This window comes from Microbacterium sp. A93, from assembly GCF_051842835.1.
The window spans coordinates 511325-624520 of sequence record NZ_JBPXMT010000002.1 but is presented as its reverse complement, the minus strand read 5'-3'; the positions used below and the strand labels follow the sequence as shown (position 1 = coordinate 624520).

The 113196-nt window shown below is 69.8% G+C and carries 104 protein-coding genes, 3 tRNA genes and 1 pseudogene (2 of these 108 only partly in view); 66 read left to right on the top strand and 42 right to left on the bottom strand.

Annotation, left to right across the window (positions count from 1 at the left end; all coding sequences use genetic code 11):
* The 6 genes from ACSU1G_RS07170 to ACSU1G_RS07145 all read left to right on the top strand — a co-directional run.
* Positions 1-179 carry the end of a glycerophosphodiester phosphodiesterase family protein gene (locus tag ACSU1G_RS07170; protein WP_439279227.1) on the top strand. It extends 775 nt beyond the left edge of the window, so 179 of the gene's 954 nt are visible here — the last part of the coding sequence; its start codon lies beyond the left edge, outside the window; its stop codon occupies positions 177-179.
* Positions 180-344: 165 nt separating this feature from the next.
* Positions 345-2030, top strand: a complete 1686-nt coding sequence (locus ACSU1G_RS07165) for an ABC transporter substrate-binding protein (RefSeq protein ID WP_439279226.1) — start codon at positions 345-347, stop codon at positions 2028-2030.
* 1 nt (position 2031) lies between these two features.
* Positions 2032-3036 (top strand): ABC transporter permease, encoded by a 1005-nt coding sequence (locus ACSU1G_RS07160; RefSeq protein ID WP_439279225.1) that lies wholly within the window; start codon positions 2032-2034, stop codon positions 3034-3036.
* Positions 3033-4007 (top strand): ABC transporter permease, encoded by a 975-nt coding sequence (locus ACSU1G_RS07155; RefSeq protein ID WP_439279224.1) that lies wholly within the window; start codon positions 3033-3035, stop codon positions 4005-4007. The genes ACSU1G_RS07160 and ACSU1G_RS07155 overlap by 4 nt, the downstream gene beginning before the upstream one ends.
* A 5-nt stretch (positions 4008-4012) precedes the next feature.
* Entirely contained in the window at positions 4013-5704 is a 1692-nt protein-coding gene (locus tag ACSU1G_RS07150; RefSeq protein ID WP_439279223.1) for an ABC transporter ATP-binding protein, read from the top strand.
* Between the two features lie 77 nt (positions 5705-5781).
* Complete coding sequence (locus tag ACSU1G_RS07145; protein WP_439279222.1) at positions 5782-7020, top strand: Fic family protein; 1239 nt, start codon at positions 5782-5784, stop codon at positions 7018-7020.
* Between the two features lie 75 nt (positions 7021-7095).
* On the opposite strand, the gene ACSU1G_RS07140 is transcribed toward ACSU1G_RS07145, so the two are convergent.
* Both ACSU1G_RS07140 and pta read right to left on the bottom strand, forming a co-directional pair.
* Positions 7096-8259, bottom strand: coding sequence for an acetate/propionate family kinase (locus tag ACSU1G_RS07140; RefSeq protein ID WP_439279221.1), 1164 nt, complete (start codon positions 8257-8259; stop codon positions 7096-7098).
* A gap of 4 nt (positions 8260-8263) precedes the next feature.
* Positions 8264-10369, bottom strand: a complete 2106-nt coding sequence (gene pta / locus ACSU1G_RS07135) for a phosphate acetyltransferase (RefSeq protein ID WP_439279220.1) — start codon at positions 10367-10369, stop codon at positions 8264-8266.
* 69 nt (positions 10370-10438) lie between these two features.
* On the opposite strand from pta, the gene ACSU1G_RS07130 reads away from it, so the two are divergent.
* The 5 genes from ACSU1G_RS07130 (at position 10439) to ACSU1G_RS07110 (ending at position 14699) form a co-directional block, all read left to right on the top strand.
* The gene (locus tag ACSU1G_RS07130) at positions 10439-11788 is read left to right on the top strand and encodes an Nramp family divalent metal transporter (RefSeq protein ID WP_439279219.1); all 1350 of its coding nucleotides are present in this window, start codon (positions 10439-10441) and stop codon (positions 11786-11788) included.
* Positions 11789-11866: 78 nt separating this feature from the next.
* Positions 11867-12202, top strand: a complete 336-nt coding sequence (locus ACSU1G_RS07125; protein ID WP_439279218.1) for a thiamine-binding protein — start codon at positions 11867-11869, stop codon at positions 12200-12202.
* Complete coding sequence (locus tag ACSU1G_RS07120) at positions 12199-12792, top strand: GNAT family N-acetyltransferase (RefSeq protein ID WP_439279217.1); 594 nt, start codon at positions 12199-12201, stop codon at positions 12790-12792. The genes ACSU1G_RS07125 and ACSU1G_RS07120 overlap by 4 nt, the downstream gene beginning before the upstream one ends.
* Complete coding sequence (locus ACSU1G_RS07115; RefSeq protein ID WP_439279216.1) at positions 12782-13666, top strand: spermidine synthase; 885 nt, start codon at positions 12782-12784, stop codon at positions 13664-13666. The genes ACSU1G_RS07120 and ACSU1G_RS07115 overlap by 11 nt, the downstream gene beginning before the upstream one ends.
* A 61-nt stretch (positions 13667-13727) precedes the next feature.
* On the top strand, positions 13728-14699 hold the full coding sequence (locus ACSU1G_RS07110; RefSeq protein ID WP_439279215.1) for a universal stress protein: 972 nt from the start codon (positions 13728-13730) through the stop codon (positions 14697-14699).
* Positions 14700-14860: 161 nt separating this feature from the next.
* Here ACSU1G_RS07110 and ACSU1G_RS07105 read toward each other — a convergent pair whose 3' ends face one another.
* Positions 14861-16501 (bottom strand): NlpC/P60 family protein, encoded by a 1641-nt coding sequence (locus ACSU1G_RS07105; RefSeq protein WP_439279214.1) that lies wholly within the window; start codon positions 16499-16501, stop codon positions 14861-14863.
* 270 nt (positions 16502-16771) lie between these two features.
* Positions 16772-17125: a metallopeptidase family protein gene (locus tag ACSU1G_RS07100; RefSeq protein ID WP_439279213.1), complete on the bottom strand. Its 354-nt coding sequence runs from the start codon at positions 17123-17125 to the stop codon at positions 16772-16774.
* A 286-nt stretch (positions 17126-17411) separates the two neighbouring features.
* Between ACSU1G_RS07100 and ACSU1G_RS07095 the strand changes: the two genes are divergently transcribed.
* From ACSU1G_RS07095 to ACSU1G_RS07075, 5 genes and pseudogenes are all read left to right on the top strand, one after another.
* Positions 17412-17484, top strand: a tRNA-Glu gene (locus ACSU1G_RS07095).
* A 91-nt stretch (positions 17485-17575) separates the two neighbouring features.
* Positions 17576-17649 (top strand) — tRNA-Asp (locus tag ACSU1G_RS07090).
* 73 nt (positions 17650-17722) lie between these two features.
* Positions 17723-17795, top strand: a tRNA-Phe gene (locus tag ACSU1G_RS07085).
* Between the two features lie 142 nt (positions 17796-17937).
* Positions 17938-18360: pseudogene (locus ACSU1G_RS07080) on the top strand (MsnO8 family LLM class oxidoreductase); the annotation flags it as partial.
* A 32-nt stretch (positions 18361-18392) separates the two neighbouring features.
* Positions 18393-18953 (top strand): LLM class flavin-dependent oxidoreductase, encoded by a 561-nt coding sequence (locus ACSU1G_RS07075; protein WP_439279212.1) that lies wholly within the window; start codon positions 18393-18395, stop codon positions 18951-18953.
* 46 nt (positions 18954-18999) lie between these two features.
* On the opposite strand, the gene ACSU1G_RS07070 is transcribed toward ACSU1G_RS07075, so the two are convergent.
* From ACSU1G_RS07070 to ACSU1G_RS07040, 7 genes are all read right to left on the bottom strand, one after another.
* Positions 19000-20814, bottom strand: a complete 1815-nt coding sequence (locus ACSU1G_RS07070; protein WP_439279211.1) for a glycoside hydrolase family 13 protein — start codon at positions 20812-20814, stop codon at positions 19000-19002.
* 28 nt (positions 20815-20842) lie between these two features.
* A complete protein-coding gene (locus tag ACSU1G_RS07065; protein ID WP_439279210.1) occupies positions 20843-21529 on the bottom strand; it encodes a hypothetical protein in 687 nt (228 codons plus the stop codon).
* 83 nt (positions 21530-21612) lie between these two features.
* The gene (locus ACSU1G_RS07060; RefSeq protein WP_439279209.1) at positions 21613-22947 is read right to left on the bottom strand and encodes a hypothetical protein; all 1335 of its coding nucleotides are present in this window, start codon (positions 22945-22947) and stop codon (positions 21613-21615) included.
* A 23-nt stretch (positions 22948-22970) separates the two neighbouring features.
* Positions 22971-24587: a hypothetical protein gene (locus tag ACSU1G_RS07055; RefSeq protein WP_439279208.1), complete on the bottom strand. Its 1617-nt coding sequence runs from the start codon at positions 24585-24587 to the stop codon at positions 22971-22973.
* Positions 24584-25009 carry a DUF6507 family protein gene (locus ACSU1G_RS07050; protein ID WP_439279207.1) on the bottom strand — a complete coding sequence of 142 codons (426 nt, stop codon included), beginning with the start codon at positions 25007-25009 and terminating at the stop codon, positions 24584-24586. The genes ACSU1G_RS07055 and ACSU1G_RS07050 overlap by 4 nt, the downstream gene beginning before the upstream one ends.
* Before the next feature lie 132 nt (positions 25010-25141).
* The gene (locus ACSU1G_RS07045) at positions 25142-26020 is read right to left on the bottom strand and encodes a hypothetical protein (RefSeq protein ID WP_439279206.1); all 879 of its coding nucleotides are present in this window, start codon (positions 26018-26020) and stop codon (positions 25142-25144) included.
* A gap of 11 nt (positions 26021-26031) precedes the next feature.
* Positions 26032-26850: an exodeoxyribonuclease III gene (locus tag ACSU1G_RS07040; RefSeq protein ID WP_439279205.1), complete on the bottom strand. Its 819-nt coding sequence runs from the start codon at positions 26848-26850 to the stop codon at positions 26032-26034.
* A 148-nt stretch (positions 26851-26998) separates the two neighbouring features.
* On the opposite strand from ACSU1G_RS07040, the gene ACSU1G_RS07035 reads away from it, so the two are divergent.
* From ACSU1G_RS07035 to ACSU1G_RS07025, 3 genes are read left to right on the top strand one after another with little or no spacing between them, the layout of a single operon-like run.
* Positions 26999-27436: a GntR family transcriptional regulator gene (locus ACSU1G_RS07035; protein ID WP_439279204.1), complete on the top strand. Its 438-nt coding sequence runs from the start codon at positions 26999-27001 to the stop codon at positions 27434-27436.
* A gap of 9 nt (positions 27437-27445) precedes the next feature.
* A complete protein-coding gene (locus tag ACSU1G_RS07030) occupies positions 27446-28492 on the top strand; it encodes an ATP-binding cassette domain-containing protein (protein ID WP_439279203.1) in 1047 nt (348 codons plus the stop codon).
* Positions 28489-29277, top strand: a complete 789-nt coding sequence (locus ACSU1G_RS07025; RefSeq protein WP_439279202.1) for a hypothetical protein — start codon at positions 28489-28491, stop codon at positions 29275-29277. The genes ACSU1G_RS07030 and ACSU1G_RS07025 overlap by 4 nt, the downstream gene beginning before the upstream one ends.
* A gap of 9 nt (positions 29278-29286) precedes the next feature.
* Here ACSU1G_RS07025 and nadE read toward each other — a convergent pair whose 3' ends face one another.
* The gene (nadE, locus tag ACSU1G_RS07020; protein ID WP_439279201.1) at positions 29287-30108 is read right to left on the bottom strand and encodes an ammonia-dependent NAD(+) synthetase; all 822 of its coding nucleotides are present in this window, start codon (positions 30106-30108) and stop codon (positions 29287-29289) included.
* A 30-nt stretch (positions 30109-30138) separates the two neighbouring features.
* On the bottom strand, positions 30139-30603 hold the full coding sequence (locus tag ACSU1G_RS07015; protein WP_439279200.1) for a MarR family winged helix-turn-helix transcriptional regulator: 465 nt from the start codon (positions 30601-30603) through the stop codon (positions 30139-30141).
* A 60-nt stretch (positions 30604-30663) separates the two neighbouring features.
* On the opposite strand from ACSU1G_RS07015, the gene pyrE reads away from it, so the two are divergent.
* Positions 30664-31227: an orotate phosphoribosyltransferase gene (pyrE, locus tag ACSU1G_RS07010; protein WP_439279199.1), complete on the top strand. Its 564-nt coding sequence runs from the start codon at positions 30664-30666 to the stop codon at positions 31225-31227.
* 93 nt (positions 31228-31320) lie between these two features.
* Here the strand turns inward: pyrE and ACSU1G_RS07005 are convergent, their stop codons facing one another.
* Positions 31321-32355: a magnesium and cobalt transport protein CorA gene (locus ACSU1G_RS07005; protein WP_439279198.1), complete on the bottom strand. Its 1035-nt coding sequence runs from the start codon at positions 32353-32355 to the stop codon at positions 31321-31323.
* Between the two features lie 41 nt (positions 32356-32396).
* On the opposite strand from ACSU1G_RS07005, the gene ACSU1G_RS07000 reads away from it, so the two are divergent.
* From ACSU1G_RS07000 to ACSU1G_RS06985, 4 genes are all read left to right on the top strand, one after another.
* Positions 32397-32726: a hypothetical protein gene (locus ACSU1G_RS07000; protein WP_439279197.1), complete on the top strand. Its 330-nt coding sequence runs from the start codon at positions 32397-32399 to the stop codon at positions 32724-32726.
* 65 nt (positions 32727-32791) lie between these two features.
* On the top strand, positions 32792-33511 hold the full coding sequence (locus tag ACSU1G_RS06995) for a TrmH family RNA methyltransferase (RefSeq protein WP_439279413.1): 720 nt from the start codon (positions 32792-32794) through the stop codon (positions 33509-33511).
* A 228-nt stretch (positions 33512-33739) separates the two neighbouring features.
* Positions 33740-34762, top strand: a complete 1023-nt coding sequence (fbaA, locus tag ACSU1G_RS06990) for a class II fructose-bisphosphate aldolase (protein WP_439279196.1) — start codon at positions 33740-33742, stop codon at positions 34760-34762.
* Between the two features lie 52 nt (positions 34763-34814).
* Positions 34815-35168 (top strand): hypothetical protein, encoded by a 354-nt coding sequence (locus ACSU1G_RS06985; RefSeq protein WP_439279195.1) that lies wholly within the window; start codon positions 34815-34817, stop codon positions 35166-35168.
* A 44-nt stretch (positions 35169-35212) separates the two neighbouring features.
* Here ACSU1G_RS06985 and ACSU1G_RS06980 read toward each other — a convergent pair whose 3' ends face one another.
* The 3 genes from ACSU1G_RS06980 to ACSU1G_RS06970 are packed head-to-tail and all read right to left on the bottom strand — an operon-like array spanning position 35213 to position 38577.
* Positions 35213-36853 carry a PhnE/PtxC family ABC transporter permease gene (locus ACSU1G_RS06980; protein ID WP_439279194.1) on the bottom strand — a complete coding sequence of 547 codons (1641 nt, stop codon included), beginning with the start codon at positions 36851-36853 and terminating at the stop codon, positions 35213-35215.
* Positions 36850-37629, bottom strand: coding sequence for a phosphonate ABC transporter ATP-binding protein (locus ACSU1G_RS06975; RefSeq protein WP_439279193.1), 780 nt, complete (start codon positions 37627-37629; stop codon positions 36850-36852). Before ACSU1G_RS06975 ends, ACSU1G_RS06980 begins: the two co-directional genes overlap by 4 nt.
* Before the next feature lie 3 nt (positions 37630-37632).
* Positions 37633-38577 (bottom strand): putative selenate ABC transporter substrate-binding protein, encoded by a 945-nt coding sequence (locus ACSU1G_RS06970; RefSeq protein ID WP_439279192.1) that lies wholly within the window; start codon positions 38575-38577, stop codon positions 37633-37635.
* A 152-nt stretch (positions 38578-38729) separates the two neighbouring features.
* Between ACSU1G_RS06970 and ACSU1G_RS06965 the strand changes: the two genes are divergently transcribed.
* The 4 genes from ACSU1G_RS06965 to ACSU1G_RS06950 all read left to right on the top strand — a co-directional run bounded on the left by ACSU1G_RS06965 (position 38730) and on the right by ACSU1G_RS06950 (position 41460).
* Positions 38730-39170: a DUF3151 domain-containing protein gene (locus tag ACSU1G_RS06965; protein ID WP_439279191.1), complete on the top strand. Its 441-nt coding sequence runs from the start codon at positions 38730-38732 to the stop codon at positions 39168-39170.
* A 3-nt stretch (positions 39171-39173) separates the two neighbouring features.
* Positions 39174-40352 carry a lactonase family protein gene (locus ACSU1G_RS06960; protein ID WP_439279190.1) on the top strand — a complete coding sequence of 393 codons (1179 nt, stop codon included), beginning with the start codon at positions 39174-39176 and terminating at the stop codon, positions 40350-40352.
* A gap of 108 nt (positions 40353-40460) precedes the next feature.
* Positions 40461-40739, top strand: a complete 279-nt coding sequence (catC, locus tag ACSU1G_RS06955) for a muconolactone Delta-isomerase (RefSeq protein ID WP_439279189.1) — start codon at positions 40461-40463, stop codon at positions 40737-40739.
* A 28-nt stretch (positions 40740-40767) separates the two neighbouring features.
* Positions 40768-41460, top strand: a complete 693-nt coding sequence (locus ACSU1G_RS06950) for a thymidine kinase (RefSeq protein ID WP_439279188.1) — start codon at positions 40768-40770, stop codon at positions 41458-41460.
* A gap of 49 nt (positions 41461-41509) precedes the next feature.
* Here the strand turns inward: ACSU1G_RS06950 and ACSU1G_RS06945 are convergent, their stop codons facing one another.
* Positions 41510-42832, bottom strand: a complete 1323-nt coding sequence (locus ACSU1G_RS06945; RefSeq protein WP_439279412.1) for a short-chain fatty acid transporter — start codon at positions 42830-42832, stop codon at positions 41510-41512.
* A 271-nt stretch (positions 42833-43103) separates the two neighbouring features.
* Between ACSU1G_RS06945 and ACSU1G_RS06940 the strand changes: the two genes are divergently transcribed.
* Positions 43104-43538 (top strand): SRPBCC family protein, encoded by a 435-nt coding sequence (locus tag ACSU1G_RS06940; RefSeq protein ID WP_439279187.1) that lies wholly within the window; start codon positions 43104-43106, stop codon positions 43536-43538.
* Positions 43539-43693: 155 nt separating this feature from the next.
* Positions 43694-44989, top strand: a complete 1296-nt coding sequence (locus ACSU1G_RS06935; RefSeq protein WP_439279186.1) for an adenylosuccinate synthase — start codon at positions 43694-43696, stop codon at positions 44987-44989.
* Positions 44990-45032: 43 nt separating this feature from the next.
* Here ACSU1G_RS06935 and ACSU1G_RS06930 read toward each other — a convergent pair whose 3' ends face one another.
* Complete coding sequence (locus ACSU1G_RS06930; protein ID WP_439279185.1) at positions 45033-46817, bottom strand: FAD-dependent monooxygenase; 1785 nt, start codon at positions 46815-46817, stop codon at positions 45033-45035.
* A gap of 53 nt (positions 46818-46870) precedes the next feature.
* On the opposite strand from ACSU1G_RS06930, the gene ACSU1G_RS06925 reads away from it, so the two are divergent.
* Positions 46871-47668 (top strand): carbon-nitrogen hydrolase family protein, encoded by a 798-nt coding sequence (locus ACSU1G_RS06925; protein WP_439279184.1) that lies wholly within the window; start codon positions 46871-46873, stop codon positions 47666-47668.
* Here ACSU1G_RS06925 and ACSU1G_RS06920 read toward each other — a convergent pair.
* Positions 47658-49724: an acetoacetate--CoA ligase gene (locus ACSU1G_RS06920; RefSeq protein WP_439279183.1), complete on the bottom strand. Its 2067-nt coding sequence runs from the start codon at positions 49722-49724 to the stop codon at positions 47658-47660. The genes ACSU1G_RS06925 and ACSU1G_RS06920 overlap by 11 nt on opposite strands.
* Positions 49725-49965: 241 nt before the next feature.
* Positions 49966-51960 (bottom strand): hypothetical protein, encoded by a 1995-nt coding sequence (locus tag ACSU1G_RS06915; RefSeq protein ID WP_439279182.1) that lies wholly within the window; start codon positions 51958-51960, stop codon positions 49966-49968.
* A 592-nt stretch (positions 51961-52552) separates the two neighbouring features.
* Here ACSU1G_RS06915 and ACSU1G_RS06910 point away from each other — a divergent pair.
* Positions 52553-52807, top strand: coding sequence for a hypothetical protein (locus ACSU1G_RS06910; protein ID WP_439279181.1), 255 nt, complete (start codon positions 52553-52555; stop codon positions 52805-52807).
* 212 nt (positions 52808-53019) lie between these two features.
* Here the strand turns inward: ACSU1G_RS06910 and ACSU1G_RS06905 are convergent, their stop codons facing one another.
* Both ACSU1G_RS06905 and ACSU1G_RS06900 read right to left on the bottom strand, forming a co-directional pair.
* On the bottom strand, positions 53020-53535 hold the full coding sequence (locus tag ACSU1G_RS06905) for a CoA-binding protein (protein WP_439279180.1): 516 nt from the start codon (positions 53533-53535) through the stop codon (positions 53020-53022).
* Positions 53532-54842 carry an O-acetylhomoserine aminocarboxypropyltransferase/cysteine synthase family protein gene (locus tag ACSU1G_RS06900; protein WP_439279179.1) on the bottom strand — a complete coding sequence of 437 codons (1311 nt, stop codon included), beginning with the start codon at positions 54840-54842 and terminating at the stop codon, positions 53532-53534. Before ACSU1G_RS06900 ends, ACSU1G_RS06905 begins: the two co-directional genes overlap by 4 nt.
* 222 nt (positions 54843-55064) lie before the next feature.
* Between ACSU1G_RS06900 and ACSU1G_RS06895 the strand changes: the two genes are divergently transcribed.
* Positions 55065-55598 carry a metallophosphoesterase family protein gene (locus ACSU1G_RS06895; RefSeq protein ID WP_439279178.1) on the top strand — a complete coding sequence of 178 codons (534 nt, stop codon included), beginning with the start codon at positions 55065-55067 and terminating at the stop codon, positions 55596-55598.
* 4 nt (positions 55599-55602) lie between these two features.
* Here ACSU1G_RS06895 and ACSU1G_RS06890 read toward each other — a convergent pair whose 3' ends face one another.
* Entirely contained in the window at positions 55603-57069 is a 1467-nt protein-coding gene (locus ACSU1G_RS06890) for a protein adenylyltransferase SelO (protein WP_439279177.1), read from the bottom strand.
* A 67-nt stretch (positions 57070-57136) separates the two neighbouring features.
* Positions 57137-57880 carry an MBL fold metallo-hydrolase gene (locus tag ACSU1G_RS06885; protein ID WP_439279176.1) on the bottom strand — a complete coding sequence of 248 codons (744 nt, stop codon included), beginning with the start codon at positions 57878-57880 and terminating at the stop codon, positions 57137-57139.
* Positions 57881-58094: 214 nt separating this feature from the next.
* Between ACSU1G_RS06885 and ACSU1G_RS06880 the strand changes: the two genes are divergently transcribed.
* Positions 58095-59186 (top strand): iron-containing redox enzyme family protein, encoded by a 1092-nt coding sequence (locus tag ACSU1G_RS06880; RefSeq protein ID WP_439279175.1) that lies wholly within the window; start codon positions 58095-58097, stop codon positions 59184-59186.
* Positions 59187-59228: 42 nt separating this feature from the next.
* Here ACSU1G_RS06880 and ACSU1G_RS06875 read toward each other — a convergent pair whose 3' ends face one another.
* From ACSU1G_RS06875 to ACSU1G_RS06860, 4 genes are all read right to left on the bottom strand, one after another.
* Entirely contained in the window at positions 59229-59987 is a 759-nt protein-coding gene (locus ACSU1G_RS06875) for a DUF1648 domain-containing protein (RefSeq protein ID WP_439279174.1), read from the bottom strand.
* A gap of 43 nt (positions 59988-60030) precedes the next feature.
* Positions 60031-60900 (bottom strand): cation diffusion facilitator family transporter, encoded by an 870-nt coding sequence (locus tag ACSU1G_RS06870; RefSeq protein WP_439279411.1) that lies wholly within the window; start codon positions 60898-60900, stop codon positions 60031-60033.
* Positions 60901-61087: 187 nt separating this feature from the next.
* Positions 61088-63319: a catalase gene (locus ACSU1G_RS06865; protein WP_439279173.1), complete on the bottom strand. Its 2232-nt coding sequence runs from the start codon at positions 63317-63319 to the stop codon at positions 61088-61090.
* A gap of 96 nt (positions 63320-63415) precedes the next feature.
* Positions 63416-65293, bottom strand: a complete 1878-nt coding sequence (locus ACSU1G_RS06860) for an ABC transporter ATP-binding protein (protein ID WP_439279172.1) — start codon at positions 65291-65293, stop codon at positions 63416-63418.
* Between the two features lie 76 nt (positions 65294-65369).
* Between ACSU1G_RS06860 and ACSU1G_RS06855 the strand changes: the two genes are divergently transcribed.
* The 5 genes from ACSU1G_RS06855 (at position 65370) to ACSU1G_RS06835 (ending at position 69922) form a co-directional block, all read left to right on the top strand.
* Positions 65370-65849: a MarR family winged helix-turn-helix transcriptional regulator gene (locus ACSU1G_RS06855; RefSeq protein WP_439279171.1), complete on the top strand. Its 480-nt coding sequence runs from the start codon at positions 65370-65372 to the stop codon at positions 65847-65849.
* Between the two features lie 82 nt (positions 65850-65931).
* The gene (gene trxA / locus ACSU1G_RS06850) at positions 65932-66399 is read left to right on the top strand and encodes a thioredoxin (protein ID WP_439279170.1); all 468 of its coding nucleotides are present in this window, start codon (positions 65932-65934) and stop codon (positions 66397-66399) included.
* 180 nt (positions 66400-66579) lie between these two features.
* Positions 66580-67209, top strand: a complete 630-nt coding sequence (locus ACSU1G_RS06845; protein WP_439279169.1) for a TetR/AcrR family transcriptional regulator — start codon at positions 66580-66582, stop codon at positions 67207-67209.
* Positions 67206-68903, top strand: coding sequence for an MDR family MFS transporter (locus ACSU1G_RS06840; RefSeq protein WP_439279168.1), 1698 nt, complete (start codon positions 67206-67208; stop codon positions 68901-68903). Before ACSU1G_RS06845 ends, ACSU1G_RS06840 begins: the two co-directional genes overlap by 4 nt.
* Positions 68904-69013: 110 nt before the next feature.
* Positions 69014-69922, top strand: coding sequence for a 3-hydroxyacyl-CoA dehydrogenase NAD-binding domain-containing protein (locus ACSU1G_RS06835; RefSeq protein WP_439279167.1), 909 nt, complete (start codon positions 69014-69016; stop codon positions 69920-69922).
* 86 nt (positions 69923-70008) lie between these two features.
* On the opposite strand, the gene ACSU1G_RS06830 is transcribed toward ACSU1G_RS06835, so the two are convergent.
* The 3 genes from ACSU1G_RS06830 to ACSU1G_RS06820 all read right to left on the bottom strand — a co-directional run bounded on the left by ACSU1G_RS06830 (position 70009) and on the right by ACSU1G_RS06820 (position 74849).
* A complete protein-coding gene (locus ACSU1G_RS06830; RefSeq protein ID WP_439279166.1) occupies positions 70009-71208 on the bottom strand; it encodes an MFS transporter in 1200 nt (399 codons plus the stop codon).
* Between the two features lie 115 nt (positions 71209-71323).
* Positions 71324-73834: an S-layer homology domain-containing protein gene (locus tag ACSU1G_RS06825; protein ID WP_439279165.1), complete on the bottom strand. Its 2511-nt coding sequence runs from the start codon at positions 73832-73834 to the stop codon at positions 71324-71326.
* Between the two features lie 244 nt (positions 73835-74078).
* Positions 74079-74849, bottom strand: a complete 771-nt coding sequence (locus ACSU1G_RS06820; protein ID WP_439279164.1) for an IclR family transcriptional regulator — start codon at positions 74847-74849, stop codon at positions 74079-74081.
* 90 nt (positions 74850-74939) lie between these two features.
* Between ACSU1G_RS06820 and ACSU1G_RS06815 the strand changes: the two genes are divergently transcribed.
* Positions 74940-75971 carry an ABC transporter substrate-binding protein gene (locus tag ACSU1G_RS06815; protein WP_439279163.1) on the top strand — a complete coding sequence of 344 codons (1032 nt, stop codon included), beginning with the start codon at positions 74940-74942 and terminating at the stop codon, positions 75969-75971.
* A 14-nt stretch (positions 75972-75985) separates the two neighbouring features.
* Positions 75986-77284, top strand: a complete 1299-nt coding sequence (locus tag ACSU1G_RS06810; RefSeq protein WP_439279162.1) for a cytochrome P450 — start codon at positions 75986-75988, stop codon at positions 77282-77284.
* Positions 77285-77389: 105 nt separating this feature from the next.
* Here the strand turns inward: ACSU1G_RS06810 and ACSU1G_RS06805 are convergent, their stop codons facing one another.
* Both ACSU1G_RS06805 and ACSU1G_RS06800 read right to left on the bottom strand, forming a co-directional pair.
* Positions 77390-78430, bottom strand: coding sequence for an ABC transporter substrate-binding protein (locus ACSU1G_RS06805; protein WP_439279161.1), 1041 nt, complete (start codon positions 78428-78430; stop codon positions 77390-77392).
* Positions 78431-78581: 151 nt separating this feature from the next.
* Complete coding sequence (locus ACSU1G_RS06800; protein ID WP_439279160.1) at positions 78582-79091, bottom strand: MarR family winged helix-turn-helix transcriptional regulator; 510 nt, start codon at positions 79089-79091, stop codon at positions 78582-78584.
* Between the two features lie 59 nt (positions 79092-79150).
* Here ACSU1G_RS06800 and dhaL point away from each other — a divergent pair, with 59 nt between their 5' ends.
* Together dhaL and ACSU1G_RS06790 are read left to right on the top strand one after the other, a co-directional pair.
* On the top strand, positions 79151-80833 hold the full coding sequence (dhaL, locus tag ACSU1G_RS06795) for a dihydroxyacetone kinase subunit DhaL (protein ID WP_439279159.1): 1683 nt from the start codon (positions 79151-79153) through the stop codon (positions 80831-80833).
* 132 nt (positions 80834-80965) lie between these two features.
* Positions 80966-82648: a DUF222 domain-containing protein gene (locus ACSU1G_RS06790; protein WP_439279158.1), complete on the top strand. Its 1683-nt coding sequence runs from the start codon at positions 80966-80968 to the stop codon at positions 82646-82648.
* 37 nt (positions 82649-82685) lie between these two features.
* Here ACSU1G_RS06790 and ACSU1G_RS06785 read toward each other — a convergent pair whose 3' ends face one another.
* From ACSU1G_RS06785 to ACSU1G_RS06775, 3 genes are all read right to left on the bottom strand, one after another.
* Positions 82686-83900: a cytochrome P450 gene (locus ACSU1G_RS06785; RefSeq protein ID WP_439279157.1), complete on the bottom strand. Its 1215-nt coding sequence runs from the start codon at positions 83898-83900 to the stop codon at positions 82686-82688.
* Between the two features lie 172 nt (positions 83901-84072).
* Complete coding sequence (locus ACSU1G_RS06780) at positions 84073-85413, bottom strand: MFS transporter (protein ID WP_439279156.1); 1341 nt, start codon at positions 85411-85413, stop codon at positions 84073-84075.
* Between the two features lie 50 nt (positions 85414-85463).
* Complete coding sequence (locus tag ACSU1G_RS06775; RefSeq protein WP_439279155.1) at positions 85464-86660, bottom strand: cytochrome P450; 1197 nt, start codon at positions 86658-86660, stop codon at positions 85464-85466.
* Between the two features lie 119 nt (positions 86661-86779).
* Between ACSU1G_RS06775 and ACSU1G_RS06770 the strand changes: the two genes are divergently transcribed.
* On the top strand, positions 86780-87526 hold the full coding sequence (locus tag ACSU1G_RS06770; RefSeq protein WP_439279154.1) for an IclR family transcriptional regulator: 747 nt from the start codon (positions 86780-86782) through the stop codon (positions 87524-87526).
* A 20-nt stretch (positions 87527-87546) separates the two neighbouring features.
* Here ACSU1G_RS06770 and ACSU1G_RS06765 read toward each other — a convergent pair whose 3' ends face one another.
* Positions 87547-88506, bottom strand: coding sequence for a LysR substrate-binding domain-containing protein (locus ACSU1G_RS06765; RefSeq protein ID WP_439279153.1), 960 nt, complete (start codon positions 88504-88506; stop codon positions 87547-87549).
* Between the two features lie 120 nt (positions 88507-88626).
* Here ACSU1G_RS06765 and ACSU1G_RS06760 point away from each other — a divergent pair, with 120 nt between their 5' ends.
* On the top strand, positions 88627-88956 hold the full coding sequence (locus ACSU1G_RS06760; RefSeq protein ID WP_439279152.1) for a 2Fe-2S iron-sulfur cluster-binding protein: 330 nt from the start codon (positions 88627-88629) through the stop codon (positions 88954-88956).
* 3 nt (positions 88957-88959) lie between these two features.
* Positions 88960-90228: an NAD(P)/FAD-dependent oxidoreductase gene (locus ACSU1G_RS06755; protein ID WP_439279151.1), complete on the top strand. Its 1269-nt coding sequence runs from the start codon at positions 88960-88962 to the stop codon at positions 90226-90228.
* Positions 90229-90315: 87 nt separating this feature from the next.
* Here the strand turns inward: ACSU1G_RS06755 and ACSU1G_RS06750 are convergent, their stop codons facing one another.
* On the bottom strand, positions 90316-91806 hold the full coding sequence (locus ACSU1G_RS06750) for an aldehyde dehydrogenase family protein (protein ID WP_439279150.1): 1491 nt from the start codon (positions 91804-91806) through the stop codon (positions 90316-90318).
* Between the two features lie 388 nt (positions 91807-92194).
* On the opposite strand from ACSU1G_RS06750, the gene ACSU1G_RS06745 reads away from it, so the two are divergent.
* The 19 genes from ACSU1G_RS06745 (at position 92195) to ACSU1G_RS06655 (ending at position 110987) form a co-directional block, all read left to right on the top strand.
* Complete coding sequence (locus tag ACSU1G_RS06745) at positions 92195-93058, top strand: transketolase (RefSeq protein WP_439279149.1); 864 nt, start codon at positions 92195-92197, stop codon at positions 93056-93058.
* 2 nt (positions 93059-93060) lie between these two features.
* On the top strand, positions 93061-94065 hold the full coding sequence (locus ACSU1G_RS06740) for a transketolase family protein (RefSeq protein ID WP_439279148.1): 1005 nt from the start codon (positions 93061-93063) through the stop codon (positions 94063-94065).
* Positions 94062-95153 carry a zinc-dependent alcohol dehydrogenase gene (locus tag ACSU1G_RS06735; RefSeq protein WP_439279147.1) on the top strand — a complete coding sequence of 364 codons (1092 nt, stop codon included), beginning with the start codon at positions 94062-94064 and terminating at the stop codon, positions 95151-95153. Before ACSU1G_RS06740 ends, ACSU1G_RS06735 begins: the two co-directional genes overlap by 4 nt.
* Complete coding sequence (locus ACSU1G_RS06730) at positions 95150-96682, top strand: sugar ABC transporter ATP-binding protein (RefSeq protein ID WP_439279146.1); 1533 nt, start codon at positions 95150-95152, stop codon at positions 96680-96682. Before ACSU1G_RS06735 ends, ACSU1G_RS06730 begins: the two co-directional genes overlap by 4 nt.
* A 1-nt stretch (position 96683) precedes the next feature.
* Complete coding sequence (locus ACSU1G_RS06725; protein ID WP_439279145.1) at positions 96684-97676, top strand: ABC transporter permease; 993 nt, start codon at positions 96684-96686, stop codon at positions 97674-97676.
* A gap of 81 nt (positions 97677-97757) precedes the next feature.
* Positions 97758-98729 carry a sugar ABC transporter substrate-binding protein gene (locus ACSU1G_RS06720; protein WP_439279144.1) on the top strand — a complete coding sequence of 324 codons (972 nt, stop codon included), beginning with the start codon at positions 97758-97760 and terminating at the stop codon, positions 98727-98729.
* Positions 98730-98734: 5 nt separating this feature from the next.
* On the top strand, positions 98735-99562 hold the full coding sequence (locus ACSU1G_RS06715) for an SDR family NAD(P)-dependent oxidoreductase (protein WP_439279143.1): 828 nt from the start codon (positions 98735-98737) through the stop codon (positions 99560-99562).
* A gap of 20 nt (positions 99563-99582) precedes the next feature.
* Positions 99583-100362, top strand: coding sequence for an SDR family NAD(P)-dependent oxidoreductase (locus tag ACSU1G_RS06710; protein WP_439279142.1), 780 nt, complete (start codon positions 99583-99585; stop codon positions 100360-100362).
* Position 100363: 1 nt separating this feature from the next.
* Positions 100364-101203, top strand: a complete 840-nt coding sequence (locus tag ACSU1G_RS06705) for a sugar phosphate isomerase/epimerase family protein (protein WP_439279141.1) — start codon at positions 100364-100366, stop codon at positions 101201-101203.
* A 61-nt stretch (positions 101204-101264) separates the two neighbouring features.
* Entirely contained in the window at positions 101265-101951 is a 687-nt protein-coding gene (locus tag ACSU1G_RS06700; protein WP_439279140.1) for an NrtR DNA-binding winged helix domain-containing protein, read from the top strand.
* A 17-nt stretch (positions 101952-101968) separates the two neighbouring features.
* Entirely contained in the window at positions 101969-103081 is a 1113-nt protein-coding gene (locus ACSU1G_RS06695; protein ID WP_439279139.1) for an NAD(P)-dependent alcohol dehydrogenase, read from the top strand.
* A 120-nt stretch (positions 103082-103201) separates the two neighbouring features.
* Positions 103202-104437: an aminotransferase class I/II-fold pyridoxal phosphate-dependent enzyme gene (locus ACSU1G_RS06690; RefSeq protein WP_439279138.1), complete on the top strand. Its 1236-nt coding sequence runs from the start codon at positions 103202-103204 to the stop codon at positions 104435-104437.
* A gap of 39 nt (positions 104438-104476) precedes the next feature.
* Positions 104477-107581, top strand: coding sequence for a DUF4040 family protein (locus ACSU1G_RS06685; protein WP_439279137.1), 3105 nt, complete (start codon positions 104477-104479; stop codon positions 107579-107581).
* Position 107582: 1 nt separating this feature from the next.
* Positions 107583-107915 carry a sodium:proton antiporter gene (locus ACSU1G_RS06680; protein WP_439279136.1) on the top strand — a complete coding sequence of 111 codons (333 nt, stop codon included), beginning with the start codon at positions 107583-107585 and terminating at the stop codon, positions 107913-107915.
* Positions 107912-109510: a proton-conducting transporter transmembrane domain-containing protein gene (locus tag ACSU1G_RS06675; RefSeq protein ID WP_439279135.1), complete on the top strand. Its 1599-nt coding sequence runs from the start codon at positions 107912-107914 to the stop codon at positions 109508-109510. Before ACSU1G_RS06680 ends, ACSU1G_RS06675 begins: the two co-directional genes overlap by 4 nt.
* Entirely contained in the window at positions 109507-109935 is a 429-nt protein-coding gene (locus ACSU1G_RS06670; protein WP_439279134.1) for a Na+/H+ antiporter subunit E, read from the top strand. The genes ACSU1G_RS06675 and ACSU1G_RS06670 overlap by 4 nt, the downstream gene beginning before the upstream one ends.
* On the top strand, positions 109932-110210 hold the full coding sequence (locus tag ACSU1G_RS06665) for a monovalent cation/H+ antiporter complex subunit F (protein ID WP_439279133.1): 279 nt from the start codon (positions 109932-109934) through the stop codon (positions 110208-110210). The genes ACSU1G_RS06670 and ACSU1G_RS06665 overlap by 4 nt, the downstream gene beginning before the upstream one ends.
* Entirely contained in the window at positions 110210-110560 is a 351-nt protein-coding gene (locus ACSU1G_RS06660; protein WP_439279132.1) for a cation:proton antiporter, read from the top strand. The genes ACSU1G_RS06665 and ACSU1G_RS06660 overlap by 1 nt, the downstream gene beginning before the upstream one ends.
* A 64-nt stretch (positions 110561-110624) precedes the next feature.
* Positions 110625-110987, top strand: coding sequence for a hypothetical protein (locus ACSU1G_RS06655; protein ID WP_439279131.1), 363 nt, complete (start codon positions 110625-110627; stop codon positions 110985-110987).
* A 153-nt stretch (positions 110988-111140) separates the two neighbouring features.
* On the opposite strand, the gene ACSU1G_RS06650 is transcribed toward ACSU1G_RS06655, so the two are convergent.
* Together ACSU1G_RS06650 and ACSU1G_RS06645 are read right to left on the bottom strand one after the other, a co-directional pair.
* Positions 111141-112229, bottom strand: coding sequence for an MBL fold metallo-hydrolase (locus tag ACSU1G_RS06650; RefSeq protein WP_439279130.1), 1089 nt, complete (start codon positions 112227-112229; stop codon positions 111141-111143).
* Positions 112230-112254: 25 nt separating this feature from the next.
* On the bottom strand, positions 112255-112665 hold the full coding sequence (locus ACSU1G_RS06645) for a hypothetical protein (RefSeq protein WP_439279129.1): 411 nt from the start codon (positions 112663-112665) through the stop codon (positions 112255-112257).
* Here ACSU1G_RS06645 and ACSU1G_RS06640 point away from each other — a divergent pair.
* Entirely contained in the window at positions 112664-112810 is a 147-nt protein-coding gene (locus ACSU1G_RS06640) for a hypothetical protein (RefSeq protein ID WP_439279128.1), read from the top strand. The genes ACSU1G_RS06645 and ACSU1G_RS06640 overlap by 2 nt on opposite strands.
* 32 nt (positions 112811-112842) lie before the next feature.
* Here the strand turns inward: ACSU1G_RS06640 and ACSU1G_RS06635 are convergent, their stop codons facing one another.
* Positions 112843-113196, bottom strand: the end of a protein-coding gene (locus ACSU1G_RS06635) for an SDR family oxidoreductase (protein WP_439279127.1). Its footprint extends 468 nt past the window's final position; the window shows 354 of its 822 coding nt (coding positions 469-822); its start codon lies off the right edge, out of view; its stop codon occupies positions 112843-112845.

Here is a 113196-nt window from a genome sequence, read left to right as displayed (position 1 = left end):
CGGACGTGAAGGCCTGGCTGGCCGCCGGGCGGACGCTGCGGGTGTGGACGGCCGATCGGGATGAGGACGTGGACCTGCTGGCGGCCGCCGGCGTCCAGCAGATCACCACGAATCTGCCCGCGCGTGTGCTCGAGCGGGTCCGCCGGCGCGAATGGGTGCTGAGCGCCACCGGGTCCTGACGACGGCGGGTCCTGCAGGGCGGCGAGCCGGCCGGCACCGCCGGAAGACGCGCTGACACGCCCCGGGGGCCTCGGCGGACGTGGTGGTTGTGATTATGATCACAGTAGACATCGTGAGGTGACCAGCATCACGGTGATCACTCGACACCATCGGGAGGGGACCCCATGTCAGCCAATCTCAAGCGGCGTCTGACCGCCGTCACCGCCGCCGCGGCAGCGGCCGCCATGCTGCTCAGTGGCTGCGCCCAGAGCCAACGCGAGGACTCCGGCGGGGAGGCGGAGGGCGGCGAGTCCAGCGAGTCCAGCGTGGACAGCCAGTTCATCTTCGCGGCGTCCTCCGACCCCAAGAGCATGGACCCTGCCTTCGCCAACGACGGCGAGACGTTCCGGGTCTCCCGCCAGATCTTCGAGGGACTGGTCGGCACAGAACCCGGGACCGCGGACCCGGCCCCGCTGCTCGCCGAGTCCTGGGAGGCCGGGGAGGACGGGCTGAGCTACGAGTTCCAGCTCAAGGAGGGCGTGACCTTCCACGATGGCACGGATTTCAATGCCGAGGCCGTCTGCGCGAACTTCGACCGCTGGTACAACTTCGAGGGCATCGCCCAGGCGGAGACCATGTCCTACTACTACGGCAAGCTCTTCCGTGGTTTCGCGGACAGCCCCGAGGACGCCGTCTACGACTCCTGCGAGGCCGTGGACGAGCATCAGGCCGCCATCACGCTGGCCCAGCCGTTCGCCGGGTTCATCGCCTCCCTGTCCCTGCCGGCCTTCGCGATGCAGTCGCCGGCCGCGATGGAGGAGTTCGGTGCGGACGAGACCGGTGGCACCGCCGAGTCCCCGGAGCTGAGCGAGTACGCGCGCGCCCACCCCACCGGCACCGGCCCCTTCGCCTTCGAATCGTGGAACGTGGGCCAGGACATCACCCTGAGCGCCTACGGGGACTACTGGGGCGAGCAGGGCGACGTGCAGGAGATCACCTTCCGGGTGATCGACGACCCGGTGGCGCGGCGGCAGTCCCTGGAGGCCGGGCAGATCGACGGCTACGACCTCGTGGCACCGGCGGACGTGGCCGACCTGGAGGGGGCCGGGTTCAAGATCTTCACCCGCGACCCCTTCACCATCCTCTACCTGGGCCTGAACCAGCAGGTCGAGGAACTCCAGGACGTCAAGGTACGCCAGGCGATCTCCCATGCGATCGACAAGGACGCCCTGATCCGCCAGACGCTGCCGGAGGGCACCAAGCCGGCCATCGAGTTCATCCCGGACTCGGTCAACGGCTACACCGAGGACGTGGAGACCTACGACTACGATCCGGAGCGCGCGAAGGAGCTGCTGGCCGAGGCCGGCTATGAGGACGGCTTCACGGTGGACTTCAACTACCCCACCGGCGTCTCCCGGCCGTACATGCCGACCCCCGAGCAGGTGTTCTCCAACCTCTCCAGCCAGCTGGCCGAGGTGGGGATCGAGGTCAACCCGGTGTCCGAGAAGTGGAGCCCGGACTACCTGGACCGGATCAACGGCACGGCGGAGCACGGTATCCACCTGCTGGGCTGGACCGGTGACTACAACGACACGGACAACTTCGTGGGGGTGTTCTTCGGCCAGGAGAAGCCGGAGTTCGGCTTCGACAACCCGGAACTCTTCCAGGCCTTGAACGATGCCCGCCAAGAGCCCGTGCTGGAGGACCAGACCCCCCTGTATGAGGAGGTCAACCGGATGGTCTCCGAGTATGTGCCGGCCGTTCCGCTGGCACACCCGGCACCGTCACTGGCCTTCGCCGAGCGGGTGGACCACTACCCGGCCAGCCCGGTCAATGACGAGGTGTACAACGAGATCGAACTGAACAAGTAGCGTGCTGAGGCTCATCGGCAGGCGACTGCTGCTGCTGATCCCCACACTGTTCGGCCTCTCGATCCTGCTGTTCCTGTGGGTCCGCGCCCTCCCCGGAGGGCCGGCCACCGCACTGCTCGGGGACAAGGCGACCCCGGACGCGGTGGCGAGGGTCAACGAGGCCTACGGTTTCGACCGGCCCCTGCTGGAGCAGTATCTGCTCTACATGGGCCGGCTCCTCTCCGGGGATTTCGGCAACTCACTGCTGACCAACCGATCGGTGCTCGAGGAGTTCGCGTCCCGGTTCCCCGCCACCCTTGAACTGACCGCGTTCGCCATCATCTTCGCGGTGGCCATCGGCATTCCCCTCGGATACTGGGCGGCACGGAACGTGGGCCGCTGGCAGGATCAGATCGCCGTGCTGCTGTCCCTGATGGGCGTGGTGGTCCCGGTGTTCTTCCTGGCCTTCATCCTCAAATGGCTCTTCGCCGTCCAGCTGGGGTGGCTGCCACCGGACGGCCGGCAGAATCCACGGATCGATGCCACCCATTACACGAACTTCTTCGTCTGGGACGGGATGATCACCGGGGAGTATGACGCCGCCTGGGACGCACTGATGCACCTCGTCCTGCCCGGGGTGGCGCTGGGCACCATCCCGCTGGCGATCATCGCCCGGATCACGCGGGCCTCCGTCCTGGAGGTCCAACATGCCGACTTCGTGCGGACCGCCCGGGCCAAGGGGCTGGCGCCCCGGCTGATCCGCGACCGATTCATCCTGCGCAACGCCCTGCTGCCGGTGATCACCACGCTCGGACTGCAGCTGGGGCTGTTGATCTCGGGGGCGGTGCTGACCGAGACGGTGTTCGCCTTCAACGGGATCGGCAGCTTCCTGTGGGATGCCATCTTCAACCTCGACTTCCCGGTGCTGCAGGGGTTCATCATCTTCATCGCGTTGATCTACTCGGTGATCAACCTGCTGGTGGACGTCTCCTACGGCCTGATCGACCCCAGGGTGCGTGTCACATGAGCATGATTCTGCCGCCTGCCGCCGGCGATGGGCCGGCCGCCGAGATGACGCCAGGGGGATCCCCGGCACCGGTGGCCGCACCCGGCACCGGTTCACCGCGGGGGACCTCCGTCTGGCAGGACGCGTTCCTGCGGTTGCGACGCAACCCGGCGGCGATCGCCGGGGCGGTGATCGTGATCCTCTTCCTCCTGGTGGCGGCCCTCGCCCCGCTGATCGCCCCGTACCCCGGGGAGGCGGTCCCGGGGGCCCGGGAGATCACCCCCGGCGTGATCCCCGGGCCGGGCGAGCTGCCGGAGCACCCGCTGGGACTGGACCGGTTCGGCGGGGACGTGCTCTCCAAACTCATCTGGGGCGCCCAGTCCTCCCTGCTCATCGGCGTCATCTCCACGGCGTTCGGCCTGGCCGGCGGCATGGTCCTGGGGCTGCTGGCCGGGGCCTTCGGCGGCTGGGTGGACGGGGTGGTGATGCGGATCGTGGACATCCTGCTCTCCGTACCGAACCTGTTGTTGGCGGTGTCCATCGCGGCGGTGCTCGGTCAGAGCCCCTACGCGGTCATGATCGCCATCGGCGTGGCGCAGGTGCCGATCTTCGCCCGGTTGCTGCGCTCCTCCATGCTCAGTCAGAAGGGAGCCGACTACGTGCTCGCGGCCCAGACCCTCGGCCTCAGCCGGCGCACCATCACCATGAGCCACGTGCTGCCGAACTCGGTGGGCCCGGTGATCGTCCAGGCTACGCTGACCCTGGCCACCGCCGTGATCGATGCCGCCGCCCTGTCCTTCCTGGGTCTGGGCGGAGGACGGCCGGAGACGGCCGAGTGGGGGCGCATGCTCACCTATGCCCAGGCCGAGCTGGGCATCGCGCCCTGGTTGGCGTTCCTGCCGGGCATCTGCATCGCCATCACGGCCCTCGGGTTCACCCTGTTGGGCGAGTCGCTGCGCGAGGCGCTGGACCCGAAGTCACGGGCCCGGTGAGCGGGATGACGGAGACGAACCAGATGCACGAACCCCTGCTGGACATCCAGGACCTGACGGTGGACTTCTCCACCATGCACGGATCCGTACGGGCGGCGGAGGGGATCTCACTCTCCCTCGAGGCCGGCCGCACCCTGGCGATCGTGGGGGAGTCGGGCTCCGGCAAGTCCACCACGGCGATGGCCGCGATCGGGCTGCTTCCCGGCAACGGCCGGATCACGGCAGGCTCCGTCCGGTTCAATGGCCAGGACCTGGTGCGGCTGCCGGAGTCGAGGATGCGCACCATCCGTGGGCGTCAGATCGGCCTCGTGCCACAGGACCCCATATCCAACCTGAACCCGGTCTCCCGGATCGGCACGCAGATCGCGGAGACCCTGCTGACCCACCGGCTGACCACCCGCCATGACGTGGATGCCGCGGTGGTGGAGGTGATGGAGCGTGCCGGGATCCCCGAGGCGGCCCGGCGGGCGAAACAGTACCCGCATGAGCTCTCCGGCGGCCTGCGCCAGCGCGCCCTGATCGCCATCGCCCTGGCCTGCCGCCCCCAGCTGCTGATCGCCGATGAGCCCACCTCAGCCCTCGACGTCACCGTCCAGCAGGTGATCCTGGACCAGATCGGGCAGATGACCCGTGAGCTGGGCACCGCGGTGCTGCTCATCACCCACGACCTCGGCCTGGCCGCCGAGCGGGCCCACGACCTGGTGGTCATGCACCGGGGAACGGTGGTGGAGTCCGGTCCGGCCGCCGAGCTGATGGAGGACCCCCAGCACCCCTACACGCAGGCGTTGATCAAGGCGGCGCCCTCGGTGGCGGCGGTCCGGCTCGTCCCGGGCGCGGGAGGCGCGAAGGGTGCAGGCGGCGCGGGAGGTGCGGCCGGCGCGGGAGGTGCCGGGCCGTCGTCGGCCCCACCGCTGGTGACGATCACGGACCTGACCAAGACGTACCCGCAGCGGGGCCGTGAGGACTTCTACGCGGCCAAGGACGTCTCCCTGGAGATCCCGCGCGGGACCACCGTGTCGATCGTGGGGGAGTCCGGGTCCGGAAAGACCACCACGGCGAGGATGCTGCTGAAGGTGATCGAGCCGACGTCGGGGTCCATCTCCTTCGACGGCCGGGACGTCCTGACGCTGGACCGGGCCGGGTTGCGCGATTTCCGGCAGCGCGTCCAGACGATCTTCCAGGACCCGTACTCCTCCCTGAATCCCATGTTCACGGTCGGGCGGATCATCGAGGAACCACTGGTGGCCTACCGACGCGGCGGGCCCGGGGAACGGCGGGCCCGGGTGGCGGAGCTGATGGACCAGGTGGCCCTGCCCGCGGACCTGATCCGCCGGTACCCCGCCGAGCTCTCCGGCGGCCAGCGTCAACGGGTGGCGATCGCGCGCGCCCTGGCCCTGAAGCCGGAGCTGATCGTCTGCGACGAGCCGGTCTCCGCCCTGGACGTGCTGGTGCAGGCGCAGATCCTGGACCTGTTGCGCGGTCTGCAGGAGGAGTTGGGGCTGAGCTACCTGTTCATCTCCCACGATCTGGCGGTGGTCCGGTTGATCTCGGACTACGTCTGCGTGATGAAGGACGGCGAGCTCGTGGAGGCGGCCACCAGTGAGGAGATCTTCACCCGACCGCGGCATCCCTACACGCGCACGCTGCTGGCCTCGATCCCCGGCAACGAGCTGGAGATCGACCCGGGCGCCGCCTGAGCGCGTCGGCAGTACAGAAGGCCTGGAGGAAGAATTATGAGATCATTGGGTACCTCATAAAATCAGGAGAGGGCCTTATGACTTCACTGCCTCACGGTGACGAGCGTCAGGAGGGGGCGGCGTCAACCCCAGGGGATTGGCCCGCGGTCGACTGGGAGGACCAGTCGTGGGTTCCTACCGCCTCCTGGGGCGTGGCCGCCGGCCGGCAGATCGTCGGGGTGCCCTACCGTTCGGCCCTGCCGCCCATGATCGCGCACCGCAGCCCCCGGCTTTCCCCGCCCGTGCTCCGGGCCGCTGGCCAGGCCACTCTTGCGCTGACGCGACTCGACAGCAAGCTGGGTGAACGAGTGGCCTCGTTCGCCCCGGTCCTCCTGCGGTCGGAGGCGGCGGCATCCTCACAGATCGAGAATCTCACGGCGTCGGCCCGGTCGATCTTCTCGGCGGAGATGGGCGCCCCGTCGGGGCGGAACGCCCAGATGATCGCCGCCAACGCCAAGGCCATGGAAGCCGCCGTTGACATGGCGGAAACGCTGACCGTGGACTCGATTCGCACCATGCACGCCGTCCTGCTGGAGGGCATCCCCCGGCATACTCCGGGTTCCTGGCGGCAAGAGGCAGTGTGGATCGGGCGTCGGAGCGACTCCCCCGTGGGCGCGGAATTCGTCGCTCCCCATCATGGGAGGATCCCCGAGCTGGCGCAGGACCTGGTGGCGTTCGGCAGGCGTGACGATGTGGAACCGCTGGTCTTGGTCGCACTCGCCCACGCGCAGTTCGAGACCATCCATCCCTTCACCGACGGGAACGGTCGCACCGGGCGCGCCCTGGCCCAGGCCCTTCTGCGGGCCCACCAGGTGACCCGGAATGTGGCGGTTCCGGTATCGGCTGGACTTCTGGCAGACGTGGAGGGTTATCACGGCGCGCTGACCGCGTACCGGGAGGGCGACCTGGTCCCGATCGTCGAGGCCTTCGCGCGCGCGGCGCTCCGGGCCGTGCGGAACGTCGAGCAACTGGTCGTCGAGATCGACGAGATCCGCGAGACCTGGGGAAAACGCCTCAAGGCCAGAAGCGACTCCAATGCCTGGCGTGTCCTTGACATCCTGACCAGGTATCCAGTCCTGAATTCAGCCTCCGCCGCAGAGCAGCTCGGAGTTCAGCAGCCGAATGTCTACCCGCCGATGAACACCCTCGAGAAGTCGGGCATCGTCACATCGAAGTCGGTGCACCGGCAGGGGCCGTTCTGGCGAAGTGACGAGGTCCTCGCTGCGATCGACAGGTTCGCGGAACGGGCGGGCAGACGCGAGCATTCCAGCATGTGACGAGGATCCTAGAGCAGGAGATCGACAGACCGGGTCTGAGCCGAAGGCACCCGGCGCCGTAGATCAGAGCCCTCTTCAGCGTGCGCCGGCGCCCATCGCCAGCTCCACGGTGGCTTGGGCGATCGCCATCTCCTCGTCGGTGGGCACCACGAGAACCGGGATGGCGGAATCGGCCGTGGAGATGACCCGCGGGGCGCCCGAGCGCTCGAGGTTCTTCTCGGCCTCGTAGGCGATCCCGAGCGGGGCGAGGCGGTCCAGCACGGCCGCGCGGAACGGCGCGGAGTTCTCCCCGATGCCCGCCGTGAACACCACGGCCTGGGCGCCGCCCACCGCCACGTGGTAGCCGCCCACGTACTTCGCCAGCCGGTAGGAGGCCACCTTCAGGGCCATCCGGGCGCGGCGGTCACCGGCGTGGGCGTTGTCCACCACCTGGCGCATGTCCGCGTGGCCGGACATCCCGAGCAGTCCTGACTCCCGGTTGAGTAACCGGTCCATCTGGTCTGCGTCATAGGAGCCGTTGCGGATGAGGTGGGTGATGATCGAGGGGTCCACGTCCCCGGAGCGGGTGCCCATCACCAACCCGGCCAGCGGGGTGTACCCCATGGTGGTGTCCACGGAGGCGCCTCCGGCGATGGCAGTGGCGGAGGCTCCGTTGCCCAGGTGCAGGATGACGGCGCTGAACTGCTCCCGGGGGATCCCGAGGGTCTCGGCGGCCAGGCCCGTGACGAGGTCATGGCTGGTGCCGTGGAACCCGTAGCGGCGGATCCCGTCCTCCGTGTAGAGGGCGTCCGGCAGGGCGTAGCGCCAGGCCTCCTCCGGCATGGTCTGGTGGAAGGAGGTGTCGAAGACCACCACCTGCGGCATCTCCGGCCACTTCTCCGCAATGGCCCGCAGGCCTTGGGCTGCCGCCGGGTTGTGCAGCGGCGCCAGCGGGGCCAGCCGCTCGATGGCCCGGATCACCTCCATGGTGACCAGGGCGGGGGCCTTGAAGCGCTCTCCGCCATGGACGACGCGGTGGCCGGCGGCGTCGATGGTGCGGCCCCCCAGCACCGTTTCCAGCTCGGCGTTGACCTGCTCGAGGGCCTCGGAGTGGTTGTCCACGCCGGATCCGGGCACGCCGATACGCTCCACCAGTCCGCTGGCGATCACGGGTTCCGCGGGTTCGCCGCCGTCCGGGTGGACCTCGCGCAGCTGGTACTTCAGCGAGGAGGAGCCGGAGTTGATGACGAGGATCAGCATGGGCTCACGCACCCTCACTGGCCGGTTCACCGGCGGGCTGTCCGGACTGGGCCTGGATCGCGGTGATGGCCACCGTGTTGACGATGTCATCCACGGTGCAGCCCCGGGAGAGGTCGTTCACGGGCTTGTTGAGCCCCTGCAACACGGGCCCGACGGCGACCGCGCCGGAGGACTGCTGGACCGCCTTGTACGTGTTGTTGCCGGTGTTCAGGTCCGGGAAGATGAACACGGTGGCCTGGCCGGCCACCTCGGACTCCGGCATCTTCGAGGCGGCCACCGAGGCGTTGACGGCGGCGTCGTACTGCAGGGGGCCGTCCACCTTGAGGTCGGGGTGTTCGTCCCGCACGAGCTCGGTGGCCGTGCGGACCTTGTCCACGGCGTCCCCGGAGCCTGAGCCCCCGGTGGAGTAGGAGAGCATGGCCACGCGAGGGTCCACGCCGAACTGGCGGGCCGTCGTCGAGGAGGCGTAGGCGATGTCAGCCAGCTGCTCCGCGTCCGGATCCGGGTTCACGGCGCAGTCACCGTAGACCAGGGCGCGGTCCGGCAGCAGCATGAAGAACACGGAGGAGACGATCGAGACTTCCGGACGGGTCTTGATGAACTCCAGGGCCGGCCGGATCGTGTTGGCCGTGGTGTGCGCGGCGCCGGAGACCATGCCGTCCACATCCCCCAGCTGGACCATCATGGTGGCGAAGTAGGCGCCCTCCGTCATGATGTCCCGGGCGCGGTCCAGGTCGATCCCCTTGTGCGCCCGCAACCGCGTGTACTCCTCGGCGTAGCGCTCGCGGTCCGGCGAGGTAGCCGGGTCCACGAGCCGCAGCCCGGTCAGGTCCACCCCCTCCTTGGCGGCGAGTTCCCGGACCGCCGCCTCGCGGCCGAGGACCACCAGGTCACAGACGTCCCGGCGCCGCAGGATCTCGGCGGCGCGCAGGATCCGGGGGTCCTCACCCTCGGGGAGCACGATCGACTTCCGGTCCGCCCGGGCCCGTTCGATCAGCGAGTGCAGGAACCGCAGCGGCGTGGTGCGCGGGGCGCGGGGCAGGTCGATGCGCGCCAGCAGCTCGTTGCCGTTGACCCGCTGGTGCCAGGCCCCCAGTGCGGCCGCGGTCTTGCGGGGCTGGGAGCTGGAGAGCTCGCTGCGCACGGTGGCCACCGATCGGGCCGTGCCGAAGGTGTCGGCGAACGTGGTGAAGATGGGGAACGGGGCCTCGGCGTACATGCGCCGGATCTGTTCGTTGGGCTCGATCCCGTTGGTGAGGATCATGCCGGAGGCCACGGGGAACTCCGGGGCCAGCGAGGAGGCCACCGTGGCCAGCACGGCGTCCGAGCGGTCCCCGGAGACCAGGACGAGGGCGCCCTCGCGCAGGATCTGCAGGAAGTTCCCGCCCTCCATGGAGACGGCCTTGACCTCGGAGACGTCCCGGTCCAGGTTCAGGTTGCCGGCCACCTGGGTCAGGCCGAGTGCGCCGGCGATCTCCGCCACCGAGGGCAGGGCCAGCTCCGGCAGCTCCGGCAGCACGTACACCGGCCAGGCGTGACGGCCGGGCCGGATGGCGGCCTCGATGTGGTCCATCTGGGCCGGGTCCGCACGGTTGACCATCATGGCCAGCAGGTCCACGCCCGATTCGTCCAGGGTGCGCCGGACCAGGTCCACGGCATCGGCCGCAGCGGCGCCGTCCGCGCCGGCCGCGGACACCACCCCGATCACGGGGGTGCCCAGGTGGCGGGCCAGCTCGGCGTTGAGGTCCAGTTCCACCGCCGGGTCGGAGCCGGTCAGGTCGCTGCCCTCGACCACGATGATGCTGCAGTTCTCCGCCATCTCGTCGAACAGGGCCACGCAGCGTTCATGGATCTCGTCCGTGCGGCCCTCGGCCGCCAGCCGGCGCGCGTCCGCCGCCGTCACGCCCCCGGCGGCCAGGCCGGCGTCGAGCCCGTAGTTCTCCCGCATCAGCTGGACCATGGGATCGGTGTCCACGGAGTCCCCGGGCACGATGGGACGGAGGTAACCGATGCTGCCGGAGCGTTTGTAGAGGGAATCGGCGAGTCCCAGGGTGACGAGGGACTTGCCGGCCCCGTTGGTGGTGGTGGTGACGAAGATACCGTGGCTCACAGGTCAACACACTAGTCTGTGGGTGTCACCGCACGTTGCTGTCATGAGGGGTACGAGGGGTAAGTATAGATGTCACGAGACAACTCCGTGGACCGGGGTCATCCCGTCCACAATCCGAATATCGTCGGCTTCACCGACGCCGAGATCAACGAGACCCCGGTCAAGGTCAAGTGGAACTCGCTGGGCCCGGGCATCGTCGCCGCGGCCACCGGCGTGGGGGCAGCCGACTTGGTGGCGACCCTGACGGCGGGATCCCGCTACGGCTACATGCTGATGTGGGCCGTGGTCCTGGGCGTCATCTTCAAGATCGTCCTGGTGGAGGGCGTCGGTCGTTACTACCTGTCCACCGGCAAGACCATCTTCCAGGGCTGGCGCACCCTCGGGGTGTGGACCAGCTGGTACTTCGGCATCTACATCATGATCTGGGGCTTCGTCTACGGTGCCACCGCCATGAGTTCCGTGGCACTGCCCCTGGCGGCGCTGTTCCCCGGGGTGAACTCGATGATCTTCGCCGTCGCCTCCGGCCTGATCGGCATGGGGCTGGTGTGGCTCAATCGGTATGGGCTCATCGAGAAGCTGATGACCGTGCTGATCGGCATCATGTTCGTGGCCGTGCTGGCCTCGGCCATCATGGTGGGCCCGAACTTCGGGGACATGCTCGCCGGCCTGGTCCCGCGCATCCCCGAGGAGGAAGGGTCCATGTTCTACGTGCTCGGCCTGGCCGGTGGCGTGGGCGGCACCATCACCCTGGCGGCCTACGGCTACTGGCTCCGCGAGAAGGGCTGGAACGCCCCGAAGTGGATGAAGGTGATGCGCTTCGACAACTCCGTGGCCTACATCCTCACCGGCATCTTCGTCATCGCGACCATGGTGCTGGGCGTCCAGCTGCTCTATACCTCCGGACTGGAGATCTCGGCCAGCGACGAGGGTCTGCTGGACGTCGGCGACCAGCTGGCCCTGCGCTTCGGCGAGCCCTTCGCCGTCCTGTTCCTCGTCGGCTTCTTCGCGGCCTCTTTCTCCTCCCTGCTGGGCGTGTGGCACGGCGTCTCGCTGATGTTCGCCGACTTCTGGGCGAACTTCCGCAAGCCCGCCGACTCCCTCGACCAGGACGACGCGCCCTCGCTGGAGTCCAAGCCGGCCCGGTTCTACCTGCTGTGGCTGACCATCCTGCCGATGTCCCTGCTGTTCCTGGACCGTCCGATCTTCCTGATCCTGCTCTATGGCACGCTCGGGGCGCTGTTCATGCCGTTCCTGGCGGTCACCCTGCTGTTCCTGAACAACCAGCGCAAGCTGGTGCCGTCCCAGTTCCGGAACAACTGGCTGCACAACGGCCTGCTGGGTCTCACCACGTTGGTGTTCGTGGTCCTGGGGGTCCAGCAGCTCATCAACGCGCTCGAGCCGCTGTGGGCGGGTAGCTGACCGGACGGGCCGGACGGGCCGGAAGGCACCGGCGGCCCGCCCTGACCCCCGGCCCGCGTGGTGGGGCAGACTGGGTGCATGATCATCGCCTTCTCCGTAGCCCCTTCCGGTACCCCGAGTCCCGACGGTCCGGGGGCGCAGCACCCGGCCGGGGACGGCTCCGTGCATGACGCCGTCGCCGCCGCCGTCCAGGTGGTCCGGGACTCCGGCCTGCCCCACCGCACCTCCTCGATGTTCACCGAGATCGAGGGCGAATGGGATGAGGTGATGGGGGTCGTCAAGGACGCCGTGGAGGCGGTGGCCCCCTACGGCTCCCGGGTCTCCCTGGTGCTGAAGGCGGACATCCGGCCCGGTCATACCGGGGAACTGGACGGCAAGATCGAGCGCCTCGAACGGGCCCTCGGGAACCGGTGAGCCGGGCGGAGGACCAGGGGCCCGACGCCGGCCGGTCCGGTCCGCGGCACAGCGGCACCCGGTACTTCGTCCGGGATGCGGCCGCCGCCGACCTCGAGGCCGTGCTGGCCATGAAGGCCGCCGCCTGGCGCGAGGCCTACGGGCACCTGCGGGATGAGTCCTTCTTCGAGCTCGCGGAGGCCACCCTGGACCGCCAGGTCGAGCACTGGCGCGGTCAGCTGGCGGCAGGCCACACCCTGTGGCTGGCCGAGGATGCCCGCGGCCGGTGCGTCGGCCTGGCCACGGCCGGCCCCGCCCGGCAGCGTGCGGCGGCCGGCGGACCGCTGGCGCCGCCCGCACAGCCCGAGCGGCCCGGAACCGAGCTCTACGCGCTCTACGTGCTCTCGGAGGCGCAGGGCAGCGGCGTGGCGGAGGCGTTGATGGCCCGTGCGGTCGGAACGGAGTCCTGTCTGCACTGGGTGCTGTCCGAGGACGCGCCCGCCGGGGCCTTCTACGCCCGGCACGGCTTCACGGCCGTGGGGGAGCCGGTGCCGATGGAGGGGCCATGGGCCGGGCTGGACGAGCAGCTGCTGGTGCGCCGTGGGGCGTGACCGCGGCGGCCGCGGTGGCGGCAAGACCGGCACCAAGACCGGGTCCCAGATCGAGCCGGGCGTCTTCCCGATCGATGCCGGCACCGCCGAGATCACGCGGGACCCCTTCACCGAGGGGGCCTGGCTGCTGACGCTCAACGGGGCCGAATCCTCGCAACTGAACCCTGACACCCCGTTGGACCTCGGGTTCGAGTACATGCGCTGGATCGCGGCCGTGATGATGCACCGCTGGGAGGCCGGGGAGCCCCTGCGGATCCTGCACCTGGGCGGGGCCGGGTGCACCCTGGCCCGCTGGGCGGCCGCCTGGTATCCGGCGGCGCGGCAGACCGCCGTCGAACTGGACGCCGGCCTGGCTGCCCTGGCCCGGGAGCGGTTTGCCCTGCCGCGGGCCCCGCAACTGCGGATCCGGGTGGGGGAGGCCGGTGAGGTGCTGGGCGCTGCGTATCCCGGCAGTCGGGACGTGGTGATCCGGGACGTGTTCGCGGGAACCCGGCCCGAGGACCAGGCCACTCCGGCGCACCTGCTCGGGGTGGAGGCCGCCGAGGCCGCCGCGCGCGTGGTGGGGGACGGGATCTACCTCGTGAACCACGGTGGCGGGCCGGATCTGACGGCGGCGCGCCGTGAGGCGGCCACCCTGCGAGAGGCCTTCTCCACCGTGGCCGCGTTGGCGGATCCGCAGATGCTCAAGGGTCGGCGCCGCGGCAACATCGTCTTCGCTGCGAGCAACGGTCCGCTCACGGGGGGCGGGGACTCCCGCCGTGACGCCTTGGTGCGGCACCTGCTCTCCGATCCGCTGCCCACGCGCCTCGTGGACCCCCTCGAGGCCTTCGCGGCCGGGGCCCGGCCCTTCGGTGAACCGCTGGACGGTGGCTAGACTGGAATCACCATCAGCCCGTGTCAACGAGGACTACGGGGATGACTGACAGGAGGCCGTCATGACCGGTTCGCAGGAACAGGACAACATCCCCCTCAACGTGGACCGTGCCACCACGCACGGGATCGTCGTGGGTGTGGACGGCTCAGAGCAGTCGGTCTCCGCGGCCAAGTGGGCCGTCCGTGAGGCCGAACTGCGTGGCCTGCCGTTGACCCTGGTCACGGCCTACACCATGCCCGTCTTCGCCGCCTCCGCCCTGGAGGCCGGCTACGGCGTGCCGGATGACACCCTGATCCGGGACGGCGCCATGCAGGTGCTCCAGGGCGTGGTCAACCAGCTGGGAACCCTGAAGGTGCCGCTGGTGCACCGCGTGGAGATGGGGGACGCCGCCGGGGTCCTGGTGGACTACTCCGCCGAGGCCAACCTGCTGGTGGCCGGTACACGAGGCCGCGGCGGCTTCTTCGGCCGGCTGCTCGGATCCGTGGCCTCCGCCCTGCCGGCGCACTCCAAGTGCCCTGTGGCGATCATCCCCAAGGGGGAGCACGCCTCCCGGGCCGCGGCCGGTGCCCCCGTGATCGTGGGCGTGGACGGTTCGGAGCAGGGCCGGGTCGCCGCCCTGGATGCCGCCCTGGAGGCCGATATCCGGCAGGCTCCGCTGCGCGTGGTGATCGCCATGCCCCCGATCTCCGGGGCTGTCGCCTGGCTGCCGGCCACCGTGGACGAGCAGTCCATGGTGGAGGAGATGCGAGAGAAGCTCGAGGCCGGCGTGCAGTGGCTGCGGTCCGAGTTCCCCTCCCTGGAGATCACCGCGGACATCGTGGACGGCGTTCCGGTGGACGTCATGGTCAACGAGTCACGGACCGCCCGGCTCACCGTGGTCGGCACGCGGGGCCATGGTGGCTTCACCGGCGCCCTGCTGGGTTCCACCTCCCAGGGCGTGATCACCCATGCGCACGGCCCCGTCCTGGTGGTTCCGTACATCAAGGACAGCCGATTGGCCCGCCGCGCGAGCTTCGGCCCCACCTTCTCCTGACCCCTGGCACGTTGAGGGCGATCCCCATCGGTGGGGATCGCCCTCACAACGTCTGGGGACGACGTCGGCCGGCACCTACCGCAGGAATCCTGCGGTAGGTGCCGGCCGACGTCGTGCCAGGGGTGTGCCGTGCCCCGACGATGCGGGGGGCGGCAGCGGGCTCAGTAGCGCCCGGCGTAGGCGTGGATGTTGTTGACCCAGCTCAGCGGTGTCACGGAGATCCCCACGTTGGGGTTGCGGGCGTGGACGACCTGGCCGTTGCCGATGTAGATGGCCACGTGGTACATGCTGGAGCCCCCGTTGGAGGACGAGAACACCATGTCACCGGGCTGCAGCTGGGACAGCGGGACGTACTGCTTGGCGGCCCGGTACTGCTGGGTCGAGGTGCGGGGCAGGTACTTGCCGGCGGCCTCGAAGGCATCGCGGGTGAAGCCGGAGCAGTCGTACCCCTTCGGACCGTTGCCGCCCCAGGAGTAGTAGGAGCCGGGTTCATTGGCCTTGTTGATGGCCCAGGTGATGGCCGTGGAGGTCCACGGGCCGGCGGCCTGGGTGGGGGGCGGGGTGGGCTTCGGCTTCGGCGCGGCCGACTTGGTGGGCGTGGCCGTGGGCGTCGGGGTGGGGGCCGGTGCTGCCGTCCGGGTCGGAGCCGGGGTGGCCGTGCGCGTCGGAGTGGCGGTCGGGGTTGCGGTCCGGGTCGGCGCCGGGGTGGCGGCCGGCGTCGGCGTGGCAGCTGGGGCGCTCGGCGTCGGCGTTGCAGTCGGGGTGGCGGACGGCGTGGCGGCGGACGGCGTGGCGGCGGGGGTGCTCGGTGTCGCGGTGGCAGACGGCGTGCTGACGGCTGCGGCCGGGATCACGGGTGCAGAGGTGACCGGCGCCGTGCTGGCCGGATCGGTGCTCGCACTCGGCGCGGCGGGCTCGGGGGACGGGGCGGCGGCTGCCTCCTCCGCCTGGCGCGCGGAGGTGGCGATGGCCTCCTGCAGCGCGCTGTCCCGCTCGGACTGCTCCATGGCCTGGACGGAGGCGGTGGCCTCGGCCACGGTGAGGTCCTCCAGGTCGGCGAGCAGGGCGATGAGCTGCGTGCGGTCCGCCTCATTCTGCTGAGCGGCTTCCTCCGCGCGGCGGGCGGCCTCGTCCAGCCGGCGCTGCTGCTCCTCGGCGCGGGCGGTCGCCTCGGCCTGGGCGGTCTTCGCGGCCTCGGCCTGGCGGGCGAGCTCCTCGGCCTCGGCGGCCTGCCGGGCGGTCTCCTCGGCGGCGAGGGCCTTGTCCCCGGCGACCTTGTCAGCGGTCGCCTGGCGGGCCAGGACGTCGTCGTCGCCCAGCAGGACCTCTGCGGCATCGGAGCGGCCGCCGCGGTACATGTCGGCGGCCACGGTGCCGGACTCGTCCTGGGCCTTCGCCGCAGTCTCCGTGGCGGCATCCGCACGGTGGCGGGTGGAGTCCGCGGTCTCGTTGCGCTCAGCCAGGGCCTCGTTGGCCTCCCGCAGGTTCTCGTTCGCCTGCTGGGCGCGGGTCTCAGCCTGGCGCTCGCGCTGGGTGGACTGCCGGATGGAGTCCTGCAGCTGCTCGCCCATGGAACTCTTGGCCGCCGGCTGCTCCTTGGCGGCCGCCACGTCCTCAGGGGCCGGGATCGCCGGACGGGAGATGTCCGCCTCGGTCTGGGTGGACTGGTCGGTGCGCTGCAGGTTCGCCTGGACGGTGTCCGAGGAGGCCTCGAAGACGGCAGGAAGGGATGCAGCGGCCAGTGCGGTGGCGGCTACGGCGGCCACCACGGCGGTCACGCCCACGGTGCGGCGGGTGTTCACGGCAGTTCCTCACTGTGGCGCCCGTGCGAGTGGGATTGGCAGGTCCGGCGACCAGGGGTGAGCCGGACCAAGGTGCGAAGTGGTCACATGTCCGTCACGGAAATACATCGCGATGGTCACGTGGCCTGCCATAGAGGCGCCACGACAGTGAGGATAGTTGTACTTTTGTCACAAAAGCAACACGGACCTCATGAGAATCATAAACAACACCCGTGTCATTTCTGCACTTCTGTCAGGCGTGTCGCCAGATTCAACGCGCGGCGCGGGCGGCTAGCCCCAGCCCAGCTCATGCAAGGTATCGTCATTGATCCCGAAGAAGTGGGCGACCTCGTGGACCACCGTGATCGTGATCTCGTCCACCAGTTCCTCCCGGTCGCGGCACATCCGTAACAGCGGGCCGCGGAAGATCACGATCCGGTCCGGAAGCTGGAAGGGCATCTCGGCCCGCTCGGTCAGGGGGATGCCGTCGTAGAGCCCGAGCAGCTCCGTCTCCGGGTCCTCCCAGGGCTCCGGTTCGTACTCCTCCTCCACGAAGACGGCCACGTTGGACAGGCGCCGCGCCAGCGCCTCCGGGATGGCCTCGAGGGCATCGGTCACGGCCTGATCGAACTCGGCCTCGGACATCGTCTCGCCGACCGGGTCCGTTCCGTCCGATGGTTCCGATGGCTCGGACGGGGGCCCCTCCTGATGTCCCTCCTGATGTCCATCCTGATGTCCAGCCTGGGGCGTGTCCGGCGGTTCGTCCGATGGGGGGAAGCTCTCGTGGTTCACCCCTCCATCCTGCCCGCACCCGGTGACCCGCGAGGCATCGTCAAGGGGAGGATGCCCCGGGCCGGGGCGCAGGTTTGCGGTTCAGCCCGGAATCCGCCTACACTTCGACAGGTCCACTTCGGGAACCCGAAGTGCTCTGGCCCCCATCGTCTAGAGGCCTAGGACACCGCCCTTTCACGGCGGCGACACGGGTTCGAATCCCGTTGGGGGTACGCAGGAACGAAGTCACCCGGCCTTTCGGTCACCTGAACAGCAATGGTCAGGGCCTCGGAAATGGTCTGGTAGAGTTTGTTCTCGCACACTGGCCCTGTAGCGCAGTTGGTTAGCGCGCCGCCCTGTCACGGCGGAGGTCGCGGGTTCAAGTCCCGTCAGGGTCGCTCGGATGTTCCGATCGCCGGTTCCACCGGTCCGGAGGATTCTGGTGATCACCGGTCTCGGCCGGAGTAGCCAGGCTCTGTAGCTCAGTTGGTAGAGCGTTCGACTGAAAATCGAAAGGTCACCGGATCGACGCCGGTCGGAGCCACTGAAACCCCGCGTAGCTTCTACATCGCGGGGTTTCTTCACGTCCAGGCCCGAGTGGTGATGTCGCCCGGGGGTAGGTCGAGGGCGGGCCAGTAGAGGCCGGTGGGGAATAGACCCCGGTCGGAGCGGGGTTGCACCTAGGGATGCACCCCTCCCGATCGCAAAGGACACAACATACCGTGGCAGTCCCCCTGAGCATTCTCGACCTCGTCTCCATCTCTGAGGGCTCCACCGCCCGGGACGGTATCGCCGCCTCGATGGCCGCCGCCAGGGTGGCCGATGATGCCGGTTATGCACGGCTCTGGTTCGCCGAGCACCACAACACGGTGAACCTGGCCGCCAGCGCCACGGCCCTGCTGATCTCCCAGGCCGCCTCGGTCACCGAGCGGATCCGCGTGGGCTCCGGCGGCGTCATGCTGCCCAACCACGCGCCCCTCATGGTCGCCGAGCAGTACGGCACCCTGGCCAACCTCCACGGCGACCGGATCGACCTCGGTCTCGGGCGCGCCCCGGGCACGGACATGATGACGGCCCAGGCCCTGAGCCGCTCCTCCGCCGAGCCGCAGGCCTTCGCGCAGAGCATCTACGACCTGCAGGGATGGTTCAGCCCCGAGGGCCAGCCCACAGCACCTCCATCTCCTCCGCCGTGTCCGCCGGCACCGAGGTCCCCCTGTGGGTGCTCGGCTCCACCGTCAACGGCGCCTCGATCGCCGGCCAGCTCGGCCTGCCGTTCTCGCTGGCCTCGCACTTCGCCCCAGACCAGATCGATGACGCGATCGCGGTCTACCGGGACAGCTTCAGCACGGAGGCCCCCACCGCCCAGATCGAGACGCCCTACGTCATGGCCGGCATCAACGTGATGGTGGCCGACACCGATGCCGAGGCCGAGCGCGAGTACACGACCCTCGGCCAGATGTTCGCGGACCTCCACAGCGGCCAGCGCCGCAAACTCCAGCCACCCGTGGACCCGGCCGGGGCGCCGGGCCTGGACAACCCCATGCTCCGGATCAAGGCGGTGGGTGCACCGGCCACCGCCGTCCGGCAGCTGGAGGAGTTCGTGGAGCGCACGGGTGCCGACGAGCTGATCACCGTCACCTACGCCTACGACCCCGCCGTCCGGGAACGCTCCCTGAAGCTGCTGGCAGAGCACTGGTTCTGAGCCCGGCCCTGGTTCTGAGCCCGCCAGCGGCGTCAGGAATGGGGCCTCAGCGCTTCAGGAACCACGCGGCGCAGTCGGGCATCAACTGGCCCTCCTGCAGGGCCTCGTCAGGGTCGAGGCTGAAGATCGCCGCGGCATAGTCCTCCGGGACGTCCACCGCGGTCTCGCCCAGATTGGCCAGCACCAGCACCACCTGTTCCGGGACCCGCTCCCCGGAATCGAGGTCCTGCCCGTGCTGACCGCCACCGGTGGTCGCGATGAAGGCCAGCACCCCGTGCTCCGGGCTGTGCAGGCGGGACCAGGCGAAGGCTCCGGTGCCCAGGTCCAGTTCCCCGCGGACCGCCAGCAGCTCCCGGTACAGCTCGAAGGTCGAACCGGCGACGCCGACCTGCTGGTCCGCCGCATAGGTCCCGAAGGACGCGGGCTGGGGCAACCAAGGTGCCGCGGGAGCGCCCGCTGCCGGGCCGGCGTCGTGCCCCTGCTTCTCCCCGGAACCGGAACCGATGCTGAAGCCGAACCCGGGCGCCCCGGCGCGCCAGGGCATGGGCACGCGGCAACCGTCCCGGCCCGTCTCCGAGCCCTGGGTGCGGAAGAAGGTGGGGTCCTGGCGCAGGGAGTCCTCCAGCGTGGTGTGCTCCGGTAGACCCAGCTCATCACCCTGGTAGATGTAGGCGGAGCCGGGCAGCCCGAGCTCGATCATCGCGGCGGCCCGGGCCCGCTTCCAGCCCAGGGCCTCATCCGGCTGCTCGTCCTCCGCCCCGATCCCCGCGGGGTAGCGGGTGGGATCGGTCAGCCCGAAGCGCGAGGTGTGGCGGACGGTGTCATGGTTGGAGAGCACCCAGGTGTTCGGTGCACCGACCTTCGCCGCCTCCTCGAGGGAGTCCGTGATCGCCTCGGACAGGCGCACCGCGTCCCAGCCGGCCAGCAGGAAGGTGAAGTTGAACGCCTGGTGCATCTCGCCGGGGCGGACGTAGCGGAACAGGCGCTCGAGCGGGGAGACCCAGGCCTCGGCCACCAGCACCGGATCGTGGTCATACCCGGCCAGGACCCGGTTCCAGTCCCGGTAGATCTCGTGGACCCCGTCCTGGTCGTGGTACGGGACCGGCTGGTTGCCCGTGATCATCCCCGGGCGCTCGTCATGGTCCGGCAGGCCTTCCGCCTTGACCAGCCCGTGCGCCACGTCCACGCGGAAGCCGTCCATGCCGCGGTCCAGCCAGAAGCGCAGGATGTCCTCGAACTCGTCCGCGACCTCGGGGTTCGCCCAGTTCAGGTCCGGCTGGGAGGAATCGAAGAGGTGCAGGTACCAGTCCCCGGGCGAGCCGTCCGGGTGCTCGGTCCGGGTCCAGGCGGGTCCGCCGAAGGTGGACTGCCAGTTGTTCGGCGGCTCGGCGCCATCGGGGCCGGTGCCGGGCCGGAACATGAAACGGTCCCGGGCCGCGCGGCCCGGTGCGGTGGCCGGGTCCGCGGCCAGCGCCTCGGTGAACCACGGGTGCTCGGAGGAGGTGTGGTTGGGGACCAGGTCCACGATCACCCGGAGCCCGGCGTCATGCGCCGTCGTCAGGAGCTGCTCCGCATCCGCCAGGGTGCCGAAGCGGGGGTCCACGTCCCGGTAGTCCGCCACGTCATAGCCGCCGTCCTTCTGCGGGGAGACGTAGAACGGGGAGAGCCAGAGCGCGTCCACGCCGAGCTGCTGCAGGTAGGGCAATTGGGCCGTGACCCCGGCCAGGTCCCCCATCCCGTCCCCGTCCGCGTCCGCGAAGGAACGGGGATAGACCTGGTAGATCACGGCATCCACCCACCAGGGGTTCACCGGGTGGTTGCGTGCCTCGGACGGTGGGGTGCTCAGCGGTCCCGTGGTCATGGGGCCAGCCTAGTGGCACGGCCCGCAGTCAGTCCTGTTGGCCCCGCGCGGCCTGCCGGTCGGCCTTCTTCTGTTCCTTCTGGCGCTTGCGGTCGGCCTTGATGATCAGGGCCCGCTCGATGGAATCCATGTCGTCGGTGATCCCGAGCCGTTCGTTGTAGTCCTCGATCCGCTCCGACTCCCGTTCGAGCAGGGTCCTCTCCCGCAGTCCTTCGACCTCAGCCTCACCGACCAGGCGGGCGATGTCCTTCAGTGCCCGCCGACGGCGCTTGGAGTCCGGTGCCGACTTGACCCGGTCGATGTCCGCATCGGTCCAGGGGTTGGTCTCCGGATCGATCTTAGAGCGGAGTGCCCAGTTCTTGAACCAGGCCGGCGTCCACGCCAGCGGCCACCAGAAGAAGGACAGGGCCACCAGTGCCACCGGGACCAGGAACACGTTCCAGACGGCCTGCCGGGCCCCTTCCATGCCCCAGGCCTCGAAGAACACCGTGGGCAGCAGGGTCACCAGCCCGATGCCGATCATCGCCAGCATGAAGGGCCAGGTGTTGTGGTGGGAGACCTGGAAGGGGAAGTGCGGCAGGATCGCCCAGGTGCGGGTATCGCCGTTGAGGCTCCGCCAGACGACGTAGAACACCAGCGCCGCGGCCCCGCTCACCAGCAGGAGCATGCCCCAGTAGGCCGGGATATAGACGATAGGGGCGAGCCATTCGGGCATGAGGGAGTCCTTTCGGGACCGGCAGTGGTTCGCCACCCACGGTACCGCCCGTCCGGGTGGTCACACGGCCGGCCGGTGAGCGGTCAGGTCAGCCGTACCGGCCGGTCGTAGAGGATCGCGGCGATGGCGTCATCCAGCTGGTCATAGACGTACACGGACGGTGTGGGGACGACCCACGTGGTGGAGTCCTCCGAGCCCACGCGGTACAGCCCCAGCGGGCCCCCGTGAAGGTAGGCATAGGGCTCCACGGCGGATTCCGCACCGTGGGCCGCGAATTCCCAGGTGAACCAGTTCTGCTCCCACAAGGCCTTGAGGACGGCGTTGGCACCGGCCGGTGGCTCGGTGTTGCCGGCCCACCGCTGGGCGAACTGCTCCTGGCTCAGGCCGGCCGGCAGGGCGGGCAGAGCCCAGGCCGGGCCCACGCCGGCCCAGGCGGCCATATCCCGTGCCAATGCGGAGAGCGGCAGGATCTGGACGTTGACGTGCTCGGGGGAGGGCGCCCCCGCATCCTGCAGCCCCGTCTGTGCGTGGCAGCCGGGCCCGGCCGCCACCAGGACTGACGGGCCATAGGCCCATGCCTGGTAGTGGGACTCGCCCCCGGCGCCGGCGCCGCTGATGCGGAACGAGGCATCCGGGTCCTGCAGGTGGAGCTGGATGAACTCCCCTGCCTCCGTGAGCTTGGTGCCCTCCACCAGCCCGGCGCGGGCCAGGTCATCCAATTCGGCACGGTAGTCATCCGCCTGGAGGCGGCCGACCTTGAAGCCCTCAGCCATCTCGTCCACCAGGGCGAAGGAGGCACCGCGGACCCACTCCCCGGCGTAGTCATAGTGCTGCTGACGGCCCAGGCCGCTGATGGACTCGACCGGGTATCCGAGCTCGGAGGAGGCCAGGGCGTCCAGCGCACCATCCGGCAGGGTCCTGTCCACCGGTGTCGGCGCCATGACCGACTCGGCCAGGGCCAGGGAGGAGGCGATCTGTTCCAGTTCCGGGGCCAGGAACATCCAGTCCTGGGCGGCGGTGGTCCCCGTGGCCTGGACGGCCAGGCCACCCTCGATGAACAGCCACTCGGTCGTGCGGAGGATGTCCCCGGAGGAGGGAGAGACGTGCGTGTACGTGATGGCCCGGCCCTCGGCGGCGGCGTCCTCGGGCAGTTCCCGGTCCCGGTTCCACAGGGTGACGTCGATGAACTGGACGTCCGTCAGGGTCTGGGCCAGGTTGCCTACGGCGGAGGCCAGGAACTCCGCCATCGAACCGCTGTAGGGATTCAGCGTCACCACGAGGTTCGGGGCGAAGACACCCTCCTTGGCCTTGAGGACGGCCAGCAGCTCGATCTCATCCCGGATGTCCTCCGCACTCCAGTGCTCGGGCAGGGTCATCTGGGCCCGCTCGGTTCGTCCCGTGATGATCACTGAGGCCATGGGGGCACCCCTTCCGTTCGGGCTCACCAGCCGAACAATTTCTTGCCGATACTCTTGCCGACATCCTTGATGCCGTCCACAACCTTCTCACCCGCATCGCCGATGGCCTTGCCGGCGTCCCCGAAGGCCTTGCCGGCACCACCCTGGCGCCAGTCATTGATGAACTCGCCGGCAGCGGCCCCGACCTTGCCGCCGACGTAGTCGCCGATCACCCCGCCGACGAACCCGCCGACCGCGGCACCCACGCCCGGAATGGGAATCAGGGCCTGTCCCACGGCGGCTCCCGCCGCCCGGCCGACCACGCCGCCGACCACCTTGCCCGCGTTCTCTGCGGTGCCCTCGATCGCGGTGGACACCCCTGCCTCGTGACGGATCTCCCCCTCGGTGGCATTGGGGTTGGCCCGCAAGGCCTCGTTGTAGTTCTCACCGTAGGACTTGTAGTAGGTGGCACCGAAGTCCAAGGCGCCGAAGGCCTTGCCGCCGTACTTGAGCAGCTTGCTGTTCCCGGCCTTGTCGAGGAACTTCTTGGCGTTGTCGAACTTGCCCATCTGGGCCCGGACCCTGTCCGGGATCATGGCGCTGCTGCGCCCGCCGACGTTGAACTCGACCTTCCACTTGCCGTTGACCTTCTTGACGGAGTTCAGCTGCACGAAGCGGCCGGCCTTGGAGTTCTTGATCTTGTTCAGCCCCGTCAGCACCGAGGTCGGCATGGCGGCCATCAGTGCACCGCGGTAGTGGTCCGCCGCGTGCGACATGCGCTGGACGCCGGACTCGTACCAGGCGTCCAGGGACTTCACCCAGCTCTTGTCCGCGAAGGAGCCGGCGTCCGGAATCTGGTCCTTGAACCATTTCGGCAGGAACTTGTTCGTGAGCGAGCCCTCTGTGTGCACGTCCTTCCAGCCCGGCACGCCCTCGTGGACGAACCCGGAGAGGGTCTTGGCGTCAGCCCTCCAGATGAATCGCATCCGGCCCTGGCCGGCCCCACGGAACGAGGCGCCACGGTCCACCCACGTGGTCGCCAGGCCGTAGGACTTCTTGATCAGGGCGACGTTCTCGGCCAGGTTCTTGGGGCCGTCCTTCATCACCGTGGGAGTCGCCTCGTCGATGGCAGCCACGCAGGTGTCGATATACCCCTCGTAGGTCTCCTTGGCGGTGTTGAGGTCGCTGACCAGTGCGTACCGGGCTGAAGGGGTCCGCGTGGCCGGCAGGATCGTGCCCTCCCCGGTGGCCTCGGCCGTCTGGGTGGAGCTGTACTGCCGGGCCGGGAGGTTGTTGAAGGCCTCGACCCTGGACTTCAGGTTGCTGTGGGTGGGCTCGAAGCCGGTCAGACTCGTGCCGTAGGTGTCCATGGCGCCCTTCAGCGCTATCAGGCCGTCGTACAGTGCCGCGCCCAGCGGCTCGACGTTGTCCCGCAGGGCGGTGACCATGGTCTGCATGTCCGGCTCCGGAATGGTCAGGACGCCCTCGCCCGAGAGTTCTCCCCACGTCGTGTTGGCGTCCTGGTACGCCTCATCCATGGTGTCAGCGTCGGTCTCGTAGCCCTTGGCGGCTTCCTTGACCCCCTGCCCGTCGGGGAGGGGATCCGGGAGGTAGCTGGTGAACGTGATCGGGGATACCGATTCTCCTGCTGGGACCGTCACCAGTCATATCCTTCCGTGTTGGGGGCAGCGCCCTGTCCGTCCGCGGCGGTGGAATCGCTGGAGGTGTAGTCAGGGACGTTGTCGTACTGGCCGTTCTCCCATTTCATGTCCTCCACGGCCTTGTCCCGGGCCGCGTCAGACATGTCGGTGTCCGCGTTGTCATAGATGTTGATCACGTTGTCGGTGCCGTCGAAGATGTTCTCCGCGGTGCGAACCATCGTGACCGTGAAGGGGTGCAGGAAGTTGGTCTGTGCGTTCTTCAGGGCCGTGTTGATCTTGTCCTCGTCCGCGGCGTCCGCGACCGCTTCACCCGTGGTCTCCAGCGTGTTCTCCATCCCGTTGAGGTCGTCGAACCGCCCCCGTGCCCGCTGCACGATCGGCCGCGCCGCATCCGGGTCGATGTCATAGTCGCTCCAGGCCATGTGCCCCCTCCTCTGTCGCTTCGTGGTGACGGTGACGCGGTGACGTCCTGCCATGGTCCTGCCGTAGATTCCAGCAGAATTGCCCGAGGGCCGCGATGGGGAGTCCTCCCCATGCTCCCGTTCTGCCTGTTCCTAGCTGGCCCGCCCCCGTTGCCGCACCGGCAGCCAGCGGCGCACCATGCGGTGGTTGGCCACCACGGCGGCCTCGGCGTCGCCCTCCTCGAGCGCCTCGATCGCGGTGCGGACATCGAACGGCGAATCGTCCGGCCACACCAGCCGGGCCAGCCCGCCGTAGTCCAGCTCCACCATGGAGTCCGGGTGGAAGGCCTCGAGCCAGGACACCAGGAGCGTCAGGTCCTGCAGGAGGTCCATGTCCGGGGCATGCAGGGACAGCACGACGGCGGCGCGCCGGGCCCGCTCCAGGGCCAGTCCCAGCGGCACGGTGATGCGCACGCTGTCCGGGGCGGCCGGGTCCCCGAGCACGCTCACCCGGTCCTGTTCCTGCACCAGCGCGAACCACCCGGCCGGCACGCCCCAGACCGCGGTGCGGGTGTACACCTGGTGCAGCCCCTCACGGTCCGCGAACTCCAGCCGGCCGGCGAGCCGTTCCGCATTGGCCTGACGGGCCGCCGTCGGGACCAGCTGCTGGAAGATCTGCGGGCGCAGCGACTCGGTGAGCTGCTCGGCCGCGAGCTCGCAGCGCAGTGCCATCTCGTCCGGGCAGAAGTACTCGGACAGGGGCGCGTCGGGGTTCTCGCGGTTCCCGCCGGTGGTGTCACCCTCGCTGGAGCCGTCGAGGCCGGAGGCCGGGACCCGCAGCACCCGGACCAGGTCATGGCCGTGCGGGAAGGGGTCGATCACATCACGTAGCAGGCGCCGCTGCGCCCGCCGGCCGGCGTCGGCCTCGGTCTCCGCGCGCGATCGGCTACGGGCCCGCTGGTACCGGGCCTGGACGGCGTCGGGAAAGGCTGCGAGCGGCTGGTAGACGCGCAGTTCGGACTGGTACTGCATGCCCGGCCGGCTCAGGCCCCGAGCTCCACGACCACGGGCGCGTGGTCTGAGGCGCCTTTGCCCTTGCGCTCCTCACGGTCGATCCAGGCGTCCGTGACGGAGCCGGTGAGGGCGGGCGAGGCCAGCACGAAATCGATCCGCATGCCCTGCTTCTTGGGGAAGCGCAACTGGGTGTAGTCCCAGTAGGTGTAGGTCCCGGGGCCGGGGTGGCGGGGGCGGACCACGTCCTGGAAGCCGGCCTCCTCGAAGGCGTGGAAGGCGGCACGCTCAGCGGGGGAGACGTGCGTGAGGCCTTCCTCCAGGAAGTACTGGATGTCCCAGACGTCCTCGTCCTGCGGGGCGATGTTCCAGTCGCCGGTCAACGCCAGGCGCAGTGACGGGTCGGCCGCCAGATCCGCGGCGGCCTGCTCCTTCAGCACGTGCAACCACTGCAGCTTGTAGGGCATGTGCTCGTCCTGCAGGCCGCGGCCGTTGGGGACGTACAGGGACCACAGGCGGAGAGCCTCGTCGCCGGAGCCCACGGTGGCCGCGATCGCCCGGGCCTCCTGGACGGGGTCCACGCCGCCCTTGCCGAAGGCCGGCTGGCCGGAGAAGGTGCGCTCCACATCTGCCAGGCCGACGCGGGAGGCGATGGCGACGCCGTTCCACTGGGAGAAGCCGAAGTGGGCGACCTCGTAGTCCATGCGCTCGAAGAGCTCCCAGGGGAAGTTCTCGTCCTTGCACTTGGTCTCCTGGATGGCCAGGACATCTACATCGGTGCGTTCGAGCCAGGACTCGACGCGGTCGGCGCGGGCGCGGAGGGAGTTCACGTTCCAGGTGGCGATCTTCACCCCGCCAGCCTAACGAACCTCCGCGGGTGGGCTCACTGGGTGCTGGGGGAGGGTGCAGGAACTGGGGGTGTACAGAGGGCCGCGAGGTTGCTAGGTTAGTTACATAAGTAATGGACCAACCTACTGACTGACCGCGAAGGAGCGCCACATGGAGATGGATGCCTCGCAGCCGATCTTCCGCCAACTGGCACTCCGGATCGAGCAGGGGATCGTGGACGGGACCTATCCGGAGGAGACCCAGGTCCCCTCCACCACCGAGTTCTCGGCCTTTTTGCGGATCAACCCGGCCACGGCGAACAAGGGGATCAACCTGCTGGTGGATACGGGGATCCTCTACAAGAAGCGGGGGATCGGCATGTTCGTGGCCCACGGGGCCCGGCAGCAGCTGCTCAGCTCGCGCCGAGAGGGGTTCGCCCAGCAGTACATCCGCCCGCTCCTGGCCGAGGCGGCCCGGCTCGAGATCACGCCGGAGGACCTGTCCGGGATGATCCGCCGTACCGCCGCCGAGGACGCGCCCACCCCGAATCTCACCTCCGCCGCCCCGCCCACCCTGACCTCACCCACTCCGGCCCCACCCACCCTGTAGGGGGAAACCATGCACGTCACACCTCAGACCGCGGCCGACCTCCGCCCCGGCCCCACCGCAACCACGGGGGGCAGTGCTGCCGCCGCCCTCAGCCTCGCCGCCCGGCCGATGCCCGCCGGGCGCCCGCTGGACCCGGACGCCGCCGTCAGCGTGCGCGCACTGCGCAAGTCCTTCGGCCGCAAGGACATCCTGCACGGCCTGGACTTCGATATCCCCACGAACTCGATCACCGGCCTGCTCGGCCGCAACGGGGCCGGCAAGACCACCGCCTTATCCATCCTCTCCGGTCAGGACGCGGCCACGGCCGGCGAGGTCTCCGTGCTGGGGCGGCGTCCCTTCGAGGATCCCACCACCGCCTCCCGCCTGTGCTTCGCGCGGGAGAACCAGAAGTATCCGGAGTCCTTCAAGGCAGCCCACGTGCTGAAGTCCGCACCCTGGTTCTTCGAGCACTGGGACCAGGGCTTCGCCGAGCGGCTGGTGCGGATGTTCCGGCTCCCCGTGGAGACCAAGATCCAGAAGCTCTCCCGCGGTCAGCTCTCCGCGGTGGCGATCGTGGTCGGCCTGGCGGCACGAGCCCCGCTGACCTTCTTCGACGAGCCCTACCTCGGCCTGGACGCCACGGCCCGCCAGCTGTTCTACGACGTGATGCTGCAGGACTACCTGGAGCACCCGCGCACCATCGTGATGTCCACCCACCTGATCGATGAGGCCGCGGACCTGCTGGAGAAGGTCCTGGTGATCGACGACGGCCGGATCCTCATGGACGCCGACGCGGACACGGCGCGCAGCGCCGCCTTCTCCCTCTCCGGCCCGACGGCCGCCGTCGGGCAGGTCTCGGCCGGCTGGACCGCCCTGCACCAGCGCAGGATCGGGGGGCTCGCCTCGAGGACCCTCGCCGGACAGCCCGATGCGGCACTCACCGCCGCGGCGGCCGAGCACCACCTGGAGATCGGCCCCGTGGGGCTGCAGGACCTGGTGGCCGCCATCGGCTCCCGGCCCACCGACACCGTCGGCGTCACCGACGCCGATGCTGAGACCTCAGAGGAGCAACGATGAGTACCGCCACCCTGACCCATGCCGCAGACCTCCCGGCCGCCCCCGCACGGGGGGAGAGCGGGATGAACCGGATCCTGCGCATCGTCCGGCTGCACTACGTGGACCGCATGCAGATGTTCTGGGTGCCGGTCATCATGCTGGCCTCCGTGGCCGCCGTCTGCGTGATCATCATGGTGGTGTTGCAGGCCCTCACCCCGGCCACCACCGAGCAGCTCTCCGAGGGCTTCCGGTACAACCAGGCCGCCCTGTGGTCCTGGCCCGGCTTCATCGTGACCCTCGGCGTGTACGCCTACGCCCGCACCATGCCCTTCGCCATCGGCATGATGGGGTCCACCCGGCGCCACTACTGGGCGGGGACCGCGCTGTGGATCCTGGTGCAGTCCGCGTACCTGGCGGCACTGGTCGGGATCTTCCTGCTGGTGGAGCAGCTCACCGGCCACTGGTTCACCGGCACCCGGATGTTCGACGTCTACGCGCTCGGCAGCGGCCACCTGGGACTCACCCTGTTGTTGAGCTTTGCGATCGCCGCGGCCTGCCTCTCCGTCGGTGCCGGACTGGCGGCGGTCTACCTCCGCTGGGGCCAGTACGGGGTCATGGCCGGCATCGCCGCCCTGTTGGTGATCATCCTCGGGGCGCTGGCCCTGGTGCTGGCCTCCGAGCTGGAGGTGGCGACCTTCTTTGCCACGAACCTCATCGAGAAGGCCGCGGGGCTGCTGCTGGTGATCGCCGCCCTGGCCACCGTGGTCTCCTGGGCGGTCATGCGGCGGGTGCCGGTCGGCCGCTGACCCGAGGGGTCAGCGCCACCACTCGTCGAGGATCGTGACCGGCGTCGTCCGCTTGTGCCGTGAGCGCAGGTAGACCGACTCCAGCTTCTGGGCGGCCTCCTCCGGGATAGCCCGGCCCTCGAGGTAGTCGTCGATCGTGTCATAGTCCAGGCCCAGCTCGGCCTCGTCGGTCTGGCCCGGCTTGCCGTCCAGCAGGTCGGCCGTCGGAACCTTGGCCCAGAGCCGCTCGGGTGCGCCGAGGTGCTGGAGCAGCGCACGGTTCTGGCGCTTGTTCAGGCCGAACAGCGGCAACACGTCGGCGCCGCCGTCCCCGTACTTGGTGAAGAACCCGGTGGTGGACTCGGCTGCCTGGTCGGTGCCGATCACCAGGAGGCCGTGGTCCCCGGCCACCGCGTACTGGGCCACCATGCGCACGCGCGCCTTGACGTTGCCCTTGTTGAAGTCGGAGATCGGTTCGCCGGTGGCGGTGGCGAACTCGGCCTCGAAGCCGTCAACGGCCGGGGCGATGTCGTAGGTCACGGCGGGGGCGCCGCCGATGAACTCCAGGGCCGCCTGGGCGTCGTCCTCGTCATGCTGCACGTTGTACGGCAGCCGGACCGCCACGAACTCCGTGTCCACGCCGTCGGCGCGCAACTCCTCCACGGCCAGTTGCGCCAGGCGCCCGGCCAGGGTGGAGTCCAGGCCGCCGGAGATGCCGAGGACGAACCCCCCGGCCCCGGCGGCCCGGAGGTAGTCCTTCAGGAACGCCACCCGTGCGGCGACCTCGGTGGCTGGATCGATCTGAGGCCGGACGCCCATCTCGGCGATGATGACCCGCTGTAGTTCACGCATAGTCCCAGCCTAGGGCCGTTCGGCCGTGTTTCAGCTGCGTTGCCAGCCCAGATTGCCGGCGATGGTCTGCAGGGATCCGACCACCACGCGGTATTCGTCCTCGCTCATGCCCTCGGTGATCTCCGTCCGGAGCTCCTCCACCACGGCCGCCACCCGTTCACCGGAGACCCGTCCGGTGCGAGTGAGCGTGTACAGCTCTCCCTCCGCCACGAGCCAGCCGGATTCCACGAGCTCGTCGAGGTGCTCGTCCAAGGTCCGGGGGCCGTCCTCGGAGACGGTGGCCGTGGGGGCCAGGGAGCCTCCGAGCTCCTCGGCGGTCTGGGGTCGCTCGGTCAGGGCGTTCATCAGCTGCCACTGCGCGCGGGTCAGTCCGTGCTCGGCCAGGGACTCATTGACCCGGTTGGTCAGCAATGAGTCCACGAGGGTGATCCAGTAGCTGAGCATCTGTTCGGCGGAACGGCCGGTGGGGGCATCGTGTTCGGTGGCGTCACTCATGACCCCACCCTAGGAGCGCACCGGCACAGAATCCATAGTCCGGGAATCTAGGATGGTGCCATGACTTCACAGACCCAGGACCGCGCCCGACTGCTGGAACTGATCAAGGAACTGGCCGTGGTCCGGGGCCGGGTGACCCTGTCCTCCGGCCAGGAGGCCGATTACTACATCGACCTGCGCCGCATCACCCTCCACCACGAGGCCGCCCCCCTGGTGGGACGCGTCATGCTGGCCCTGCTGGACGAGGCCGGCATCGGCGCCGAGTCGGTGGGTGGGCTGACCATGGGCGCCGACCCGGTGGGCACCGCCATGCTGCACGAGGCCGGCCGTCAGGGGCGGGCACTGGACGCCTTCGTGGTGCGCAAGGCACAGAAGTCCTACGGCATGGGCCGGCAGGTGGAGGGCCCGGCCGTCCAGGGCCGCCCCGTGGTGGTCCTGGAGGACACCTCCACCACGGGCGGTTCCGCCCTCACAGCGGTCGAGGGGGTGCGCCAGGCCGGGGGTGACGTGCAGGCCGTGGCCGTGATCGTGGACCGGGACACCGGTGCGGCCGAGCGGATCGAGGCCGAGGGCGGCGTGAGGTACCTCTACGCCTTCGGCAAGGACGAGCTCGGCCTGGACTGACCCGGGCCTGGGCCCATCACGAGAGCGCCAACTGTCGACTCCACCGGCGATTCTCGACCTGGACTGCGGCCGTGATCGGGGTGGGTGGGTTGTTCAGAGCCAGTCGTTCTTGCGGAACAGGATGAACAGCACCAGCGCCACGGCGAGCATGAGCCCCAGAGCGAAGGGGTAGCCCCAGAACCAGTGCAGTTCGGGCATGACATCGAAGTTCATGCCGTAGATCGAGCCCACCAGCTGCGGGGCGAAGATGATGGCCGCCCAGGAGGAGATCCGCTTGACCTGCTCGTTCTGGGCCACGGAGGTCTCGGCGAGCTTCTTCGAGGTCAGCGTCGAATCGAGTTCCAGCGCGTGTTCCAGCATGGTGCGCATGGCCACCACGCGTTCGTCCAGGTGTACGGCGTGGTCGTGGACGTCCCGCAGCTTGCGGACCACCTCGATCTGGTCCGGCTGCTCCGGCTGGTCGGGCCGGTCTGAGGCCGTCTCCTCCCCACCGAGCGCCTCGATCAGGGTCTCCAAGATGTGCGGCAGGGACCGGATGGCGCGCTGGAAGTTCACCACCTCGCGGGAGAGCTCGTAGATGCGGCGGGAGACGTTGCCGTCGCCGGCGAAGATCTGGTCCTCGATCTCGGCGATGTCGTTGTCCAGCCCGTCAGCCACCGGGAAGTAGTCATCCACCACGGTGTCGAGGATTCCGTGGACCACGGCAGAGGTGCCCGCGGCCAGCCGGTCGGGGCGGTCCACCTCCAGGTGACGGCGGACGCGGGAGAGGTCCGGGACCTCCGAGTGGCGGACGGTGACCACGAAGTTGGCCCCCACGAACACGTCGAGCTCCCCGAACTCCACGCTCTCCGACTCGTCCAGGTACCGGGCCGGGATCAGCACCAGGAACCGGTCGTCGCCGTAGTGCTCGAGCTTGGCCCGCTGACCCCCGGCCAGGGCGTCCTCCACCGCGAGTTCGTGCAGGTTGAGCTCGTCCGCCACCGCCTGGAGCTCCTCCTGGTCCGGGCGGTACAGACCCACCCAGGCCATCCCGCCGATCCGCTCGCACTCCGCGAAGGTCTCCTGCAGGGTGGTCGGGGCCAGGATGCGCTTGCCGTCCTTGTAGATGGCGTTGTCCACGATGGTCACGGGTCCATTGTGCGCCGCCCGCAGCGACTAGCGTGGAGCCCATGAGTGAAACCGGCGTGTTCAAGCCCGCAGAAACCGTTGTCACCGCCCCGCTGGCCGCCCTCGGCCTGGTCAGCGGATACCTCACCGCCCGCGAGAGTGGCGTCCGCGCCTTGGGCGGCGTGGTGCTGGCCGCCGCCGGCGTGTATGCGGGCCGGACGTGGGCCGCCAAGGGCGGTGCGGCCACCACGGTGGCCCTCTCCGTCCTCTACGTGGGCGGCTTCGGCGCCTCCCATCCGCTCGCGAAGAGGATCGGCGCCTGGCCCGCGGTCCTGACCGTGGCGGGGGCCTCGGCGCTCGCCTCCTGGGCGCTCGTCGACCGCAAGAAGTGAGGCCCGACGCCGGCCCGGTCACCCCGGGTGCGCCGGTGCCGGATGTGCCGGTGCCGGGCACGCTGATGCCAGGCGGGTTGGCACCCGAGGTGACCGCGCCGACCGGGCCGGGCGCCGACGTCGTACCCGATCCTGACACCGAGCCCGAACCCGAGCCCGATCCCGAGCCGGGGTCCGAGCGCGAGGTGGGCGTGGGCCCGTGGGAAGGTGAATGGCCTTCCGGGGAGCACTGGGACCCGGAGCTGCTGCGCTGCGGTGACCGGCGCAATGTGGCGGATGGGTTCCGCTACTGGTCCCTCGAGGCGATCGTGGCCGAGCTGGACACGCGGCGGCATCCCTTCCACGTGGCGATCGAGAACTGGCAGCACGATCTGAACATCGGGACGGTGGTGCGCACCGCCAACGCCTTCAACGCCGCCGGGGTGCACATCATCGGCCGACGCCGCTGGAACCGCCGCGGGGCCATGGTCACGGACCGCTACCTGCACGTGTTCCACCACCCCACCGTGGAGGACTTCATGGCCTGGGCTGCCGGCGAGCAACTGCCGGTGATCGGCGTGGACCTCTTCGATGATTCGGTGCCGCTGGAGACCTACGAGATGCCCGAACGGTGCGTGCTGGTGTTCGGCCAGGAGGGGCCGGGGCTGTCCGAGGAGGTCCACGCGGCGGCCGAGGCCACGCTGTCGATCGCGCAGTTCGGCTCCACCCGGTCCCTCAACGCGGGGGTGGCGGCGGGCATCGCGATGCACGCCTGGATCCGCCAGCATGCCTCCAGTCAGCTTTGAGGGCAGAGATCACTGGTGATCTCTGCCCTCAAAGCGAGGTGGGCGGTGGTGAGAGGCGCCAGTAGGAGTCCAACGGCGTCCAGCCCGTGAACCGCGCGTCCAGGAAGGCGGTCATCCCCGCAAAGCCCCCTCGACGTAGATCACGCTGTGGGCGGGTGGATGGATAGGATGGACCGTGGACCGGGCCGCATGACGCTGCTCGCTGCCTCGAGACGCCAAGGAGCCGTAATGCCCATCGCTTCCCCGGACAAGTACGCCGAGATGATCGATTCCGCCAAGAGCGGCGGGTACGCCTATCCGGCCATCAACGTCACGAGCTCCCAGTCGCTCAACGCCGCGATCCGGGGTTTCGCGGAGGCCGGCTCAGACGGCATCATCCAGGCTTCCACCGGTGGTGCCGCCTATTTCTCGGGCTCCTCCGTCAAGGACATGGTGACCGGTTCGCTGGCCATGGTGGCCTTCGCCCGCGAGGTGGCGAAGAACTATGACATCAACATCGCCCTGCACACGGACCACTGCCCGAAGGACAAGCTGGACGGCTTCGTGATGCCGCTGCTGGACGCCTCCGAGGCCGAGGTCAAGGCTGGGCGGGACCCCTTCTTCAACTCCCACATGTGGGACGGCTCGGCAGAGCCCCTCGAGGAGAACCTCCGGATCGGCAGGGACCTGCTGGCCCGCACCCACGCCAACCGGCAGATCCTCGAGGTGGAGATCGGTGTGGTGGGCGGCGAGGAGGACGGTGTGGCCCACGAGATCAATGACAAGCTCTACACCACGGTGGCGGACGGACTGGCCACCGTTGAGGCTCTCGGCGCCGGGGAACACGGCCGCTACATCACGGCCCTGACCTTCGGCAACGTGCACGGCATCTACAAGCCCGGCAACGTGAAGCTGCGCCCGGAGATCCTGGAGGAGATCCAGCGGGAGGTGGGCGCGAAGATCGGCAAGGACCGCCCCTTCGACCTGGTGTTCCACGGCGGCTCCGGCTCCTCCACCCAGGACATCTCGGACGCCGTCTCCTACGGCGTCATCAAGATGAACGTGGACACGGATACCCAGTACGCCTTCACCCGCCCGGTGGTGACCCACATGTTCAAGAACTATGACGGCGTGCTGAGGATCGACGGCGAGGTCGGCAACAAGAAGATGTACGACCCCCGGACCTGGGGAGCCCTGGCGGAGACGTCCATGGCGGACCGTGTGGTCCAGGCCTGCCAGGAACTCGGCTCGGCGGGCCAGTCCATCAAGTAACCGGTACCCCCGGGCCACTCCGGCCCGGACCGGCCGACGGAAGGGAACCCCCATGCCATGGTTCGCATGGATCGCCATCATCGCCATCATCGTCTGGGGTGGTCTCTCCGTCTTCAGCATGGTCACCGGACGGCCCCTGCCGGGGTCGGAGAATAAGGCCGACCCGGAGGAACTCGACCAGCTCAAGAAGCGCATCAAGGCTCTGGAGGCCGGGAAGGTCACGCCGGAGCTGGAACGCCGCATCGAGCGCATCGAGGCCAAGGTGGACAAGCGCGAGCTCCGAGACCACGAGCACGATGCCTGGGAGCGTCAGGCCAGGCAGTTGGGTCTGGACCCCGCCGATGACGGTGGGGGAGCGGAAGGGCACGACGGCGGGACGCCCGGTTCCCGGGGGCCGCGCGGCTGAGCCGCGCCCGGACGGGGGCAGCCCACAGTCCACAGCCCGCGGCTTCAGCGCAGGGAGCGCCGCACGGCGGTACTGACCAGGTCCACCAGTGCCGAGAGCACGATCAGCGTCAGCACGGTGCCGGCCATGCCGCCGTAGTCGAAGGCGACCCGTTGGTCCTCGAGCAGGCGGCCCAGCCCGCCGGCGCCCACCACGCCGACCACGACCGTCTCCCGCATCGCCACCTCCCAGCGGTACAGCCCATAGGTGAGGAACCGCCCGCCCGCCGGTGGCACGATCCCGTAGGCGAAGGCACTCAGCGCCGGGGCCCCGGAGGCCACCAGCTGGTCGTGGGCGCGGCGGTCCAGGTTCTCCACCACCTCCGCGCAGAGGCGGCCGAGGATGCCGAAGTTGTAGGCAGCCAGCGCCAGCGCCCCGGGCAGCGGGCCCGGCAAGAACAGGAACAGCGCCAGCAGGGCCCACACCGGGGGTGGCAGGGAGCGCGTGAACAGCAGCAGCCACCGCGCCGCGGCGCCGGCCGCGCGGCGGACTGGGCCGCCGCCATCCCGGGCCGCAACGAAAGCCGTAGCCACCGCCGTGAGCCCGGCCAGGGTGGCCGCTACGAGGGACATCTGCACGGTCTCCACGGAGTCCGCCACCAGGAGCGACCAGCCGCCGGCCGGCAGCGCCGGCGGCCACAGCTCGTCCACCAGGCCGGTGAGCAGCCCGGCGGTCCGCGCCGAGAAGACCCGGGCCAGGTCCGGTCCCAGGTGCACCAGCGCGGCGACGGCCAGCCCCGCCGCGAGCAGCACTGAACCGCTGACGCGCATCCATCCGCCCGAACGCCGCAACCCAGCGCCCCACCGGTCCACCACGGCGCCGAGCAGGACCAGGACGAAGACCTGGGTCCAGACCTCCGAGTGCCGGGCCCCGGAGAAGCTCAGGACCAGTTCGAAGCCGATCCCGCCGGCCCCCACCATGCCGAGGATGACGGCGGAGCGCACCGCGCACTCGAACCGGTAGAAGGCGTAGGAGGCCAGATCGGGCAGTGCGATCGGGAACACCGCGTAGAGCAGGGCGGTGCCGCGGCCGGCGCCCGTGGCGCGCAGGGACTCGAACGGGCCCCGGGCGGACTCGTCGATGATCTCGGCGTAGACCTTGGCCGTGATGGCGCCGAAGGGGATGGCGATCGCGAGTACTCCGACCAGGGGGTCGCGTCCCAGCACGCTGAGCAGCAGCAACGCCCAGACGGCCTCGTGGATGCCGCGCGGGAGAGCCAGCCCCAGGCGGGTGAACAGCCACCCGGTCCGGCGGACAGCGCGCCGGGACCGTGAGCCGGAGCCGGCGCCCCACCAGGTCTCGGAGGTGAACACCCCGGCCACCAGGCCGCCGGCGACCGCGAGCAGCGTGCCGAGGACCGCGTAGGACAGCGTGGTCAGGGTGGCCTCTGCCATCCGGGCCAGAAAGTCCCGGGAGAGCTCCGGCCTCAGCGCCGCCATGAAGAAGTCCGCGAACATCGGCCATCCCCGGGTGTTGACCAGGGGGCCGTCCTCGGCGACCCAGCTGGACACGGACCAGGCCACGGCCAGCAGCCAGGCGCCGGCCCAGATCCGCCCGGCACCGGGCACCCGCCACCGCCCGGGACGGCCCCGGACCCGCCCGGGCCCCTCCCACCGGGTCAGCGCGGCGACATCGCCGCGGGTCACCGGTCCGGGCCCAGGTCGTACAGCCGCTCCCTGGCCCTCTCGTCGACCTCGTCCGCGGGCAGGTCGAGCACCACGCGGCCGTGCCGCAGGCCCACCACCCGGTCGCAGTGCCGCACGGCGAGGTCGAAGTCGTGGAGGCTGACCACCAGGGTCCTGCGCCGGTGTGGCTCCTCCAGGAGGCCGCAGAGCAGCCGCATGACCTCCTCGGCGCGCGCCGGGTCCAGGCTGGCGACCGGTTCGTCGGCGAGGACCAGGTCCGGGTCCTGCACGAGCACCCGGGCCAGGGCCACCCGCTGCTGCTCCCCGCCGGAGAGCCGTTCAGTGCGCGAGTGCAGGTGGGCGGCGATCCCCACCCGGGCCAGGGCCTCGCGGGCCTGGTCCACCTGCAGCGGCCGGATCAGGGAGCGCAGGGCACGCCACCGCCCCCACCGGCCCAGGTGGCCCGCGTTGACGTTGTGCACCGCCCGCAGCGGCCCGATCAGGTGCAGCTGCTGGTGGACGGTGCCGATCCGGCGCCGCAGGGCCCGCAACCGGCCGGCCGGCAGCTGTGCCGGGTCCTCACCCAGTACCCGGAGCCGACCGGAGGACGGCACCACCGTGCCGTTGCACAGCCGCAGCAGGGTGGACTTCCCGGCGCCGCTGGGACCCACCAGGGCCACCCGCTCGCCGGGACGCACCTGCAGGGTGATCCCGTCCACGGCCCGGCGCTCCCCGTAGCTCACCGAGACATCATGCAGTGACACGGCGGTGGTGGGGCCCGTCCCCGGTTCTGTCATGGGTCAGCGGATCAGGCCGAGTTCGCGGCCGATCTCCTCGATCCGATCATGGTCGGAGGCCGTCGCGGGGACGATGGCCTGCGCGCCATAGGCCTCCAACAGCTCCGCCTCCTCGGCGTCGGAGCCGTCGAGGTCCAGGAGGGCCTGGCGCAAGTCATCGGTGAAACCCTCGCCGAGCCGCTCGTCCAGGCCCGGGGAACCGATCCAGTGGTAGTCGGCATACTCGGGGGTCGTGAAGAGCGCCTGGACCTTCTCGGTGTCCACGGAGCCGGCCTCGAGGCGGGCCCGCCAGACCTGCTCGTTGAGGGCGCCGGCCTCATAGCTGCCGGACTCCACCAGGTCGATGGTCAGGTCGTGTGAGCTGGAGAACCCGGGCTCGCCGTCGAAGTCGGAGGCCGGGTCCACCCCGGCCTCGCTCAGGAAGGAGGAGGGCATCAGGCGTCCGGACGTGGAGGACTCACTGCCGAAGGTGAAGCGGGTGTCCACCAGCTCGGACAGTCCGGCGACGTCCTCGACCGGTTTCAGGCCGGAGTCGGCGTGGGCGATGAAGACGCTGCGGAAGTGCTCGTCGATGTCCCGCTGGGCCAGGACCTGGGCGCCCTCGGTGCGCAACCGCGCCTGCACCCCGGTCAGCCCGCCGTAGAAGACCAGGTCGAGGTCTCCCGTGCCGAACAGGTTGACGGAGGCCGCATAGTCGCTCACCGGCACGTACTCCACCTCCACGTCCAGCTCCTCGGCGAGGTACGCGGCCAGCGCGTCCTCGCGTTCGGCCAGGTCGGAGGGATCCATGTCCGGAATGGCACTGATCCGGAGGGTCGCCGCCTCCTGCCCGGAACCAGCGGTGGGCCCGGCCTCCTCCGTGGGGCTGCCGCAACCGGTGATGACGAGGGTGCTGACGAGGCCCAGGGCCACCAGCGGCAAGGAGGACCCGAGGGAGGAGGTGCGCATGACCGCATCCTATCCACGTGCCCGGCCGGATCGTCTCGCTGACCCGATGCGGTTCCTTGGGTAAGGTCGGAGGTGTCCCACGCCCCGACGGCGCACACCACGGCACCGGTTGCGGCACTGGACCCCGGAACCACCAGATCCAAGGAGCACTCATGTCCCCCGCGCCTTCTGACGCATCCCTCGTCGGCAAGAACCTCATGCAGCCCGCCCCCACGCAGCTGCCGGAGGAATCGGAGGTCCTCGCGCGGATCGAGGCCGGTGACCTCCCGGAGGACCTCGCCACGCGGTTCCCGAAGTCATCGCTGGCCTGGGCCCTGATGGCGGAGGATGCCTGGGCCGAGGGACGCACCATCGACGCCTATGCCTACGCCCGGGTGGGCTACCACCGCGGGCTGGACTCCCTCCGGGGCGCCGGCTGGCGCGGTGCGGGCCCCGTGCCCTACTCGCATGAGCCGAACCGCGGCTTCCTGCGGGCCCTCTACCTGCTGGAACAGGCCTCCGCCGCGATCGGCGAGGTCGAGGAGGTCCACCGCATCGAGGCCTTCCTGGTGGACGCCGACCCCACCGCCAAAGAGCAGATCTCCCGGGGCTGAGCGGTGACCACTAGCCCGGACGGCATCCAGGACAGCGGCACCGTCCTCGTGGGGACGTTCAACGAGCCCGGTGAACTGGCCCCGCCGTTGCCGGCCTCCGCCGGGATGGTCCTCACCCGCGGCTGGGCCGGATCGCCGGAGGTGCTCGCCGGCACCGGCCCGGATGCCCCGTCCTGGCTGGTCCCGGGCCGTGCGGGCACGCCCTCCGAGGGCCGGCTGTATGCCGCCCTCCACCTGTCCGAGGGCCAGCTCGCGGTGCTGAGCCCCTCCAGCCCGGCCGCCGGTGACGGCGTGCCGCAGGACCCCCGGTACGACGTCGGCTGGGTCACCTCCCAGCTCGTGGCCACCGGCGGATCGGAGACGTGTCACGCCGATCTGAACCCCTCCGGCACGTGGCTCGCCGCCGCCTCCTACGGCTCGGGCACCCTGACCGTGGTGCCCGTTCTCGCTGACGGGCGGCTGGGGCAGCCCGTGGCGGCGACGGCCCCGGGCGGCTCGGGGCCCGTCTCCGCGCGCCAGCAGGAGCCGCATCTGCACTTCGTGTTGTTCCTGGATGACGACCGGCTGCTGGTCACGGACCTGGGGGCCGACCGGATCCTCGAGTACTCGATCCGGGAGCTGACCGACGGGCCCGGAGCCGCCGGCCACGGACAGCCGGCCTTCGTGCACACCCTGCCCCCCGGGACCGGGCCCCGCCACCTCGCGGTGCTGCCCCCGCTGCCGGAGGCCGGGATCGTGGAACGGCACCTCGCCGTGGTGGGTGAGCTGGACTCGCGGCTGCACCTGCTGGACCTGGACTCGACCCCGGAGGGCTTCCGCGAGGTGGCCGTGGTCCCCACCTGCGGACAGGACCAGGACCCCGAATCGGCCCTGGAGAACCTGCCCTCCCACCTGGTGCTCTCACCGGATGCATCCCTGGTCTACGTGGCCAACCGCGGACGCAACACGATCGGCGTCATCCGGCGGTCCGGGACCCCGGAGCTGATCGCCGAGGTGCCGTGCGGTGGCGACTGGCCCCGCCATATCGCGCTCGGCCATGCCGGTGGGGCACCCACCCTGTTCGTCGCGCTGGAACGGGGCGATGCCGTCGTCGGGCTCCCTCTGGATGCCGACGGCATCCCCACAGAGGCGAGAACCCGGGTCACCGTGCGGCGACCCGGGTTCCTGCTGCCGAACCTCTGAGGCGGGACGTGCCGTCTATAGTGACAACGGCCCACCCCCTCGTTTTCCGGGCAGAGATCACTAGTCATTCCTGCCCTCACAGTGCAAGAAGCAACCCAAGGAGAGACGATGCTGTTTTTGGCACGCATGGATGTGACCTTCCCCGAGTCGATGTCGGACGAGACCAAGGCCGATTTCACGGTCCGGGAGAAGGAGTACTCGGGCAACCTGCAGCGTCAGGGCACCATGCGGGACATCTGGCGCGTGGTGGGCGAATACTCCAACTACTCCGTCTATGACGTGGCGGACAACGACGAGCTGCACGCCGTCCTCTCCGGCTTCCCCATGTACGCGTACATGAAGATCAAGGTCACCCCGCTGGCGAAGCACCCGAACTCGATCAAGTAGCCACCCAGCCGCCGGAGGACACACCGCCATGGCCAAGCTCTACTTCCGCTACGGCGCGATGAACTCCGGCAAGTCCACCGGGCTGCTGCAGGCCGCGTTCAACTATGAAGAGCGCGGCCAGCGTGTGCTGCTGGCCAAGCCACAGGTGGATTCCAAGGGCGAGGGACAGATCGTCTCCCGGCTGGGTGTCTCCCGGCCCGTGGACTTCCTGATCCCGCCCGGGGCGCAGCTCAGGGAGCTGTTCCGGCAGCATGCCCGCGGCGACGATCCCACCGCGCTGCTCACCCACGTGGAGGCCGGCCTCAAGCCCGTGGCCTGTCTGCTCGTGGACGAGGCCCAGTTCCTCGAACCCGCCCAGGTGGACGACCTGTTGCGGATCGCCGTGCTCGAGAACGTGCCCGTGATGGCCTACGGCATCCGCACGGACTTCCGCACGGCGTCCTTCCCGGGCTCGGCCCGGCTGATGGAGCTGGCGCACTCCCTCGAGGAGCTCAAGACCATCTGCCGGTGCGGGCGCAAGGCCATCTTCAACACCCGCAAGGTCGTGGACACCGTTCCCGCGCACGACGCCGGCCCGGGCACCGAAGTGCCCGGGTCCCGCCGCGAACGCTTCATCTTCGAAGGCGACCAGGTGGCGATCGACGGTGTGAAGGTCACCTACGAGTCCCTGTGCGCGGTCTGCTATCTCCAGGAGTCCGGCGGACGGCTGGGCACAGAGTGACCAACCCACGCCACAACGGCGGGGGTGGAGTCACTTTGTGCCTGGAGGGTTAGAGCGACACGAGTAGCAGCGTCCCCACGAAGACCAGCCCGGAGGCGATGAGTACCACCGTGGTGTAGCCGAGGATGTCCCGCATCTTCAGCCCGGCGATCGCCAGCAGTGGCAGGGCCCAGAACGGCTGGATCATGTTGGTCCACTGGTCGCCGTAGGACACCGCCATGATGGTCACCGCCGGATCCACGCCGAGTTCCGCGCCGGCCTCCAGCATGAGGGGGCCCTGCACCGCGAACTGCCCGCCTCCGGAGGGGACGAAGAAGTTCACCAGCCCCGCGGACAGGAACGCCAGCAAGCCGAAGGTCGTCGGGTTGGAGATGGCCACGAAGGCGTCCGAGAGGACCTGGATCAGGCCGGTGCCGGACATGATGCCGAGGATGCCCGCGTAGAGCGGGAACTGCAGCAGGATCTCGCCCACATTGGAGGCGGCTCCCTTGGTCAGGGCGATCAGCTCGAAGGGGTTCCGCACCAGCAGCAGGATCAGGGCCAGGAAGGACCAGTTGACGGTGTCCAGGGTCAGGGTGCCGCCCTGGGCGAAGTGCAGGACGAGATAGGCCACCAGGGCCAACCCGACCAGCAGGGTTACGATCCGGCTGGCGTCGACCCGGTCCGCCGGGGTGACGATCTCCTCCTGGCCGTCGTCGCCCGCCTCGCGGGCGTCGACCGCCAGCTCGGTGACCCGGTCCCCGGCCCGGGGCGCCACGAGGAAGAGCGCCAGTGCCACCACTGCGATGGTCACCACGGCGGCGATGATGTTCCAGGAGGAGAACACGGTCTCGGTGATGGGCAACACCTGGCCGCCCAGGGGCTCCATGAGGAAGGACCCCTCGGTCGCCGCCGTCAGGGGGCCGGAGGCCGAGTACCCCATGTGCCAGACCACGAAGCCGGCGAACCCGGAGGCCACCAGCATGGGGAAGTGCAGTTTCATCCCGCGTTCGCGGCCCTGGTAGGCCACCTCGCGGGCCAGCAGGCCGCCGACCACGAGGCCCAGGCCCCACGTGATGAGGGAGGCTACGGCAGCCACCACGAAGACGAAGACGTAGGCGAACAGGGGCGTGGTGGGCACGCGTCCCAGGAAGGCCAGCAGTTTCCGCACCGGCCCGGTATTCGCCAGGATGTGGCCCAGCAGCAGGATCAGCGCCATCTGGGTCATGAAGGCCAGCAGCCCGGCCAGCCCGTCACCCCAGTCCAGGATCAGGTCGGCGGGTCCGGTGTCCGTGAGGATCAGGGCCAGGATGGCCACGATGAAGGTCAGGGCGATCGAGAACACTAGCGCGGAGGGGATGAACCGCTCCACCACGTGGTTGATCGGGCGCATGGCGCGGGAGAGCGGGGTGCCCTCCTTGCGGGGGCGGGTGTGGACGGTGCCAGGCGAACCGGACATGGTGACATCTCCTCGGGTGGTGCGGGCCGGCGTCGTGCGATGTGGGGGTGTGGCGGTCCGGGTGCTCAGACCGCTGGACGCGAGCCGGGCGAATGTGACAGAGCCCACCTTAGGCGGGGGGCGGGCGGCGGGTGGGGACCTGCGGCCGAATCCGGTAGGCGTTTCACCCTTAACACCAGCGCGGGGACCGGCAAGGATGCCAAGCATGCAGACTCTTGTGGCACTCGAGGACGAGATCGTGATCCACCTGCCCCCCGCCCGGGTGTGGGAGCTGCTGACCGACTGGTCCGCCGCGCCCGCCTGGCTCCCCGGGATCGAGGAGATGCACGTGAGCGGACCCGCCGGCCCCGGGCAGGAGCTGGCCTACTCCTCCGGTGGCCACGCCCGCCGCTACACCCTCTCCACCCTGGATCCCGGCCGCGGGCTGACCATGGTCTCCGGCGCCGCCGACGACGACCTGGGGGTGGAATACGGCTACCTGCTGGTGCCGGACGCCGCGTGGACCCGGGTCGGCCTCCGCGTGGCGGTCCGCGCGGACGAATCGCTCTCCGAGGAGGGGCTGGGGCTGGCCGCGGCGCTCGCCGATGCGGAGGCGGGCCAGTTGGAGTCCCTGCGCGACTACGCCGAGAAGGCCCCCTGAGTGCCTGCTGGTAAACTCCGGTTGTAAGGCCCTCGTGTGATGCACCGCACGGCAGTGAACCGTCGGAACGGTCACCGGGGGCGTTTTCCATGTCGAGGGCCAGTCGGCGCCACCCCCCAGAGGCGCGGTGCTGGCGTACGGGGAGAGATGCACTGATGCCAGCAATCGCGATCGTCGGCGCCCAGTGGGGCGACGAGGGCAAGGGCAAGGCCACCGATCTGTTGGGCGGCCGCGTCGACTACGTGGTCAAGCCCAACGGCGGCAACAATGCCGGGCACACCGTGGTGGTCGGCGGCGAGAAGTTCGAACTGAAGCTGTTGCCGGCCGGCATCCTGTCACCCAACGCCGTCCCGGTGATCGGCAACGGCGTGGTCGTCAACCTCGAGGCGCTCTTCGAGGAGATCGACGGACTCGAGGCCCGCGGTCAGCGCTGCGACCACCTGCGGATCTCCGCCAACGCGCACCTGGTGGCCCCGTACCACCAGACCATGGACAAGGTCTCCGAGCGCTTCCTGGGCAAGCGGGCCATCGGCACCACCGGTCGCGGCATCGGCCCCACCTACATGGACAAGGCCGGCCGCCTCGGCATCCGCGTGCAGGACCTCTTCGACGAGTCGATCCTGCGCCAGAAGATCGACGGTGCCCTGCGCCAGAAGAACGAGCTGCTGGTCAAGCTCTACAACCGCCGCGCCATCACGGTGGACGAGACCGCCGAGTACTTCCTGTCCTTCGCCGAGCGCCTGCGCCCCATGGTGGTGGACTCCACCATCCTGCTCAACGACGCCCTGGACGAGGGCAAGGTGGTGCTCATGGAGGGTGGCCAGGCCACCTACCTGGACGTGGACCACGGCACCTACCCCTTCGTGACCTCCTCCAACCCGACCGCTGGCGGTGCCTCCGTGGGTGCGGGGATCGGCCCCACCCGCTTCACCCGCACCATCGGGATCATCAAGGCCTACACCACCCGCGTGGGCGCCGGCCCGTTCCCCACGGAGCTGTTCGACGAGGACGGGATGGGCACCCGGCTGCGCACCGTGGGCGGCGAGTTCGGCGTGAACACCGGCCGTCCGCGCCGCACCGGCTGGTATGACGCCGTGATGGCCCGCTACGCCACCCGCATCAACGGCTTCACCGACTACTTCATCACCAAGCTGGACGTGCTCACGGGCATCGAGCAGATCCCCGTGTGTGTGGCCTACGACGTGGACGGGGTGCGGCATGACGAGATGCCGATGACCCAGACCGAGTTCCACCACGCCCGGCCGATCTTCGAGTACTTCGAGGGCTGGACCGAGGACATCTCCGGTGCCCGCACCATGGAGGACCTGCCGGTCAACGCCCGCGACTACGTCCTGGCCCTGGAGAAGATGTCCGGCACCCGGGTCTCCGCGATCGGCGTGGGTCCCGGCCGCGACCAGGTGGTCCAGATCCGCGACCTCATCGAGGACTGAACCCGGCCGTCACGGCGGGCGCGCGGTGCCACCTCATCCGGTCTCACGCATTCCGTGCGAAGATCCGGCCGAGGATGCGTGGAATCGGAGGACGCTTCCGGCGCTCTCCTGCGGCGGGCGGGTCGGCGGACTCCAGGGCGGCCACGAAGCCGTCCGGTCGGACCAGCAGGGCCGTGCCGTCCGGGAGCCCCGCCTCCGGAGCCGCGCGGAACGGGAGGACCGGCAGCCCTTCACCCGTGTCCGACGACGGCCCGCCCGGTCCCGCGGCCTTCTCCCGGTGCCGTTCGGCCAGGTCGTTCGCAAGATCGACGGCCGCGGGCCCGTAGGCGTGCACCTGCCAGACCGCCGCGGTGAGGTCCTCGTGGTTGTCCGCGCCGGCAACCCCACCGCCCTCGGGGAGGCCCCGTCCGGCGTCGGGAACCCAGGGCAGGCGGCGCCCCAGCACCCGGCCGCGGCGCCGCCGCCGTCCGCGGGATTCCCCGGAGGCACCCGCCTCGGTGCCGGGCATCCAGTAGTGGATCCGGATCTGAGAGATATAGCCGAACAACCGCCCGCCGGCCGGTAGGCGCGGCACCAGACGCAACAGTGCCGGGGCCACCATCGGGAAGACCCGGGTGCGGAGGAGCCGGGCCGTCACCGACAGGGAGGTGACGGCGCCGAACACCACGTCCGTGGTCCGCATCAGTTTCAAGGCCACGGGCCGGCGCTCGGCCTCATAGCGCTCGATCGCCTCCGCGGTGTCCCGCCCGGTGAGGACGTCGGCGATCTTGCAGACGATGTTCTGGGCGTCCTGCAGCCCGGTGTTCATGCCCTGTGCGCCCACGGGGGAGTGAATGTGCGCGGCGTCCCCAGCCAGGAACACGGGGCCGGCCCGGAAGGCGGCGGCCACGCGATGGTGGACCCGGTAGGTGCTGTACCAGGCGGTGCCGGCGTAGCGGATGCCGAACTCCTCCGCGAGGGAGGCTCGGGCGCGGGCCTCGTCGCGGGCATCGGCCGTGGGGCCGGCCGGTCGGTCCTCGGCGCGCAGGATGCCCAGGAGGCGGGCGCGCCGGCCGCCGCGGCCGTCGTCGCCCAGGGGGAAGGCCAGCATGAAGTGCTCGCGGGAGGCTCGCACCATGACGCCGGACTCTGTGCCGGTGACCCCGTGGGCATCCAGCACGAAGAACTCGAACGCGTTGGTGGACCCCTCGAACGCGATGCCCAGGGCCCTGCGGACGGGAGACGAGGCGCCGTCGGCGGCCACCACGTACCGGGCGTTCACCAGCACCGGCCCCTCGGGCGTCTCGAGCCGGGCGGTGACGCGCCGGCCGGGCCCGCCAGGCCCGCCAGGCCCGCCAGGCGAACCAGGGCCGGCGTCGGTGGTCTCCGGACGGCGGGGATCAGCGAAGGAGTGGAACGAGGTACCCCAGGCCACGGGCCGCCGCCGCTGGGCCAGGAAGCCCGCGAGCAACTCCTCGTTGGCGCTCTGTTCGAAGATCGTGATGCCGGGGAATGGGGTCAGCCCGTGCCCCACCCGGTCCAGGTGCAGGGTGCCCAGCGTGCGGTGGCCGAAGCCCGGGCTGACCGTGGCCGCCGGCGTGGACCCGTCCAGCACGGCCTGGTCCAGCCCCAGCTGCCGGTAGACCTCGAGGGAGCGGGACTGCAGGCCCAGGGCGCGGGACTCGCGCGTGGGCCCGGACTTGCCGTCCACCACGAGTGCCTGCACGCCCAGCTTGGCGCACCAGGCCCCGGCCATCAGCCCCGTGGGGCCGGCGCCGACCACCAGGACGTCGGTGGAGTGCCGGCGGCGGGGCTGCGGGCCCGGCACCTGTGCTGGAGGGGGGGTCATGGCCTCAGGCTAGGCTGGGCGGACAGCATCGCACCATGCGGGAGGACCGGGACATGAGGATCAGCGTCGGACAATTCCGCCCCACGGGGGTGGTCTCGGAGAACGTGGCCACGTTGCGGCGTCTGGCCGAGTCGGCGCGGGACGACGGCGCCGACCTGGTGCTGTTCCCGGAGGAGTCCATGTTCACGGTCCGGCATGTGCACGGCCCCTTGGCCGAGGCCGTCGACGCCGGCTGGTCCACCTTCGTCGCCGAGGTCACCCGGATCGCGGCCGACCTCCAGATCGCCATCGTGGCCGGCGGCTACGAGCCCTCCGGCACCGAGCGCCCCTACAACACGGTGGTGGCCGTGGACGCCGAGGGCCGGATCCTGGGGACGTACCGCAAGCTGCACCTCTACGACGCGTTCAAGTACAAGGAATCGGACAGCATCACCGCCGGGGACCGCGGCATCCTCACGATCGAGGTGGGCGGCCTGACGCTGGGCATCATGACCTGCTACGACCTCCGCTTCCCGGAGGTGGCCCGGGCGCTCGCCGTGGCCGGTGCCGAGGCCCTGCTGGTGCCGGCCGCCTGGTTCAAGGGCGACCACAAGATCGACCACTGGCAGCTGCTGCTCAAGGCGCGCGCCGTGGAGAACACCGTGTGGGTGGTCGCCGCGGGGACCCGTAGCGACAACACCGTGGGTCACTCGGCGATCATCGACCCCCTGGCCGTGCCGGTGGCCTTCCTCGGCGAGGAGGGCGAGGCCGTGGAGACCGCCGAGGTCACCCGCGAACGGATCGACGAGGTGCGCTCCTTCCTGCCCGTGCTGGCCAACCGCCGCACGGATGTGGATGCGCTCAGGCCGTGAGCCCCTCCCGGTAGGCCGCGGCCTCGGTGAGGAAGAACTCCACGGCCTCCGGGTTGGCGAGTGAACCCCGGTTGATCGCCTGTTCGGCGGGCCGCCCGGTGAACACCCGTTTCAGGGGCACCTCGATCCTCTTGCCCGCATGCGTCACGGGGACGCCCGGGGCGGTCAGGACCGCATCCGGGACGTGCCGGGCCGAGGCATACTCGCGGATGGTGCGCCGGATCCTGGCGTCGAGCTCCTCGGTCAGCTCGGCGCCCTCCACCAGCTGGACGTAGAGGGGCATGTAGTAGCCGCCCGGCTCCTCGATCCCGAGCACCATGGACTGCACCACCTCCGGCACGTGTTGCAGCGCGGAGTAGATGTCCGCCGAGCCCAGTCGCACGCCCTGCCGGTTGAGGGTGGCGTCCGAGCGGCCGTGGACCACGAACCCGCCGCGCTCGGTCTCGGTGATCCAGTCGCCCTGTACCCAGGATCCCGGGAACACGGAGAAGTAGGTGTCCCGGTAGCGGGTGCCGTCCGGATCGTTCCACAGGGCCACGGGCATGGACGGCATGGGCTGGCGGATCACCATCTCCCCGACCTCACCACGCACCCGCTCGCCGTCCTCGTTCCAGACCTGCACGTCCACCCCGAGCAGCGGCCCCTGCAGCTCACCCAGGTGGACCGGCTCCAGCGGGTTGGACCCGATGAATCCCGAGCAGATGTCCGTGCCGCCGGTGTCCGAGCCGAGGTGCACCTCGGCCCGCACCGCCTCATGGACCCACTGCCACGTGGAGTCCGGCAGCGGGGAGCCGGTGGACAGGATGGAGCGCAGCCTCGACAGGTCCCAGCGTTGCCCCGGCACCAGCCCGGACTTCTCCACGAGGGACAGGTACGCGGCGCCGGTGGCGAACATGGTGGCACCCGTGCGCTCGATGATCTCGAACTGGCGGTCCGCATCCCCCGCCTTCGGCGAGCCGGCATAGGTGACCACGGAGGCACCCGTGACGAGGTTGTTGACGAGGGTGTTCCAGACCATCCACGAGGTGTTGGCGGCCACGTAGTAACGGTCCGCCGGCCCCATGTCCTGGTTCAGCCCGGAGCCCTTGAGCGCCTCGAGCAGCATGCCGCCGTGTGAGTGGATGATCCCCTTGGGATCGCCCGTGGTGCCGGAGGAGAACAGAATCCACAGCGGGTGGGCGAAGGGCAGGCGGATGAATCCCGCCGCGGTCTCCCCGGCCCCGTCCTCGCCGGTGACCTCGGGCTGGGAGCCGGCCGGGCCGGCGTCGTGCGCCGTGGCCTGCGTGTCCTCCTCCGTGAGCACCGTGGTCACGGTGGGCAGCCCGGCGGCGATCTCCGCGAGCTGCGCGGAGTAGTCCAGGTCCTTGCCGTTGAAGCGGTACCCGCGCGTGCCGATGAGCACCGTAGGCTCCAGCTGCCGCAGCCGGGAGAGGGTGGCAGTGACCGAGAGGTCGGGGGAGCTGATGGTCCACACCGCACCGATGGATGCCGCGGCCAGCAGGCCGATCAGGGCCTCGGGGACGTTGGGCAGCACTGCGGCCACGCGGTCTCCGGGCTGCACGCCGAGCCCGCGCAGCCGCGCCGCCAGCGCGAGGGTGCGGTCCCGCAGCTGCGCCCAGGTGATCTCCTCGGTCTCGTTCTCCTCGGAGATACGCACGACGGCGGCCTGCCCCGCGCGCTCCGGGTCCGCCGCCCAGCGCAGCACGTTCTCCGCGAAGTTCAGCCGCGCCTCCGGGTACCAGACGGCCCCGGGCATCTGTGGCTCGATGAGGGCGTCGGTGGTGAATCCCGTGCCGATGACCCCGTGGAACTCGCGCACGGCGTCCCAGAACTCGGAGAGGTGGTCCACGGACCACTGCCAGACGGCGCGGTAGTCGTGGCGGCCGTCCTCGGCGCGGAGGTCGGTTCCGCGGTGCTCGGCGACCCAGTCGATGAACCGGCCCAGGTTCGTGGCCTGCCCGGGGTCCGGGGTCCAGGTGACGGCGGGGCTCTGGGCAGCGGGGGTGGTGCTGGGGGCGGGGGTGGTCTCCATGGTCTCGATGGTGCCGTAGATCACGGGGACACGGTGGCGGGTGAGCGCCTGTTACGGGGCACCTGGCTCTCAGCGAACTCACAGCGTTCGCCCTGCCCGTTTTCACGTCGGCTTCCTAGCATAGGAAGCACCTCATCAAGGTGCGAGTGATGACAGAGGGCCCCGGGCCCGGCAGATATGCGTTCCCCTCACGCAGCCGGATCACCCGGGGCCTTACTCTGTCCTCTGTCCCGGATCCGTCCCCGGCCGTGGCCCGGTACCCGTTCTAGTAGGCGTCCACGGACCGTTCGCGGCGCCGCGTCAGGAACATCATGGCCACCGGGATGGCCAGCAGCAGCAGCGGGATGAGCAGCAGCAGCCCGGCCGGCTTCTGCACCATCTGGTCCGCGGCGGCGGCCTGGGAGGAGGAACGCAATTCCTCGGTGCCGGAGGCGAGCTGCAGAGACCCGGAGGCAAGCTTCCCGGTCCCCTCGGCGAGGGCTCCGTTGCCATCGGCCAGTGCGGTGGCCCCCTCCTGCAACTGGGCGGCTCCCTCGTCCAGATCGCCGGCGCCGGTCTTCAGCTCGTCCAGTCCGCCTTCAAGGCGTCCGGCACCGCCGGCGAGCTTCTTCGCCCCCGTCTCCAGGGCGGAGGACCCCTCGGCCAGCGCGGCATTGCCCTCCTTCAGCTGAACGGCACCCGCACCCAGTGTCTGGGCCCCGGCGGTGAGCTGGTCCGAGCCGTCGACCAGGTCCGGGGTCTTGGCCGCCAACTCGGAGGTGCCCTCGTGCAGTGTGCCCGCACCGGTGGCCAAGGCCCCGTTGCCCTCGGCCAGCTCGGCGGCGCCGGAGGACAGCTTCCCGGCGCCGGCGCTCAGCTCTGTGGCCCCGGCGTGCAGTCGGCCGGTGCCGTCCACCAGCTGGGTGGAGCCCTCGGCCAGGGCGGTGTTGCCCTCGGCGAGCTCACCCGCGCCGGCCTCCAGCTGTTCTGCGCCGCCGACGAGTCCGGGGGACTTCTTGGTGCCCTTGACACCGGCCTGGATCTGGCCGAGTCCCTGGTTCAGCGCCTGGGATCCGGTCAGGGCCTCCTGGCCGCCGGCGTCGAGCTGAATCAGCCCCGTCTCCAGTTCTGCGGCGCCTGCGGCGGCCTGGTCGGCACCGGTGGACAGGGCGGTCGAGCCGTCGGCCACCTGCTGTCCGCCGTCACGCAGCTGGAGGGTGCCGGCCTGCAGCTCGCCGACGCCGGCATCGAGCTGCTGCCCACCCGCGGTGAGCTGCTCCACGGCGATGCGCAGGTCCGGCGGGGATAGCGGGTTCTTCCGGACCTCGTCCCGCAGCTGGATCAGTCCGGCCGAGAGCTGGGCCGAGCCGTCCTTGAGCTCGGCGGTGCCCTCGACGCCCTGCTGCAGACCGGCGTAGAGCTCGGCGGAGCCGGCCTCCAGCTGGGCGGCGCCCCCGGCCAGTTCGGCGGTGCCGGCTTTCAAAGCGGTGGAGCCCTCGGAGGCCTGTGTGAGTCCGGCCGAGAGGGTGCCCAGTCCGGTGGAGAGTTCGGAGGAGCCGGCCGCCGCCTCATCCACTCCCGCACCGAGCTGGCGTGCACCGTCAGCCAGGGTGCCGGCGCCCGTGGAGAGCTCCGTGGCGCCGGAAGCGGCCTGGCCGGCGCCTTCCTGCAACGCCTTCGCACCGGTATCGAGGTCGCCCGCTCCGGCGGCCAGGGTGTCCGTGCCGCCCTGCAGCTCTCCCGCGCCGGCGGACAGGACCTGGGCGCCGTCCGCGGCATCCTGGGCCCCGGCATTCAGCTTCCCGGCGCCGGCGTTCAGCTTCCGGGCGGCGTTGTCGGCACGGAGGGCACCGGCGGCCACCTCCTGGGTGCCGGCGAACAGCCGGCCGGCGCCGTCCGCCAGCTGGCCCGCCCCGTCGGAGGCCTGGTTCGCGCCGGCCTTCAGCTCGGTGGTCCCGGCCCTCAGCTCCGTGGAGCCGGCGGCCAGCTCCGTGGATCCCTCATGGGCGTCGGCGGCGCCCTGTGCCAGCTGCGAGGAGCCGTCCTTCAGGTCGCCGGTGCCGGTGGCCAACTGCTCGGCGCCGTCCTTGGCCTGGACAGCGCCGTCATTGAGCTCGGCGCTGCCGCTCTGGGCGGTGCGCATGCCGTCGTCCAGCTGGGCGGCGCCGTTGGCCACGCGGGAGCTGTAGAGCGAGTAGAACGCGAGACCGGCGATGAGGAAGAGGGCGAGGAGTGCGGCCAGCACCGCCCAGGGCAGGTGGTGGCGGGATCGGGTGTGCATAGGAATCCTTGGCGTCAGGCCGCATCGAGTGCGACTGTGGCTGCTGGGTGTGACGAGTGCCACATGCAATGAGACCCATAGTTACCAGCGAGTAGGTGTTGACGCAAGAGGAGTATCGGGTATCTCGAGAGAATGATTCGGGCGGCTCCAGGCCTGGGATGGCGCGGAAGCGGCGCCGCCGACCAGTGAACACTCAGGTGCCGTGGGGTTCATCCCCATGTGCGGTCCCTACTCTGAGAGAGCCTCATCAAGGTGCGAGTGATGAAGGTGCGAGTGATGACAGGGACCCCGGGTCCGGACCGCTTCGGTGGCCGGCAGCCCGGGGTCTCGTCGCGTTCGGACCGTCGGGAGCGCGCCTTGAGGGCAGGCCTGGACGGCCCCTCCGCCCTGGTGAGATATACACAGGGTTCTCACAGGTGGTGTGGGGTTGATCCCCACCTTGGTTTCCTACGCTGGAAGCACCTCATCAAGGTGCGAGTGATGAAGGTGCGAGTGATGACAGGGACCCCGGGTCCGGCGTAATGCGATTCCCCTCCGCAGCCGGATACCCGGGGTCTCGCTCTGTCTGGTGAGAAGACCGGCAGGAGAATCGATGATGGAGGAGTCCATGAACTTCAAGGACCTGGCCCGCAAGGCCCAGACCTTCGCCACGAGTCCGCAGGGTCGGAAGCTGATCCGGCAGGCCACCGACGCCGTAGATCAGCGCCGCGACAACCGCCCATCGGGAACGGGCCGGCCGTCAGGAGTCGACCGTGTCCTGGACGCCGCGCGCCGATTCACGGACGGGCGCGGCGGCCACCACGGAGACCCCAACCTGGGCGAAGGGCCACAGCCTCCACGACGCTGAGCGGAGACGAGGGGCGCTGAGCTGAGACCGCGAGCGGAGACGAGGGACACTGAGCGGAGACGAGGGATGCGGCGGGCACCCGCCCTCCCGGGCACGAAGTGACCTCGCCCCGTCACAACGGTGGGGGTGGGGTCACTTTGCGCCCGGGGGAGGGGTGCTGGGGAAGGGTGCTCGGATGGAGCGGGGCCGGTCCTAGCGGGTCCTGGCGGGTCCTAGCGGTCCAGCGCCTGGCGCTTGGAGGAGATGACCCCCGTGTTGAAGCCGGCCAGATTGAGGCCGCCGTGGAAGCGGGCGTGCTCGATCTTGACGCAGCGGTCCATGACCATGTCCATGCCGGCCGACTCGGCCTGGCGTGCGGCGTCCTCGTTCCAGATGCCCAGCTGCAGCCACACGGTCTTCGCGCCGGCCGCACGGGCCTCCTCCACGACGCCGGGGGCATCGGATGCCTTGCGGAAGACCTCCACGATGTCCGGTTCCACGGGCAGGTCCGCGAGGGAGGCGTACACCCGGTGCCCGAGGATCTCGGTGCCTTTCTGGGCGAGGATCGGGTTGATGAAGTACAGCTCGAACGTCGTCGAGCTGTTCAGGTACGTGGCCACGAAGTAGCTCGCGCGGGCCGGCTTGTCCGAGGCGCCGACGATGGCGATGGACTTGGCCTCGCGCAGCAGGCGCAGCCGCTCGGGCGCGGACGGTCCGGTCCAGGTGCGGTCGGGCAATGCGGTGCTCACTTGCTCTCCTCCTCGGTGGCTGCGTTCACGGTGGCCTCCAGGGCCTGGTCCAGGTCCCAGAGGATGTCCTCCACGTCCTCGATGCCCACGGACAGCCGGATCAGGTCGTCCGGAATGCCGCCGGCCACCAGCTGTTCGGCGCTCAGTTGCTGGTGCGTGGTGGAGGCGGGATGCAGGACCAGGGTCTTGGCGTCGCCGATGTTGGCCAGGTGGCTCGCCAGCTGCAGGTTCGAGATGAAGGTGGCGCCGGCGTCGCGCCCTCCCCTCACCCCGAAGCTGAAGACGGACCCGACACCCAGCGGCAGCAGCTCCTTCGCCCGCGCGTGGTGCGGGTGCGAGGGCAGGCCGGCGAAGTTGACCCAGGAGACGCGCTCGTCCGCCTCCAGCCAGGCCGCCACGCGGTAGGCGTTGGCCAGGTGGGCGTCCATGCGCTGGGCCAGGGTCTCCAGCCCGAGCATCAGCTGCTGGGCGGAGGCCGGGGCCAGGGCGGGGCCGAAGTCGCGCAGCTGCTCGGAGCGCAGCTTGGTCAAAAAGCCGTACTCCCCGAAGTTGCCCCACCAGGAGACATCGCCGTAGGAGGCCACGGGTTCCGTCATGGACGGGAACCTGCCGTTGTCCCACGGGAAGAGACCGGACTCCACGACGACGCCGCCGAGGGTGGTGCCGTGACCGCCGAGGAACTTGGTGGCGGAGTGGATGATGATGTCCGCGCCGTGCTCGAAGGGGCGGATCAGGTACGGCGGGGTCAGGGTGGCGTCCACGACCAGGGGGACCCCGGCGGCGTGCGCCACGCGGGCCAGGCCGGGCAGGTCCACGATGTCCCCGGAGGGGTTCGCCACGATCTCCGTGTACACGGCCTTGGTGTTCGGCTGGATGGCGGCCTCGAAGTCGGCCGCCTCCATGGAGTCCACGAAGGTGGTCTCCACGCCGAAGCGGCGCAGCGAGACGTCCAGCTGGGTGATGGTGCCGCCGTAGAGCTTGGAGGAGGCCACGATGTGGTCCCCGGCGCCGGCCAGGGCGGCGAAGGTGATGAACTCCGCGGACATGCCGGAGGCCGTGGCCACCGCACCGATCCCGCCCTCCAGTGAGGCCATCCGCTCCTCGAAGGCGGCCACCGTGGGGTTGCCGATGCGCGAGTAGATGTTGCCGTACTTCTGCAGCGCGAACAGGTTCGCGGCGTCCTGGGCGGACTCGAAGACGTAGGAGGTGGTCTGGTGGATCGGCACGGCACGGGAGCCGTGCACGGCATCGGGGACGGCGCCGGCATGCAGCGCGCGGGTACGGAAGCCGAACTGGTGTTCTGCCACGTGGATCCTTCCGGCAGGGGTGTGGGCCCGGCGCACCACTGCGCCGCAGGTCCCGTTTGGATTCATTGTTCACGACGCCGGCCGGTTACGCGAAGCGTGTTGCCCCCGGCGACGTATGGCCAGCCCGCTGATCGGATCGGGCCGGTCGCCCTGCGGCCTGCCTACACCCGGCCGGGGCGGCGTCCCGGCGCGGGGAGACTGCGGCCAGCTACCCTCTGAGGCATGTCCTGTGCACCGATCCGCCTGTTGCTCCTGGCCGACACCCACATCCCGCGGCGGGCACGCGCGCTACCGGCGCAGGTCTGGCAGGCGGTGGAGGAGGCCGACGTCGTCTTCCATGCCGGGGACTGGCAGGTGCCGGAGCTGCTGGACGGGCTCCAGGCCCGGGCGCGGCACCTTGTCGGGGTGTGGGGCAACAACGACGGTGAGGAGTTGCGCCGGCGGCTGCCCGAGACGGCTCGGGTGGAGATCGGCGGCGTGCGGTTCGCCATGACCCACGAGACCGGAGCAGCCCGCGGGCGGGAGCAGCGGATGGCCGCTGCGTTCCCGGAGGACGATGTGCTCATCTTCGGTCACAGTCATATCCCCTGGGACTCGGTGGCTGGTGAAGAGACGGCGAATCTCGGCCTGCGGCTGCTGAATCCGGGTTCGCCTACGGACCGGCGCATGCAACCGGAGTGCACCCTGATGACAGCAACGGTGCGAGACGGGCGGTTGGTGGAGGTCCGGCTGGTTGCCGTGGATCGGACGCCCTGACCGCTCACGTCCCGCAGAAGGTGCGGTAGCGGCCGAAGTCCTCCGGAGGACCCTCCGCGTAGCGCTCGAGCCCCGGGCGCTCATCGAAGGGGGCGCTGACGGCCTCCAGCAACCGCTCCACCGGGCCCAGATCCTGCGCCGTCGCGGCCGCGAGGGCCTCTTCGACCAGGTGGTTGCGGGGGATGTAGACGGGGTTCGTCCGGTCCATGACCTCGGGGTCCGGGGAGAACGACTGCCAGCGCTCGGTCCAGGCGTCGAACGCCGGCCGGTCGGTGAACACGGCCCGGACCGGACCCAGGTCTCCGCGGGCTGCGTGGCCCAGCCGGCGGAAGAACTGCGTGTAGTCGATGTGGTCCTGCTGCAGTAGGGCGAGCAGGTCATCGATCAGCGGGCCGACGGCCTCATCGCCGGCCTCCGCCGGCAGACCCAGTTTGTGCCGCATGCCGGCCGAGAAGGCCGTGCCGTACTGCCGCGGGAACTCCCCGAGCGCCTCCGTGACGAGGGAGACCGCCTGGTCCTGGTCCTCGTGCAGCAGCGGCAGCAGGGCCTCGGCGAACCGGGCGAGGTTCCACTGCGCGATGGCCGGCTGGTTTCCGTAGGCGTAGCGCCCGCCGGAGTCGATGGAGCTGTAGACGGCGTTGCGGTCGAAGGCGTCCATGAACGCGCACGGTCCGTAGTCGATGGTCTCGCCCGAGATCGTCATGTTGTCCGTGTTCATCACCCCGTGGACGAAGCCCACGAGCAGCCACCGGGCCACGAGGTCGGCCTGCGCGGCCATGACCCGGCGGAACAGGGACAGATAGGGTTGCGCGTCCTGCGCGGCCTCCGGGTGGTGGATCCGGAGGGCGTGATCGGCCAGCCGCCGCAGGATGGCCGGATCGTCGAGGTTCCGGGCGTACTGGAAGCTGCCCACGCGCAGGTGGCTGGAGGCCACCCGCGCCAGGACCGCCCCCGGCAGCGGCCCCTCCTCGCGCAGGATGGTCCGGCCCGTGGCGACCACGGCCAGCGAGCGGGTGGTGGGGATGCCGAGCCCGTGCATCGCCTCGCTGACGATGTACTCCCGGAGCATGGGCCCGACGGCGGCCCGCCCGTCCCCGCCACGGGCGAAGGGGGTGCGTCCGGAGCCTTTGAGGTGGAGGTCCAGGTGGTGCCCGCCGGGACCGGTGAGGTCACCCAGCAGCAGGGCGCGGCCGTCCCCCAGCCGGGGCGAGTAGGCACCGAACTGGTGGCCGGCGTAGGCCTGGGCCACCGGCGCTGCCTGTTCGGGCGGCCTGGTGCCGGTCAGGAAGTCGATACCCTCTCGGTCCCGCAACCAGTCAGGGTCCAGGCCGAGGGCGGTCGCCAGGGGCTCGTTGAGCGCGAGTAGCCGGGGCTCGGGCGTCTGCTCGGCCTGCCAGGGGATGGATAGTTCCGGCAGGTCCGTGGCGAAGCGAGCCTGCAGGGAGATGGTCGGTTGCGGGGTTGGGCTCACGGTCTCCACCGTATCCGGGCGCCGCCGCGGGTGGCGAGGGGCCGGCGTCGTCATCCTGACCGCCGGGTCAGGAGCGCCCGCGGCGGCGGGCCAGCGCCACGGCCTCGTCGATCCCGTCCGTCCAGGGCCGGCCATGGCCCGTCAGGACCGTGCCGGCCCCGGTCTCGGCCAGGGCGTCCAGGCTGCGCAGGGCGAGGTCGCTGTCCGCGGTGGCGGCCCCGGCCACGATCTGCGGGCCCGTCTCCCCGGTATACGGGTCCAAGGTCACGAGGGCGTCGCCGGTCAGCAAGGCGTCCCTCTCGGGCAGGTGCAGCGCGCAGTGGCCATAGGTGTGGCCCGGGCTGGGGATCACGCGGGGCCGGCCTGGTACGGGCACCACGGTGGACCCGTCCAGCTCCGCGGAGAGTTGCACCCCCTTGACGGTCAGGGCCCCGGCGAAGAGCATCGAGGTCAGGATCGGAACGGCACGGGGGTGCCTCAGCGGATAGAGGGCCCGCGGGTTCTCGTGGGCATACCGGTAGGGGTGGGCGGCCAGTACGCGATCGCCCGGGTGGCCGTACACCGGTAGTCCCAGGTGCCGGACCAGTCGCCGGGCGACGCCCACGTGATCGAAGTGCGCGTGGGTCAGCACCAGGGCCTTCAGGTCCTCGGGGCGCCGGCCCAGGGCGCGGATCGCCTGGCCCAACTCCGTCCACACGCCCGGCAGGCCGGCGTCCACCAGGGTCAGGCCCTCCTCGTCCTCCAGGAGATAGCAGTTGACGTTGGCATGTTCGATCAGGTGCACTCCGGGGGCGGCATCGCGGATGAACATGGTTCCTCCTGGTCTGGTGTCCGTGTCCGGGCCCCACCGTAGGCCTGTGGCCCGGGGGGCGGGGAAGGGCCGGTCGTCCGCCTTCCCGGATACCGGCTGTGTTGCTAGTCTCCGTAATGCGCGTTTTCCCGTCCACGGATCCGCGCTGACTTCTTGCAGGGGACCACGCGCCAGGGATGCACCCGTGACGCCGTATCCGTGCGAGGAGATTCCCGTGAAATTGCCGCTGACCCGAGGGCCGGTCACCTACTCACTGTGGGCCGACCTGCTGGCCTATCCGGCCGACGTCCAGCTGACCACCACCGCCGAGTCCGTGCGGCGCGCGCTGACGGCCTCGGAGGACATCCTGTACGACGAAGACCTGCAGCTGGCCCTGTTCTGCCTGTACGAACTGCACTACTCCGGCGTCAACGGCGTGGACGAGCGGTGGGAGTGGGACCCGGCCCTGCTGCAGGTCCGGCACCGGATCGAGTCCGCCTTCGAGGCCCGACTGCGCCGCGGGGCTGAGGAGATGTACGGGCCGATGCAGGAGCTGCCGAGGTCCGCACAGCAGATGGCCGGCCGTCTGTCCGAGATATCCGCCGGCCACCACGGCCCCTCGGTGGCCGACTTCATCGACCGGCAGGCCAGCCTCGAGCAGGTCCGGGAGGCCCTCGTCCACCAGTCCGTGAACCGACTCCGGGAGGCAGACCCGCACACCTGGGCCATCCCCCGGCTGAACGGCCGCGCCAAGGCCGCCCTGGTGGAGATCCAGATGGACGAGTACGCGGGCGGGAAACCGGGCCGGATGCACTCCGAGCTGTTCGCCGCCGCGATGGACGGGCTGGACCTGGAGACCGGATTCGGCGCCTACCTGGACCGGGTGCCCGCCCTCTCGCTGGCGGCGGTGAACATGATGTCCCTGTTCGGACTGCACCGACGCCTGCGGGGGGCCGTCGCCGGCCACCTAGCCTTCCACGGGACGGCTCCCTCGAGGCCCAGTGCCTCCTACGTCCGCGGCCTCCGCCGGCTCGGATTCAGCGCCCCGGTCACCGGGTACTTCGACGAGCACGTCACGGCGGCCGCGGTGCACGAGCAGATCGCCGGATGTGACCTGGCTGGGGGATTGGTCGAGCAGGACCCCTCCCTGGCCGACGACGTCTGGTTCGGTGCGGCCAGCGCCGGCCTGGTCGACCAGCTCCTGGGGCGGTGGCAACTGGAGGCCTGGCACGCCGGGCGAAGTTCCCTCCGCAAACCCCTGCCTCCTGCATCCACGCCCCGCAGGGACCAGGTGGCCTCCGCCGACCAGGTCGGCTTGCCGGCCTGACGCACCTTCGCGGCCGGCCCCGCTCACTTCACGCCCTGGGGATTATCCCAGGGCGAAGCCCAGCGCCAGCGGCCCGCCGACGAACACGAGGAGGAACACCACGACGGCGGTCCGGCCGGCCCGGTTGCCGACGTTGATCGTGGTCCCGATGCCGTACCCCTCCCGCTTGGGGACCATGATCAGCGGCTCGTCCGGGTTGTTGTAGATGCCGCCGGGGAGCCAGAGCCTGTCCTCGGCCAGTTCTTCGGCGGTGGCTGTGACGCCGTGCTCGGTGGCCTGGGCGTCCGCCCAGTGGTTCCACCGGTGGTAGGGCACGAAGATCATCACGAAGACCAGCACGAGGTAGAGGGCCATGGGCCACCGGAAGGACACGTCCTGCGGGGTGGCCCACCCCTGGACACCGAGAAAGCCGACGAACAGCACGGTCAGCAGGGAGATCCAGCCCAGTACGGAGATGGTCGCCCGTTCGGCGCCCTCCAGCCGGTACTGCCTCCAGGCGGACGGGTCCCGGGGAGGGTTCATCAGGGCGGGGATGATCAGCGCCAGGACAGCCATCATCGCGGCGGTGCCGGCGGAGATCAGCTGGGGCATGAAGACGGAGCCGAAGGACTTCTCCTCCCAGGCGTCCGGTTTCCCGCCGGCACCCCAATGCGTGGGGATGGTCTGAGGGAGGTCGTCATAGATCCGGGCACCCCACACGGCCAGGGCCGCCACGGCGAGCAGCGTCAGCAGGAATGGCGCCCACGCCGCCGCCCTGCCGTGGCGGAGTCCCGGCGGGCTGTTGTTCTCGTGGTCAGTCACCTCCCGATCCTAGTCAGGCCGGGAGGCGGCCCGTGTCCCGCCGTCAGCGTCCGTCCGCCGCCGGGACCAGCGCCTCCGGCAGCCGGGACACCGGCATGACCACCACGTCCTCGACGGTCCACGCGACGGCCCGGCAGGTCTCGACGATCTCCTCGGTCTGTTCCACGCTGAGCAGGCTGGCGTCAGGCACCACGAACATCTCCACGTGGAGCATCCGGCCCAGGTCCCGCACCCGGCAGGCCGCCTCGCGGACCCACGGCAGGGCCTCGACGGCGTCCGTCATGGTGCTGATGACCGGGCTCGGCTTCGCGTTGTCATGGGTCGTGGCGCGGCGGTCCATCAAGTCCAGGGTGGCGGACCGGAGATTCTGGATCCCGTCCTTGGTGATCCCCACGGAGATGACCAGGGCGGCCGCAGCATCGAACCACCACAGCCCGAAGCCGATCCCGGCCACGCCGACCACCGAGGCGACATTGGTCTGCCAATCGGCCTTGTTCATCTTGGCGTCGGAGTACAGCAGCTTGTCGTTGAGGACGGGAGCCAGCTTGAGCTTGGCGTGGCCGAGCAGCACCGGCGGCACGGCGATCGCGGCCATGACGCCCATCATGAGCCACCCCAGCCAGATGGTGTTCCCGAAAAGGTACACCGTGCCCACCACCGGGTGCTCCGCGGACAGGAGACCGCTGACGGCCTCGAAGGCCAGGGAGCCACCGACCACGGTCAGGGCCACCGAGGACACCAGGTGGCCCACGCCGGCGGCGCGGTGGTTGCCGAAGGGCCGGGCTGGTCCGGGGCGGGTGCGCCGGATGATGAGCAAGGACACGAGGAACGCGATCTGCGGGATCGTGGAGAGCATGTCCTCGATCCACGCCGTCTTCATGGATTGGGACCCGCCCAGCACGAAGGCCACCAGGGTCAGGGTGAAGGCGGTGTATCCGAGGCTGAGTCATTCCAGCCGTACGGCCCGACGCATCGCCTGCTGCTGTTCCCGGGGAAGCTTCATGGGTACATCCTGCACCCGTGGATCACGCCCGAACATGGCAGGGGCGCGGAACCGTGGAGGTTCCGCGCACCTGCCGCGTCACGTGGCGGGTGGAGCGTCAGGTGGTGGCGAAGCGCCCGGTGGTCGGGAACCGCTCCCAGACCCGGTGTGCGGGCATCAGCGCCAGCAGCTGCTGCACCGCGTCCTGGCCGCCGGAGCCGCCCACGACGCCGGCCCCCTCCAGATATCCGGTCGAGCGCAGGACCTCCTCGCCCGCACCGAAGGAGCCGATCGCCTTGGCCTGCCGCCAGACCTCGCTGAGGAGCAACTCGACCCGCGGGTCGACCGTCCCGGTCCCGGCGGCAACGCCGACCTTGCTGTCCAGGCCGTTCGCCGCATCCGGGGCAGGCGGTGTGGCCGAGGCGACCAGGACGGCGTCGAACTCGATGGACCGCGCCGTGAGGTAGGTGCGTTGGGCCATCAGGTCCTTGCCCAGCAGCCGCGTGGCCGCCTCACCCCCCGAGGGCGCGATGACGAGTGGCACGAGACCGGCCTTACCCACCGCCGCGACGGCGGCGGCCACCTCACCGGTGTCCACCTCCGGCCCCACGAGGATGCCCACCTGCCGCCCATCCAGCGGCCAGGTCCGGCCGACCTGGGACAGGGCGGGCGAGGCGACGACGTCGGCGGGACCCTCGGAGGGTTTCGGAGCGGGGAGGCCCAGGCCCGCGGCCACGGTCTGGCACAGGACCGGGTCGATATTGGCCAGGGCCCGCAGCTGCCGTTCACGGACCGCCTGCTCGTAGCACTTGCCGAGCTCGAAGGTGTAGGCCTGCGCCGTGTGCTCCTTCTCCACCTCGGACAGCGACTGGAAGAACAGGCGCGCCTGGCTGAAGTGGTCGTCGAAGGAGGCGGGCAGGGCCCGTTCCTTGACCGAGGCCGCCACCGGGGCGGGATGGTCGATGAACGGCCGGTCGCCGTCGGGCGTCTCGAAGGGGTTGCCCCCGTCCAGCGAATTCGGCCGGTACGGGGCGACGCCACGGTGCACCGCGCTCTGGTGCATGCCGTCCCGCAACATGTCATTGACCTCGGCGTGCGGGCGGTTGATGGGCAGCTGGTTCCAGTTCGGCCCGCCCAGGCGCGTGATCTGGGTGTCCAGGTAGGAGAAGAGCCGACCCTGCAGCAACGGGTCGTTGGTGACGTCGATGCCCGGGACGAGGTTGTTCGGGTTGAAGGCCACCTGCTCGGTCTCGGCGAAGAAGTTGGAGGTGTTCCGGTCCAGGGTCATCAGACCGATGGGCTCGACGGGCACCAGTTCCTCCGGCACCATCTTGGTGGGGTCGAGCAGATCGATCCCGGCGAACATCTGGTCCTCGGTGTCCTCGAAGACCTGCACGCCCAGTTCCCACTGCGGGAAGGCGCCCGCCTCGATCGCATCCGCCAGGTCCCGGCGGTGGAAGTCCGGATCGGCGCCACTGATGATCTGCGCCTCCTCCCACGTGACGGAATGGACGCCCAGCTTCGGCTTCCAATGGAACTTCACCAGGACGGTGGAACCGTCCTCGGCGATCAGCCGGAACGTGTGGATGCCGAAGCCCTCCATCATCCGGAACGAGCGGGGGATGCCCCGGTCCGACATGTTCCAGATGGTGTGGTGCTGGGCCTCGGTGTGCAGGGACACGAAGTCCCAGAAGGTGTCATGCGCCGACTGTGCCTGGGGGATCTCCCGGTCCGGGTGCGGTTTCACGGCGTGCACCACGTCCGGGAACTTGAGGGCGTCCTGGATGAAGAACACCGGCATGTTGTTGCCCACCAGGTCCCAGGTGCCCTCGTCCGTGTAGAACTTCGTGGCGAAACCACGGGTGTCCCGGGCGAGGTCCGTGGAACCGCGGGAGCCGACCACGGTGGAGAAGCGGACGAAGACCTCGGTCTCCTGGTCCTTGCCGAACAGACCGGCCCGGCTGATCCTCGACGCCGTGCCGTAGCCGCGGAAGGTGCCGTGCGCACCGGAACCACGGGCATGCACCACGCGCTCGGGGATCCGCTCGTGGTCGAAGTGGCTGATCTTCTCCCGGAAGTGGTGGTCCTGCATGAGCAGGGGCCCGCGGGGACCGGCGCGCAGCGCATGGTCGGAGTCCTTCAGCCGGGCTCCGTGGGCGGTGGTCAGGAACTTCCCGCCCTGGGCCACCTGCCCCTGCGGGGTGCCGGTCTCCTGGCCGGTGGGCGAGACGGTGGCCGGTCCGGACTGGTCCGGCTTGGGCGGCAGGGGATCCGCCGGGGTGGTCGGCTCCTCGAGGGAGGGCGGTACAGGGCCGGGGGAGCCGGGGATGCGGGGCCGGTCGGTGGCCATGGGTCAACCTTTCTCCGAAGGGACGGAACCCCGCCACCGTAGTCACGACCCCTGGGGCCATGGCCAGTGCTCGCCTCCTGCGAGTCTGCCGTGCGCCTAGGCGGGTTGGGGGATGCCGCGGGCCGCGAGGGCCGCGAAAGGCCCGGACCCGGCCAGCAGCTCGGCCGGGGCGCCGCGCTCGACGATCCGGCCGGCGTCGAGCACCAGGACCTGGTCCGCCGCGGTGACGGTGGAGAGGCGGTGGGCGATCATCAGGGTGGTGCGCCCGGCGGAGAGACGGTCCAGGGCGGCCTGCACGCGGGCCTCGGTGGTGTTGTCCAGGGCGGAGGTGGCCTCGTCCAGCACGAGCACCGGCGGATCGCGCAGGATGGTCCGGGCGATGGCCAGGCGCTGCTGCTCGCCACCGGAGAAGCGGTGGCCGCGGGCACCGACCACGGTGTCGAGTCCTGCCGGCAGGGCGGCGATGGTCGCTTCGAGGGAGGCGGCGTGCAGGACCTCCCACAGGCGCTCGTCCGTGGCGTCCGGGTCCGCCAGCAGCAGGTTCTCCCGCACGGTGGCGTGGATCAGGTAGGTCTCCTGGGAGACCACCCCGACGACGGCCGCGAGGTCTTCGGGCGCGAAGTCGCGCACGTCGGTGCCGTCGATGCTCACGCCGCCGGCGGTGGCGTCGTAGAGGCGGGGCAGCAGGGCGGCGAGGGTGGACTTCCCGGAGCCGGTGGGCCCCACGATCGCGGTGGTGGTGCCGGCCGGGACCACCAGGTCGATGCCGTCCAGCACCCGGGGTGCGGGGCCGCCGTCGTGCAGGGTGTTGTCTGCCCCGTAGGAGAACGAGACGCCCTCGAGGCGGACCTCGCCGCGCACCCGCGCCGGATCGATCACGGCGGGCACGGCCGGGGGCTTGAGGGCCGGATCCAGGTCCAGATACTCGAAGATGCGGGAGAAGAAGGCCAGGGCGGTGACCCACTGGACGCCGATGTTCAGCAGGCCCATCACGGGGCGGAACACGGTGCCCTGCAGCGCGGTGAAGGCCACCAGGGTGCCGATGGTCATGCCCCCGGAGGTCGCGGGCAGGCCGGCGGCCAGGTAGATCACCGCGGGGATGGCGGCGAAGACCACCTGCATGGTGGCCATCCGCCAGCGACCGGCCAGCTGGGAGCGCATCTCCAGGTCCACGAGGGCGCCGGAACGCGTGGAGAACCGTTCGGCGTCCCGTGCGGTGGTGCCCAGGGTCTTGGCCAGGCGCACCCCCGAGACGGAGAGGCCCTCCTCCACCTGGGTGTGCAGGGCGGCGAGGGTCTGCTGGCGTTCGTCCGTGACCTTGCGGCGGATCAGCGCCACGCGGCGCGTGAGCCAGATGGCCGGCGGCAGCACCACCAGCGAGATGAGGGAGAGCTGAGGGGACAGGGCCACCATGGCGGCCGCGGTGGCCACCGTGGTGGTCAGGTTCGTGGCCACGCCGGTGGCGGTGGAGGTGACCACGGACTGCATGCCCGCGATGTCGTTCATGAGGCGGGACTGGACCTCGCCGCCGCGGGTCTTGGTGAAGAACGCCAGTGGCTGGGACTGCAGGTGGGTGAACAGCTGCACGCGCAGGGTGTGCATGACCTGTTGGCCCATCTTCGTGGCCCGCCAGGTCTGGACCACGCCGATCGCCGCCGTGATGGCGGCGACGGCGACCATCGCGCCGGTCAGCCAGGCGAGGAGGGGCAGGTCCTGGTGGGGCAGGGCGTCGTCGATCACGCCCTTCACGAGGAAGGGCTGGGCGAGGTTGACCACCGAGGAGACGGAGATCAACAGCACCACGACGGCGATGCTCACCTTGTGCGGTGCGAAGAGGGCCGCGATGCGGCGCAGGGAGACGGGGTGGCGCTTCAGCTGGGCCTGGTCGGCCGGGTTCTTCTGGGCGGCGCGGTGGCCGCGGGCCGGCTCGCCGGATGGCCCGCCGGACGGGACGTGGGGAGTGGGGATGCTCATGGGTCCTCCCTTCAGGAGACATAGGGAGGTTACCTCACTAAGAGGTTGCAGGTCAATATTCGCGTAGGATGAGGGCATGACTGCTGGTGGCCCCCCGGCCGAGACACCCGACCTCGGCGACCTCATGCACGCCGCGTTCCGCCGGCTCCGCCACCGGTGGAGCCACCAGCTCGCGCCCTTCGAGCTCACGCCGTACCAGTTCCGGGCCCTGGGGACCGTGGGCGGCGGGGGGCGCGGCCACTCCCATGACGAGCACGAGCGGGCGGCGGAGGAGGGGCTGAGGCTGAAGGACATCGCCGAGCGCCTGCGGATCGCGCCCCGTTCGGCCACCGAGGTCATCGACCAGTTGGAGGTCAAAGGCCTGGTGGCGCGCAGTCCCGATCCTTCGGACCGCCGGGCCACGCGCATCAAGCTGACGCCGGCAGGTCTCGCGCTCCGGGATGAGGTCCGTGAGGCCCGACGCCGGGAGGCCGGGGACTACTTCTCCGCCCTCTCCCAGCGGGACCGGGCCGAGCTGGCCCGGTTGCTGGGTGAGTTGGTGCGGGGGCAGGACTGAGGAAGCTGGAATAGAGGGGCGGGCCTTCTGGGTTGAGGGCAGTGGACACCCGTATGCAGACCCCCGACACCCCAGGAGACCCATGGCCACCGTAGACATCACCGTAGACACCTTCGGCAGCACCGTTGCCGAGAACGACACCGTGCTCGTGGACTTCTGGGCCGCCTGGTGCGGGCCGTGCCGCCAGTTCGCGCCCGTGTTCGAGGCGGCCTCGGCGAAGCATGATGATGTGGTGTTCGCCAAGGTGGACACCGAGGCCGAGCAGCAGCTGGCCTCGATGGCCGGCATCACCTCCATCCCCACGCTGATGGCCTTCCGTGGCGGCGTGCTGGTCTTCTCCCAGGCCGGCGCCCTGCCCGGCAACGCCCTCGAGGACCTGCTGACGCAGGTCAAGGGACTGGACGTCGACGAGGTCCGGCGCATGGCGGAGGAGCAGGCCGCGCAGGCGGCGCCGGAGGGTGGCCAGCAGGGCGGCCAGCCCGCGGAGCCGTCGGTGGACGAGGCGGTCGAGTCCGCGGCCGACCAGCTGAACGCCCTGCACGGGCGGTGACCCGCACCCCGGACTCCGCGGTGAGTGGTCACTTGCCGTGCGGTTCGCCGGGCGGATCGCCACGGGATCTGACCACTCACGGGGTCTGACCACTCACGGGATCTCACCACCCACCGCAGTGAGGTGCATCACTGCAATTTTGCAGTTGCGCAATAAGTGCAGTCGTGCAACAATATTCGCATGCCCCCCACAGATACCCCTGTCTCGACGTCTCTTCGCGAGCGCAAGAAGACCGAGACGTGGCACGCGATCCACGATGCCGCGGCCGAGTTGGCCCTCGACGAGGACACGAAGCACGTCACCGTGGAGGCCATCGCCAGCGAGGCCGGGATCTCCCAGCGGACGTTCTTCAATTACTTCCCCACCAAGGAGGACGCCATCCTCGGCGTCCGGACCCCCACGGCCCCGGAACTGCCGGAGGGATTCCTCGCCATGGACGGCCTGATCCAGCGAACCACCGAGCTGCTGTTGACGGTGGGCCGCAGCACCTATGCCGAGGGTGACGCGGACCGCCGGTCCCGGCTCTTCGAGAAGTTCCCACACCTGCTGCTGCGCCGCCGGGAAATGATGATCGAGGGCGAGGACCTCGTCTACCAGGCCATCGCCACCGCCATGACCGATCATCCGGATTGGTCGGAGGGGCTCAACGGGCACAGCGTCGAGAGCGCCGCCCGCATGCTCACCATGGCCGCCGGGGTGCCGCTGCGTTATCTCGTCGTCAGCGGCGGCATGCCGGGGGTCCGGCTGGAATCCGGATCCCTCACCACCGCACTTGACCTCTACCAGGACCTCTACAGGAAGCTTTCATGACCACCACCTCTCAGGACGCACACCAGGGGTCCGCGTCCGCCCCCGCCTCGAGTATCCCGAAGGGGACGCTCCTCCCGCTGTTCATCGGCCTGATGCTGGCCATGCTGCTGGCCTCACTGAACCAGACCGTCTTCGCCACGGCCCTGCCCACCATCGTGGGCGAGCTCAACGGCGTCAGCAGCATGGTCTGGGTCATCACCGCCTTCATCCTGGCCACCACCATCGCCATGCCGATCTACGGCAAGCTCGGTGACCAGATCGGGCGCAAGCCGCTGCTGATCTTCGCCATCTCGGTGTTCATGATCGGATCCGTGGTCGGCGGTCTCTCGCCTGACATGGGCACACTCATCTTCGCCCGGGTCATCCAGGGCCTCGGCGGCGGCGGGCTGATGATCCTGTCCCAGGCCGCCATCGCCGATGTGGTCCCGGCGCGTGAGCGTGGCAAGTACATGGGTGTCATGGGCGGCGTCTTCGCCCTGTCCTCCGTGGTCGGCCCGCTACTCGGCGGCTGGTTCACGGATGGTCCCGGCTGGCGCTGGGCCTTCTGGATCAACCTGCCCATCGGGGTGTTGGCCCTGCTGGCGGCGATCTTCCTGCTCAAGCTGCCCCGCCACCACCAGGGGCGTCCGACCCTGGACTGGGGCGGCATGACCCTCATCGCCGTGGCCACCACGTCCATGGTGCTTGTGACCACCTGGGGCGGCGGCACCTACGCGTGGACCGACCCGATCATCCTGGGTCTGATCGGCCTGTTCGTGCTGGCCGCCGTGGCCTTCGTACTGGTGGAACGGCGCACCGCCGAGCCGCTGATCCCGATGACGCTCTTCAAGGAGCGCAACTTCGTGCTCACCACCATCGCCGGGCTGTGCATCGGCGTGGCCATGTTCGGTGCCCTGGGCTACATGCCCACCTACCTGCAGATGTCCTTCGGCCTGGACGCCACGGTGGCCGGGCTCGCCATGATCCCCATGATGGGGGCCATGCTGATCACCTCCATCACCTCCGGCGCACTGGTCTCCAAGTACGGCCGGTACAAGTGGTACCCGGTGGCCGGTGCCCTGTTCATCGGCGGCTCCATGGTCCTGCTGTCCCTGATGGATCCGCACCAGCCGTTGTGGGTGGCCTGCACCTACCTGGGCCTGCTCGGCGTGGGTCTGGGCCTGTCCATGCAGAACCTCGTGCTGATCGTGCAGAACACCTTCCCGATCACCATGGTCGGCACCGCCACCGCCTCGAACAACTACTTCCGTCAGATCGGTGCCACCCTCGGCTCCTCGCTGGTCGGCAGTCTGTTCGCCTCGCGGCTGGTGAACCTGATGTCCGAGCGCCTGCCCGCCTCCGGCGCGGGACAGATGGGCAGTGCGGAGTCGCTGACTCCGGCCGCCGTGTCCGGACTGCCGGCTCCGTTGCACGACGTGGTGATCACCGCCTACTCCGATGCGCTGACCCCGATCTTCCTGTGGATCGCCCCGCTGGGCCTGATCGCCGCCGTGCTGTTGATGTTCGTGTACGAGAAGCCACTGGCCACCCGGATCGAGCGCTCGTTGGAGGCCGAACCCCTGGCCACGGGCAGCCTCTCGATCGTCTCCGAGCAACCGCGCCGGATGACGGTGCACAGCGAGCAGCCCGGGTCCAGTGATGCGGGGCTGGATTCCGAACGCGCCCCCGCGGAGGCGCAGGCCCGGACCCGCTGACCTTCCCACCCTGCAACTGGCGGTCGATGGGTGACCCCGATCCGGGAGAATCCCGACTCTGAGGTCACCCATCGACCGCTCGTTTTCGGGCATGGGTAGCATCTGCTGTCATGAGCAGTGAATCCGTCAGGCCCGTGGTGGCTGTGATCGGGGCGGGGACCATCGGGTTGTCCTGGGCGCGGCTGTTCGCCTCCCACGGCCACCCGGTGCGCATCTTCGACCCCCGCCCGGACCTGGACCGTGTGGTGCAGGACTTCGCCGCCGAGCACCGGGACCTGGCCGCCCTCATCACGCGCGCGGAGTCCGTGGTGGACGCCGTCCGAGGGGCCGGCTTCGTGCAGGAGAGCACCCCCGAGACCCTCGAGGTCAAGCGGCCGCTGATGGCTGAGCTCGCCACCGCCGTGCCACCGGACGCCGTCGTGCTGTCCTCCTCCTCGACCCTGCCCGCGAGCCGGATGGTAGAAGGCCTCCCGGACCAGATGGCCGCCCGGCTGCTGATCGGCCACCCCTTCAACCCGCCCCACCTGATGCCACTCGTGGAGGTCGTCCCCGGGGAGCGGACCGCGCCGGAATCCGTGGACCGCGCCCTCACTTTCTACCGTTCCCTGGGCCGGGAGCCCGTGGTGCTGCACCGCGAGGCCACGGGCTTCGTGGGCAACCGCCTGCAGAACGCCGTGCTGCGGGAAGCCGTCCACCTGGTGCAGTCCGGGGTGGTCAGCCCCGCAGACCTGGACACCCTGGTGACCAACTCGCTTGGACTACGCTGGGCGGCCGTCGGCCCCTTCGAAGGCATGCACCTCGGTGGGGGGCCGTCCGGTTTTCGCGGCTTCATGGAGCACATCGGCCCCTCCTTCGCCGCGATCGACCTCCACGAGCCGGACCTCTCGGCCGAGGGCATGGAGCCCGTCTTCCAGCAGGTCGAGGAAGCCTACGGTCCCCACGGATCAGCAGCATCGGCCGAGCGCCGGGACCGCATCCAAGCCGACATCCTCGAACGGCGCCCTCCCCGGTCCAACTAGCGGTCGATGGGTGACCCAGATTCGCGAATTTCCTGCGATTCGAGTCATCCGTCGACCTCCAGATGCAAGCGGGGTGGGACAACTCGTCAGTGGCCGTGGCGGCGGTGATAGGCCCGCCGCAGTGCGTAGGCCAGCACCGCCACCAGCCCGCCCACCGCGGCGGTGACGCCGAACAGTACGGCCCAGTGGCCTGCGCTCGCCACGGGTCCGGCCACCAGGGCGCCCACCGAGCTGCCGGCGAAGAGCGCGGCGGCGAAGAGGGACACGGCCGTGCCGCGCAGCTGCGGCAAGACCACGGTGGCCCAGGACTGCAGTGCGGTGTGCATCAGCGCCCACGTCCAACCCAGCCCCGCGGCGGCGAACACCACGGTGCCGATCGTGACCTGCTGCGCGACGGCGGCGTAGCCGGCCACCATGCCCAACCCGCCGAGTGCGATCAGCCGGTGGGCGGGCCAGCGCCGCGCCAAGGGCTTCACGAGCCGGCTCGCCACCAGGGTGGCCGCACCGTAGGCGGCCACGGACAGGCCTGCGGTGGCCGCATCCAAGCCCTGGTCCTGCAGGGCGGGGGCCAGCAGGGTGAGCAGGCCCAGGACCACGGCGCCCTCCACGAACGCCAGCGCGATGATCGCGAGCATCCACCCGTGGGACAGGGTCCGGGCGAGGGAGACCCACAGCCCGCGGCCGGCGGCGCGCTCGGGTTCGGCCAGGGGGCGCAGGGCCACCAGGCAGGCTGCGGCCAGGAGCACCGGCAGGGCGAACATCACCCGCCAGCCCAGCGTGCTGCCCACCACGCCGGCCACCGCCGTGGCCAGCGCGGTCCCCACGGCGGTGGCGGCCATGTTGTCTGCCAGCGCGGACTGACGGTGGTGGCCCGGGACGGTGTCGCCGATGAAGGTGATGGCCGTGGGGATGACGCCGCCGAAGAACATGCCGGTCAGCCCGCGCAACAGGATGAGCGTCCCCAGCCCCGGGGCCAGCGCGGAGGCCGCGCCCGCTAGCCCAGCCCCCACGAGGGCCAGTCGCATGACCCGCAGCCGCCCGTAGCGGTCCGAGAGCATGCCCCACACGGGCTGCGTGAAGCCGTAGGCCAGGAAGTACACGCCGGCCACGGCCACGCTCTGGGCCAGGGACACCCCGAGGTCCACGGCCAGGAACACCAGCAGCGGGCTGACGGCGAAGCGGTCGACGCTCGAGGTGAAGGAGGCCAATCCGATGGCGAACGGCGCGCGGGAGGGGCCGGGGCCGGCGTCGTCGGTCTGCTGTGCTCCCTGGTGTGCTGTGCTCACAACAGGCCAAGCTACGCCACGCAATCCCCGCATCCCACAGAACACGAGAGCGCTACCTGTCGATGACACCGGGGTGTCTCGACAGGTAGCGCTCTCGTGATGGGGAGGGAGGGGGTCAGTCCAGCATGAACACGTCCAGGATCTCCGGGACCGCGGCCGGGTCCTTGGTGTCCAGGATGAACGACGTCACCGAGCCGGCCTGGGTGTCCAGGTTGGTGAAGATGCTGTAGTCGTTCGAGGCCACGAACGGGGCCTCGGCGGAGGGATCCACCAAGGACATGAACGGCCGCTCGGACGGGGCGATCGGTTCCAGACCGCCCGGGCTGCCCTGCTCCACGTAGTTCTCCGCGTTCCAGGGTGCGCCCGGGACCGGGCGGGAATCGCCGGAGAGCTCATGGAAGGCGCCGTAGGAGTTGCCCACGTTGGAGGTCTCCAGGTAGTTCACGCCGTGCTCGGACTCGAAGCGGTTCCACAGGTGGGAGTGGCCGTTGAAGACCAAGTCCACGGCGGTGCCCTCGGCGTCGATCAGCGGGGTGAGGTCGGTGAGGAGCTTGTTGTTCCTCTCCTCGTACTCGTAGCGGATGCCGGTGACGTTGCCCTCGGCGTCCTTCTCCTCGATCCTGGTGGGCTCGGCGAAGTGCGGGGCCACGTTGTCACCCAGGCCCTGCGGGCCTTCGTGCATCATGACCACCACGTTCTCGGCGCCGGTGGTGGCGTCCGAGGAGAGCTCGGCCTGCAGCCAGTTGTACTGGTCCGAGTCCACGGCCAGGCTCTCGAAGGGGAAGGAGCCGTGGCCCTGGGCCATCGGGTCGTCCAGGTTCTGGCGCGCCTCCTGGTACCGGGTGTTCGCCTGGCGGGCGGCCGGGTCCTCGTTGTTGATGTCGGAGCGCCAGATGCGGGTCGAGTACAGGGAGATCAGGCGGGTGTTGCCCACCGTGGCGGCGTAGTACTGCTCGCCGCCGGACTCGGACTCGGGCAGGGTGAAGAGCTCCTCGTAGGTGGTGGTGGAGAAGGAGTTGTCCTCGATCCACTGTTCCTTGGCCTGCTCGTCACCGGACGGGTTGACCTCGGCGGCGACCTTCTCGTACTCGGCCTCGGCCACCTCGCGGGGCACCGGGGCGTTGAAGGACGCGTTCAGGGAGTCCATGCCGTCCACCCGGCCCTGGACCTCGTGGTTGCCGATGACCGTGTAGAGCGGGGCGTACTGCAGGATCTCCCCGCCGCCATAGGTCTGCCCGTTCGGGGCCTCGAAGCCGGCGTTGCCCTGCAGGCCGCGGAAGAAGGCCAGGCCGTTCTCGGAGTCGAACCACTCGGAGGCGCGGTCCGGCACGTTGGCCAGGTCGCCGGCCATGAACACGGCGTCGATGTCACCGATGACCGTCTCGGCCCACTGGAGGTTGGCCGGGGTGTTGTCCTTGGCCTGGTGGTCCGAGGTCAGCAGGATGTTGGCGTCCTCGTCCGCCGACTTGGCGTCCTCCAGGGCGAAGGTGTCCGAGAGTACGGGGGTGCCCTCGAAGACGGACACCACGCGGTAGTCCACCTCGCCGGAATCCTCGAGACCGGTCACGGTGGCCTCGTGGCGGAAGATGTCACGGGCGACGATCCCGTCCTCCTCGGCCGGGGCGTCGGAGAGCACGGAGGCGGCGTCCTCGGCGGTGCGGGACATCTGCGCCGACTCGGCCAGGGTCACGGTGAACTGGACGTTCTGCGCCTCGGACTGGAACACGCCGCTGGTGGAGGCCTCGGCCTTCTTCACGGCGGGGGCCAGGTCCTCGGCCGTCAGATCGTAGACCTCCCCGGTGACCACGTAGTGGCGCTGGCCCTCCAACTCGGTGAACCAGGCGACGTTGGTCTGGCCGGCCTGCGGGTCCTGCAGGAACGGGTCGGTCAGCAGCACGGGCTCGCCGGCCGGCATCTCAGGTGCGGGGGCCTCCGGGACGCCCGGTCCCTCGGGTTCCTCTTCGGTGAGGACCTCGTCCATGCGGTTCATCAGCGCGGCGACCTCGCCGCGGGTGATGGTGTCCTTGGCCTTGAAGGTGCCGTCCTGGTAACCGATGGAGATGCCCTCGGAGGCGAGCCAGACGATGGCATCGTGGTGGGTGTTGGACTCGGGGACGTCCGGGAAGGACGCGTCCGTCTCGCCGGTGCTGCCGGTCTCCGGATCGATGGCGCGGTAGAGGAAGGAGGCGAACTCGCCGCGCTCCACGGAGCGGGTCGGCTGGAACGTGCCGTCCTGGTAACCGGTGGTGACCTCCTCGGCCGCACCCCACTCGATGGCCTCGAAGTGGGTGGAATGCGCCGGGACGTCCGGGAAGGTGGCCTCGCCCGCGGTGAACTCGGGGCCCAGGTAGCGGTACACGAACGCCATGGACTCGCCGCGGTCGATGTCCGCGTTCTTGCGGTAGGTGTGGTCCGCGTAGCCCGTGGTGATGCCGGAGCACTGCATCCAGCGGACGTAGTCGAAGAACTGCGAGCCGGGCTGGTTGTCCGCGAAGTCCTCCGCGGTGCACTCGGCCGGCGCGGGGGCGGAGGAGTGCTCTTCGGTGGGGGTGGCGGTGGCCGGGGTGGCCAGGAAGCCGATGGTCATGAGTCCGGCCAGGGCGGCCGCGGGAAGCTTGCGCTGCATGTGGGGCTCCGATGTCAGGCCTCGGTGCCCGGCCATGCGAAGGCCGGGCGCGAGTGATGAGGCGATGGGCTCGGCGGGGTTCTCCCACCGTGTCCCCGCCAGTCCATCGTCTGCCGTCAACGCCCCGGGGGGTGTTGGGTGAACTCCGTGCCAAGAGCGGGGGACATCGCCGGAAAGGCCGGGGTACGACGCCGGCCGGCAGCTTCGCGATCGGCGGCAGTTGACGCTGTCCTTCAGCCAGGCTTCAGGCCGGGCGGCCGCGGGTCTGTGCCGCGTAGTCGCGGGTGATCGCCGCGGCGGCGTTCTGCAGCAGGGCCACATAGGGACGGATGGGGACGGCGTCGTTCGGGACGATGATGGACAGGGCCCCGAGCACATCGTCCTGATGGCCTCGGAGCGGGACGGCGATGCCGCGGGCGGCGGCATGGATGAACCCGTCATTGCTCACGTACCCGGCACGGCGGATCTCGCCGAGCCGTTGCCGGATCTCGTCCGGATCGGTCATCGTCAGGGGCGTGTAGTGGCGGACCCCGGCGGTGATCGCGGCATCCTGCTCCGCCTCCGGCAGCCAGGCCAGCTGGACCAGCCCGGAGGAGGAGGCCAGCGCAGGCAGGCGCTGGCCGATCACGGAGTAGTTCACCACGGCGTCCGGTGCGGTGAGCCGTTCGATGAACAGGACGTCGTGGCCCACCAGGATCCCGATCTGGGCGTGCTGGCGCACGGCGTGGTGGACCTTCTGCAGGTGGGGCAGCGCCGCGGCCCGCAGGCCGGCCGCCCCGGGGGAGCGGGCCGACCACTCCCAGATCCGGGCCCCGATCCGGTACGTCCGGTCCGGCGACCGTTCGACCAGACCGAGCGCGGACAGCTCGCCGAGCAGGCGGTGGGTGGTGGAGACGGGACTGCCGGCGCGGGCCGCCAACTCCGTGGCCGTGAGGTACACGGAGCCGGAGTCGAAGGCGTCCAACAGGTCCACGGCCCGGGACAGAGAGGACCGGCCGGCCGAGGTTCGGGCCATGTGAATCCCTTTCAGAGAGAAGATGCGCGTGGAACCAGTGTGGCACGACCCATAGTGGTCCATGTCACCCTCGACCCCTAGGAGCACCTGATGACGCCTCGCCTGACCTCCGCTCGCAGGCCCCCTGCCCACCGCCGGCGCACCCTGGCCTCGGCCGGGCTGCTCTCGATCGCGGCCCTGGCCCTGACCGCCTGTGGCTCCGGTTCGCCCAGTAGTACCGGCAGTGGATCCGAGGACGCCTCCACCTCGGCACAGGTCGCCTCCGGGGAGCTGCACGAGGTCAGCATCGGGTACTTCCCCCTGGTGCACACCTCGACCATCGTCAACGCCGACGAGGCTGGCTATCTGGAGGAGTCGGGCATCGACGCCGAGCTGGTCCAGACCCAGGGCGGTGCGGCCGCCATCCCCGCGCTGGCCTCCGGGAACGTGGACGTCACCTACGCGAACTACACCTCGGCGTTGCTGGCGGCACAGCAGGGGCTGCCGATCGTGCTGATCGCGGGCAACGACGTCGGCGCGGACGACCACGGGATCTACGTGGACCCCGCCTCCGGGATCGAGGGGATCGCGGACCTGAGGGGCAAGAGCTTCGCGGTGAACAACCTGCAGAACATCGGCACCGTTGCCCTGTACGCCCAGCTGGAGGAGGCCGGCCTCTCGCCGCAGGACGTGGAGGTGCTGGAGATGCCGTACCCGGATATGGCCGCGGCCGTGCAGAACGGCAACGTCGACGCCATCTGGCAGGTGGAGCCCTTCCAGGCCGTCTCGGAGGCGGCTGGGCTCGTGAAGATCGGCAACCTCTTCGCGGGGCCGGCCGCGGACATGCCCGTCGCCGGGTGGATCACCACCCGGGACTACGCCGAGGCGAACCCCGAGGTCATCACCGGGCTACGCGAGTCCCTGAGCCGGTCCATCGAGGACCTGGACGGCAACCGTGAGGCCTTCGCCGCCCTGGTGCCCGAGTTCACCACCGTCACCGCGGAGGTGGTGCAGGAGATCGACCTGCCCGTCTTCGCCGCCCAGGTGGACGTGGCCAAGGTCCAGGAGGGCGCCGACCTGATGCTCGAGTACAAGCTGATCGACGAGGCCCTGGACGTCCAGGGCGCCACCTACACGGACTGATTGGAGAATCTCCCATGACTGACGCGACCATCACCCAGACTGGCCCTGCTGCATCCACCGCACCGGGGGCCCCTCACGGTGAACGTCCAGTGACCCCCGCCGACGTCCCGGCCCCGCCGCCTGGCGTGGCGGTGGTGGACCATGATCCCTTCTCGGACGCCACCCTGACCAATCCCTATCCGATGCACGAGGCGCTGCGGGAGGCCGGGCCGGTGGCCTGGATTCCGCAGTACGGCGTCTACGCGGTGGCCCGCTATGACGAGGTGGTCCACGTGCTGCAGAACCACGAGATCTTCGTCTCCGGGCGAGGCGTGGGGCTGGCGGACTACCAGAAGAACAAGCCGTGGCGGCCGCCGTCGTTGTTGCTGGAGGCGGACCCGCCCCAGCACACCAGGGCGCGCAAGGTCGCCACCTCCGTGTTCAACCCCAAGACCATGCGCCAGATCCGGGACGAGTTCCAGCAGACGGCGAACCGGATGGTGGACGCCCTGTTCGCCGAGGGGGACACCGTGGAGATCGACGGGGTGGCCGACCTCGCGGCGGCCTATCCGCTGTCCGTCTTCCCGGACTTCATCGGGTTGTCCGCGGAGGGCCGGGAGAACCTGCTGCCCTACGGCAACATGGCCTTCAACGCCTTCGGTCCGCCGAACCGGCTCTTCGAGCAGGCCATGGTGGACGGCGGCAAGGCGACCCCGTGGATCGCCGAGCAGTGCGTGGTCGGGACCCCCCAGGCGGGACGTTTCGGCGCCACCCTGCATGAGAAGGCGGCCGAGGCCGGGCTCGACGAGGACGAGGCCGCGCGGCTGCTGCGGTCCTTCCTGACCGCGGGCGTGGACACCACCGTGCATGGGATCGGTGCGGCCCTGCGGGAACTGGCAGAGCACCCCGAGCAGTGGGCGCTGCTGCGGGAAGACCCGTCCAAGGCGCGCGTGGCCTTCGACGAGACCGTCCGTTTCGTCTCCCCGGTGCAGACCTTCTTCCGCACGGTCAACGAGGACACCGAGGTCTCCGGGGTGTCCCTGCCGGAGGGCTCCAAGGTGCTGATGTTCCTGGCCGCCGCCAACCGGGACCCCCGCCACTGGGAGGACCCGGACACCTTCGACCTCACCCGCCAGGCCTCCGGGCACGTGGGCTTCGGGTTCGGCATCCACTCCTGCGTCGGCCAGATCATGGCCCGGCTCGAGGGGGAGTGCCTGCTCGGCGCGCTGGCCCGCAAGGTCGCCACGATCGAGGTGGTCGGGGAGCCGACGCTGCAGCTGAACAACACCCTGCGCGGCTGGGAGCGGCTGCCCCTGCGGCTCACCGCGGCCTGATCCCTCACTCACGCGCAACTGGCGGTCAGATCCGGACCGATTCTCGTGGTTACCCCTCGAGAGTAAGTGGGCCGGATCTGACCGCCAGTTCTGGTTGGGGGCGGGTTACTTCAGGACGTCCACCACGAGTCCGTCGAGGCCGGCTGCCGCGTCATCGATGATGCCGGCCTCCTCGGTGGCCTGGGCGCCGCGCTGCATGGCCTGCTCGGGGAAGCCCCAGCCGAACTTCGTGAGGATCATCGACTCCGCGGTCTCGGGGTCGATCTCTGTGAAGTTGGACAGCTCGGTGCGGAACTCGTCGGGGTGCGCCGTGGCGTACTCCTGTGACTGCTTCACGACCTCCACGAAGTCCTTGATGTACTGCGGATCCTCGGCCCACTTCTGCTCCGAGGTCAGGTAGACGGCGGTGACGAACTCGGGGTCCACGTCGATGTACGGATCCGCGATCAAGCGGTGGCCGGCGTCCTTGGCGTTGCCGAGGAAGGGCTCCGAGGTGGAGATGGCGTCCACCGCACCCCGCTCCAGGGCGGGCTGCATGTCCGGCAGGGGCAGTTCCAGGAACTGGACCAGGTCCGGGTCTCCGCCGGCCTTCTTGACGGACTGGCGGATGGCGGCCTCATGCAGGCCCTTGACCGCGTTGACGGCCACGGACTTGCCCTCGAGGTCACCGGCGTCCTGGATCTCCGAGTCCACCGGGACCACGACCCCGCCGTGGTCGGCCCCGGGCTCCCCGGTGGTGCGTCCGCCCTCGGCTACCGCGATCACGGGCAGCCCCGTCTCGCGGGCTTGGAAGGCGTTCACGCTGCCGGTGTAGACCACGTCGTACTGGTCCTGCAGCAGGGCCGGGATCGAGATCGAGCTGCCGGGGGTGAACTGGATGTCGATCGTCAGGCCCTTCTCCGCGAAGAACCCCTTCTCCTCACCGAGGTAGATGGCCGCGACGTCCACCACGGGGACGGCGGCCACGCGGACCTCCCTCAGATCGCCCTCGGCCGTGCCGCCTGCGGTCTCGGTGGCCGAGCCGGACTTGCTGCCTGCCGCAGCGGCGTCCGAGGACGCCGTGCCGGAGGGGGCGCCGGAGCCACAGCCGGTCAACAGCAGCAGTGAGGCGGCGGTGGCGGCGAGCGCCGCGGGGATTCTCTTCACAATGACCTGCCTGGGGGAGTCGGTGGGTGCGGGATGCGGACTCGGGGAACACATCACCACCTTGCGAGTTGCAATTGCAACGAGTGTGGCATGTCACCTACGATCCGACAAGTACCCCCACACCAGAGGTCGGGTGTGCAGACGGATGGAATCAGGAGTTGTCATGCGAGGACGGGGCCGGGTCCAGGGAGGAGGGGTGGTTCATCAATGGGATGTTCTCGTACATCCGCCGCAGGAAGGACTGCAGCTGCGTCCTCTCCTCTGCCGAGAACCCGTGCACCATCAGCTCGGCCCGTTCAAGGGCCACTGGCAGCACGGCGTCGTGCACCCGGGCGCCCGCGGCCGTCAGGTACAGGCGACGCCGGGAGCCGTCCTGCTCCCAACAGATCAACTCCTTGTCCCGCAGGCGCTGCAGGCGCCGGCTGACCACGGACTTGTCCAGGGCCACCTGCTCCGTGATGTCCACGGCCTGGCACCCCGGCCGGTTGGACAGGGTGGAGAGGATGGCGAAGTCGGGGGAGGTCACGCCGAAGCGCTCGTTGTAGATCCGGGACCCGCCCCAGACGTGCGCGTTGTCCACCAGGGACAGGTAGGCCGGGGTGAAGCTCTCCCGGTCGATCGTGTGATCGAGCGGGGTACGGATCGGTTCGGGGGGCGTCATGAGCCCCATCCAACCATTGGAAATGACCAGCTCAGTCAAGATCAGAGGCGAAGGACAACATGAAGAAGCTCATCAACAATCCGCGGCACGTCGTGGTCGAGTCCCTGACCGGTCTGGTCCGGCTGAATCCGCGGCTGCGGCTGCTGGAGGGCACCGGCACCGTGGTGGCCGCCGAGGCCGCCCGCGGCACTGTGGCGGTCCTCTCGGGCGGCGGCGCCGGCCATGAGCCCGCGCACGCCGGCTACGTGGGCCCCGGCATGCTCACCGGTGCCGTCTCCGGGGAGGTCTTCACCTCGCCCTCGGTGGACGACGTGTTGGTGGGGATCCGTGCGGTAGACGCCGGGGCCGGCGTCGTGCTGGTGGTCAAGAACTACACGGGAGACCGGCTGAACTTCGGACTGGCGGCGGAGCTGGCGCGAGCTGACGGGATTGAGGTCCGGATGGTCGTTGTGGCGGACGACGTGGCCCTGACCGGCACCTCCGGCCACGCGGGGGAGCGGGGCATCGCCGGAACCGTGCTGGTCCACAAGGTGGCCGGTGCCGCCGCTGCCGCCGGGCGTGACCTGGACGCCGTGGCAGGGGCCGCGCAGCGTGCCGCCGACGCGCTGTCCACCATGGGCGTGGCCCTGGGCTCCTGCACCGTCCCGGCCGCCGGGACGCCCAGCTTCGAGCTGGGCCACGATGAGGTCGAGTGGGGGCTGGGCATCCACGGCGAGCAGGGCGTGGAGCGCTCGGCGGTCGCCTCGGCCGAGGCCACGGTGGACCGTCTGCTCTCCGCCTGCCTGGCCGCGGGGCGGATTCCCGACGGCGGCCGGGCGGCCCTGCTGGTCAACAACCTGGGCGGCAGCTCGGCCATGGAGATCACGCTCGTGGCCGACGCCGCACTGACCTGGCTGCAGTCACGCGGTATCACCGTGGAGCGGGCCTGGGCCGGCGCGTTCCTGACCGCGATGGAGATGGAGGGCGTCTCCCTGTCCCTGCTGGCCGTGGACGACGAGCTGGTCCATCTGCTCGACGCCCCCGTGCAGACCTCCGCCTGGCCCGCCGTCTCCGGGCGTGTCAACACCGAGCCGTACCTGCCCGCGCCGGAGGCCGAGGTGATTCCCGTCGAGGGTCCCGCGTTGGCCGGACCGGGCCGCACCGTCCTGGACCGGGTGCTGACCGCCCTGCAGGACGCCGAGCCCGAGCTGACCGAGATGGATCAGAGGGTGGGCGACGGCGACCTCGGCCACAGCCTGGACCGGGGTGCCCGTGCGGTCCGGGAGGAGGCTGCGGACCAGCCGGCGCGGCCGGATCTGGTGTTGCGCCGGATGTCCGCGACGGCCCGCCGGAGTATCGGCGGGACCTCGGGGCCGTTGTACGCGGTCTTCCTGCTCAAGGCCTCCGAGGCGCTCGCCGGCATCGCGACCCCCACGGTGGCGGACTGGGCCCGGGCCCTGGCCGAGGGGCAGCAGGGCATCCAAGACCTCGGGGGCGCCCAGCAGGGGGACCGGACCATGCTCGATGCGCTGGCTCCCGCCGCACGGGCGCTCGCCGACGCTGCGGACATCCCGTTGGGTCAGGCCCTGAGCGCTGCCGCCGAGGCGGCGCGTGCCGGGGCCGAGGCCACCGCGGACATGGCACCCCGTCGGGGCCGGTCCAGCTACGCCGGGGACCGGGTCAAGGGCCACCTGGATCCGGGCGCGTGGGCCGTGTACCTGTGGTTAGAGGCGGCTGCGGGGGCACTGGAAGCCGGCGACTGAGCTTGCTGACTTCCGTCTGGGCCGGGGTGGCTGCTGTGCTCGGGCGCGTGGCCACAGAGTGTGTCCACAGGGTGTCAACAGATCGGCTGGCAGTCCTTTACGGTGTCCGGGTCACGGCTTAGAGTAGTACACATGTTCGAAGACGCGGATCGTACTCCAGGGGTCACCTCCCTGGACGGGGGTGCGCCCGCGGATGCCCTGACCATCATCGGGCTGCGTGAGGTGCTGGACGGCATGGTCCCGGCAGCCTCCGTGGCCGCGCTCGGGGCCAACAGCACCCCGGGTACCAGCCCTGCCGGTGGTGTGGGTGATCGGTTTGCCGGAGCTCGCTTCGGACCCAGCGAACATGAGTTGGCGGTGCTGAGGCGTGAGGCCGAGGCCATCAACCGCATCCGCGTCCTTGAAGACCTCAAAGCCGCCTGCGCCGCCGCCCAGGCCCGCGAAACCGCAGCCCTCCACCAGCACCGGATCCTCGATGAGACCGCCCGCGGCATCCCCGCCTCCCGCCGTGGGCTCGGACTGGGCTCCGAGATCGGCCTGGCCCGTCGCCAGAGTCCACACCGCGGCAGCAACCACCTGCGGCAAGCCCGCCACCTCACCGAAGACCTGCCGCACACGCTCACCGCCCTGCAAACAGGTCAGATCAGCGAGGAACACGCCGCCACCGTGGAACGCCACACCCACTGGCTGCCCGCCCCGGCCCGCCGCCACGTCGACGCCGTCTTGGCCGAGCGGCTGCCGGGTCTGGGGATCCGTGAACTCACCCGCCAGGTCCAGGCCCTGGCCCACCAGCAGGACCCCGAGGCCGCCGCCGAACAGTACGACCACGCGGTCACCGGCCGGCATGTGCGCATCAAACCGGCAGAACATGGGATGGCCTACCTCACCGCCCTACTACCCGCGCTCGAGGCGGCAGCCTGCTTCAACGCCCTCACCGGTCAGGCCGCCACCACCGTGGCCTCCGGAGAAGCCGGCGGACGCAGCCCCCAACAGGTCCTGGCCGATCGCTTCGTCGAACGCCTCACCGGCCGCAGCCCCGATGAGCCCTCCCCCGTGGAGATCCAACTCATCATGACGGACACCGCCCTGCTCGGTGCCGGCAACGACGCCGCCTGGATCCCCGGCCACGGACCCCTCCCCGCCGCCGCCGCCCGCACACTCCTCACCGACGGCACCGCACACCCCGCAGACCCCGACCCACGCCGGGAGGCCGAGGCCCGCGTGTTCCTGCGCCGGCTCTACACCTGCCCCGAGACCGGACAACTGGTGGCGATGGAATCCGACCGCCGGGAGTTCACCGGAAAACTCCGCCAGATGATCATGCTCCGAGACGACACCTGCCGCACCCCGTACTGCGGGTCACCCATCCGGCACGTCGACCACGCCACCCCCTACCGGGACGGTGGGCCCACCAGCTACGCCAACGGCTCCGGACTCTGCGAACGCTGCAACTACACCAAAGAACACCCCGGCTGGAAACACCAGGCCACACCCCACAACCTCGACGTCACCACCCCCACCGGCCACCACTACACCAACCGAGCCCGACCCCTCACCGCCCCACCCGACGCACCAGAAACCACAGGCCCGCAGGTGACCCCTGACGACCGCGCCCCTGGACCTCAGCCTGCACGTGGTCAACGCGCCGTGCCGTGCGCCACGGACGCCACCACGGTCACGATGAGACTGTCGTCGGACTCAACGGATGTTGCGACGTATGGCCAGGCACCGCAGCGCCGATGCATGGACCTGGCCTGGTCCGGTGCGCACCTGGGGGCGCACGGTATGCAGGTGGAGTACGCGCGGGCCGCCTAGCAGGTCTCCACGGTCTGCATAGCCTGGCTGTGGATCTCTACTTCATGGTGACCCGCATCGGCATGGAGGAGTAGCCACGCAGCCAGTGGTTGATCTTGCGGACCGGCTCGGCCGTGACCTCGAAGGACTTCACCTGGGTGGCGAAGGCGGTCAGCAGGCTCTCGGCCTCCATGCGGGCCATCATCTGGCCCACGCAGGCGTGGATGCCATAGCCGAAGGCTGAGTGGCCCCGGACGTCCCGGGTGATGTCGAAGGACTCCGGATTCTCCCATCGGCGGGGATCACGGTTTGCCGCGGAGAGGCAGTTGACGATCTTCTGTTCCGGCTCGAGCACCACGCCGCCGAGCTCGGTGCGGGTTCCCACGGTGCGGCCGATGTAAGGGCTCGGGGCGTAGCAGCGCAGGGTCTCCTCGAAGACGGTGCGGGCCAGGGAGGGGTCCGCGCGCAGGGCCTCCCATGCTCCGGGGTTGCGGGAGAGGGCCAGCAGGGCGTTGCCGATGCCGAGCATGGTGGTGTCCAGCCCGGCGGAGAGGAAGGTCCTCACGAGGAGCCCGGCCGTCTCCTCCGTGATAGTCCCGGCGTCTGCAGCCGCGAAGAACTTGCCGGCCAGCTTGGACTCGTCCAGGTTCTCCCGGCGCATCTGCCACTCCACGTACTCCTGCGCCTCAGTGGCCTGAAGGACGGCGTTCTCATAGAGTGCGGTGTCCCGAGGCCCCATGGCCATGAAGTTCAGGTTGGCATACGTGAGCAGGTGCCGCCGTCCCTCCGGGGCCAGGCCGATGGCGTCCGGCAGCACCTGCAGGGGGTAGGCCTCCGCGAGATCCGTGACGGCGTCGAACTCTCCCCGTCCGCAGACCTCCGCCACCACGTCATGTGCCACGGCCTGGAAATCGTCCTTGAGCTGCTTGACCACCTTGAGGGAGAGCGCGGAGTTCATCAGCTTGCGCGTCACGGTGTGCTGGGGCTGGTCCTGTTCGAGAATCGCGCTCGGCTTGCGCCAGTTGTCCGTCAGGGCGGTGTTGGCCAGGCCGGTGCCGTGGGAGGAGATGAAGGTCTCCTGGTCCAAGAAGATCTCCTGGACCAGGTCCGCGCGTCCAGTGGCCCAGATGCCGTGGCTCTCCAGCCACACCACCGGCCCCGCCTCACGGATGGCGTCCTCCACCGGGAAGGGGTCCTGCAGCGAGGGGACGGAGAAGGGATCCAAGTCCAGGCTGGGGGCGCCGGCGGGTGCTCCGGGTGCGGTCGTGGTCATGGTGCTCTCCTGCGGATCGGACTCGAACGGACCTAAGTTGCTATTGCAACCTATCGTGTCACGGGTCGCGTCGGCAGGCAACCGCCTCGTCCGACAGTGTGGTTGCTACAGCGGCACGGGGCCCGGAAGGTGCTCATCCCAGCCCCGTACCGCTACAGCATCGCGGTGGGAGCTACTCCGTCTCTGCGTGCAGGCTCCGGTCCTTCGACTCGGCCATGAACAGCACCGTCACGAGGCTGACGACCGCCAGGGCCATCAGGTAACCGATCACCAGTGTCAGGTTCTGGCCGCCATAGAGGCTGGCGAGGACCAGTGGCGTGAATCCTCCGCCGATCAGGGTGGCGATCTGGTATCCCAAGGAGGCTCCCGTATAGCGGTCCTTGGTGCCGAATCGCTCGGCGATGAAGGCGGCCATCGGCCCGTACATGATGGTCTGCACCACGATGCCCAGGGTGAACCCGAGGAAGACCAGCAGCATGCTGTTCTGCCCCACGAGGAACATCACCGCCGGGATGACCAGGATGAAGAGCGCATTGCCGATGATCAGCAGAGGTCGCCGACCAGTGCGGTCGGAGAGGCGCCCCATGAGCAGGGTCGTGGCGATCGAGATGATGCCCGCCCCGGCGAACGCCAGCATGACCTGGGGCTGGGGGTTGCCCGCCGCCACGGAGTAGGAGATGGCGAACGTGGAGAGCAGGGTCTGCAGGGCGAAGGCGGACACCGAGGCCAGGATGACGAGGATGAGAGTCCTGGGGCGCCGCAACACCTCGAACAGCGGGATGCGTTGCTTGGCACCTGCGGCAGTCTCCTGCTCGAGTTTCTGCTGGGCCTCGAGGAAGACGGGACTCTCGGTGACCTTCGCACGGACGAAGAGGCCGAGCAGGAGTAGGACGAACGAGAGGAGGAAGGGTACGCGCCACCCCCAGGACAGGAACTGTTCTTGAGGCATCGTGGAGAATCCGCTCATGACCAAGAGGCCGAGTACAGAACCTGACGGGGCGCCGGCGTTGACGAAGGATGCAGCAAATCCCCGTGACTTCTGGTCCGAGTGTTCCAAGGCCATGAGGGCGGCGCCGCCCCACTCCCCGCCGACGGCGATTCCCTGCAGGACGCGTAGGCAGACCAGGATGACGGCACCCCAGGGGCCGATGACACTGGCATCCGGGACCAGCCCGATGGCGGTGGATGCCAGCCCCATGATCATCATGGAGGCGACGAGTAGCTTCTTGCGGCCCCATCGGTCACCGAGGTGCCCGAAGATGACGCCGCCCAGGGGGCGCGCGATGTAGCCGGCCGCGAAGGTGCCGAAGGAGGCGATGGTGCCGGCCCAGGGGTCTAGGCCGGAGAAGAACACGGGCGCGAAGACGACGGCGGAGGCCGTCGCGTACAGCAGGAAATCGTAGAACTCGATCGTAGTACCCAGGTAACTGGACGCGATGACGAGGCGGCGCTCCTTGGGGGCGGTCGGCGCTGTGCCGCGCGACGCCTCCGATTCGACGGTGGAGTGGGTCATGGGGTGCTCTTTCTTGGTGGGGGTCGTTGCAGAGTTCGGGTGGGGAGGGGTCACCAGGCGACCGTCAGGGACGTCATTCCGCGGAAGACCCAGCCGTTCCAGATCTCGGGACGGTCGGTGTCCTGGTGCAGGTCCGGCAGGCGTTCGTAGAGCCGCGGGATCGCGATGCGGCCGATGGAGGACTGGGCGGCCCACTTGCCGGCGCACTGGTGCACGCCGCGACCGAAGGCCAGGGATGCCGTCGTGCTTCGCTGGATGGAGAAGTCATCCGGTTCCGGAAAGCGGCTCTCATCACGGTTGCCGGAGGCCAGCAAGGCACCAACCTGCGCTCCCGACGGGATGGTGATCCCCTCGAACTCACCCTCGGAAACGGTTTCTCGGGTGATCATGCCGATCGGCGTGTACTTGCGTACTGCTTCGTTGAAGATCGTGTCCCACAGCGATAGGTCCCTGCGTGCGGCGTCCAGTATTGCGGGGTTGCGGCTGAGCTCGTAGACGATGTTGGTGATCATGTGCTGGGGCTCATTGATCCCGCCGGAGATCGTCAGCTTGACGTTGCTCCGAACGGCATCCTCGGAAAGTCCGCCGGCCAGCATGGCGGAGGTGATGGAGGCGTCGGGATGCGCGCGGAGTCGCGGGATGGCCTCGTCTAGGGCCGCATCGCATTCGGCCCGGGATGTCTCGCAGCGCAACCAGATATCCGGGTTGTCCGTGACGTTGCCGGAACCGGCGATGAAGTCCAGACTCCATCGCGCAATGTCCAGAGGGTCAACGCCGTGCATGCCGAGCATGTCGATAAGGTTCTGGCCGGCGAGGGGCATGGCGAAATCGGTGTTGAGGTCTGCTCCTGAACCGATCTCCTCGAGCCGTTCGAGGTAGGTCTCAGCGTTCCGCTCGAAGAGGGCGTTCCAGGATTCCTTGATGTTCCGTGGCCGGAGGGGCCGGTTCATGGCCTGGCGTTCGGCGGCGTGGTCCGGGTCGTCCTTGCGGATGAGGGGGCGTCCCCCCAGAGCCTTGACCATGGCAGCGCCCTCGACGTGGGAGCTGAAGATCTCCGGGTGGTTCTCCACGTAGGTGCAGGCGTCGAACGTGGTGAACAAGATCTTGTTGATGGCTGGAGCCCAGACGACCGGTGCCGTCCTTCGGAGGGCTCGGTAGACGGGATACGGATCGGCGGCCAGTACTGAGGGGTCGAGGTCGACCACCGGCGGGGCGGAGACATTCTGGGCTGGATGGGTGACGGTCACGAGGTCCTCCTTCGAGGGGAGCGGTTCGAAACTGACTATGACTCGTGTCACACTGATAATGATGCGAAGTTTGAATGATTCGAATTAGAGGGAGTGGTATGGCTCGAAGGTCTGACGGAATGTCTGCCGTGGCGCGGATGTGTATGGTCCTTGAGGCCTTCACGCCGGACGACTCGAGCCTGACCCTGACGGAGATCGCGCGACGATCGCAGATGCCGGTCACCACGGTCCACTCCATCACTCGTCAATTGGTGGATGAGGGGTTGCTCGAACGCATGGACCAGGGGTACGTGCTCGGGGTCCGACTCTGGGAGCTCGCCATTCGCGCCCCCGGGACCTTCGGACTCCGGGAGGCGGCCATGGCGCCCATGGAGCAAGCGCACGCGGAGATCCGGCACCACGTCCAGCTGAGCATTCTGGCGGGGTATGAGTCGCTTTACATCGAGAGGTTGTCCTGGTCCGGGTCGGTCGTGAACTTCACCGAGGTGGGCGGGCGATTGCCGTGGTACGTGACTTCCAGTGGGATTCTCCTGGCCTCTTTCGCGGACGGGCCCGCCAGGGACGGGTACGTCACCTCGTTGCGTCCGTCCCAGCCGCCGGCGCCGGATCTGAGTGCCGCCGCTATGGAACGGCTCATGACCTCCGCCAGAACCCGGGGATTCTTGGTGACAGAGGGGTTCATTCACCCCGAAGCCACGGCGGTCGCCGTGCCGGTCTTCGCCCCGTGGCGGGCTCCGGTAGCCGCGTTGGCCGCTGTGGTTCCGGCCGGCGAGTCCAAGCTGGAAGCCGTGGTCGGATCCCTGCGGCGGGCCGCCCGGCTCGCGGGTGATCGGCTCGAGGGGACACTGACCCGAGGCCGGCCCTAGCGCAATCTTCCCTCGCCAGATCACCCCAAGGGCGCGTGCCTCCGCCGCCAAGCGTCGATGGCGTTGATGTGCGGGGTGAACCGCTCCCGGGTGAAAGTCACCAGCTCGGTCACCCGGCGAGGGGGCCGGCGGCGTTCCACGGGGCTGAGCCAGGCCACGTGCACGCTCACGTCCTCCGCGTCCACGTCGAAGGGGACCTCCACCACGGGGTGGCCGTCCACGGTCCACGTCGAGGCGTCCGGCTGGACCAGCGTGGCGATCCCGAGCCGGGCGCCCACCAGGGCGCGGGTCAGGGGCAGGGAGGAGGTCACCCAGGCGATGCGTGGATCCTGCTCCGTGATGCCCAGGACGCGCAGGGTGTTGGCCTTGCTCGGGGTGTTGCCGAGCAGGATCAGCGGCTCGCCCTCGATGTCCGCGACCGTGAGGCGTGACCGGCCGGCCAGGCGGTGGCCGGCCGGCAGCAGGACGTGGGGTGCGCGTTGCAGGATGAGCTCGTGGCTGATCTCGGCCGGGACATCGTGCGGGTAGGTGAATCCCACGTCGATGGCCCCGGACTGCAGTCCGGTCATCAGTCCGGAATGGTCCGTCTCCACGAAGGACAGCTCCACCAGCGGGTGTGCCTCGGCGAAGTCCGTGAGGATCATGGGCAGGATGTAGGGCGCCAGCGTGTCATAGACCCCCACGGTGAGCGGGCCGCGCAACTGCCCGTCCCGCTCCTGCAGGATCCGGCCGGCCTCCAGGGCGGTCCGCAGGACGATGGCCGATTCCCGGTGCAGCTGACGCCCGGCCGCCGTGGGCCACGCGCCCTGGGCCTTGCGGCGGACCAGGAGGCGTTGACCGACCTGCCGCTCGAGCTCATCGATCGCGGAGGACACCGAGGATTGCGCCGTGGTCAGCTCCCGCGCCGCCGCAGACAGGGAACCGGTGCGCACCACAGCGTCGAAGATCTCCAGCTGGCGCAGGGTGAAGGGCAGGGCCATGGCGTCCTTTATCGAGAGAAGCGATGTTGATTGTCTAATCTTCCCCTTTGCCTCGATGTGGTGTCCAGCACAGGATGGAGGCAGCTCATCACCCCGAACCCTTGAACCCAGGAGCACCGCATGCCCACCATCACCTTCCACCACTCCGATGGAGACACCCAGGTCCTGGAGCTGGAGAAGCCCGAGCGCATCATGCAGGCGGCCCTGAAGAACAGCGTCCCCGGGATCGTCGGCGAATGCGGCGGCCAGGCCATGTGCGCCACGTGCCACGTCTACGTACGCGAGGAATACCTCGAGGCCCTGCCGGAGATCGGCGACGACGAGGAGGAGATGCTGGAGGTCACCGCCTCCGAGCGTGACCCGCAGCGTAGCCGGCTGGGCTGCCAGATCGAGGTCGGCGCCCCCGGGCTGGAGTCCATCGAGGTCGACGTCCCGGAAGAGCAGGTCTGAGCAATGACGAACCCCCCAGGAACCGTCATCATCGGCGGAGGTCAGGCCGGACTGCAGGCCGCCGCATCCCTGCGCGAGGGCGGCTACGCCGGCCCCGTGACCATCGTGGCCGAGGAGCCCGGCCAGCCCTATCAGCGCCCGCCGCTGTCCAAGGACTTCCTCAAGGCCGCTGAGAACGGCTCCACCGCAGAGCCCCTGCCGCTGCGCGGACCGTCCTTCTTCGCCAAGCAGGACCTCGAGTTGCGTACCGGCACCGCCGCCACGGGCGTGGACCGGCAGGCTCGGACCGTCACCCTCGCGGACGGCACGGTGCTGCCCTATACCTCGCTGATCTTCGCCACCGGTGCCCGCAACCGCGAGCTGCCCACCCCGGGCATCGACCTGCCCGGCATCCACGGCCTGCGCACCCTGGCCGACGCCGAACAGCTCGGCGCCGCATTGGGCACCGCACGGAACGTGGTGGTGGTCGGGGCCGGGTTCATCGGCCTGGAGTTCGCCGCGGCGGCGCTCGCCCGCGGCTGTCACGTCACGGTCCTCGAGTTCGCCCCGCGCCCCATGGGCCGGGCGCTGACCCCCCTGCTGGGGGACTGGTTCGCCGACGCGCACCGGCAGTTGGGTCTGGACCTGCGGCTGAACGAGGGCATCGCCGCCTTCGAGGCCGGCGACGACGGCCGGGTCGGCTTCGCGATCTCGACCACCGGGGACCGGTACCCGGCAGATCTGGTGGTGGCCGGCGTCGGGGTCCAACCCAATGACCAGCTGGCCGCCGAGGCCGGACTCGAGGTGGCCAACGGGATCGTGGTGGACGCGAACCTGCGCACCGCGGACCCGGATATCTATGCGATCGGGGACTGCGCGAACTTCCCCTGCGAGCACGCCGGCGGGCCGTTCCGTCTGGAATCGGTGCAGAACGCCACCGACCACGCCCGCCATGTGGCCCAGGTGATCCTCGGGGAGGACGGACCGTACCGGGAGCTGCCGTGGTTCTGGTCCACCCAGGGCCCGTTCCGGCTGCAGATGGCCAACATCGTGCGAGCGGACGACGAGACGGTGGTGGTGGGGGATCCGGATCCGGCGAACCCGAAGTTCTCGGTGTTCTGCTTCCGTGACGGCATCCTGGCCGCAGTGGAATCCGTGAACCACCCGGCCGACCACCTCTCAGCGCGGAAGATCCTCGCCGCCGGCCTGCAGATCACCCGCGAGGAGGCGCTCGCCGAGGGCTTCTCCCTGCGCGCCGCCTACAAGGAGCGGATGGCGCTCGCGCCGGTGTGATCTCTTAAAGATCTGAAGGTCGATGGGTGACCCGACATCCAGGAAATCCGGGACATCGGGTCACCCATCGACCTTCAGTTGTTGGGGTCAGGCCTTGGAGAGGCCCAGGGCGTGGGGTTCCATGAAGTTGCGGAGGCCGATGGGGCCCATCTCGCGGCCGATGCCGGACTGCTTGACGCCACCGAACGGGGCGCGCTGGTCCAGGAACGGTGCTCCGTGGGTGTTGTGGAAGATGTACCCGGCCTCCAGGCGTGAGCCCACGGACCGCGCGGTCTCCTCGTCGGAGGTCCACACCGAGTTGCACAGGCCGTACGGGGTGTCGTTCACCATCCGGATGCCGTCCTCCACGTCATCGAAGGTGATGACCGGGATGGTCGGGCCGAACTGCTCCTCCGTGACCACGCGCAGGGAGGGATCCGGGTCCAGGACCAACGAGGGCCGGATGAAGTTCCCCTCTGCCCAGTCGCCGCCGGGCAGTTCTCCGAACTCGCGGACGTCCGCACCGGAGTCCTTGGCCTCCTGGACGAGGTCGGTGACGAACTGCAGCTGGGCCTTCTGGTGGAACGGGCCCATGGTGGTGGAGGGGTCCGTGGCCGGGCCGAGCTTCACGTTCTCCAGTCGCTGGGTCAGTTCGGAGACCAGTTCCTCCTTCTTCGAGGAGTGGACGTAGATCCGTTTGGCGTTCATGCAGATCTGCCCCGTGGAGGCATAGATCCCGCCGAACAGTGCGTCCAGGTTCTCCTCGGTGAACTCGGCGTCCTCCAGGATGAGCACGGCGTCATTGCCGCCGAGCTCCAGGGTGACATTGGTCAGTGACTGCGCGGCCATGGACATGATGCGTTTGCCGCCGCCCACGGAGCCGGTGAAGCAGACCTTGGCCACATCCTCGTTGGAGACCAACGCCTCGCCGATCTCGGCGTCCTCGCCCGTGACCACGTTGAGCACGCCGGCGGGCAGCTTCTCCGCGAAGCGCTGGACGGCGCGGGTGGTGGCCAGCGGGCAGGACGGCGGTGGCTTGACGACGACGGTGTTCCCGGCCATCAGGGCGTAGGGCAGGGCCGCGCCGAGGATGGCGATCGGCCAGTTGAACGGGACGATGATGGTCACCACGCCCATGGGCTTGTAGGAGACGATCGTCTCGGTGGGCGGGCCGGGTAGGGTCTCGGTGGCGTCCACGATGTCGGCCAGGCCGATCGCCAGATCAGTGCGCTGCACCAGGCCCATGTGGTCACCGATGGACTCGCCCACGATCTTGCCGTTCTCCGCGGAGAGGATGGCGGCGTCAGCCTCGACGTCAGCGGCCACGGTCGCGTTGGCCTCTGTCAGCAGGGCGCCACGCTCAGCGGGGGAGAGGGCGGCCCAGGCGGGGAATGCGTCCTTGGCGGCGGCCACGGCGGCCAGGGCCTGGTCCCGGGTGGCGGCCGCAGCGTAGCCCACGGTCTCGGAGGGCTTGGCCGGGTTGGTGATGGTCAGGCTCTTCTCCGTGGAGTGCTCCTGGCCCCCGTAGTAGAGGGGGGTGCTGGGCAGGCCCTGCGAAGCAGCGCCCCCAGTCTGGGTGACGGTGCTGGTGTCAGTCATGATGCCTCTTTCAGGGATAGTGAATGCGGCTGAGGAGACGTGAATATCCATCAGGATCGGGGCGAATACGCATATTCTGCGGTGAGACGGGATGGTCCGTGACTGGATGCCGAGAGGCGTGATTCACATCACTCTGATCATAGTGAACCAAAGGGGCCGGGGGCGCGTCAAGGATGCGCGCACGGCTGGCTCGAGAACCGCCACGACCTGCGGCCCGGCGAGAGGATTGAATCCTGAAGTGCCATGTCAGACGACATTTCAGCCTGTTAGCGCAAAAATGAGGGAAATAGGGCTTTACCTTCGTTGCGCTGGGGTCTACTGTCTCATGGAGATATAGATCACTTCCCAGCAAAGTCGCTGGGCAACCGCGATTTCTTTGGGAGATCCCATGACCTCAACCATCACCCGGCCGGAGACCAGCGTCGCCGAGCTGGAAGACCTCTCCTACGAGCTGCGGGAGAAATTGCTCCTTCTTTGTGGCGAATACAATGGCGCCGTCCACATTGGTGGAGACCTTTCCTGCGCCGATATATTGACGTTGTTGTTCCAGTACGGAATGCACGTTGATCCGCAGGACCTGAGCAACCCGGAGCGTGACCGCTTCGTGCTCAGCAAGGGCCACGCCGCCGTCTGCATGTATATCACCATGGCCATCCGCGGCTTCTTCGACTACCGCGAAATCGTGGACACCTACGGCCAGCTCGACTCCGCCTACGGGATGCACCCGTGCAAGGTTCAGCTGCCCGGCGTGGAGGTCTCCACCGGCTCCCTGGGCCACGGGCTTCCGCTGGCCACCGGCATGGCCCTGCACGCCCGGCGCAACGGCATGGACCACCGCGTCTTCACCCTGATGGGGGACGGCGAGACGGGCGAGGGCTCGGTCTGGGAGGCCGCGCTGGCCGCCAACAGCAACAACCTCGGCAACCTGGTGGCCTTCATCGACCGCAACCGCCAGCTGATGACGAGCTTCGCCGAGGAGCGCGTGAAGCTCGAGCCCTACCCGGACAAGTGGCGGGCCTTCGGGTGGAGCGTGATCGAGGTGGACGGCCATGACATGGGCGCCCTCGTGGGGGCCTTCGACTCCCTGCCGGCCCCGGACTCGGACACCCCCACGGTGATCATCTGCGACACGGTCAAGGGCAAGGGCGTGGACTTCATGGAGGCCAACCTCGCGTGGCACGCCGGCTCCCTCAACGAAACCGACCTGCAGCGGGCCCTGGCCTCGCTGGCCCACGGACGAAAGGCGGCCTGAGCATGACCAGCACATCCTCCAGTGCAGCAAGCACAGAAGAGACCACCTCCTTCACGTTCGGGGAGTTGCTCTCCTCCCGCACGGTGATCGGCCAGACCCTCAAGGAACTGGGCGAGGAGAATGACAACCTCTGGGTCCTCACCCCGGACATCGGCGCCACGTTGGTGGAGTTCCGGGACGCCTTCCCGGACCGCTTCGTGGACGTCGGCCTCTCGGAGCAGGCCTGCGTCGGCATCGCCGCCGGACTGGCCTACGAGGGCAACATCCCCGTGGTCTCCGGGATGCTGCCCTTCCTGAGCATGCGCGCCCTGGAACAGGTCCGCTCGGACATCTGTTACCCCAACCTGCCCGTGAAGATCGTCGGCACGCACGGAGGGCTCGTCGGCAACGGCGGCTCCACCCACTACGCCGTGGAGGACCTGGGCCTGATGACCTCCCTGGTCAACATGACCGTCACCTCCATCGGTGATCCGCTCATGGTGGGCGAGGTGTTGCGCCAGTCCATGTCCATGACCGGCCCGCTGTACATCCGCCTGGCCGTGGGCAAGAAGGACAAGGTGGTCTACGAGCCCGGCTCCGTCACCATCGAGATCGGCAAGGGCATCACCGCCCGCGAAGGCACGGACCTGACCCTCTTCGCCCACGGCGAGACCGTCTCCCAGGCCCTCGAGGCCGCGGACATCCTGGCCGCCGAGCACGGCATCAACGCCCGCGTGGTGGACATGTTCACCCTCAAGCCGATCGACGCGGACCTCATCCAGCGGTGCGCCGAGGAGACCGGCCGCTTCGTGGTGGTGGAGGACCACCTGGCCTACGGCGGCCTGGCCTCCCAGATCTCAGACGTCATCGTGGACCGCGGCATCCGGCTGGAGGGCTTCCAGCGTCTCGGCATCCCCCAGGTCTTCGCCGGCTTCGGCGAGGACACCGAGCTGCGGGACAAGCACGGCTACGGCCTGCAGGCCACCGTGGATGCGGCACGCGCCATGGTCCAGGGGGTGAGCGCATGACCGCCGTCGAGACCGTTGCGGTCACCAAGATCGGCAGCCTGACAGCGCCCGACGCCGGCCAGCGCGGCTCGATCGGTGTGGTCACCTTCCCCGCGGACCAGGTGGGGCCGGAGGACGTGCGCATCGCCGTGGCCTACGCCGCGATCTGCGGCTCCGACCCGCACCTGGCCGAGGGGTTCTTCGGCACCGACGTGCCGATCGGGCTGGGCCATGAGATCTCCGGCGTGGTGGCCGAGCTCGGCTCGGGTGTCCGCCGCAGGGACCTGAAGGTCGGGGACCGGGTCTCCGGCAACTTCGTCCGGTTCTGCGGCGCCTGCCAACCCTGCCAGGACGGGCGTCAGCAGTTCTGTCAGAACCTGCAGGAGTACAACCGCCCCGGCATGGCCCGCTCCGTGGTCTGGCACGAGTCCCAGGTGTACCGCCTGCCGGAGTCCGTCTCGCTGCTCAAGGGCTGCCTGCTGGAGCCCACGTCCGTGGCCGTGCGGATCGCGGACAAGACGCGGATCCGTCCGGGGGACCGCGTGGCGGTCTGCGGTGGCGGCCCCATCGGCCAGTTGTCCCTGCAGCTCATGCACCGCTACGGCGCCACGGACCTGACCCTCATCGAGCCGATCGCCGAGCGTCGCGAGCTGGCCCGGCGCTTCGGTGCCCGCCATGTGATCGACCCGAACAGCGAATCCCTGGCCGAGCGCAACCGGGAGATCACCGGGGGAGTGGGATTCGACGTCGTGATCGACGCCTCCGGCTCCCGGCACGCGGTGGCCGGACTGCTGGACCTGGCAGCCCCCGGCGGGACCGTGGTCTACGGGGCCATGTACCCGGAGGGGTACGAGCTGCCGCTGAACCTCTCCGACTACCTCTATCGCAAGGAGTTGACGCTGACGGGGGTCTTCGTGTCCCCGTACACGTTCCCGCGGGCCGTGCGGCTGCTGGAGGAGTTGGACCTGGAGCCGTTCCTGCAGTCCGTCTATGACCTGGAGGACGCCGCCGAGGCCTTCGAGACCCACCTGGGTGGGACCCATCCGAAGGTCGTCATCCGATGCAACCGACTGCCGGAGGACACAGGGTCCGGGGCGGGGCAGGCATGAACACCGCCACGGCGGAGCCCCGTGCGCCGCAGACGGAGCGCCTCGCGCTGCAGGCCACCGGGATCTCCAAGAACTTCGACGGTGTGGCCGCCCTGACCGAGGCCCGCCTCGAGGTCCGTCCCGGGGAGATCCACGCCCTGCTGGGGGAGAACGGCGCCGGGAAGTCCACGCTGATCAAGGTGCTCACCGGCGTCCACCAGCCCGACGCCGGCTCGATCGAGTCCGAGGGGACGCCGGTCCAGTTCTCCGGGGTCCGGGACGCGCACCACGCCGGCGTGGTGGCCCTGTACCAGGAGACCTCGATCATCCCCACGATCAGCGTGGCGGAGAACATCCTGCTCGGCGAGCGCACCCCGAGCTCCTCCGGGCTGGTGCGCTGGAGCGAGCTACGCCGCGAGGCGCGGCGCCAGCTGGACCGCCTCAACCAGGGGCATATCCCCCTGCGCCGGCTGGCCGGACGGCTCTCCCCGGTGCAACAGACCATGGTCTCCGTGGCCCGGGCCCTGGCCTCGGACGCCCGGGTGCTCATCCTGGACGAGCCGACGGCGGCCCTGACGGACACGGAGATCAAGGACCTGTTCACCGTGCTGCGCGGACTACGCGCGGACGGGGTCGGGATCGTCTACGTCTCCCACCGCCTGGAGGAGGTCTTCGAACTCTGCGACCGCGTGACCATCATGCGCAACGGCCAGACCATCGTGACCCAGGACGTCGCCGAGATGACCATTGACGAGGTCATCTCCACCATGGTCGGGCGGCCCGCCGAGGACCTGTACCCCGAGCGCGGCACCGCCACGGACCGGGTGGTGCTGAGCGTCCAGGACCTCGGCGGCAACAAGGTGCAGGGGATGGACTTCTCCGCCCATGCCGGCGAGGTCTTGGGCATCGGCGGACTCGCCGGGTCCGGCCGCTCCGAGCTGATGCGACTGCTCGCCGGGGACCAGAAGCGGACGGCCGGGACCATCACGGTGGACGGCAAGCCGCTGCCGGGAACCGGCGGTGTGGGCCGGGCCTTGAGTCACGGGATAGCCCTCGTCCCCGAGGAGCGGCGCTCGCAGGGTGTCTCCCTGGGGGCCTCCATCCAGGACAACATCGCCGGGGCCAACCTGGAGAAGGTCAGCTCAGCCGGGTGGGTGTCCTCCCGCCAGGTCACCGAATTGGCCCGCCGCGGTATGGAGAACCTGCGCGTCAAGGCCCGCAGTCCCCGTCAGGCGGTGGGGCTTCTCTCCGGCGGCAACCAGCAGAAGGTCGTCCTGGCCAAGATGCTGGCCCGGAATCCCCAGGTGCTGCTGCTGGACGAACCCACCCGCGGCATCGATGTGGGCACCAAGGCCGAGATCTACCGCTTGATCCGGCAGCTGGCGGCGCAGGGAACCACCATCATCGCCGTCAGCTCCGAACTCCCCGAACTGATCGGCCTGTCCGATCGGATCCTCATCATGCATGAGGGACGCGTCTCCGGTGAGGTACCCGCAGAAGGTGCCGACGAGGAGACACTCCTGTCTTATTGCTACGGAAGGACCGCCTGAGATGGCTACCGTGACTCCCCCCGATACCGTGACTGCGGTGGCCGTGCCCGAGAAGCGCACTCCACTGGTCCAGATGGTCTGGCAGGGCGGGACCATCATCGCCCTGGCTGCCCTCATCCTGATCTTCGGGGTGATGAGCCCGTCAGCCTTCCTGAGCCTGGGCAACCTGACCAATGTGCTGGCCCAGGTGGCGATCCTGACGATCATCGCCGCCGCCCAGACCATGGTGATGGTCACCGGCCACTTCGACCTCTCGGTGGGCACCACTGCCACCCTGTCCGGGGCCACCGCCTCCGCCCTGATGCTCAGCGGTCTTCCGGTGCCACTGGCGATCGTCCTGGGACTGCTCGCAGGGTTGGCGGTGGGCATGATCAACGGACTGCTCGTGGCCTACCTGAACATCTCGGCCATCGTGGCGACCCTCGCGACCATGACCACCATCGGCGGCCTGGCCTTCATCGTCACGGACGGCACCACGCTCTATGACATGCCGGAGTCGTTCTTCTGGATCGGCCAGGCCCGGCCACTGGGGATCCCCATGCCCGTGATCTTCGCCGCCGTGGTGGCGCTCATCGTCTGGGTGGTGCTGCGGTACACCACGGTGGGCCGCCGCTGGTACGCGGTGGGTGGAAACCCCGAGGTGGCCCGGCTGTCCGGCGTCAACGTCCGCAGCAATGTGTTCTGGGCCTTTGCCCTCGCCGGCCTGGCCTCCGGGCTGGGAGGCATCGTGCTCGTGAGCCGGCTCTCCAGCGCCAGCGCCACCAGCGCCAACGACTACATGATGCTCGCCGTGGCGGCCGTGTTCCTGGGTATGACCATCGCCAACTCGGGCCAGGCCAACCTCGGCGGAACCCTGGTGGGTGTGGGCATCATCGGCGTGCTGCAGAACGGCCTGAACATCGTGGGCGTCAACACCTACATCCAGCAGGTACTCACCGGCGTGATCATCGTCGGAGCGGTCCTGCTCTCATCCTTCAAGTCCAAACACCGATAGGCCGATGCCGGCCTCTCACCCCCGGATACCCCCATCCACCCCACCGCCACCGCCAGGTGGCACCTTCCACAGGAGAAGACCATGCGTACATCACTGAAGATCACCGCAGGACTCGCCGTCGCCGGGATGTTGGCCCTCACGGGATGCTCCGGCGACGCCGGAGGCGGTGGCGACGACAGCTTCAAGGTCGCCGCCTTCACCGCAGGGTACGGCACACCGGCCGGCAAGGAATCCCTCGACGAGCTCGTGGAGAAGGGCAAGGAGAAGGGCTGGGACGTCACCCTGTACACCTCCGACTTCGACTACGACAAGATCAACACCGACGTCCAGTCGGCGATCACCCAGGGAGCTGACGTGATCGTGGCCGGCTTCCCGGATCCCCGCCAGATCGCCCCGCTCGTCAACGCCGCTGAGGGCTCGGACATCCCCATCTTCTCGATCGACGGCGGGGTGGAGCCCAACGAGGACTTCGTCCAGGACATCACCTTCGACCAGCAGCAGATCGCCGACCTCGGCCTCGGCGCCTTGGATGAGGCCATGGGCGGTCTCGAGGGCAAGGACGTCATGGTGATCGGGCACGATCCGCACGTGGGCATCATGACCCGCAGCAACATCGCCGTGGATGAGTTGGAGGCCGCCGGAGCCAACCTCGCCGGCGGCGAGATGAAGCAGGTGCTGAACCCGGGCACCTCGCAGGAGGAGACCCTGAAGTTCGTCACCGACTTCCTGCAGGCCAACCCGGACGGCCTGGACGGGATCTGGACCGGCTGGGACCACGCCGCACTGGGGGCCGTGCAGGCCATCAACGAATCCGGCCAGGACGACATCTACGTGACCGGCGTGGACGCTCTCGGTGCGGCCGCGGCAGAGATCGAGAAGGAAGGCCCCTTCTACGCGTCCGTTCTGCAGGACTGGTCCAAGGTCGTGGACATGACGGTGGAGAGCGTCGAGGCCTTCCGTGCCGACGGCACCCTGCCCGAGGAGGACTTCGTGGAGGTCGAGGCAGAGCTGATCGACCGCACCAACGTGGCCGACTACGAACCGACGATGTGAGGCCGATGACGACTACCACCACCGGAACCGATCGCCTGCTCGAGATCTTCTCGATGCGCCAGGACATCGTGGTCATCACGGGGGCCTCGAGCGGGATCGGTCGCGCCGCCGCCGAGATCTATGCGGACGCCGGCGCCACCGTCGTCGTCCTCGGGCGGGACCAAGGCCGGCTGGAGGAGGTCCGGGACGGCATCACCGCCGCCGGGGGCACGGCCCATGCTTACGCCGCGGACCTCTCCCGGTCCGGGGCCTTTGACGAGGCGCTGGAACGGATCGTGACCGAGGTGGGCCGGCCCACCGTCGTCGTGGCCAATGCCGGCATCGCCGGGGGCGGCAGCTACCGGACCGAGGACGGGGCGATCGCCCGGTACTCGGCTGAGGAATGGGACCACGTGGTGGACACCAACCTCAGCGGCACCTTCGACACGGTGCGTGCCGCCGCCCGGGTGCTACCGGACCACGGCCGGATCCTGGTCACCTCCTCCACCGCCGGGCTGCGCACGGACCCCATGGTCTCCTACGCCTACGGGGCCACGAAGGCGGCGATCATCAACCTCGCCCGCCAGGTCGCCCTCGAGCTGGCACCCCGCGGCATCCGGGTCAACGTGATCGCCCCCGGACCCTTCAAGGGCACCCGGATCGGTGGGGACGCCGTGCTGGATGCGGCCGGGGAGCGGATGTGGGAGGAGACCATCCCGCTGGCCCGGATGGGCACCATGGCGGAGATCCAGGCGCCCATGCTCTTCCTCGTGGCGCCGGGCAACTCCTTCGTCACCGGCGCCGTGCTCGCCGTGGACGGCGGGGCGCTGGCGCTCTCACACACCATGTTCTGAACCGACCAGATGGAGACACCATGACCACTCTGAAAGACAAAGTCCTGCTGATCACCGGTGGTGCCAGCGGCATCGGCCGCGCCACCGTGCGGCGCTGCGCCGAGAAGGGCGCGAAGGTGGTGGTGGCGGACCTGAACCTCGCCGGGGCCCAGGCCGTGGCCGATGAGGTGACGGTCGCCGGGGGCCAGGCGGCTGCCGTCGCGGTGGATGTCTCGGATTTCACCGCCGTCCAGGCCGCCGTGCAGTCCGCCGTGGACACCTTCGGGCGGCTGGACGGGATCTTCAACAACGCCGGGATCGCCGGGGGCAGGCCGCTGCTGGAGCACGAGCCGGAGAAGGACTACCACCCGATGATCCGGGTGGACCAGGACGGGGTCTACTACGGCATCCTGGCCGCCGGCCGGCAGTTCAAGAAGCAGGGTGGGGGCGGCGTCATCGTCAACACCTCCTCCATCTACGGCGAGCAGGCCGCCGAGCTGTCCTTCACCTACTCGGCCGCCAAAGCCGCCGTCATCTCCTTCACCCGCTCGGCCGCCTACGAGCTGGCCGAGCACGGCACCCGGGTGCTGGCGATCACCCCCGGGCGCGCCAACACCGCGATCATCCAGCAGTTCCCGCAGCAGCTGCGCGAGCTCTTCGCCTCCGAGCAGCTGCGCAACAAGATGACCGAGCCGGAGGAGATCGCCAACGTGGTGGCCTTCCTGTTCTCCGAGGAGTCCAACGCCATGAACGGCACCGTGGTGTCCGTGGATGACGGCTACTCGGTGTTCAAGCACCGCTTCGACCTGCCGGAGTTCTGAGGTGCGCGAGGACGTCGCCTGCCAGAGCGCGGCCTTCACCACGGACCCCTTCGGCGAGGATTTCGCCCGCTGCCTGCCGGTCCTGAAGGACGCCGGATACCGGCGCGTGGTGCTGGGCCCGCTGGATCCCTCGGCCCGCGGTATCGAGGCCTTGGGACAGCGGATTCACGACGCCGGCCTGGAACCCATCGCGATGGTGGTCCAGTCCCCGGAGGCGAACGTCATGTCCAGTAGCCCGGACGTCCGGCGCCGGGGCTTCGACCAGCTGCGCCGGACGGTGGAGATGACACAGCGGATGGGCGGGGACCAGCTCAACGGGGTGCCCTACGGCGTCCACGGGGATGCCTCCGCGCTGCCGACGGCGCAGGACGTGGCCACCACGGCGGCGCTGGTGGGGGACGCGGCGGATGAGGCGGCCGCGGCCGGGATCATGATGACCTTCGAGGTGGTGAACCGCTACGAGACCTCCGTGCTGAACACGGCGGCCCAGGCGGTGCGCTTCGTGGAGCACTCCGGGTCGAGGAACCTGAAGATCCACCTGGACACCTTCCACATGGCCCTCGAGGAGTCGGACCTGCTGAGCGCCGTGGCGCACGCCCTGCCCCACCTCGGATACCTGGAGTTCGGTCAGTCCTCCCGGGGCCTGCTCTCCACCGGCAGCCTCGACCTGCCCGGGATCCTGTCCGCCGTCCGCGGGCTGGGTTACACGGGCCGGTACGGCGTGGAGGGGTTCAGCCGGGCCACCATGCAGGAACCCGTGGCGGATGCCCTGAGGATCTGGGGCACCACCTTCACCACGGGTGAGGAGTTCGTGCGTGACGCAGCTACCTTGTTCGCCTGACGCTTCACCGGAGTCTTCACCGGAGACGGCGCCGCCGACCGCGCTGGATAGATTGGTTGGTATGTCTCCGGAACCCGATGACCTCCTGGCCTATCCCCGCCCCTCGGTGGCGGCCGACGTCGTGCTCCTGACCGTGGCCCACGGCCAACTGAACGTGGTCCTGCGCCAGCGGGACCAGGGCAGCCATGCCGGTCAATGGATGCTGCCCGGCACCATGCTGCGCGAACGCGAGCGGCTGGGTGATGCGGTGCTGCGGTGCCTGGACACCCGGATGCACATCCAGGGCCGCTCGCCGCGGCAGCTGCACGTCTTCGACGACCCGGCCCGGGACGAGCGGGGCTGGGTGCTGACTGTGACCCACCTGGACGTGCTGCCGATGGCAGCGCTGGAGCAGGGGCTGGCACACGGCCACGGCCAGCTGCGGCCCGTCACCGAGGCGCAGGGGCTGCCCTTCAGCCACGACGAGATCATCGCGTGGGCCGTGAAGATGGTGCGCTGGGAGTACGGGCAGGCGCCGGACCCGTGGAACCTGCTGGAGGACCAGTTCACCATGACCCAACTACGCCAGGTGCACGACGCCGTGGCCGGATCGCCCCACCAGAAGGACACCTTCCGGCGGGCCATGGAGCCGCAGCTCGAGGCGCTGGAGCTGCGGGCCGTCCCGCCCGGCAGCAACGGGCTGGGCCGTCCGGCCCGGATCTACCGCCGGCGCCCGAACACCGAACAACCCCTGCTGATCATGACCTGAGTCCGAGGAGACACCTGATGAAGATCGAAGCACTCGTTGTCGAGGCGAAGAACGCCCCCTTCGTCCGGGAGACGCTGGAGCTGGCCGAGCCGGGCCCCGGCGAGGTCCTGGTGAGGGTGGTGGCCTCCGGGGTCTGCCACACGGACGCCATCACCCAGGCCGGGGACATGCCCCTGCCACTGCCCGGGGTGCTGGGGCATGAGGGCTCCGGCGTGGTGGAGGCGATCGGCACGAGCGTGGACTCCGTGGCGGTGGGGGACCACGTCATCATGGGCTGGCCCTTCTGCGGGCAGTGCCGCAACTGCCGCCGCGGTGAGCACCGGTACTGCGACCTGCTCGGCCCCGCCGTGGCCAGCGGGCAGCGGTTCATCGGCCCGCAGGCCGGGACCTCGGCCTACTCCCGGGCGGACGGCTCGAGCCTGTCCGGCCACTTCTTCGGCCAGTCCTCCTTCGCCACCTACTCGCTGGCCAACGCCAACGCGCTGGTGGTGGTGGACCCCGAGGTGCCGCTGGAGCTGCTGGGCGTACTCGCCTGCGGCATCACCACCGGCGCCGGAGCGGTGCTGAACACCGCGCGGCCCTCCGCCGGTGAATCGCTGGTGGTCTATGGGGCCGGCGCCGTGGGACTCGCGGCCATCATGGCGGCCCGGAACACCCCGGCCACCACGATCATCGCCATCGACCTGCACGACTCCCGGCTCGAACTGGCCACCCGCTACGGGGCCACCCACACCATCAACTCCGGCCGGGAGCAGGCCCTGGAGCGGATCTTGGAGATCTGCGGCGGTCCGGCCGACTACGTCATCGACTGCACCGGTGTGGTCGCGGTGATCGAGGAGGCCGCCGAGGCCGTGGGCATGCTCGGCACCCTGATCCTCATCGGCGGCGCCCCCGCCCAGGCCCGGTTCAGCCTGGACCACCAGCGGACCCTGTGGGGAAAGCACGTGGTCGGCACCCTCGGCGGCTCCGGCACCTCCCAGGACCTGATCCCGGCGCTGATCGCGCTGTACCGTCAGGGCCGCTTCCCCTTCGACGAGCTCGTGCGGTACTACGGCTTCGACCAGGTGGAGCAGGCCTTCGCCGACTCGAAGTCCGGCCAGACCATCAAACCGGTGTTGCGGATCGGCTGACCCGGAATATGGGATCACGGCCGCGCCAACTGTCGATTCGCTCGGCGATTCTCGACGTGTGGCGCGGCCGTGATGCGTGGGGTAGGCGGGTGAATTCGTTGCGGTGGCTAGGCTCGGGGCATGCCCGCCGCCGAATCCCAGCACCCTGAACAGCACCCCTCCCACCGGCCCCTCGGACCCTCCTCGCGCTCGCAGGTCCCCGACTTCCAGGTGATGACCATCCTCGGCAGGGTCGCCGAGCTGCGCGCGGCCGGGGCCGACGTGGTGAGCCTGTGCGCCGGGGAACCAGGCGGCGGGGCACCCACCGCGGTCAACGCGCGGGCGGCCCAGGTGCACTCCTCCGGGCGGGCGCTGAACTACACGCCCACCCTGGGGATCGCGCCGCTGCGGCAGGCCATCGCGGCGCACTACGCCCGCTGGTACGGGATCGAGGTGGACCCGGCGCGGGTGGCCGTGACCACGGGTTCCTCCGGCGCGTTCATGCTCGGCTTCCTCGCCGCCTTCAACCCGGGGGACCGGGTGGCCATGGCCCGCCCCGGCTATGCCGCCTACCGCAACATCCTCACCGCGCTCGGCTGTCAGGTGGTGGAGCTCGACGCCGGCCCGGCCGTGCGCTTTCAGCCCACCCCCGCGCTGCTCGAGGAGGCGGAGGCCGTCCATGGGCCACTGAGCGGTTTGATTCTCGCGTCCCCGAACAACCCGACCGGGACCATGGCCACCCGCGAGGAGCTGGCCGCGCTGGCCGGCTGGTGCTCGGCGCGCGGGGTGCGGCTGGTCTCGGACGAGATCTACCACGGGGTGACGTACGGGGACGGGGCCGAGCACGGGGTCTGTGCCTGGGAGTACTCGGACGAGGCGATGGTGATCAGTTCCTTCTCCAAATACTGGGGAATGCCGGGGTGGCGGATCGGCTGGATGCTGATGCCCGAGGACCTGGCGCCGGCGATCAGCGGGCTCTCCGGGTCGGTGTCCCTGTGCCCGCCGGCGTCCGCGCAGTATGCGGCGGTGGAGGCGTTCACGGAGCAGTCCTACGCGGAGTGTGATGTGCAGGTGGCCGGGTTCGCCCGGGCCCGCGCGCTGCTGCTGGAGCATCAGGACCGGCTGGGCTGGACGGACGCCGCCCCGGCGGACGGGGCGTTCTACTTCTGGGCCAAGCCCGGTGCCGCGATGCTGCAGCGGTACGGGACCTCGACCGCCTATTGCGAGGCCCTGTTGGAGCAGGCGCATGTGGCGCTGACCCCCGGGACCGACTTCGACACGGCGCACGGCGATCAGTACGTCCGGCTGTCCTTCGCCGCCGGGCAGCGGGACGTGGCCGAGGCGATCGAGCGGATCGTCGCGTTCCAGCGGGGTTGATGGCCATGGGGACCCTTCAAGATTGCTAGTCTGGAGCGCATGTCCACCGCCCTGACCCTCGCTGTCCTCGCGGTCGGACTCATCCTCACCCCCCTGTTCTGCCGTTGGTGGGGCCGTCACGCCGGCTGGCCGCTGGCCGCGGTGTACGTGCTCGCGGCCGCCGCGTATATCCCGGCCCTGATCCAGAGGCCGGGTGCCGCCACCTGGTCCACCCCCTGGATCCCGTCCTGGGGCGGTGAGGGCGGAGAGGGCATCCGGCTCGCGTTCTCCGCCGACCCGGTCTCGAGCGTCTTCACACTGATCGCCCTGCTCATCGGCGCGGTGGTGCTCGTCTACTCCACCCAGTACCTGGATCCCGGTCCGAACCGGAGCTTCTATCTCGGGATGGCCCTGTTCACGCTCTCGATGGTCGGACTCGTCACGGCGGATGACCTCGCGGTGCTGTTCATCTGCTGGGAACTGACCTCGCTGGCGTCCTTCCTGCTCATCGCCCGGTCCGGGCAGGGGGCCTTCGCCCCCTCGATGCGGACCCTGCTCATCACCTTCCTCGGCGGATTGGCCCTGTTGGTCGCGGTGGTGCTGATGGCGGCCCGCACCGGGACCATGGACCTGGGCGAGGTCATGGCCTCGGGCGTGTGGGCCGAGGACCCGGCGTTCACCACCCTGATCGGGGTGCTCATCGCCCTGGCCGCCATGACCAAGTCGGCCCAGTTCCCCTTCCACTCCTGGCTCCCGGACGCCATGGCGGCCGCCACGCCCGTCTCGGCGTACCTGCACGCCGCGGCCGTGGTGAAGGCCGGCATCTTCCTGTTGCTGCGTTTCTCCCCGGTGTTCCACGAGGACGTCACCTGGTCCGTGCTGCTGGTCGTCGTGGGTCTGGTGACCTCCGCCGTCGGCGGCTGGCGGGCCCTGCAGCAGCACGACCTCAAGAAGCTCATGGCGTACTCGACGGTGAGTCAGCTCGGGCTCATCGTCGCCGCGATCGGCACCGGGACCGAGGCGGGCATCGTCGCCGCGCTGATCCACACCATCGCGCACGCCCTGTTCAAGTCCGGCCTCTTCATGGTGGTCGGCGTGGTGGACCACGCCACCGGTACCCGCGACCTGCGGCGACTGCCGGTGCTGTACCGGGCGATGCCGTTCACCTTCGCCGTGACCGTCCTGGGCGCCGGCGCGATGGCCGGCATCCCTCCGTTGCTCGGGTTCATCTCCAAGGAGTCGATCTTCACGGCGCTCCACCAGTGGGCCGCGGACGGCGGGGCCGGGGGCACGCTGGCGGCCTGGGCGGGTCCGGCCGCGCTGGCCGGTGCCGCCCTCGGTTCCGTGCTCACCTTCGCCTATTGCGCCAAGGTCGTCGTGGGCGGTTTCACCGACCCGGAGCGTCCCGAAGGATCCGCGCACCCGGCGCACCGGGCCCCTGCCCAGAACCACGGGCAGGGACAGGCCAAGCCCCTCCACGCTCCCGGCGGTGTGCTCGTGACCGCCACGGCGTTGCCGATCCTGGCCTCCGTCGCGGCACTGTTCGCTCTGCCGCTCCTGGATGCCGGCGTCGGGGCCGCCACGGACACAGCCCTGCCCGGTGCCGCCCCCGAACCGCACTTCGTGCTGTGGCACGGCGTCACGGCCGAGCTGTTGACCACGCTCGCCGTCTTCGCCGTGGGCGTGCTGACGGTCCTGCTGCGCCACCGGCTCTGGCCGGCTTTGGAGCGGAACGGGTTGCCGTTCAGCGGCGCCTCCATCATCGAGGCCTGCAACCGTGGCCTGACGGTGGCTGGTCACGCCGTCGCCCGCCTCACCGCCCGGGACGCTGCCGCCTCCCACGCAGCTGCCATGGTCGCCGCACTGACGGCAGTGGTCGTCCCCGGGGTCCTGGTGCTGTCCGCGCAGGGCGGTCTGCCGCCGCTGCGTGAGGACCTGACGCAGCCCGTGGACATCGTCCTCCTGGTGCTGATGGCCGTGGCGGTGCTCGGTGTGGCACTGAGCCGTTCCCGCTTGGGCGCCACGGTGGCCCTGTCCGCCATCGGCATCCTCATGACGGTCCAGATCGTCGCCCTCGGTGCTCCGGACGTGGCCCTGACCCAGCTGTTGGTGGAGAGCCTGACCATCATCGTCATTATGCTGGTCCTGCAGAAGCTGCCGCGGACCTTCATGGCGCCCAGGGTCCGCCGGGCCGTGCCGGCGGCGGTCGTCGCCGTCGGCGCCGGGCTCGCCACCGGCCTGGCGACCTGGGGACTGACTGGTCGGCGCGAGAAGTCCGAGGTCGGCACGTACCTGCTGGAGAACGGCGGGGAGATCACCGGCGGTGACAACATCGTCAATGTCATCCTGGTGGAGTTCCGTGCCCTGGACACCCTCGGGGAACTGGCCGTGCTGGGCATGGCCGGCATCGCCCTGGCCGCCGTGCTCTCTACGGTCCGCAACCGGTACATGGACCCGGACCCGGACCGGGTGGTCCGCGAGGAGGATGGTGCCGACCGACCCGACGGCCCGGACCTCGGCAGTCCGACCGCCCGCCGTGCCATCCTCAGCTCCTGGGGCAACATCAGCCAATTGCAGCTGATGCTGCGGTTCTTGATCCCGGTGCTCGCCCTAGTCTCCGCCATGCTGTTCCTGCGCGGCCATAACGAGCCCGGAGGCGGGTTCATCGCCGCGCTCGTGGGCTCAGCCATCGTGGGCCTGGTCTACCTGTCCACCTCCAGGGACCGGCAGGTCGGCCCGCCCCGGCTGCCGGTCTACCTGATCGGCAGCGGCGTGGTGGTCGCAGTGTCCACCGGACTGTGGAACATGGCGGTCACGGGGACGTACATGGAACCCCAGCACGGCTACATCCTCGGCCAGCACGTCAGTACCTCCATGGTGTTCGACGCCGGCGTCTACCTGGCCGTCATCGGACTCATCCTGCTCGCGTTCAACGTGCTCGGCACGGCGCACTCGGTCCACCACAGCCCCGGCGGCGAGGGGGCCCGGGAGCGGGTCGACGAGGCCATGCTGGGGGAGATCGAAGGACCGAGGGACAACCCGATCGACAGCCTGATCTTCGCGGCCGACCGGAAGGCCCACTCCGATGACGGAACCGGGACACCGGTGAGGCCCACCAGCCAGCACATCTCCACCGGCGATCGACCTGACGAATGGGGGCGGTGACATGTTCGTCCTGGCCGTGACCGTCGGCGTGCTGACCGCCGCGGGCGTCTGGCTGTTGCAGCAGCGGAGCATGGTCCACACGGTGTTCGGGCTGACCCTCGTCTCCCACGCCGCCAACCTGCTGCTGCTGGCCTCGGGCGTGCCGGGCTGGCGCACCGAGCCGCTGATGTCCACGGCGGAGGCCGCCGCGGCGGCTGACCCCCTGCCCCAGGCCTTCGTGCTGACCGCGATCGTGATCTCCATGGCGACCACCATCTTCATGCTCGCCCTCGCAGTGATCGGCAGGAACGACGACCAGGAGAAGATACCCGAGACCGGAGAGGAGCACACATGAACGACGTGACGGCCGGTTCGCTGCTGGCCCTGTTCGTGGCCGTCCCCCTCCTGGGCGCCGGCCTCTCGGTGATCATCCGCCGCCGCGTGGTGGACCGGGTCCTGCTCGTGGGGGTCCCCGCGCTGGCGGTCGCCGGGGCCGTCGCCCTGATGCTGTTCCACCGTGAGACCCCCGTGGTGGCCACCGCCATCGGCTCCTTCGAGGGCGGCATCGCCATCCCCCTGGTCTCGGACATGCTCGCAGCCCTGATGCTGGCCACCACCGGCCTGGCCACGGCCGCCGCGGGGTGGTTCCTGACCCTCACCGGGGAGGCGCGGCTCCGGTTCGTGCCGGCCCTGGCCCTGCTGCTGATGACCGGAGTCAACGGCGCCCTGCTGACCGGCGACCTGTTCAACCTCTTCGTCTTCGTCGAGGTGATGCTGCTGCCGTCCTACGCGCTCATCGCCGTGACCGGCACCTGGCGGCGTCTGGGCCTGGGCCGTATGTTCGTAATCGTCAACCTGGTGACCAGCCTGATCCTGCTGATGGGCGTCGGCCTGGTCTACGGCTCGGCCGGCACCGTGAACCTGGCCGTCCTGGCGGGCCGGGCCGCCGAGGATCCCCAGGTGGCTCTGGCCGTCACCATCGTGCTGCTCGCCCTGGCCATCAAGGCGGGCGTCGTTCCCGTGCACGGGTGGATGCCCCGGGCCTACGCGGGGACCTCGGCGGGCATCATGGCCCTGTTCTCCGCGCTGCACACGAAGGTCTCGCTGTACGCCATCTTCCGCCTCTACTTCACCGCCTTCGAACCGGGCACGACGCCGGCCAGTGCCTCGGGCGCTGCCGGCGCCTCGGAGCCGGGCACCGGGATGGGCGAGACCGTCGCGGTGGTGATCGCCGTCGTCGTGCTCGTCACCATGGTGCTGGGCGCCCTCGGTTCCCTGGGCGAGCAGCGGTTCCGCGGGGTCCTGGCCTTCCAGATGGTCGCCGGCGTGGGCCACATCCTGATCGGCGTCGCCGTGGCCTCGCCCGCGGCGGTGGCGGCCGGCCTGTTCTACCTGGTGCACCACGTGATCACGATGGCCTCGCTGCTGACCACCGTCGGGGCGGTCGAGCACACCTACGGAACCGGGGTGCTGGGGCGGCTCTCCGGGGTGATGCACCGGGAGCGGCTGACCGCCGTGCTGGTGGCCCTGGGCCTGCTGTCCTTGGCCGGGCTGCCGCCGACCTCCGGGCTGTGGGGCAAGCTCGGACTGGGCCTGGCCGTGGCCGAATCAGGGGACAGCGGACCGCTGTGGCAGACCCCGGTGTTCCTCATCGCGATCGTCGTCTCCTCCGTGGTTACGCTCGTGGCGCTGCAGCGCCTGTGGGGCGGCAGCTTTGCGGGGGCCCCGCTGCGCCGGTACTGGCCGGCCGCGCGCGGGGGCGGCCGGACCGAGGCCCGGCCGCTGGACACCACCGTCCGCATCCCGCTGCGGCTGCTGGGCCCCGGGGTGACGATGATGGGTGTCTCCATCGCGCTCTTCGTGTTCGCCGGCGTCCTGATGCCCTTCATCGACAGCGCGACGGCCGGGCTCTTCGACACCGGCCCCTACATCGAGGCGGTGCTGCCATGACGGCCGACCAGCCACGCGCACGCGCCTCCCGGCGGTTCAGCCTCGGGTCCATGATCGCCTACCTGGCCTGGCTGATCGGGCAGGTCATCGCGGGCTCCGTGACGGTGGCCCGGCGCGCCCTGACACCGGGCGCGTTCGCGGAGCCGTCCATCGTGGCCTTCCCACTGCGCTGTGAGACCGACCTCGAGGTCACCTGGATGGCCTCCTCCATCACCATCACGCCGGGCACCCTGGTGGTGGGCACGGCGCACGGCTCGGACACCGAGCCCGTGACCGTCTTCGTCCATTCCGTCTTCGACCAAGACCGGGAATCCGTCCGGGAGGGCCTACGGGAGATGGAGGAGCGGCTGCTGCGGATGACCCGCGGGCCACGGTGGCAGGAGTACGAGGACCGCACGGATCACGGGGGAAGGAAGACCGGATGAGCATCGACTCCGCCTACGACGTGGTCCTCTCGGGGGTGCTGCTCATCCTGGCCGTGGCCATCCTCGTGGGGCTCTTCCGCATCTACACCTCTGCCGCGGCCGCCGAGCGAGCCGTGGTCGGGGACCTGGTCTACTTCGCCGGCGTCGGGATCCTGATGATGGTGGGGATCCACTCCGGATCCGCCATCATCCAGGACGCGGCGATGCTCGCGGCCTTCCTGGGCATCCTGGCCACGGTGGCCTTGGCACGCATCCTGACGAGGGGGGAACGCTAGTGGCTGGATACGAGATCCTGGCGTCCATCCTGATGCTGGGTGGCGCACTGCTGGTGTTGCTCTCCGCCGTGGCGATGGTGCGCTCCCGGGACGCCCTGCAGATGATGAATGTGTTCTCCCCCGCCACGGGGATGGGTCTGCCCCTCGTGGTCGCCGGGGTGTACGTGCACTTGACCGGACTGAACGGCTTCCATTGGTGGGTGCTGGTGGTCAGCCTGATCACCGTGGTCTCCCTGGTGATCGTGTCCTCGCTGGCCTCGAACACCCTCGCCCGCGCGGTGTACCAGTCCGGTGCGCCGGTGGACCCAGGCACCGAACCCCAGGACCTGGCCCGGCCTTCGGGCGACTGATCGCTGCTGGTCACGGTCCGTGGTGCGGGTCTATCGTGACGGACAGCGCCGACACGTCAGTGCAGTGCGCAGTGCAGTACGCCGTACCGCCGTGATGGGCGCGGTGCTGGTGACCGTCAGCTCCGGGATCTCCCAGGCGGTGGACGAGCATCCCGTGCTGCCTCAGGAGCTGGTGGCCCAGGCGGACCTGGACAACGCCAACTTCGTGGACAACGAGGACCTGCGCGCCCTGGCGGAGGGCACCACGGCGAGCCCCGAGCAGGTCGAGGCCGCCGTGGCGCTGAACGAGGAGCAGCGGCTGCGCACCCTGAAGCTCGGCTTCCTCATCCTCGCCGGCGTCAGCGTGGTGGCCGCCGTGCCGGCCTCGAGGCTGCCGAAGTACCGGCCGGGAGAGGTCCCGGCGGGGGATGTCCCGGCTGCACGGTGATCCCGGTACACGGCCGCCGATCAGGATCCCCGTCGACGTGGGGGGTGGGCTGGGGTGGTTCGCCTCGCGGTGAAGGCCGGGGGGCCCGGCCGTGGTGCGGGGGAGGGCGAACACCTCCCCACCGTGTCCGCTGCCAGACGCCCGCCGAGCCCCTCAGACGCTGAACAGCTGCCGGTCCGCCGCCAGGACGTACGGCCCGCCGTAGGTCTCGCTGATGCCCGCGATGTCGGCCGCGGAGAAGATCCCGGCGATGTGGCTGACCACCACCTTCTTGGCTCCCGCCGCGGCGGCGATGCGACCGATCCCCTCGGGGGTGGTGTGGCTGGATTCCAGGTGGTGCAGGAAGGCGTCGTTGAAGTCCTGGTCCCGGTAGTAGTCCATGTTGATGGCCTCGTGGACCAGCAGATCTGCGTCGCGGGCCAGCGCCACCATGTTGGGTGTCTCGGTGGTGTCCCCGGAGAACGTGATCACGCCGTACTGGGACTCGAAGCGGAAACCGAACGATGGGAAGACGGGCAGGTGCTCCACCAGCGTGGCTTGGACCCGCACCCGGTCATCCTCGTAGATGGTGAACGGCTCCATGTCCGGCACGGGGTTCCGGTCGGGATCCGCACGGGGCCGCCGCGGCAGTTCGATGTCCACGCCCTCGAAGAGCTCGTTGAGGGGAACGCGATCCTCGTCCGTGGTGCGGATGTTGATGTCATAGGCGTTGGCCCGCATCAGGTTCTTGATGACGTCCTTCATGCCGGTCTGGGGCGGGGAGACGGCGTTCCTGATGCCCCGGGGCAGCCGGGCCCGGCCCGGGCCCATGATCCCGGTCAGGGAGTTCACGCCGTTCACTGGAGGGCCCCAGTTGTAGAGCATGTAGGCGCTCAGCTCGGAGATGTGATCCGAGTGCAGGTGGGTGACGAATCCCTGGCGCAGCTTGTTCCCGGTCAGCCCCGCGTCGGACGCCTGGCGCGGCATGGTGAGGCCGAAGTCCACCAGATAATGCAGTCCATCGACGACGACGGCACTCGCCATGCCGTGCCGCGTTCCCCGGATCGCGGGGCCGGCGACGGTGCCCAGGGTCACCAGGTGCATGCCGGTGTCCGGCACCGTCTCCGGTGAGGCCAGTACCGGTTCGGGGGCGTCGGCGGCTGCGGCGCCGGCTCCGAGGAAGGGTGCAGCCAAGGCGGCGGCGCCTCCGGCACCGAGGAGGGTACGGCGGGACGGGCCGGACGGGCCGGATGGGGTGGGCATGTTTCCTCCAGGGAAGGGAACCGGTTCAAGCGGGACGGTCCGGGCCGGCGTCGGGCTTCTTCGATTCGATGACCGGTGGCTCCTGCGCGTGCTGTGCTTGGGTGCCGGCCGTGCCGTCCACCAGGTCGGCGAGCTTGCCCGCGGCCTCAGCCAAGGCGCGCAGACCCCGGCCGGTCTCCTCTCGCCCGCGTTCGGCGAACTGCCGGGCGGTCTTCTGCAGGTCGGCCGGGCTCTGGTTGTGCTGCCGGAACTCGTTGAGCTTCTGGGTGGTGGTCTCGGCCGTGTGGCGGATCTGATCCCAGGCCTCGGAGGGATTGCCGGGCAGGGTCGGCCCCGTGAGGGGTCTGGGCTGCTTGGATGGCCCGGCCCCTGGGGCGGAATCGGCAGGTGGGGTGGACGGGGTGCAGGGCAGGTTCTGCTCTGGCTCCGAAGTCATGTTCGCGAGTCTAGGGGGTGGAGCGGGGCCGGTTAAAGGGTCCACGCTCGGCCTCGGTGGTGGCGGACCCGGCGTCGGTGAGGTCTTGGACCAGGCGGCCGAGGGTGAGGTGCGCATCGCCGCCTGCCGGTACCACTACGGCTGAGGCCTGCCCGCCCACTCAACCGACTCCGGGAATCAGGCATCCTGGCGCAGGTTGTTGCCCGCCGTCTCGCCGCCGTCGATCGCGATCGAGGAGCCGCAGACGAAGCGGGACTCGTCCGAGGCCAGGTAGAGCACCAGCATGCTGATCTCCTCCACCTGCGCCGCGCGGCCGGCCGGCACCTGCCCGAAGCCGCGTTTCAGCCCGGCGGTCAGCGGCGTCTCCACGGAGCCGGGGTGGATGGAGTTCACCCGGATCCCGTCCTCCCCGAAGTCCAGGGCGGAGGTCTTGGTCAGCCCCTGCACGCCCCACTTCGCCGCCGAGTACGCGGCGCGGTTCTTGAAGCCAACCAGCCCGGCGATCGAGGAGACATTGATGATCGATGACGT

Excerpts from the sequence above, each read along its gene's own strand:
- ACSU1G_RS06715 (WP_439279143.1), top strand. The coding sequence starts at position 98,735 with ATGACGACTACCACCACCGGAACCGATCGCCTGCTCGAGATCTTCTCG.
- ACSU1G_RS06670 (WP_439279134.1), top strand. The coding sequence starts at position 109,507 with ATGACGGCCGACCAGCCACGCGCACGCGCCTCCCGGCGGTTCAGCCTC.
- ACSU1G_RS07155 (WP_439279224.1), top strand. The coding sequence starts at position 3,033 with ATGAGCATGATTCTGCCGCCTGCCGCCGGCGATGGGCCGGCCGCCGAG.
- ACSU1G_RS07070 (WP_439279211.1), bottom strand. The coding sequence starts at position 20,814 with ATGACCACGGGACCGCTGAGCACCCCACCGTCCGAGGCACGCAACCAC.
- ACSU1G_RS06975 (WP_439279193.1), bottom strand. The coding sequence starts at position 37,629 with ATGACAGAACCGGGGACGGGCCCCACCACCGCCGTGTCACTGCATGAT.
- ACSU1G_RS07145 (WP_439279222.1), top strand. The coding sequence starts at position 5,782 with ATGACTTCACTGCCTCACGGTGACGAGCGTCAGGAGGGGGCGGCGTCA.
- ACSU1G_RS06785 (WP_439279157.1), bottom strand. The coding sequence starts at position 83,900 with ATGACCACGACCGCACCCGGAGCACCCGCCGGCGCCCCCAGCCTGGAC.
- ACSU1G_RS06645 (WP_439279129.1), bottom strand. The coding sequence starts at position 112,665 with ATGACTTCGGAGCCAGAGCAGAACCTGCCCTGCACCCCGTCCACCCCA.
- ACSU1G_RS07045 (WP_439279206.1), bottom strand. The coding sequence starts at position 26,020 with ATGCAGTACCAGTCCGAACTGCGCGTCTACCAGCCGCTCGCAGCCTTT.
- ACSU1G_RS07050 (WP_439279207.1), bottom strand. The coding sequence starts at position 25,009 with ATGGCCTGGAGCGACTATGACATCGACCCGGATGCGGCGCGGCCGATC.
- ACSU1G_RS06675 (WP_439279135.1), top strand. The coding sequence starts at position 107,912 with ATGAACGACGTGACGGCCGGTTCGCTGCTGGCCCTGTTCGTGGCCGTC.
- ACSU1G_RS06790 (WP_439279158.1), top strand. The coding sequence starts at position 80,966 with ATGTTCGAAGACGCGGATCGTACTCCAGGGGTCACCTCCCTGGACGGG.
- dhaL (WP_439279159.1), top strand. The coding sequence starts at position 79,151 with ATGAAGAAGCTCATCAACAATCCGCGGCACGTCGTGGTCGAGTCCCTG.
- ACSU1G_RS06825 (WP_439279165.1), bottom strand. The coding sequence starts at position 73,834 with ATGCAGCGCAAGCTTCCCGCGGCCGCCCTGGCCGGACTCATGACCATC.
- ACSU1G_RS06895 (WP_439279178.1), top strand. The coding sequence starts at position 55,065 with ATGTCCTGTGCACCGATCCGCCTGTTGCTCCTGGCCGACACCCACATC.
- ACSU1G_RS06745 (WP_439279149.1), top strand. The coding sequence starts at position 92,195 with ATGACCTCAACCATCACCCGGCCGGAGACCAGCGTCGCCGAGCTGGAA.
- ACSU1G_RS06650 (WP_439279130.1), bottom strand. The coding sequence starts at position 112,229 with ATGCCCACCCCATCCGGCCCGTCCGGCCCGTCCCGCCGTACCCTCCTC.
- ACSU1G_RS06770 (WP_439279154.1), top strand. The coding sequence starts at position 86,780 with ATGTCTGCCGTGGCGCGGATGTGTATGGTCCTTGAGGCCTTCACGCCG.
- ACSU1G_RS06970 (WP_439279192.1), bottom strand. The coding sequence starts at position 38,577 with ATGCGCACCTCCTCCCTCGGGTCCTCCTTGCCGCTGGTGGCCCTGGGC.
- ACSU1G_RS06935 (WP_439279186.1), top strand. The coding sequence starts at position 43,694 with ATGCCAGCAATCGCGATCGTCGGCGCCCAGTGGGGCGACGAGGGCAAG.
- ACSU1G_RS06910 (WP_439279181.1), top strand. The coding sequence starts at position 52,553 with ATGATGGAGGAGTCCATGAACTTCAAGGACCTGGCCCGCAAGGCCCAG.
- ACSU1G_RS07130 (WP_439279219.1), top strand. The coding sequence starts at position 10,439 with ATGTCACGAGACAACTCCGTGGACCGGGGTCATCCCGTCCACAATCCG.
- ACSU1G_RS06765 (WP_439279153.1), bottom strand. The coding sequence starts at position 88,506 with ATGGCCCTGCCCTTCACCCTGCGCCAGCTGGAGATCTTCGACGCTGTG.
- ACSU1G_RS06940 (WP_439279187.1), top strand. The coding sequence starts at position 43,104 with ATGCAGACTCTTGTGGCACTCGAGGACGAGATCGTGATCCACCTGCCC.
- ACSU1G_RS06755 (WP_439279151.1), top strand. The coding sequence starts at position 88,960 with ATGACGAACCCCCCAGGAACCGTCATCATCGGCGGAGGTCAGGCCGGA.
- ACSU1G_RS06835 (WP_439279167.1), top strand. The coding sequence starts at position 69,014 with ATGAGCAGTGAATCCGTCAGGCCCGTGGTGGCTGTGATCGGGGCGGGG.
- ACSU1G_RS06965 (WP_439279191.1), top strand. The coding sequence starts at position 38,730 with ATGTCCCCCGCGCCTTCTGACGCATCCCTCGTCGGCAAGAACCTCATG.
- ACSU1G_RS06680 (WP_439279136.1), top strand. The coding sequence starts at position 107,583 with ATGTTCGTCCTGGCCGTGACCGTCGGCGTGCTGACCGCCGCGGGCGTC.
- ACSU1G_RS06930 (WP_439279185.1), bottom strand. The coding sequence starts at position 46,817 with ATGACCCCCCCTCCAGCACAGGTGCCGGGCCCGCAGCCCCGCCGCCGG.
- fbaA (WP_439279196.1), top strand. The coding sequence starts at position 33,740 with ATGCCCATCGCTTCCCCGGACAAGTACGCCGAGATGATCGATTCCGCC.
- ACSU1G_RS06945 (WP_439279412.1), bottom strand. The coding sequence starts at position 42,832 with ATGCGCCCGATCAACCACGTGGTGGAGCGGTTCATCCCCTCCGCGCTA.
- pyrE (WP_439279199.1), top strand. The coding sequence starts at position 30,664 with ATGACTTCACAGACCCAGGACCGCGCCCGACTGCTGGAACTGATCAAG.
- ACSU1G_RS06855 (WP_439279171.1), top strand. The coding sequence starts at position 65,370 with ATGACTGCTGGTGGCCCCCCGGCCGAGACACCCGACCTCGGCGACCTC.
- ACSU1G_RS07065 (WP_439279210.1), bottom strand. The coding sequence starts at position 21,529 with ATGCCCGAATGGCTCGCCCCTATCGTCTATATCCCGGCCTACTGGGGC.
- ACSU1G_RS07150 (WP_439279223.1), top strand. The coding sequence starts at position 4,013 with ATGACGGAGACGAACCAGATGCACGAACCCCTGCTGGACATCCAGGAC.
- ACSU1G_RS07075 (WP_439279212.1), top strand. The coding sequence starts at position 18,393 with ATGGTTCAGCCCCGAGGGCCAGCCCACAGCACCTCCATCTCCTCCGCC.
- ACSU1G_RS06665 (WP_439279133.1), top strand. The coding sequence starts at position 109,932 with ATGAGCATCGACTCCGCCTACGACGTGGTCCTCTCGGGGGTGCTGCTC.
- ACSU1G_RS06810 (WP_439279162.1), top strand. The coding sequence starts at position 75,986 with ATGACTGACGCGACCATCACCCAGACTGGCCCTGCTGCATCCACCGCA.
- ACSU1G_RS07015 (WP_439279200.1), bottom strand. The coding sequence starts at position 30,603 with ATGAGTGACGCCACCGAACACGATGCCCCCACCGGCCGTTCCGCCGAA.
- ACSU1G_RS07035 (WP_439279204.1), top strand. The coding sequence starts at position 26,999 with ATGGAGATGGATGCCTCGCAGCCGATCTTCCGCCAACTGGCACTCCGG.
- trxA (WP_439279170.1), top strand. The coding sequence starts at position 65,932 with ATGGCCACCGTAGACATCACCGTAGACACCTTCGGCAGCACCGTTGCC.
- catC (WP_439279189.1), top strand. The coding sequence starts at position 40,461 with ATGCTGTTTTTGGCACGCATGGATGTGACCTTCCCCGAGTCGATGTCG.
- nadE (WP_439279201.1), bottom strand. The coding sequence starts at position 30,108 with ATGCGTGAACTACAGCGGGTCATCATCGCCGAGATGGGCGTCCGGCCT.
- ACSU1G_RS06735 (WP_439279147.1), top strand. The coding sequence starts at position 94,062 with ATGACCGCCGTCGAGACCGTTGCGGTCACCAAGATCGGCAGCCTGACA.
- ACSU1G_RS07030 (WP_439279203.1), top strand. The coding sequence starts at position 27,446 with ATGCACGTCACACCTCAGACCGCGGCCGACCTCCGCCCCGGCCCCACC.
- ACSU1G_RS06695 (WP_439279139.1), top strand. The coding sequence starts at position 101,969 with ATGAAGATCGAAGCACTCGTTGTCGAGGCGAAGAACGCCCCCTTCGTC.
- ACSU1G_RS07025 (WP_439279202.1), top strand. The coding sequence starts at position 28,489 with ATGAGTACCGCCACCCTGACCCATGCCGCAGACCTCCCGGCCGCCCCC.
- ACSU1G_RS06915 (WP_439279182.1), bottom strand. The coding sequence starts at position 51,960 with ATGCACACCCGATCCCGCCACCACCTGCCCTGGGCGGTGCTGGCCGCA.
- ACSU1G_RS07100 (WP_439279213.1), bottom strand. The coding sequence starts at position 17,125 with ATGTCCGAGGCCGAGTTCGATCAGGCCGTGACCGATGCCCTCGAGGCC.
- ACSU1G_RS07125 (WP_439279218.1), top strand. The coding sequence starts at position 11,867 with ATGATCATCGCCTTCTCCGTAGCCCCTTCCGGTACCCCGAGTCCCGAC.
- ACSU1G_RS06700 (WP_439279140.1), top strand. The coding sequence starts at position 101,265 with ATGTCTCCGGAACCCGATGACCTCCTGGCCTATCCCCGCCCCTCGGTG.
- ACSU1G_RS06640 (WP_439279128.1), top strand. The coding sequence starts at position 112,664 with ATGTTCGCGAGTCTAGGGGGTGGAGCGGGGCCGGTTAAAGGGTCCACG.
- ACSU1G_RS06780 (WP_439279156.1), bottom strand. The coding sequence starts at position 85,413 with ATGACCCACTCCACCGTCGAATCGGAGGCGTCGCGCGGCACAGCGCCG.
- ACSU1G_RS06690 (WP_439279138.1), top strand. The coding sequence starts at position 103,202 with ATGCCCGCCGCCGAATCCCAGCACCCTGAACAGCACCCCTCCCACCGG.
- ACSU1G_RS06710 (WP_439279142.1), top strand. The coding sequence starts at position 99,583 with ATGACCACTCTGAAAGACAAAGTCCTGCTGATCACCGGTGGTGCCAGC.
- ACSU1G_RS07060 (WP_439279209.1), bottom strand. The coding sequence starts at position 22,947 with ATGGCCTCAGTGATCATCACGGGACGAACCGAGCGGGCCCAGATGACC.
- ACSU1G_RS06760 (WP_439279152.1), top strand. The coding sequence starts at position 88,627 with ATGCCCACCATCACCTTCCACCACTCCGATGGAGACACCCAGGTCCTG.
- ACSU1G_RS06720 (WP_439279144.1), top strand. The coding sequence starts at position 97,758 with ATGCGTACATCACTGAAGATCACCGCAGGACTCGCCGTCGCCGGGATG.
- ACSU1G_RS06950 (WP_439279188.1), top strand. The coding sequence starts at position 40,768 with ATGGCCAAGCTCTACTTCCGCTACGGCGCGATGAACTCCGGCAAGTCC.
- ACSU1G_RS06815 (WP_439279163.1), top strand. The coding sequence starts at position 74,940 with ATGACGCCTCGCCTGACCTCCGCTCGCAGGCCCCCTGCCCACCGCCGG.
- ACSU1G_RS06885 (WP_439279176.1), bottom strand. The coding sequence starts at position 57,880 with ATGTTCATCCGCGATGCCGCCCCCGGAGTGCACCTGATCGAACATGCC.
- ACSU1G_RS06865 (WP_439279173.1), bottom strand. The coding sequence starts at position 63,319 with ATGGCCACCGACCGGCCCCGCATCCCCGGCTCCCCCGGCCCTGTACCG.
- ACSU1G_RS06860 (WP_439279172.1), bottom strand. The coding sequence starts at position 65,293 with ATGAGCATCCCCACTCCCCACGTCCCGTCCGGCGGGCCATCCGGCGAG.
- ACSU1G_RS06925 (WP_439279184.1), top strand. The coding sequence starts at position 46,871 with ATGAGGATCAGCGTCGGACAATTCCGCCCCACGGGGGTGGTCTCGGAG.
- ACSU1G_RS06820 (WP_439279164.1), bottom strand. The coding sequence starts at position 74,849 with ATGGCCCGAACCTCGGCCGGCCGGTCCTCTCTGTCCCGGGCCGTGGAC.
- ACSU1G_RS06725 (WP_439279145.1), top strand. The coding sequence starts at position 96,684 with ATGGCTACCGTGACTCCCCCCGATACCGTGACTGCGGTGGCCGTGCCC.
- ACSU1G_RS06730 (WP_439279146.1), top strand. The coding sequence starts at position 95,150 with ATGAACACCGCCACGGCGGAGCCCCGTGCGCCGCAGACGGAGCGCCTC.
- ACSU1G_RS06840 (WP_439279168.1), top strand. The coding sequence starts at position 67,206 with ATGACCACCACCTCTCAGGACGCACACCAGGGGTCCGCGTCCGCCCCC.
- ACSU1G_RS07000 (WP_439279197.1), top strand. The coding sequence starts at position 32,397 with ATGAGTGAAACCGGCGTGTTCAAGCCCGCAGAAACCGTTGTCACCGCC.
- ACSU1G_RS06750 (WP_439279150.1), bottom strand. The coding sequence starts at position 91,806 with ATGACTGACACCAGCACCGTCACCCAGACTGGGGGCGCTGCTTCGCAG.
- ACSU1G_RS06685 (WP_439279137.1), top strand. The coding sequence starts at position 104,477 with ATGTCCACCGCCCTGACCCTCGCTGTCCTCGCGGTCGGACTCATCCTC.
- ACSU1G_RS06845 (WP_439279169.1), top strand. The coding sequence starts at position 66,580 with ATGCCCCCCACAGATACCCCTGTCTCGACGTCTCTTCGCGAGCGCAAG.
- ACSU1G_RS06985 (WP_439279195.1), top strand. The coding sequence starts at position 34,815 with ATGCCATGGTTCGCATGGATCGCCATCATCGCCATCATCGTCTGGGGT.
- ACSU1G_RS07165 (WP_439279226.1), top strand. The coding sequence starts at position 345 with ATGTCAGCCAATCTCAAGCGGCGTCTGACCGCCGTCACCGCCGCCGCG.
- ACSU1G_RS06995 (WP_439279413.1), top strand. The coding sequence starts at position 32,792 with ATGCCAGGCGGGTTGGCACCCGAGGTGACCGCGCCGACCGGGCCGGGC.
- ACSU1G_RS07140 (WP_439279221.1), bottom strand. The coding sequence starts at position 8,259 with ATGCTGATCCTCGTCATCAACTCCGGCTCCTCCTCGCTGAAGTACCAG.
- ACSU1G_RS07110 (WP_439279215.1), top strand. The coding sequence starts at position 13,728 with ATGACCGGTTCGCAGGAACAGGACAACATCCCCCTCAACGTGGACCGT.
- ACSU1G_RS06740 (WP_439279148.1), top strand. The coding sequence starts at position 93,061 with ATGACCAGCACATCCTCCAGTGCAGCAAGCACAGAAGAGACCACCTCC.
- ACSU1G_RS06800 (WP_439279160.1), bottom strand. The coding sequence starts at position 79,091 with ATGACGCCCCCCGAACCGATCCGTACCCCGCTCGATCACACGATCGAC.